Below are 110,859 nucleotides of genomic sequence, written 5' to 3' on the forward strand. Positions count from 1 at the left end.
TCGCCGGCGCGCGGGCGGCGGGGACGGTTATGCCGCGCAGAGTAGAGGCGCGGGCGGTGATGTCCGCCACTTCCTCGCCGCCGATCGTACGGCGGTTTTCGATGCGAAGGTCCGCGCTCATCTCGGTGAGCGTCTCGAACAGGCCGGCGCGCAGCGGATTGACCAGCACACCGTGCACGGTCACCTCGGAGCCCGGCACGATCAAAGCCGCGACCAGCGGGAAGGCGGCGGAGGAGGGGTCGCCGGGGACGTGGAGATCGGCCCCGCGCAGCGCCCGGTTCGCGCCGAGGCGGATGCGGCGGCCGTCGCCGTCGGCCTTCACTTCGATGTCGCAGCCGAAGGCGGCGAGCAGCTTCTCGCTATGGTCGCGGCTCGGGCGCGGCTCGACCACCGTCACCTCCGCATCGGTGCCGAGCCCGGCGAGCAGGATGGCGGATTTGACCTGGGCCGAGGCCGTCGCGTTCTCGAAGCGGATGCCGCCGAGCCCGCCGCCATGGACGGTGAGCGGCAGCCGGTCGCCGCCTTCGAACCACGCGCCCATCGCTTCGAGCGGCGCGGTCACGCGGCCCATCGGACGGCCGCGCAGGGACTCGTCGCCAGTGAAGGCCGCGCGAACCGCCCGGCCCGCGACCGCGCCGATCAGCAGCCGCGCCGCCGTTCCCGAATTGCCGCAATCGATCGGCGCGGACGGCGAACGCCAGGCGCCGCCGCGTACCCGCCAGAGTTCACCCATCTTCTCCACGTCGGCGCCGAGCGCGCGCACCGCCGCGGCGGTGGCCAGCACGTCGTCGCTTTCGAGCAGCCCTTCGATCCGCGTCTCGCCCGTTGCCATCGCGCCCAGGATCAGCGCGCGGTGCGAGATCGACTTGTCGCCGGGCACCACGATCCGGCCGCGCAGGGCACTCGCCGGGCCCGCGCGCAGCCCGTTCGCCGCCGCCATGATCGCGCTCATGCCGCGTTGGAGGCGCGGCGGGGCTCGTCCATCACCAGCCGCGCCACGTCGGCGGCGACGTCGATCGCCTGGGCCTGGTTGAGCCGGGGATCGCAATGGGTGAGGTAGCGCCGGGCGAGGTCTTCCTCGCCGAGCGGATTGCTGCCACCCAGACATTCGGTGACATGCGCGCCGGTCATCTCGAGATGGACGCCGCCCGGATGCACGCCCTCGGCGCGCGCCACGTCGAAGAAGGTCGCGATCTCGGCCAGGATGTCGGGCATCAGCCGGGTCTTGCGCCCCGCCTTGGTGACCGTGTTGCCGTGCATCGGATCGATCGACCAGACGATCTGGCGCCCGGCGTCGCGGGTCGCGCGCATCAGGGCGGGGAGCCGCCTGGCGGCCTCGCGCGCGCCGAAACGGCCGATCAGCACCAGCCGGCCGGGCCGATTGTCCGGATCGAGCCGTTCGATCAGCCGCAGCAATTCGTCCGCCTGGAGGCTCGGCCCGCATTTGAGGCCGATCGTGTTGGCGATGCCACGCGCATATTCGACATGGGCGCCGTCGAGCTGGCGGGTGCGATCGCCGATCCACAGCATATGCGCGGAGGTCGCCCACCAGGCCTCGCTCGCCGGGTCCCAGCGGGTCAGCGCCTGCTCGTAATGGAGCAGCAAAGCCTCGTGGCTGGTATGGACGAAAGCCGGGCGGGCCATGTCGCCGGGCGCGGCGCCATGATCGAAGCGCAGGCCGATCCGCTGACGCGCGCTGCGGTGCACTTCGGAGAGATCGGCATAGGCCGCCGCGCCATAGGCACGCAGCAGATCGACCGTCACCTTGGACTGGCGGTGCGCCTCCAGCATTCGCATCGGATCGGGCGCGCGGCTGGCGGGATCGAAATCCGGGCCGTTGACGATGTCGCCGCGATAGGCGGGGAGGGTGACGTCGCCGACCGTCTCGGTGTCGGACGAACGCGGCTTGGCGAACTGGCCGGCGATGCGGGCCACCGTCACCACCTCGCCCGCGCCGCCGGCGCGCAGCATCGCGGCCATTTCGAGCAGCAGGTTGAAGGTGACGCGCACCTTCTCGGCGCCGAATTCGGCGAAGGTCTCGGCGCAGTCGCCGCCCTGGAGCAGCATGGCGCGGCCCGCCGCCACCTCGGCGAGCGCGGCGGTCAGCGCGGCATTCTCGGCGATGGCGGTCAGCGGGGCGGCGGCGGCGAGGCAGGATTCGACGGTGGCGAGCGCGGCGGCATCGCCATAGGCCGGCAATTGCGCGGCCGGGCGGTCGCGCCACGATTGCGGGGTCCACTTCAACGTCATCGTCCCTGGCTTTGCCTCAACACGGGCTCTTCGGCCGCCATAGCCCCTTCGGACCGGCTGATGCAAAGACGCAGATGGCCGCACATGGCGAGCGGGCGGATATCCTCGCCCTCCGCCATGCGGCGCGCCAGCGTGGTCGCGCCGACGATCGGGAAGGTGACGCCCCGCGGCCGGCAATCGCCGGTCATCCGCCCGACCGCCAGCGCCGCCGCGCCGGTCGGGCCCTCGCCCAGCCAGTCGAAGATGACGAGCGCGCGGTCGTGGAACAGGTCCACCCACCAGCTGCTCAGCGGGTCGAGCTCGATCACCGCGATCGCCTCGCGGCTGCGGGCGCGGGCCAGCGCCTCCTCCGGTCCGCCGGCGACGACGATCGGCGCGGCGCAGCCGAAACGCTGTCGCACGACGTTGGTGACCGCCACCGGCTGGGCGCCGGCATGAAGCACGATCTCGGTCCGGCGCTGCGTCTGCAGGCTGACCGCCATCAGCTCGCGCCAGACGGCGGCGATGGCGGTGTCGGGCAGCGCATCGGTGCGTGCGGTCAGCCGTGCCACCACGTCGCGCTCGCGGTCGGGCCGGAGCAGCAGCGCGTTCAGGTGATCGTCCTGCTTGCGCGCGGCGATCGCCCGGGCGTGGGAGAGGCGGCGCTCGATCAGCGCCAGCAATTCGTCGTCGATCCGGTCGATCGCCGCGCGGAGGGACTGGAGGGTCGGCGTCGGTCGGGCACCGGCCGGAGCGGGCGCGAGGATATCGTGTCTGGGCATTATCGGTCTCTCGACGCGTCCTGGCCGGACCCGATGCGCGGGACCGCGGCCTGGCGGCGTTTCAGTTCGGATTTTCAGGTGAAAAAGCGATCCGCGTCCGGCACGCCCTCAGGCGTACCGGCCGATAAACGAGCCGACAAAAAAGAAGCGTGCGCCGACCTGCGAAGCGAGGGTGCTTATGTCCTGCCCTTTGCGCATGGCGATTGCTCCTGCCGACGGCACAATTCGCCGTCGCCTTAAGGGTGAGGCGTGCGGCCTGCCTTGTCAAGTCACGCGATTGAGAAGCGCGGAAATACGGCTGGGAGTGGAGGCCCGAGCCGGAATCGAACCGGCGTGCAAGGATTTGCAGTCCTCTGCGTAACCACTCCGCCATCGGGCCGCCGCCGGCGAGATGGTCGGCTTTGGCGGCGCTGTCAACCGGCCTTGCGGCGCGGCGCGGGGAGTCGCATTGTCCGGATGATGGAGGCCTTGCCGCTTCTGGCGCGCCGCGCGCTGCGGCCGGCGATCGATTTCGCGCTGCCGCCGCGCTGCCCGGGCTGCGGCGCGGTGACGGCCGAGCCGCACCGCTTCTGCATGACCTGCTGGTCCAGCCTGACCTTTCTCGGCGATCCGTGCTGCGCCCGCTGCGCGCTGCCCTTCGACTACGAACAGGGGCCGGACGCGCTGTGCGGCAACTGCCTCGCGCATCCGCCGCGCTTCGACCGGCTGCGCGCCGCCGTCGCTTATGGCGACATTCCGCGCCGGGTGGCGCTCAAGCTCAAATATGGCGGCCGGCCGGGCGTCGCCGAGACGGTGGCCGGGTTCATGGCGCGCCATGTCGAGGCGATGCCGGACGCGCTGCTCGTGCCGGTGCCGCTGCATCGCTGGCGGATCTGGCGGCGCGGCTACAATCAGGCGGCCTTGATCGCGCAGGCGCTGGCCCGGCGCACGGGAATCGCGGCGCGGCTGGACCTGATCGAGCGGGTGAAGCGCACGCCGCCGCTCAAGGGCATGAATGCCGCCCAGCGCCGCGACGCGCTGCGCGGCGCCTTTCGCGTGCCGCCGGAGCGCAAGGCGGAGGTGAAGGGCCGCGCCGTCATCCTGATCGACGATGTCTATACCAGCGGCGCGACCGCCAATGGCTGCGCGCGGACCCTGAAGCGCGCCGGGGCGGGCGAGGTGCGGGTGCTGGCCTGGGCGCGGGTGGTGCGCGGCGCCGAAGATTGACAAGCGGACCTCGCCGCCTCACTTCGAAGGGCATGGCCCGGATCGAAATCTACACCAAGTTTTTTTGCGGCTATTGCAAGAGCGCCAAGCGGCTGCTCGACGCCAAGGGCGCGGCTTACGAGGAATATGACATCACGATGGGCGGGCCGAAGCGCGCCGAGATGATCCAGCGCGCCAATGGCCGCGCCACCGTGCCGCAGATCTTCATCGACGACCGCCATATCGGCGGCAGCGACGATCTCCACGCGCTCGACGCGGCGGGCAAGCTCGATCCGCTGCTCGGCGACGCATGAGGATCGCGCTCTATCAGGCGCGGACCGGCATCGACCCGGCCGCCAATGGCCGCGCCCTGGTCGCGGCGGTGGAAGAGGCCGCGGCCGGCGACGCGGCGATGCTGTTCACGCCGGAAATGAGCGGCCTGCTCGACCGCGACCGCACGCGGGCGATGCGGCATCTCCATTTCGAGAGCGACGATCCGGTGCTGGCGCAGCTGCGCGCGGCGGCGGCGAAGGCGGGCATCTGGGTGCATGTCGGCTCGCTCGCCCTGCTCGACGCGGACGGCGACAGGCTGGTCAACCGCGGCTTCGTGATCGACGATGAGGGCGCGATCCGGGCGCGCTACGACAAGATCCACCTGTTCGACGTCGATCTGCCGACCGGGGAGAGCTGGCGGGAATCCGCCGCCTATCGCGGCGGCAGCCGCGCGGTCGTGGCCGATACGCCGGTCGGGGCGCTGGGCCTGTCGATCTGCTACGATCTGCGCTTTCCCGATCTCTACGCCGCGCTCACCAATCACGGCGCCACCATGCTCGCCATTCCCGCCGCCTTCACCGTGCCGACCGGCGAGGCGCACTGGCATGTGCTGATGCGCGCCCGGGCGATCGAGGCGGGCGTGTTCGTGATCGCCGCCGCCCAGGCCGGCCGGCACGCGGACGGGCGCGTCACCTACGGCCACAGCCTGGTCGTCGACCCCTGGGGCAAATTGCTGCTCGACATGGGCGGCGCGGCGACGGGCGTGGGGTTCGCGGACATCGATCCCGGCCAGGTCGAGGAAGTCCGCGCGCGCCTGCCCGCCTTGCTGCACCGCCGGCCGATTCCGCGCCCGGAGCGGTTCGCGTCATGATCGTGTTCGACCTTCGCTGCACAGCGCAGGGCCATGTCTTCGAAGGCTGGTTCGGCTCGTCGGAGGATTATGAGGCGCAGCGCGCGCGCGGCCTCGTCACCTGCCCGATCTGCAATACCGGCGAGGTGGAGAAGGCGCCGATGGCCCCCAATGTCGGCGCCAAGAGCAACAGCGCCCCCGATCCGGCGAGCGTGAAGAAGGCGCTGGCCGAGATGGCCGATCTCCAGAAACGGATGCTGGAGAAGAGCGACTTCGTCGGCGACCGCTTCCCCGACGAGGCCCGCGCCATCCATCTCGGCGAGGCCGCCGCGCGCGCCATCCACGGCCGTGCCACCCGCGAGGAAGCAAGAACCCTGGCCGACGAAGGCGTCCCGGTCGCGCCCTTGCCCTTTCCGGTGGTGGAGCCTGGCGAGGAGAATTGACCCGCCCGCCGCCTTGCGCCAAACCGCGCGCGACGCATCGGCCCCGTAGCTCAGCAGGATAGAGCGACTGATTCCTAATCAGTAGGCCAGAGGTTCGAATCCTCTCGGGGTCACCATTACGATCGAGGGCATGATGGCCGGCGACACCCACGAACCCGATCCGGCGAACGGCGATCTGGTCGACGAGCCCGGCAAGATCGCCGTGCCGGAAGATGTGCGGGAGGCGATCCGCGCGCTGATCCGCTGGGCGGGCGACGATCCCGACCGCGAAGGGCTGCTCGACACGCCCGCGCGCGTCGCCCGCGCCTGGCGCGAATATGCGAAGGGCTACGAGGAAGACCCGGCCCGCCATCTCAGCCGCACCTTCGAGGAAGTGGGCGGCTATGACGAGATCGTGCTGTTGAAGGACATCCCGTTCCAGTCGCATTGCGAGCATCATCTGGCGCCGATCATCGGCAAGGCGGCGATCGCCTATCTGCCCGGCGACAGGGTGGTCGGCATCTCCAAGCTCGCCCGGGTGCTGCACGGTTTCGCCCGGCGGCTCCAGGTGCAGGAGCGGCTGACCGCACAGGTCGCCGACTGCATCTGGGACAATCTCCACCCGCTCGGCGTCGCCGTGGTGATCGAGGCGAGCCATGCCTGCATGACCGCGCGCGGCGTGCGCACGCCCGGCGTGATGATGACGACCAGCCGGATGATGGGCGTCTTCCGCGACGACGAGCGCAGCCGGCGCGAAGTGCTCGCCCTGATGGGCTATTGAGCCGGGCCGGGGCGCGGGCATGAGCGGATCGGGCGAGACGGAGGGCATGCGGGCGCACACGCCGATCCGCCGCGTCGTGGCGGCGAGCATGATCGGCACGACGATCGAATGGTACGATTTCTTCCTCTACGGCGCCGCCGCCGCTTTGGTCTTCAACCGCCTCTTCTTCCCTGAATATGATCCGCTGACCGGCACCCTGCTCGCCTTCGGCACCTATGCGCTGGGCTTCATCGCGCGCCCCGTCGGCGGGATCGTCTTCGGTCATTATGGCGACCGGATCGGGCGCAAGAAGCTGCTGATGCTGAGCCTCGTCATGATGGGCGTGGCCACCGTGCTGATCGGCCTGCTGCCGACCTATGCCCAGATCGGCGTCTGGGCGCCGCTCGCGCTCATCTTCCTGCGGCTCGTGCAGGGCTTCGCGGTCGGCGGCGAATGGGGCGGGGCGGTGCTGATGGCGGCCGAGCATGGCGACGCCGCCCGGCGCGGCTTCTGGGCGAGCTGGCCGCAGGCGGGCGTGCCGGCGGGCAACCTGCTCGCCGCCGGCGTGCTGGCGCTGATGGCCGGCATCCAGGACGAGGCGGATTTCCTCGACTGGGGCTGGCGCATCCCGTTCCTGCTGTCGGCCTTCCTGGTCGTGGTCGGCTGGTATATCCGCAACCGCGTTACCGAGAGCCGGACCTTCGAGGACGCGCTGGCCGAGGCGGAGGCGCCGCCCAGGCTCCCCGCCATGGACGTGCTGCGCGAGCGGCCGCGCGCCGTCGTGCTCGGCGCGGGCCTGAGGATCGGCGAGAACATCTCCTATTATATCCTCACCGTCTTCTCGCTCACCTATCTGGTCGATGTCGCGGCGGAGACGCGCAGCCTGGCGCTGAACACGCTGCTGATAGGCGCGGCGGTGCAGTTCTTCGCCATCCCGCTCTTCGCCATCCTCTCCGACCGGATCGGGCGGCGCCCGGTCTATGCGTTCGGCGGGCTGGGACTCGCGGCCTGGAGCTTCGCCATGTTTCCCTTGCTGGGCAGCGGCAATGACGGGGCGATCGTGCTCGCTTTGGTCGTCGGCCTGGTCCTGCACGGCGCGATGTACGGGCCGCAGGCGGCCTTCATCACCGAATTGTTCCCGACGCGCATCCGCTACTCGGGCGTGTCGATGGCCTATCAGCTCACCGCCATCGTCGGCGGCTCGCTGGCGCCGATCGTCGCGCTGTGGCTCTACCGCGAATATGAAAGCTGGCTGCCGGTGGCCGTCTATGTCGGCGCGAGCTGCGCGATCAGCGGCGTCACGGCGCTGCTGGCACGCGAGACGAAGGGCGTCGAGCTGACCGCGATCCGCTAGGGTTTGATCCGGCAGCGTTGAAGCAGCACTCCGTTCGCCCTGAGCTTGTCGAAGGGCTGTTCTTCTTTTGAAGCCGAAGAGAAGGGCAGGGCTTCGACAAGCTCAGCCCGAACGGTGGAGGGATTCAAAGCAGGAGAATCCGACTCTAGGGTCCGGATCGCATCTCCATGTGCTCCCGCCTTCGCGGGAACACAATAAGAGAAAGGCCGCCGGTTCGATGGGAACCGGCGGCCTTCTCGTTCAGCGCGGAGGCGCGCGATCAGGCCTCTTCGGCCGTCTCGTTCTCCTCGCCGGCGGCCGGTGCCTCCTCGGCGGGGGTTTCCTCGGCCGGCTCCGGCGCGATCTCGCCCGGTTCGGCGTTCGGGTCGAACTCCTCGGTGAAGCCCGCGACGTCCTGTTCGAACATCTCGGCGATCACATCCTTGCCCTGCGCCTGGAGCTCGGCCTCTTCGGGCGAGCGGGCGACATTGACCTGGATGGTGACCGACACTTCCGGGTGGAGCGCGATCTTGACGTCGGTGAGGCCGATCGCCTTGATCGGCTTGTCGAGCACGATCTGGTTCTTGGCGACCTTGTGGCCGTCGGCTTCCAGCGCCTCGGCGAGATCGCGGGCGGAAACCGAACCGTAGAGCTGGCCGGTGTTGGAGGCCTGACGGATCAGCTGGATCTTGGTCCCGTCGATCTTCCTGGCGTCCTTTTCGGCGTCGGTGCGGCGCTCGGCGTTGCTGGCCTCGATCTTCTCGCGATTGGCTTCGAAGACCTTGCGGTTGGCCTCATTGGCGCGCAGCGCCTTGCCGCGGGGAAGGAGGAAGTTGCGGGCATAGCCGTTCTTCACCTTCACCACGTCGCCGATGGTGCCGAGCTTCTCGATGCGTTCGAGCAGGATAACGTCCATCGTCCTTGCTCCTTATTTCACGACATAGGGCAGCAGGCCGATATGGCGGGCGCGCTTGATCGCCCTGGCCAGCTCGCGCTGCTTCTTGGTGGAAACGGCCGTGATCCGGCTCGGGACGATCTTGCCGCGCTCGGACACGAAGCCCTGCAGCAGACGGACGTCCTTGTAATCGATGCGCGGCGCATCCTTGCCCGAAAAGGGGCAGGACTTGCGGCGGCGGAAGAATGGGCGTGCCATGTCTCTTGCTCCTGTCCCTTAGGCGTCGAATTCTTCGCGCGAACGGCGCGGGCGGTCCTCGCGGTCGCCACGCGGGCCGCGATCATCACGGTCTCCACGGGGGCCGCGATCGTCGCGGTCGCGCTTGTCGCGGTCGCCCCGGCGCATCATCACCGACGGACCCTGCTCATGCGCATCGACCTTGATGGTCATGTAGCGGATGACGTCCTCGTTGATCTGCGTCTGGCGCTCCAGCTCGGCGACGACCGGGGCCGGCGCCTCGAAATCGAGCGCGACATAATGGGCCTTGCGGTTCTTCGCGATGCGATAGGCGATGTTGCGAAGACCCCAGGTCTCGGTCTTCACGACCTTGCCGCCATTGTCCTCGATGATCTTGGTGGCGGTCTCCGCCAGCGCGTCCACCTGGGCCTGGGCCAGATCCTGACGCGCGAGAAACACATGCTCGTAGAGAGCCATGCCGTCGCATTCCTTCTTTTGGCCGATCGCTGACGCCGCCCGTTGCGGACGCCCCTCCGGCTGTCTTCTCAAACGTAAGCCGGGGCGGAAGGAAGTGCCTTCGCCCCGGATGCGAGCGCCTTTGACGGAAAGGGCCGGGAAAATCAAGCCCGCTTGCGCTCCGGGCGCGCGCTGGCCTACCAGCCCGCGCGAACAGGAGGACGTCCGATGCGCGCATTCATTTTTCCGGGGCAGGGGAGCCAGTCGGTCGGCATGGGCGCGGCGCTCGCCGAGGCCAGCGCCGCCGCGCGCGACGTGTTCGCGGAGGTGGACGAGGCGCTGGGGCAGCATCTCTTCCGGCTGATGGCGGAGGGGCCGGCGGAGGAACTGATGCTGACCGAAAATGCCCAGCCGGCGATCATGGCCAATGCCGTGGCGACGCTGCGCGCGTCGGGCATCGATCTTGGCGCCAAGGCGGATTTCGTCGCCGGCCACAGCCTGGGCGAATATTCGGCTTTGTGCGCGGCGGGGGCGTTCGATCTGGCGACGACGGCGCGGCTCTTGAAGCTGCGCGGGCGGGCGATGCAGGCGGCGGTGCCGGTGGGGGAGGGGGCGATGGCGGCGCTGCTCGGCGCCGATCTCGCCATCGCCCAGGCGATCGCCGAGGCGGCGGCGGAGGGCCCCGCGCCGGATGGCGCAAGCCGGCTGATCTGCACGGTCGCCAACGACAACGATCCGTCGCAGGTCGTGATCTCCGGCCACAAGGGGGCGATCGACCGGGCCATCGCCATCGCGAAGGACAAGGGCGCCAAGCGCGCCGTGCCGCTGCCCGTCTCCGCGCCGTTCCATTGCCCGCTGATGCGGCCCGCCGCCGATGCGATGGAAGCCGCTTTGGCCGACGCCACGCTCGCCGCGCCCGCGGTGCCGGTCTATGCCAATGTCACCGCCGCGCCGGCGCGCGATCCCGACGAAATCCGCAAGCTGCTGGTCGATCAGGTGACGGGCATGGTCCGCTGGCGCGAAAGCGTGCTGGCGATGTGGGAGGGGGGCGTGACCCATTTCGTCGAGTTCGGCGGCAAGGTGCTCGGCCCCATGGTCAAGCGCATCGCCCCCGACGCAATGGTGACGAGCGTCGTGACCCCGGACGACATCGACGCGCTGTTGAAGGAGATTTGATTTCCACGCGGAGACGCGGAGAAGGAAAAGAGACGCGGAGGAGGAATGCGGGATATCGATGAGATTAGCGGCGAGGTTCTCGATGTCGCCTTGCGATTGCATCGCGACCTTGGCCCCGGATTGCTTGAAAGTGTGTATGAAGCACTCTTGGCGAAGCGATTGGAGGATGCCGGCTTTGTCGTTGAGCGGCAGAAGTCGATTAGCGCAGAGTTCGAGACTGTTCGCTTCGAGGCCGCTTTTCGTGTTGACGTCCTTGTCGAAGGACGCCTGCTGGTCGAGGTCAAATCCGTTGAATGCTTGATGCCGGTCCACAGCAAGCAGCTGTTGACCTATTTGCGACTTTTGAAGCAGCCCGTCGGGCTGCTTCTGAATTTCGGAGGCGCAACACTGAAGGAAGGTGTTCGGCGCATCGTCAATGATTATAATCCCTCCGCGTCTCCCCTTCCTTCTCCGCGTCTCCGCGTGAACCAGATTCCTCCAGGAGCTTAATATGTTCGATCTTTCAGGAATGACCGCCCTCGTCACCGGCGCTTCGGGCGGGATCGGTTCAGCGGTGGCGAAGGGGCTGGCGGCACAGGGGGCGCGGCTGGCGGTGTCCGGGTCCAATGCGGAGAAGCTGGGGGCGTTTCGCGCCGAGCTGGGCGGCGATCATGTCGCTTTGGTCTGCGATCTCGGCGATGCCGCCGCGGTGGATGCGCTGGTGCCGCAGGCCGTCGAGGCGCTGGGTCAGATCGACATCCTCGTCAACAATGCCGGCGTCACGCGCGACAATCTCGCCATGCGGATGAAGGACGAGGAGTGGGACACGGTGATCCGCGTCAACCTCGAGGCCGCCTTCCGCCTCGCCCGCGCGGCGCTGAAGCCGATGATGCGCGCGCGCTTCGGGCGGATCATCTCCGTGACCTCGGTGGTCGGCGCGACGGGCAATCCGGGGCAGGCCAATTATGCCGCGTCGAAGGCGGGGCTGGTCGGCATGTCCAAGGCGCTGGCGCAGGAGGTCGCCTCGCGCGGCATCACCGTGAACTGCATCGCGCCGGGCTTCATCCGCTCGGCGATGACCGACGTGCTGCCGGACGCGCAGAAGGAGGCGCTGCTGGGCCGCATCCCGGTCGGCGATCTCGGCACCGGCGAGGATATCGCGGCAGCCGCCGTCTATCTGGCGAGCCGCGAGGCCGGCTATGTCACCGGGCAGACGCTGCATGTGAATGGCGGGATGGCGATGCTCTGAGCGCCCAGCCGGGGCGTTCGAGCAGGGCCAGAAGCGAGGCCGCCCACAGGCCGAGCGCGGCGAGGGCGATACCGGCGATCACGTCGACGAAATAGTGGCCGCCGTCGATCGGCGTGGCGAGCAAAGTGAGCGCCGCCAGCGCCATGCCGGGCCAGCGGATCGCGGCATGGGCGTGCGCGAAGCCCCAGGCGAAGATCGCGGCCAAAGCGGCGTGGTAGCTCGGAAATGTGATGATCCCCTCCATCGTCTCGAACGAGACGAAGCGCAATTCGCCCGAACGCAGCGCCAGCATATGTTCCTGATGGACGAAGGCGGCGGCGGGGTGGAGGTTCGGATAATCCTGCGGGCCAAGGCCGAGATGGACGAAATAGGCCATGGCCGGCATGAGGCCGGAGATCAGGATCGCCGCCGTGCCGGAGAGAATCGCGGCGATCACCACCATGCGCAGCTGCAGCAGCCTGCCCGCGAAGCCGAGCGCGAGGATCACCACGATCATCTGCGGCATCAGGCTGGCATAAGCGAGCCGCAGGGTCGTACCCAATGCGGCGCGCGCGTCGACGAAGTCGAGATAGGCGCGCCAGTCGAGCCCGAGCGCGAGATCCCAGCGATGAAAGCTCGCGTCCCAGAACGCGCCGCCGCGCGCCGCGACCATGTAGGAGAGGAGGATGCCGAGGCAGGTGAACAACACCATCTGTTGCAGCCCCACCACCATCGCGACGATGCGCGGTTCCGGCCGGCGATGGCGATAGACATAGGCCGCCGCCGCCAGGAGCGCGACGAACAGGCCCGGCGGCAGCAGGCTGCGCCAGTGCAGCGAAAAGGGGTCGTAAAGCTGGAGCGCGCCGATCGGCGCCAGCAAGGCGAGCGTCAGCAGCCAGCCGGCATCGTCGCTGCCATGGGTTTCGGGGCGGGTGTGCCGCGCGCGCATCGCGCCGCCATGGCACCGCCGCCGTAAAGACTTGGTGAAGCGTCGCGATCAAGCGGGCTTGTGCCCCGGCATCGGCGCTCTAATCTGGCCGCCGGACAGGGGGGACAGATGATCGTTGCGCATGTGATCGGGGCTCTCGCGCTGGCGATGCAGCCGGTGTCGCCGATGGCGGGGCTGGATTGCGCCCGGGAGGTCGTGAGCCCGGCGGAGCGCGAGGCGATGGCCGATGCGCTGTTGAACCGCGCCCCTTCGCCATTTCCGGAGGAAATGGGCCTGCGCCTGCGCGCCTGCGGCGAGCGCGCCGGACATGATGCCGGCACCGGCCGCGCCTTCATGATGGTGGCGTTCACAGCGCTTGCCGGCGAAGCGCTGCGCGGGCGTCTCGCCGCGCGCAATATCGACCCGGCGATCGTCGATGCCTGGTATGCCCGCCAGAACGGGACGACGCGGATCGAATATCCCGACGAGGCCGCGGCCGAGCGGATGTTGCTGGAGCTCCAAGCGGCCGGCGTGCCGATGGCGGCGCTGGACGAGCATGGCACGATGCTCGGCAACTATCTGGCAACGCTGATTATTCCGGAGCGGGTCGCGCGCGGTTTGCCGCCGCAATAGCCGCGCCACTTGCGCAAGCCCCATGCGAGGCGCTAGGGCGTGGGCAACGAATACGCCTCTAGGGAAAGGTTATATATGAGCGAGACCGCGGACCGCGTGAAGAAGATCGTCGTCGAGCATCTCGGCGTCGAGGCCGACAAGGTGACCGAAGAAGCGAGCTTCATCGACGATCTGGGCGCGGACAGCCTCGACATCGTCGAGCTGGTCATGGCGTTCGAGGAAGAGTTCGGGGTCGAGATTCCGGACGACGCCGCCGAGAAGATTTCGACGGTCAAGGACGCGATCGACTATATCGATTCGAACAAGGCCTGATCCGCGCTGGCCGTCCGCGCGAGCGCGGCGGCGGTGTGTGAGCCGCTTTGACTTGAAAACGGCTCCCCGCCGCTGGCTGGGGGGCCGTTTGTCTATCTTGGGAGTTTGAAATGCGCCGTGTCGTTGTCACCGGTCTCGGGCTTGTCACGCCGCTCGGCGGGGATGTCGAGACAAGCTGGAAGAATATCCTTGCCTCCAAGAGCGGCGCGGGGCCGATCACCAAGTTCGACGCCAGCGACCAGAAGTGCACGATCGCCTGCGAGGTGAAGCCGGCCGATCACGAATATGGCTTCGATCCGGGCAAGCGGGTCGATCACAAGATCCAGCGGCAGGTCGATCCCTTCATCGTCTACGGCCTCGACGCGGCCGGGCAGGCGCTGGAGGATGCGGGGCTGACCGAGATGGACGAGGCGACGCGGCTGCGCGCCGGCGTGTCGATCGGCTCGGGGATCGGCGGCCTGCCGGGGATCGAGAGCGAAAGCCTGCTGCTGGCCGAGAAGGGCCCGGGACGGGTCAGCCCGCATTTCGTCCACGGCCGGCTGATCAACCTGATCTCGGGCCAGGTGAGCATCAAATACGGCCTGATGGGGCCGAACCACGCCGTCGTCACCGCCTGCTCGACCGGCGCGCACTCGATCGGCGATGCGGCGCGGATGATCCGCGACGACGATGCCGACATCATGCTGGCCGGCGGCGCCGAGGCGACGATCTGCCCGATCGGCATTGCCGGCTTCGCGCAGGCGCGCGCGCTCAACATGACCTACAACGACCGGCCGGAACAGGCGAGCCGGCCCTATGACAAGGACCGCGACGGTTTCGTCATGGGCGAGGGCGCGGGCGTCGTCGTGCTCGAGGAATATGAGCATGCCAAGGCGCGCGGCGCGAAAATCTATGCCGAGGTGGTCGGCTACGGCCTGTCGGGCGACGCGCACCATGTGACGGCGCCGCATCCGGAAGGGTCCGGCGCCTACCGGTCGATGGAGATGGCGCTCAAGAAGGCGGGCATGGTTCCGGCCGACATCGACTATATCAACGCTCACGGCACCTCGACCATGGCCGACACGATCGAGCTGGGCGCGGTCCGCAGCCTGTTCGGCAACGCGATCGGCAAGGTCTCGATGAGCTCGACCAAGTCGGCGATCGGCCATTTGCTGGGCGGCGCCGGCGCGGTGGAAAGCATCTTCTGCATCCTCGCCATCCGCGACCAGGTCGTGCCGCCGACCCTCAACCTCGACAATCCGGACGAGGGCACCGAAGGCGTGGACCTGGTGCCGCATGTGGCGCGGCAGCGCGAGGTGAAGGCGGTGTTGAACAACAGCTTCGGCTTCGGCGGCACCAATGCCAGCCTTGTCATGAAGGCCGTCTAGCCCGATCTGGGCGTTATGAAGCGCGCGCTCATCCTGCTCGTCATCCTGCCGGCGCTGGCGATCATCGGCGCCGGCACGGCCTTCTGGATCCTGTGGGCCGGGCCGGGACCGTTCGAGGAACCCAGGACGATCATCGTCGCGCAGGGCGCCAGCGTCGCGCGGGTCGCGCAGCAACTCGAAAGCGAGGGGCTGATCCGGGGCAGCTCGACCATTTTCCGCGGTTTCGCGCGAATCTTCGGCTCGGCCGCGCCGATCCAGGCCGGCGAGTTCCAGCTGCGCGAGCGGATGAGCGCTTCGGCCATCCTCACCCACCTCCAATATGGCCGGCCGATCCAGCGGCTCGTGACCATTCCCGAAGGCATGCCTTCGGTGCTGGTCCACGAGCGGCTGATGCAGGTGCCCTATCTCACCGGTGAGATCGACGTGCCGCGCGAAGGTTCTGTGCTGCCCGACAGCTACAATTACCAGCGCGGCGAGACGCGCGCGGCGGTGCTGGCGCGGATGCAGCGGGCGATGCGCGACACGCTGGCGCGGCTCTGGGCGGAGCGCAGCGCCGACATCGCGGTGGCGAGCCCGGAAGCGGCGGTCATCCTCGCCTCGGTCGTGGAAAAGGAGACCGGCAAGCCCTCCGAACGGCGGCTGATCGCGGGCGTCTATACCAACCGTATCCGCCGGAACATGCCGCTTCAGGCCGACCCCACCGTGATCTATCCGATCACCCGGGGCCGACCGCTCGGCCGGCGCATCCTGCGCTCCGAACTCAACGCCAATAACGGCTACAACACCTATCGGCAGGCCGGCCTGCCGATCGGGCCAATCGCCAATCCGGGACGCGAATCGATCGCCGCCGTGCTCAATCCGGAGCGGACCAGCGCGCTCTTCTTCGTCGCCGACGGCACCGGCGGCCACGTCTTCGCCGACACCTACGAGCAGCACCGGGCGAATGTGGAGCGCTGGTACGCCATCCGCCGCGCGCGCGGCGAGATGTAGCTAGAGGTCCAGGCGCCGCCGCACGGTATCAGGCCCGTCGAACGAGGCGACGGGGGAGGCCGTGACCTTGCCCGCCTCGCGGCTGGCGTGGATCAGCATCAGATCGTCGATCATCAGCCCGGCCTTCTCGCCCGCGACGATGAGGTCGCCCCGGCGCAGCGACGCGCCGCCCGGGACCGGCTTGCCCAATGTGCGCTGAAGATCGACGAAGCGCGGCGCGGCGATGCCGGTGAGGCCGAGCGCGAGCTGGACGAGGCCGCCGGCGTCGATGCCTTCGGGCCCGCGCCCGCCGTCCAGCCAGGGGATGCCGATCAGCCGCTCGGCCACCGTCACCGGATCGGCCTCGGGATCGTCGATGCCGCGCAAATGGCTCATCGGCACGCAGCCATATTCGGTGGCGAGACAGGCGCCGTCCGGGTGGCCGTTCAGCCGCGCGCCCATCGGCAGGCCGGCCAGCACCGGCGCGGTGACGCGCGGATCGGGCGCGACCGGCGCCCATTTCTCGCACACGACATGGGTGGGCTGGACGGGATCGGCGAGCGCGATCGCCTCGACATAGCCGACCACCCGGTCGCCCGCGCACTGGCCCCAGGCCCAGCCGCCGGCATATTCGAGCACGGCGAAAGCCTCGCCGGGCAGCAATTCGCTCCGCGCCTCGGCGTCCGCGTCGGGGCTGGCGCGCACATAAGCGGGACGCGAGCCGCAGGCGCGGATCAGGGCGCGGGCATAATGGGGAGCGAGGATGCGGCCGGCGAGGATGATGTCGGCGATGTCGCCGCGATAGGCGTTGATCCTGGGATCGAGCCGAATGGAAGGGCCGGCGAGGGCGAAGCCGTCAGCCGCGCTGGAGAACGAGGCGTCGCTCGGGTCCGCTGTCGTTGTCGGCCGCGTTCCGTTCGAGGTTGCGCTGGAAGCTGTCAAGGAAGTCCTGTCCCGTGCTGGTCTTGGCGACGAAGACGTTGCGGCGGTCGTTTTCGTCGCGAACCCTGCGCAGATAGCCGAGCGAGCCGAGCGTGTTCAAGGCGCGCGTGATGACCGGCTTGGAAACACCCAGCGACTGCGCCAGGCCGCGCACCGTGTGCGGGCCGGACGTGAGATAGACCAGCATCATCAGCGCCATCTGGCGGTTGGTGAGATCGGGTTCGCCGGACCGCACATAATTTACCAGCGTGTTCATCCAGCTTCGCAGGGCTTGCTCGGCCACGACATCTGCTCCGGGAATTGTTGCGACGTTACGGAGACAAAACCAGCAAGCGGCGGTTTCGTTTCCCGATTCCGGCGATTTTCCCGCGATTCAGCCCGCCGATCAGGCCGGATAGCGCGTCCGCAGCATATCCCAGGCCGCGCGAAGCCCAAGGGCTTCGCCGCCCTTCGGCCGCCCCGGCTTGGCCGTCATGCGCCAGGCGAAAGTATCGAAATGCGCCCAGGCGACGGTTTCGGGCACGAACCTTCCCAGGAACAGGGCGGCCGTGATCGGCCCCGCCATCGGCGCCTCCGAGACATTGCCGAGATCGGCGATGTCGGATTTCAGCATCTCCTCATAGGGCTGCCATAGCGGCATCCGCCACAGCGGATCCGAAACGGTCGTGCCGGCCGCGAGCAGGTCGTCGGCCAGCGCGTCGTCATTGGCGAACATCGCCGGCAGGTCCGGCCCCAGCGCGACCCGCGCCGCGCCGGTCAGGGTCGCGAAATCGAGGATCAGCTCGGGCTCGCTCTCGACCGCGTCGGTCAGCGCGTCGGCGAGGATCAGGCGGCCTTCCGCGTCGGTATTGCCGACCTCGACGGTCAGGCCCTTGCGGCTCTTCAATATGTCGCCGGGGCGGAAGGCGGCGCCCGACACCGCATTCTCGACCGCCGGGATGAGCAGCTTCAGCCGGACCGGCAGCCGCGCGCGCATCACCAGTCGCGCCAGCGCCAGCGCGTGTGCCGCCCCGCCCATGTCCTTCTTCATCAGCCGCATAGCGGAGGCGGGCTTGAGATCGAGCCCGCCGGAATCGAAGCAGACGCCCTTGCCGACGATCGCGATCCTGGGGTGGCGCTGATCGCCCCAGTCCAGCGCGATCAGCCGCGGCGCGCGGGTCGGCGTCGCGGCAGCGCCCACCGCCGCGACCATCGGATAGCCTTCGTTCAGCGCATGATCGCGCACGATGCGGACCTGCGCGCCGCATTCGTCGGCCAGCGCCAGCGCCGCGATCTCCAGCTCCTCCGGGCCTAGATCGCCGGCGGGCGTGTTGACCAGATCGCGGACCAGGAAGACGGCCTCGGCGATCCGCGCCACCTCCTCGATCCGCGCCGGATCGTCGGTCAGCAGGACGCGCGGGCCCTTGGCGTCCTTCTTCTCCCTGTAGCGGTCGAAGCGATACTGGCCGAACAGCCAGCCGAGCATGGCCGGGCCGGGGCCGCCGGCGACGCGGTAGCGGCCCTCCGGCAGCGCCTCCGCCGCCCTGGCGAGGCACCAGGGGGTGAGCTCCGCGACATTGGCGACACCCAGTGCCGCGAACCATTCGTCCCGTTCGCCGGGCAGGACGGCGAGCTGATAACCCTCGCCCTTGAACCCCTGCGCCTCCGCCGCCCGCCGTGCCTTTTCCGGCAGCGTCTTAAGCCAGCTCTCGAAGCCCGCCTTGTCGACGAGCTGGAGCGATGTGGCGGGCTGGCCCTTGTCGGGCTGAAGGAGGGGGGAAAGGTCGGTCATCGCGCCGGATTAAGCATTTCCGGCGTGCGAAGCCAGAGAGAGCGGCACACAGGCCGCACTCGCGCCGGCCATCTGGGGGATTGTGCGCATGACGCGCGTGCCTATCTGCTAAGAGGCAAAAGGGGAGGGGCCATGATCGCCGGACTGCTGCTGGGCCTCATCCTGATGATGAAGCTGCTCCCCGACATTCCGGCGGCGAAGAGCCTGCATCACGCCTTCGTCGAGGCACCTCTGGCGAAGCTCGCCGAATGGGATCGGCGGCATGTCATCTATGGTGTCGTGGCGGTGTTTCTGGCGCTGTCCTGCGGTCAGTCACTGGTGATGCTCGGCGCCAGCGACATCCTGCTCGTCATGGCGTGGGACATCGCGCTCTACGTCGATGCCGCCATCGCCTCGTGGATGATCGCCGCGACGGCGCGGACCAAGGGATTCTGGCAATATCTGAAGCTGCGCGCAGTGCGCGTTTTCCGTGTGGCGCGCCCGCGCGCGCCCCGCCGCGCCAGGATCCACGCGCAGCGCCCCGCCAATGACAGTGATGGCGACGGGCGAAACCGGCGTTACGCGCTGGCCGCCTGACGATCAGGCGGGCACACCGAACAGATCGTGCTCGTCGGCGTCCTCGATCCGCACCGGCACGATCTCCCCCTGGGCCAGATGGCCGGCGTCGCGCAGGAAGACCTCGCCGTCGATGTCCGGCGCGTCGGCCTTGCTCCGGCCGGTCGCGCCGCCATTCTCGTCCACAGCGTCGATGATGACCTCCAGCGTGCGGCCGACCCTGGCGGCGAGCTTCGCGGCGGAGATGGCGGCGCTTTTCGCCATGAAGCGGGCGTAGCGCTCTTCCTTCACCTCTTCCGGCACGGCGCCGGGCAGGCCGTTCGCCGCCGCCCCCTTCACCGGCTCGAAGCGGAAGGCGCCGACGCGGTCGAGCTGGGCCTCGTCCAGCCACTCCAGCAGATAATCGAAATCCGCGTCCGTCTCGCCGGGGAAGCCGACGATGAAGGTGGAGCGGATCGCGATGTCCGGGCAGATGTCGCGCCAGCCCCGGATGCGCTCCAGCACCTTCGCCTCGTTGGCGGGGCGGCGCATCGCCTTGAGGACGCTGCGCGAGGCGTGCTGGAACGGGATGTCGAGATAGGGAAGGACCAACCCCTCAGCCATTAGCGGGATGACATTGTCGACATACGGATAGGGATAGACATAGTGGAGCCGCACCCAGGGCGCGATCCGGCCCAGCTCGCGGGCGAGATCGGTCATGTGCGGCACGATCTCGCGGCCCTGCCAGGCGCGCGGCTCCTTGCGGATGTCCACGCCGTAGGCCGAGGTGTCCTGGCTGATGACCAGCAATTCCTTCGTGCCGGCCGCGACCAGCTTTTCCGCTTCGCGCAGGATCGCGTCGGGCCGGCGGCTGACCAGATCGCCGCGCAGGCTCGGGATGATGCAGAAGGCGCAGCGATGATTGCAGCCCTCCGAAATCTTCAGATAGGAATAGTGGCGCGGGGTCAGCTTCAGGCCCGCGTCCGGCACCAGGTTCAGATAGGCGCTGGGCGGCATCGGCGCGGCGACATGGACGGCGCCGACCACCTCCTCATATTGATGCGCGCCGGTGACGGCGAGGACGTTGGGGAAGCGTTCGCGGATGACCTCCGCTTCCTTGCCCATGCAGCCAGTGACGATGACCCGGCCATTCTCCGCGATCGCTTCGCCGATCGCCTCCAGGCTCTCTTCCTTGGCGCTGTCGAGGAAGCCGCAGGTGTTGACCAGCACGACGTCCGCGTCCGCATAATCCGCGGACATGGCATAGCCGTCCGAGCGGAGCTTGGTCAGGATGCGCTCCGAATCGACGAGGTTCTTCGGGCAGCCGAGCGAAACCATGCCGATCTTGGGCGGGACGGGAAGTTCGAGTTCCATCGAAGGCGCGGCACATAGGCGCACTGGCGCGATTTTCCTAGTGCGCTTCGCCGGAAAAGCTCAGCCGTGCTGCGCCCGCCGGTCGATCACTTCATAATGGGCCGCGCGTTCGTCGAACCGCGAGAGCACGGCGCGGGCAGCGGCGGGGACATGGCTGATCTCATAATCCTCACCCATGAAGGTGATGATCGCGTCCAGATCGCGGAACCACATCAGGGTCTGGAATTCGACCTCGCCGTCCAGATCGCGGCGCATCAGATCGATATGGAGGAACCCGGGGATCCGCCGCGCCTCGATGCCGGGAATGACCTCGCCATGCACGATCGCCTGATAGGCATCGGCATTTTCCGGATTGGTCCAGCCGCGCCAGAGCCGGCAGATCATCGTGTTCGCCATCGCCGGGCACATAGTTTCGAACCGGGCGACATTCCAGTTCGACCGGCGGTGCTTTCCTTTACGCCGTGGCGAGTCCAAGATGGGCTGTGAAGGAGAAGGGGATGGCGCGGTTGAAGTTGCTGGTGGAACGGGGCGCTCTGCGCGACCAGTCGGAGGATTGGGGCGAGCTGGATTTCCTCGCTTTGCCGTCGCCGGCCGACCGGATCAGCGTCGAACGCGATGGCCAGATCAATTATCTGACCGTGTTGTGCGTCCATCATCAACCGGTTGCGCCGGGCGGCACGCCGGGCGCCATAGTCGTGGCGAAATGGACCGGAGCGGAATAGAGCCTTACGCGCCGTTCTTGGTCGCACGGGGCGGGCCGGACGGCAGCGGCAGGTCCGCCTCGGCCGCGGTCGCCGGCACGATTTCGACGATGCGGTCGCCGGTGCACAGCGATCTGGCGCCTTCCTCCCAGAAACCGATCGGCTTGCCGTCGCGATAGACGCGCACGCCGAGACCGGTGGCGAGCTCGGCCAGCGATTTCCCGCATTCATGCGCCTTCACTTCGCGCTCGGCGAGATGGACGCGGCCGTGGGCGGAGGCGAGATCGGCGATATAATCGGAAATGTTGGGGCCATGCGCCGAGCCGGCGAGCAGCAGCCCGGCGAAGCTGACCGGATTGATCACCGTCGTCGCGCCGGCGGCCCGGGCGGGCAGTTCGTTGTCCTCGGCCCGCACCGCGACGGTGATGCGCAGATCGGGCGCGAGATGGCGCGCGGTCAGGCATATCAGGATCGAGGTGTCGTCGCGTCCGGCGGAGATGATCAATGTGCGCGCCTGCCGGATGCGCACCGCGCTGAGCGTCTTGTCCCGGGTGGCATCGGCCTGCAGCACCGCGCAGCCCAGCGATTCGGCGCGCTGCAGCGCGTCGGAGCTCGCATCGATCACGACGATCTTGCCGGGATCGGTGCCGCGCACGATGAGCTCGTCCACCGCCTCCGATCCGCTGGTTCCAAATCCCGCGACCACGATATGATCGCCCAGTTTTCGCTGCAAACGCGCCATGATCCACCTGTCCCAGCTTCGCCGGATTACGAACGTATAGGCCGTGCCGATGAAGATCAGCACGAAGAAGATGCGGATCGGCGTCACCACCAGCGCATCGAACATGCGCGTGCGATCGGTGACCGGGACGATGTCGCCATAGCCGGTCGTGGTGATGCTGATCATCGTGAAATAGACCACGTCGAGAAACCTGACATGGCCGTCCAGTTGATCGACCAGCCCGTCGCGTTCGAACCAGTGGACCGCGATCGCGAAGAAGAGCAGGCCGAGCACGACGCCGATGCGGATCGCGATCGAGGCCCAGCCGCTGATCGCGGCCTTGCGCCGTAGCAGCGTCTCGTTGGGTCCGCCGACGGGAACCGTCATCGCCCGTAAAGCTCCGCCAGCCCCGCCAGCGAGGCGTCGTGCGTCAGGTCGAGGTGGAGCGGCGTCACCGTCACATAGCCGTCGGCGATCGCTTCCAGATCGGTGCTGTGGGCGGGGGTCTGAACGATGGGGCCGAGCCCGAACCAGTAATAATTGTAGCCGCGCGGATCGGTGCGTTGGACGATGCGGGTGCGGCCATAGTCGCGGATGCCCTGGCGCACGACCCGAACGCCCTTCACCGCGCTGGCCGGCAACGCGGGGAAGTTGACGTTGACCAGGGTGCGCGGCGCCAGCGTCGCGCCGATCAGCGGCTTCAGCACCTCGTCGGCCCAGGCCTCGGCGGCGGCGAAGGGGACGGTGTCGCCCATGCCTTCCCTTGCATAGCTTTGCGACAGCGCGATCGACGGGATGCCGGCCAGCGCTCCTTCCATCGCGGCGGAGACGGTACCCGAATAGGTGACGTCCTCGCCCAGATTGGCGCCGCGATTGACGCCGGAGAGGATCAGGTCCGGCGGCGTGTCCTTCAGGATATGGGCCAGGCCCATCATCACCGCGTCGGTCGGCGTGCCGGTGACGCTGAAGCGCCGTTCGCCATGCTTGCGCAGCCGCACCGGCTGGGTCAGCGTCAGCGAATGGCCGGCGCCGGATTGCTCCTCGGCCGGCGCCACGATCCAGATGTCCTCGGAAAATTCCCGGGCGATCCGCTCCAGGACCGCCAGGCCCGGCGCGTTCACGCCGTCATCGTTGGTGAGCAGGATACGCATCGCGCATCGCTATGCCGGGACGCCGCGGCGCGGGCAACCGCCCGCGCGCTTTCGCCTTCGGAAAACAAAAGACCCCGCCCAAGGGGACAAGGGCGGGGTCATATTCGCGCGGCGGCAGCCAGCTCAGACCGCGCGTTTTGCAAGCCTCCGGCGCGCCACCAGGGCGGCCGCGGCCGCGCCGAACAGCAGCACCATCGGCGGCGCCGGCACCGGCGTGCCGCCGCTCGAGCTCGACGAGGAGCCGCCGCTGGACGACGATGACGACGAGGAACTGGTCGAAGACGAGCTCGACGAGGAGCCGGAGCTGTTTCCCGAGCTGCTCGACGTGCTGCCCGAGGAACCGAAGCTGCTGGAGCCGCCGGTCGCGCCCGAGCTCGACCCGCTGCTGCTCGACGACGAGGACGACGAGGAGCTGGACGAGGAGGAGCCGCTGCTGCCCGATGCGCTGCTGCCGGAGCTGCCCGAAGAACCGGATGAGCCCGACGAGCCGCTGCTGCCGTGACTGGAGCTGCCGTGACCGGGCTTGCCGCCGGTCGAGCCGCCGGAGCTGGATGAGGACGAGCTCGACGAGGAGGAACTGGAGCTGCTCGAGCTGGACGACGAGGACGAGCTGCCGCCGGTCGAGGTCGAAGTCGAACCGCCCGACGTGGAGGTCGAGCCGCCCGAGGTCGAGGTCGAGCCGCCCGAGGTCGAGGTCGAGCCGCCCGACGTGGAGGTCGAGCTGCCGCCCGACGAGGTCGAGACGGTGATCGTGGTCGTGCCGCCGGACGACGTGCTGCCGCCAAAGAAGCCGCCCGAGAAGAAGCCGCCGAAACCGCCGCCGAAGCCGCCCGAACCGCCGATCACGATCGGCACGCCGCCGCCGCTGCTCGTCACCACCGGCGGGGGCGGAGGCGGGGGCGGTGCGAAGACCGGCGCGACGGTGTTGTTGATGACGGGCGGTGCCGCCGGCGCGACGCAGGTGACGCGCCGCACGGTGCGGCGCACCTGGCGCTGCCTGGGCGGGGTTGCCCGGGCGCGGGCGGGCTTGGCCTTGGCCTGCTTGACGATCGCCGGGCGGGCCGGCGGGTTCTCGGCGACATGGACGGCGCCGCCGCCGACCACCGCGCCGCCGACGGTGCAGGCGCACAGTTTCGCGAGGGCCATACGTACCGACATAACCAGCATCCCGTTCCTGGCCGGCGGGCGGCGGGTCGCATGATCCCTGTTGCCCGTTCGCGCGCCGGCGTGGCGATGGGCGAGCAGATGCAGAGCCTTGGGAGCGGCGCAAGCGCGTTGGCCGTTTGCGGGCCCGATTCTGGTCCGCGGCGCCGCTTCCGTCCCATTCATGCACAGCTTCGCGCTCCGGATGAATGTCGGGCGGGGCCGGCGCGCGCCGACAGGGCGGTCGATTCGGGTCCATGGCGCCGATTCGCGGCCTCCCACCGGGCATCGTGGCGGCATGCCCGCGTAACGATGTCGGATTCTCGCCCCGTTTGAGTGACTTGTGCGGCCCTTGCGGCGAAGCTATAGGCGCGCTGGGGCGGGCTGTTAACGATTGTGTCAGGTGCGCATGTGCATGCCCCATATCGAACCCTCGGCCCCGGCCGGGCGGCGAAGAGTGGAGGGGTAATGGCTACGCTTCACAGTGACGCTTTCGATTTCGAATCCAGTGGCGGCTATCGTCCGACCGCCAACGAAGACTTCATGAATCCCGATCAGCTCGCTTATTTCCGCGCCAAGCTGCTTGGCTGGAAGGATGCCATCGTGCGGGAATCGCGCGAGACGATGGCCGAGCTCGCCAATGGCCCGATCCAGGAAGCCGATCTCACCGATCGCGCCTCGAGCGAAACCGACTGGGGCATCCACCTGCGCACCCGCGATCGCCAGCGCAAGCTGATCTCCAAGATCGACGCGGCGCTGAAGCGGATCGAGCTGGGCGAATATGGCTTTTGCGAAGTCACCGGCGAGCCGATCAGCCTCGCCCGGCTGGAAGCCCGCCCGATCGCGACGATGACGGTGGAGGCGCAGGAGCGCCACGAGAAGAACGAGCGGATTTCGCGAGACGACTAGATTCCGCTTCGGCGAAACCGAACAACAAGTCATGCAACGAAAAACGCCCCGGGATTCCGGGGCGTTTTTCGAATGGATCGGGGCTGGATGGTCCCCGAACGCGGGGCGCCCGGTCAATGAAGTCCGGCGATCTCTTCCTTGATCCTGAGCTTTTCCTTCTTGAGTCGGTTGAGCGTCGCCGCGTCGGGCATGGGCCGTTGGGTTTCTTCGCTGATCTGGGCTTCGAGCCCCGCGTGCCTGGCCTGGAGTGCCGAAACGTGCGCCTGGTGCATACCCGTCTCCTCTACCTGATAAGGGCGACTTATCTAAGCACGTTGCGGCGCGCTTGTCTCCCCGATTCCGGCCCGTCCATCGGATATGTACGGCGCCTCGCCGAAGGTCTATCCTTGCCGGGTTAAGGATGGATGTGGAGCGAGGGCAGCCGATGGAAGGAAACGGTTCGGACACGCAACATCCCGGCGCTGAGGATCCGGCATCGCGACTCGCGGCCCTGCGCCTCGAGCACCGGGATCTCGACAATGCGATCGATGCGTTGCGCGGCATGGCGTCGCCCGATCAGCTGCAGATCGCGCGACTCAAGAAACGCAAGCTCCGGCTCAAGGACGAGATCGCGTTGCTGGAGGATCTGAGGGTTCCGGACATCATCGCCTGATCGCCGTTCGTGGGGCGCAACGGGTCGTCCGTCGAAAAACCGCGCGGGAACGCGCGCACGAGGTGTAGGGTTCGCGTCGTTCCATTGGATTGATGGAGGTCGCCATGCTGAAAAGATCACTTTTCCTGGCCGGAGGGGCGATGCTCGCCGCCGGCGCGGCTCATGCCCAGAGCATTACGGTGCTCGGCACCAATGCCGATGCGATGGCCTGCTATCGCGCCGCCGATTCGGAATTGCGGCGGCCGGACGCGGTGCGGATTTGCGGCGCCGCGCTCGCCAGCCGCGATCTTAACGACCGCGATCGGATGGCGACGTTCGTGAACCGGGGCATCGTCCAGTTCCGGCTGGACAACCAGAATGCCGCGATCGCCGATTTCGACGCCGCGCTGACGATCGAGCCGGGGCAGCCGGACGCGCTGATCAACCGGGGCATCGCGATGATCGCCGGCGGCGCAGATCTCGGCGCGGCGACGGCGACGATCGAACAAGGCTTGGCGGGCCGTCCGCAGCGGCCCTGGGTCGGCTATTACGGATTGGCCGTCGCGCATGAGCTGGCCGGCCGCGACGCGCAGGCCTATCGCGATTATCGGCGTGCGCGGGACATGAGGCCGGGCTGGAGCCCCGCCGAGCTGGCTCTGTCGCGATTCACCGTGCGCGGCTTCTGATCCGCGCCCGGTAATTTCCGTCCGATCCCCGGCCAGTTTCGGGACAGGGCCGGGGACGGCCGCGCGAACCGGTTTTTCGCAATTCCCGCCGCCGCCGGGCTGTGGCAGGTATCGGCCATGGCGGAACTCACTCCCAAGCTGATCGACGGCCTCTATGTCGAGGCGATGGTGCTGGCCGACGAGGCCCGCGCCTATTTCGATCGCACGGCCCGCGACGACCGGCTGACGCTCGATCCCGGCGATCGGGTCGGCTTTTCCTGCGAATCGCTGAAGGTGACGACGCGGCTGATGCACGTCATCGCCTGGCTGCTCACCCAGCGCGCCGTCGCCGCCGGCGAGCTGTCGCGGATCGAGGCCGGGCAATCCGAACGGCGACTCGGCGAGGCGTCGGACAGCGATGCCGATCTGGTCCGCCGCCTGCCCGAACACGCGGTCGATCTCATCCGCGCCAGCGAAGAACTCTACGATCGCGTGCGCCGCCTCGACAACAGCGCCTTCGCCGCCCCGGCGGGCAGCCCGGTGCGCAGCCTCTTGAGCCGGCTGGAGCGTTCGCTCTAGAGCGAACGCATGTCCGAGACTCCGAAGACCTCCATTTTCATCGCCGGCGACGGCGTCGAGCTGGCCTGGCACGAGCTGGGCACGGGCCGGCCGCTGGTGCTGATCCACGGCTATGTCTCGAACGCCCAGGTCAACTGGCTGCGCTACGGCCATGCCCGCCTGCTCGCCGATGCGGGCTTTCGGGTGATCATGCCGGACCTGCGCGGCCACGGGCGGAGCGGCAAGCCGCACGATCCGGCGCATTATCCGCCCGATCGGCTCGCCGATGACGGCTTCGATCTCGTCGCCCATCTCGGCCTCGCCGACTATGATCTCGCCGGTTATTCGCTCGGCGGGCGCACGGCGGTGCGAATGCTGGCGCGCGGCGCGTCGCCGGGCCGGGCGGTGCTGTGCGGCATGGGCCTGGACGGCATTCTGAACACGCACGGCCGCGGCGGCTATTTCCGCAACGTGCTGACCCATCTCGGCAGCTTTCAGCGCGGCACGTCGGAATGGATGACCGAGGCGTTCCTGAAGACCACCGGCGGCGATCCAGACGCCCTGCTCCTTGTCCTCGACACCTTCGTCGACACCAGCCGGGCGGAGCTGGCCGCGATCGACCTGCCGGTGCTGGTCGTCACCGGCGCCGAGGACGACGACAACGGCTCGGGCGCAGCGCTGGCCGAGGCGATCCCGGGCGCGCGCTTCGAGGAGATTCCCGGCAATCATATGAGCGCCGTGATGAAGCCCGAACTGGGCCGCGCGATCGCCGATTTTCTGGAGCGTTGACCGGGAACCGGAGCAGGTTCAGAAGCGTCGTCATTCAACGTCTTGGTTGAGGATGCCCCCATGAAAAGCTCCGCTTCCGCGCTCGCCATCGCGCTGTGCGCCGGTCTCGCCGTGGTCGGCTGCGCCGCCGCCACCGCCGCCAGCCAGTCCGGCGCCAACACGCCCGCCACCTACCGCAAGGCCGCGCCGCCCACCGCCGCCGACGCCCGCGCCTTCGTCGAGCGGGCCGAGCGCGAGTTGGGCGAGTTCGGCGTGATCAATGCCCGCGCCCAGTGGGTGAATTCGACCTACATCACCCAGGACACCGACGCGCTCGCCGCCTATTTCGGCACGATCGACACCGAGATGCGCGTGCGTCTCGCCAACGATGCGGCGCGCTATGCGAACGCCTCCGGGCTCGATGCCGAAACGCGGCGCAAGCTCGACATGCTGCGTGCCAGCCTGACCCTGCCGGCGCCGACCACGCAGGGCGCGGCGGCGGAGCTCAACCGCATCTCCACCGATCTTTCCTCCCAATATGGCCGGGGCCGCGGCACGATGGCCGGCGAGACGCTGACCGGCAACGAGATCGAGGCGCGGATGGGCACGGTCCGCGATCCCGCCCAGCTGCGCGAGATGTGGACGAGCTGGAACGACAATGTCGGCTCGCCCATGCGACCCCAATATGCCCGGATGACCGAGATCGCCAACGAAGGCGCGCGCGCGCTCGGCTTCGCCGACACGGGCGCGATGTGGCGCTCCAAATATGACATGAGCCCGGACGAATTCGCGGCGCTGACCGAGCGTCTGTGGACCGAAGTGCGGCCGCTCTACGAGCAGATCCACTGCTTCGCCCGTGCCGGCCTCAACCGCGCCTATGGCAATGACGTGCAGCCCGCCACCGGCCCGATCCGCGCCGATCTGCTCGGCAATCTGTGGGCGCAGGAATGGGGCAATATCTACGACGTGGTCGCGCCCCGGGGCGCGAGCGGGCAGGCGCCCTACGATCTCACCCGCCTGCTCGAACAGGCGAACTATACGCCGGAGCGGATCGTCCGGCAGGGCGAGAGCTTCTTCTCCTCGCTGGGCTTCGCGCCGCTGCCCGAGACCTTCTGGGAGCGCTCGATGATCACCCAGCCGCGCGACCGCGAGGTGATCTGCCATGCCTCCGCCTGGGATGTCGATAATGTCGAGGATCTGCGCATCAAGATGTGCACGCGCGTGAACGCCGACGATTTCGTCACCGTCCATCACGAGCTGGGCCACAATTACTACCAGCGCGCCTACAACCGGCAGCCCTATCTCTACCTCGACAGCGCCAATGACGGCTTCCACGAGGCGATCGGCGACATGATCGCGCTGTCGGTGACGCCGGAATATCTCGTCGAGATCGGCCTCTTGCAGCGCAACCAGATGCCGAACGAGTCGCAGGACCGCGCGCTGCTGCTGCGCCAGGCGCTCGACAAGATCGCCTTCCTGCCTTTCGGCCTGCTCGTCGATCGCTATCGCTGGGGCATCTTCTCCGGCCAGATTCCGGCGGGCGAGTATCAGGCGGCGTGGGATCGGATGCGGCTGCAATATCAGGGCATCGTCCCGCCCAGCCCGCGCAGCGAGGAGAATTTCGACGCCGGCGCCAAATATCATGTGCCGGCGAGCGTGCCCTACACCCGTTATTTCCTCGCCCGCATCCTCCAGTTCCAGTTCTACAAGGCGGCCTGCGACATCGCCGGCTGGCGGGGGCCGCTCCACCGCTGCTCCTTCTACGGCAATCGCGAGGTCGGCCGGCGGCTGAACGAGATGCTGGAAATGGGCGCCTCGCGGCCCTGGCCGGAGGCGCTGGAAGCCTTCACCGGCAGCCGTGAGATGTCGGCCGAGCCGATGGTCGAATATTTCCGCCCGCTGCTCGGCTGGCTGGAGGAGCAGAACCGGGGCCGGCAATGCGGCTGGTAGGCGCCGCCCTTGTCGCGGCGGCCGCCTTTGGCGCGGCTACGGGATCGTTGCGTGCGCAGCCGGTCAGCGCCGCGCCGCTCGCGCCCGGCGAAGTCCTGCTCGAAATGAGCGTCACGGGGACGAGCCGGGTCCGCGCCGAGAGCGCACGCATCCTGGTGACGGTAAACGCCCGCGGCGCATCGCCGGTGGAGGCACGCACAGCCGTGGAGGCCATGGTTCAGCAGGTTGTCGGCATCGCCGAATCGGCTGGCGTCGCGGCGGCGGACATCCGTCCGGCGCGTCGTTCGGGTCCGGTTGGTTTTGTCGGCAACGAGGCCTTTCCCGATGATGAGACGCAATTGGCCATGATCGCGGCGCAGGCGCAGCAGGGGAGAAACTTCGCCTCGCGGGTGCTGGAGGTCGTGATCCGTGCGCCCGAGCGCGCCGATAGGGTCCGCGCGGCGCTGGAGGAGGCGGGCGTGGGCATGGTGTCGGCACCGATATATCGGGCCGATGACGAGGGCGCGGCCCGCCGTGCGGCCCGTGCCGATGCCCTGGCGAAGGCGCGCGCCGACGCCGAGGCTTATGCGGCTTCTATCGGGATGCGGGTCGCGCGCATCGTCCGGATCAGTGAGCGGATGGGCGCCGAAGGCGTCGGCTGGACTGTGTTCGCGACCATGATGCGGCAGGCCGCCGGAAATGAAGCCGTCGAGGGCAGCGAGGTGGAAACGCAGGTCCATCTGGCGGTCGATTTCGCGCTGGCCGCGCGATAGCCGCAGCTCGCCGGATCGAAGCGAGCGCTGAATTGACGGCACGAGGGGCGGCCGCCATGGACACATCGCCTCGTCATTGGAGATCGTTCATGCGGGCCGCTTTCGCCGCGCTTATCCTGCTTTCCGCCGTACCGGCCGTCGCCCAGGTCGCGGCCGGGCGGTTCAATCCGGCCGCGCCGGAGAATCGGCAGGTCGTGGCGGCCTTCACCTATGCCAGCGTCGAAAGCGTGCTGACCCAGATCGGCGCGCGCTTCGAGCGGCGCGGCACGGCGGAGCGCCCGGCGCTCGCCGTCACCTTCCCGAACAACCGCCAGGCGGCGATCCTGTTCGGCAGCTGCGAGGCGCAGGGTTGCAAGGCGATCAGCATCCAGTCGGTCTGGACCCGGCCGGAGGCGCTGCCGCCCGAACGGCTGGCCGCCGGCATCCAGACCTTCAATCAGCGCTACGCCTTCTCGCGCGGCTTCGTCACGCAGGACGGCCGCCCGGCGCTGCAACGTTACCTCACCGCCGATTACGGCTTCATCCGCGGCAATCTCGCGGTGAACCTGCTCGTCTTCGCCAATCAGGCCGAGCGGTTCGCGGTCGAGGTGCTGCGGCCGGCGCCGGCAAGCGCGCCGACCCGGCCACAGCCCTGAGCGCGCTTACAGGTGCTCGATCAGATAGTCGGCGCTTGATACGCTGAACGCACCCGGCTCCTCGACGTTCAGCTCCTTGACGGTGCCGTCCTCGACGATCGCCGACCAGCGCTGGCCGCGTTCGCCCATGCCGAACTTGCTGGCGTCCATGGTGAGGCCGATCGCGCGGGCGAAATCGCCATTGCCGTCGGCCAGCATCGTCACCTTGCCGTCGGCGCCGGCCTGCTTGCCCCAGGCGCCCATCACGAAGGCGTCGTTGACCGCGACGCAGGCGATCTCGTCCACGCCCTTGCCCTTGATCTCGCCGGCTTTCTCGACGAAGCCGGGCAAATGACGCGCCGAGCAGGTCGGGGTGAAGGCGCCGGGCACGGAGAAGAGCGCGACCTTGCGGCCGGCGAAATAGGAATCGGTATCGACCGGCTCCGGGCCGTCCGTCGTCGCCTTGATGAGCGTGCTGCTGGGAATGCGGTCGCCGACCTGGATCGTCATCTCTTGTCTCCTTGTGCCTCGGGCTATGGGCCGGTGCCTTAGCAAGCCGGTTGGCCTTGAGATAGGGGCGCGGGGCTGGGCCGCAACCGGTCGGCGGACTATATCGGTCGGATGGACGCACCCCGTTTCATGACCGGCCAGTTGCTGCTCGCCATGCCGGGCATCGGCGATCCGCGTTTCGAAAAGGCGGTGATCGCGATGTGCGTCCATGACGAGGAGGGCGCGCTCGGCATCGGGCTGGGGCGGGTCATCCCCCGGCTGGGCCTGCACGCGCTGTTGAAGCAGCTCGACATTGAACCCGGCGAAGCGCCCGACGTCGCCATCCACCATGGCGGCCCGGTCGAGCCGCAACGCGGCTTCGTCCTGCACAGCGCCGATTGGGGCGGGGAGGATTCGGTCCAGGTCGCGGACCGCTGGGTGCTCTCCGCCACGCTCGATATCCTGAAGGCGATTGCGGCGGGGAAGGGGCCGTCGCGCTGGGTCGTGGCGCTGGGCTATGCCGGCTGGGGCCCCGGCCAGCTCGACGACGAGCTGGCCCGTCACGGCTGGTTCGTCACGCCGGGCGACGATCGCCTGCTCTACGATTGCCATGTGGAGTCGCGTTGGGCGGAGGCGTTTCGCGGCGCTGGCATCGATCCGCGCCTGCTCGCCGCGGAATCGGGCACGGCCTGAACTTTTTTCGGCCGGGATGTCACATCGCCCGGCCCTGTTTCGTCTTGAGTGCATGCGCAATCCCAAGATGAAAGGATTTGAGATGAACCCGAGACTGAACCCCTTCGAAGCCGCCCGCAAGGCGATGGGGAGCTGGCTGACCTACAGCCAGAACGCCGCGGCCGACGGGCTGGAGACGCGCCTCGTCCATCTGGTCAAGATTCGCGCCTCGCAGCTCAACGGCTGCGCCAACTGCCTCAACATGCACACCCAGGAAGCCCGCAAGGACGGCGAAAGCGAGCAGCGCCTCCATGTGCTCGCCGCTTGGCACGACGCGCCCTTCTTCTCCGATCGCGAGCGGGCCGCCTTGGCCTGGACGGACGCGCTGACCCTGCTGCCGCTCAAGGGCGCGCCGGACGATGCGACTTACGCCCGGCTCGCCGCCCAGTTCAGCGAGGAGGAGCAGGTGAAGCTCACCTTGGTGATCAACGCGATCAACGGCTGGAACCGCCTCGCGACCGGCTTCCGGTTGTTCCAGCCGGATATCGCGGCCGCCAGGGCGGGCGCAGCGGTGGCATGACCGCCGGCACGGACGCCTCCGGGGATGCCGCGGCGAGCTTCGCGCCGCTGCGGCCCGTCCTCTCGCGCATCGCCTATCGGATGCTCGGCTCGCTCGCCGACGCCGAGGACGCGGTCCAGGAGGCGTTCGTGCGCTGGCTCAGGACCGATCGCGACGCCGTCCGCAATCCCGAGGCGTTCCTGCGCCGCATGGTGACGCGCCTCTGCCTCGATCAGCTCAAGTCCGCCGCCCGCCGCCGCGAGCTCTATGTCGGATCCTGGCTGCCCGAGCCGGTGGTCGAGGCGGAGGAGGCGCCCGGCACCGACGAGGAGGTGACGTTGCCCTTGTTGATGGCGCTCGATCGCCTGTCGCCCCTGGAGCGCGCCGCCTTCCTGCTCCACGACGTCTTCGACGTGCCGTTCGAGGAGATCGCCGCGACATTGGAGCGCACGCCCGAAGCGTGCCGCCAGCTCGCCGCCCGGGCGCGCGGCCATGTCCGCGCCAGCCGCCCGCGCTTTCCGGTGCCGAAGGAACGCGGACTGGAGATCGCCGCCGCCTTCTTCCGCGCCTCGCGGGAAGGGGACATGGCGGCGCTGAAAGACATGCTGGCCGAGGACGTGGCGGTCTATTCCGACGGCGGCGGCAAGCGGGTGGCCGCCTGGCGCCCCTTCTTCGGCATCGAGGAGGTGACGAAGGTGTTCGCCGCCATCGCCCGGCTGCTCAGGCGCGGCCGTTACACCCTGATCGGCTATCGCACGATCAACGGCCTGCCGGGTTTCGTCACGCGCGAAGCGGACGGCATCCTCCAGACCACCGCCTTGCTGATCGAGGACGGCCGCATCGCCGGCATCTATGTCGTGCGCAATCCGGACAAGCTGCGGCATCTGGAACCCGAGGCGGGTTGAAATCCGAGCATATAAAGATATCTTTATATTTGCATCCGCGTCGCGCTCCGGCTAGGGGCGGCGCGAGGTCGCCCGTGCGCGGCCCTTTGGCTTTTCAGGAGATTGTGACGTGGCGACCCAGGCCCAGACTTCGTTCGACGATTATGTGATCCGCGACATTTCCCTCGCCGATTTCGGCCGCAAGGAGATCGAGATCGCCGAAACCGAGATGCCCGGCCTGATGGCGCTGCGCGAGGAATTCGGTTCCTCGAAGCCGCTGACCGGCGCCCGCATCACCGGCTCGCTGCACATGACGATCCAGACCGCCGTGCTGATCGAGACGCTGGTCGAGCTGGGCGCGGAAATCCGCTGGGCGTCCTGCAACATCTTTTCGACCCAGGATCATGCCGCCGCCGCCATCGCCGCGCGGGGCATCCCGGTCTTCGCCGTGAAGGGCGAGACGCTCGAGGAATATTGGGATTACGTCACCCGCATCTTCGATTGGGGGCAGGACGAGACCTGCAACATGATCCTCGACGACGGCGGCGACGCCACCATGTTCGCGCTCTGGGGCGCGCGGGCCGAAGCCGGTGAGGCTTTGTTCACGCCGGCCAACGAGGAAGAGGAGGTCTTCGTCGCGACGCTGAACCGCTTCCTGAAGGAGCGTCCGGGCTATCTCACGAAGACCGTCGCGGCGATCAAGGGCGTCTCCGAGGAGACCACCACCGGCGTCCACCGCCTCTACGATCTCGCCAGGCAGGGCAAGCTCCCGTTCCCGGCGATCAACGTCAACGACAGCGTCACCAAGTCGAAGTTCGACAATCTCTACGGCTGCAAGGAATCGCTGGTCGACGCGATCCGTCGCGCCACCGACGTCATGCTGGCCGGCAAGGTCGCCTGCGTCGCCGGCTTCGGCGATGTCGGCAAGGGCAGCGCCGCCTCGCTCCGCAACGGCGGCGCCCGCGTCCTCGTGACCGAAGTCGATCCGATCTGCGCGCTGCAGGCGGCGATGGAAGGCTATGAGGTCGTGACGATGGAGGAGGCCGCCCCGCGCGCCGACATCTTCGTCACCGCGACCGGCAATATGGACGTCATCACGCTCGATCACATGCGCGCGATGAAGAACATGGCGATCGTCTCCAACATCGGCCATTTCGACAGCGAGATCCAGATCGCCGGCCTCGCCAACATGAAGTGGACCGAGATCAAGCCGCAGGTGGACGAGGTCGAATTCCCGGACGGCAAGAGGATCATCGTGCTGGCCAAGGGCCGCCTCGTGAACCTGGGCTGCGCCACCGGCCATCCCAGCTTCGTGATGAGCTCGTCCTTCACCAACCAGGTGCTGGCGCAGATCGAGCTGTGGACGAAGGCCGAGACCTACAAGAACGAGGTCTATGTCCTGCCCAAGCATCTCGACGAGAAGGTCGCTGCGCTGCATCTCGACAAGCTCGGCGTGAAGCTCAGCAAGCTCAGCCAGCGCCAGGCCGACTATATCGGCGTGCCGGCCGAAGGTCCGTTCAAGCCGGATCATTATCGCTACTGATTTCCTTCCGGCGCGGCTCCGGCCGCGCCGACGCGGGAGATGGCCTTTGACCTCGCCATGGCCTTGCGCCAGAACGCGGGCCAATTGCTTGCGAGGGACGGATGCAACTCAGTCTCCAGGATGCGGAGCGGCTGGCGCGCAACGGCGCGGCGGCGTTGCAGGCGGGCAGGGCGATCGAGGCGCGGCGGGATTTCGAGCAGGTCTCCGCCGCGGGCCTCGCCAATGCCCAGATCTGGCTGCTGATGGCGCATGCCTGCCGCCTCCTGGACGATGCCGCCGGAATGGAAACGGCGGCGGACGAAGCGCTGCGCCTCGATCCGCGCAATGTGCGGGCGCTGATCCTGAAGGGGGATTGCCGGTACAGGGCGGACGACATGCGCGCGGCGTCGAGCTTCTATATCGCCGCTGCCAAAGCCGCCGGCGAGAGCGCCTCCCTGCCGCCGGACCTCGGAACCGAGCTGGCGCGCGCCGATCGGATCTCGCGCGAGATCGCCCGGGGCTATCGCCGGCAGCTTGAGGCGCATCTGGACGGGGCTGGCTTCGGCGAAGGCACGCGCAGCCCCCGCTTCGAGGAATCGCTCGCCATCCTGTGCGAGGAGAAACAGGTCTATCTCCAGAAGCCGTCCGCTTATTATTTCCCGCGCCTGCCGCAGATCCAGTTCTACGAGCGGGAAGCCTTTCCCTGGGTTGCGGCGATCGAAGCCGCGGCGCAGGACATGCGGTCCGAGCTCGCGGCCGCGCTTGCCGAGGACGGGTTGTTCACGCCGTACCTGAAGGCGCGAGAGAACCGGCCGAGCAACGATTTTCACGGCCTGCTCGACAATCCGGACTGGAGCACGCTCTATCTGTGGGAGAATGGCGGCCCGGTCGAACGCAATGTCGCGCGTTTCCCGAAGACCTATGCGGCGGTCCGGCAGGCGCCGCTGCCCTTCATCACGACCCGCGCGCCGTCCATCTTGTTCTCGATGCTGAAGGCCGGTGCGCGCATCCAGCCGCATCACGGCATGATCAACACCCGGCTGATCTGCCACCTGCCGCTGATCGTTCCCGAAGGCTGCGGCTTCCGGGTCGGCAACGAGGCGCGGCAGTGGGAGGTGGGCAAGCTGCTCATCTTCGACGACACGATCGAGCATGAAGCGTGGAACGACAGTGACGAGGATCGCGTGATCCTGATCTTCGATGTCTGGCGCCCGGAGCTGACCGAAGACGAATGTCGCGCCGTCACCGCGATCTTTGAGGCGATCGACGGCGTCTGAAACGCTTTCGGCAATGCTGGCCGGGTCGCCGCGGCGAAGGTCGCGGTTTCGTTCGTGCCGCTTTCGTCGTCGTTCGCGCACGGGAAATGCGGAGGGCCGCGGCCCGCCTGAATGTGGCATTAATGTAACAGATCGGAAGTTAGTGCGTCCACAGGCGCACTTCGGATTGCTTTTCACATCAGGGCTGCGATGCTCCGAAGGCTAAAGTATTTGCTTGGGGGATACATATATGCGCCGCACCCACGCCCGAATTCTGGGTACCGCCTCTCTTTTCGCACTGGCTCTGACGAGCTTTCCGGCCGCCGCCTACGCGCAGGACACGGACGAGGATCCGCCCGCTGCCGAGGAAACCCAAAGCCAGTCTGAACAGACCGGCTCCGGCGGCACCATCGTCATCACCGGTTCGCGCATCGTGCGCCCGAACCTGGATTCGACCGTTCCGATCACTTCGGTGAGCGCCGAGGACGTGATGAGCACCGGCGACGTCTCGCTGGGCGATCAGCTCAACGAGCTGCCCTCGCTGCGTAACACGTTCAGCACCGGCAACTCGACGCGCTTCATCGGCACGGCCGGCCTCAGCCTGCTCGATCTGCGCGGCCTCGGCACGGAGCGCACGCTGGTCCTGGTGAACAACCGGCGGCATGTGACCGCGTCGCCCGGCGGCTATTCGGTCGACGTCAACACGATCCCGATCGATCTGCTCGAGCGGATCGACATCATCACGGGCGGCAACTCGGCCATTTACGGTTCGGACGCCGTGGCCGGCGTCGTGAACTTCATCACGCGCCGCGATTTCGACGGCATCCGCGTGCGTGCGCAGTCCGGCATTTCCGAGGAAGGCGATCGCGCGACGCATTTCGTGTCGGCCACCGGCGGCCACAATTTCGATTCCGGTCGCGGCAACATCGCCGTCTCGCTGGAATATGCCAAGACGGACCCGCTCTACTTCGTCCAGCGCGACAACATCACCGGCGCCTATTCGGGCCGTTGTCAGTTCAACCTGGTCCAGAACACGGCGGGCGAGCCGGCGTCGGGCGCCAACGGGCCCGATCAGGAGTTTCTCTGCGGCGTCCGCAACAACGCCATTTCCGACGGCGGCACGATCGGCACCTTCGCCAACGGCAACGCGCTGCGCTTCGGGAGTGACGGCAATCTCTTCATCGACGTGCCGGATCGTTTCATCGGTTCCTTCACCGGCAACGTCATCGGCGGCGACGGCTCGACGCTGCGCAACACCGGCCAGCTGGCCGCGGGTGTCACGCGCTACACGGCGAACCTGCTGGCCAATTACGAGGTCACGCCGGCCTTCCGCATGTTCCTGGAGGCCAAGTTCGTCCGCGTCGAGACCATCCAGGAAGGGCAGCCGAGCTTCTGGCAGGGCAGCGTCCCCGCCTTTTTCGGCGGCGGCTCGAACATCCGCTGCAACAACCCGTTCCTGACCGCCTCGTCGCTGGCGACCTTGCAGTCGTTCGGCATCTGCACCAACGTTGCGGCGGGCACGTTCAACATGTCGCGCTTCAACGTCGATTTCGGCGGTCGCGGCGAGCTGGGGCAGCGCGACACCTATCGGTTCGTCGGCGGCTTCGACGGCGAGTTCCTCGACAACTGGCGCTACGAGATTTCGGTGAATTACGGCCGGCTCGAAACCGAACTGGATTCGCTGAACAACCTCGTCCTGTTCGATCTCGCCGGCAATCCGGACGGCTTCCTGCTCGCGCTCGATGCCGTGCGCAATTCCGCGGGGCAGATCGTCTGCCGCGTCAACGAGATCACGGTCACGCGGCCGGACTGCGTGCCGATCAACGTGTTCGGCTGGGGCGCCCCCAGCCAGGCCGCGTTGGACTTCGTCAACACGACGGCGTTCCGCGAGCAGCGCGCGACACAGTTGCAGCTGCTGGGCTTCGTGTCGGGCAATTCCGGACGCTGGTTCGAGCTGCCCGGCGGACCGATCGGCTTCGCGCTCGGCGTCGAATATCGGCGGGAAACCGCGTTCGCGCGCTGGGACGACCTGACGGCGAGCGGCGGCACCTTCCTCAACGCCATCCAGCCCTTCACGCCGCCGGCGGAAGAGGTGCTGGAAGCGTTCGGCGAGCTTCGGCTGCCGATCCTGCGCGATCTTCCCTTCGCGCATGAGCTGACCATCGAGGGCGCGGGCCGCGTGTCCAATTACGAGCTGGGCAGCACGGGGACGGTGTGGGCCTACAATATCGGCGGCATCTGGTCGCCCGTGAGCGATATCCGCTTCCGCGCGAACTATTCGACTTCGGTGCGCGCCCCGACGCTGGGCGATCTGTACTCGCCGCAGTCGCAGAATTTCGCGTTCATCGCGGATCCGTGCGATTCCCAGAACATCGGCAACGGTCCCAATCGCGCGGCGAACTGCGCGGCGGCCGGCGTTCCGGCGACGACCAACGCGGCCCTGGCGGCGATCTGCGCGAGCAGCCCGTTCCCGGTGGCCGTGGGCGATCCGTTCGTGAACTGCACGGCGCGGGCGTTCTCCACGTCCTTCCTCCAGGGCGGCAACGACACGCTGACGGAAGAGCGCTCGAAGAGCCTCACCATCGGCGGCGTCCTGCAGCCGCGCTGGATCCCGGGTCTGGCGATCACGGTCGATTATTATGACATTTCGATCGACAACCTGATTTCCACCCTGACCGCGCAGACGATCATCAACCAGTGCTATGACGCGCCGGGCGGCATCAACAATCCCTTCTGCGCGATCGTCTTCCGCGATCCGGCGACGGGCCTGTTCGATTCGACCGTCGCGACCATCGCGGGACCGGTGAACTTCGCGGCGTTCGATGCGCGCGGCATCGATTTCGATGTCAGCTACCGGCGGACCTTCTCCAACGGTCATCGGCTGAGCATCCGCGCGATCGCGACCCGCATCCTCGAGCTGACGGCGTATCTGAGCCCGAGCGATCCGACGTTCGGCAACCGGTTCCGCAGCGAGGTGGGCGATGCGAGCTGGCAGGCGTCGCTCCGCGTCGGCTACGAAATGGGGCCGATCGAGATGAACTATCAGCTCCGTTATATCGGCCGCCAGACGATCGGCACCTACGAGCAATATTTCGAGTTCCAGGGCCGTCCGCCGACGAACGCCGATGCCACCGCGGAAATCTGGTATCCGGACGTGTTCTATCACAACATCCGCCTGGGCTACCGGATCAACGAGCGGTTCACTTTCTATGGCGGCGTCGACAATATCGGCAATCGCCAGCCCCCGCTCGGCCTGCTCGGCACTGCCGGCGGCGATCCGTTCGATACGATCGGCCGGTTCTTCTACGCCGGCGTGAACATCAACTTCCGCTAAGCCGCGGACGTTTCGCAACCATTCGGGGCGGGCCTTCGGGTCCGCCCCTTTTTTTGATTTTCCGGGCCGCGCACGATCGGCTTCCGAAAGCCGGAAGCGGCGGGTAGACAGGGCATATGCCGCCCACACCGCCTGCCGCGCCGCGCTGCCCGTGATCGCGCTTTCGACGCTCACCGCGATCGCGATCGCGATCGGTACTGGCGCCTGGCTGGCCCTGGCGCTGTGGGCGACGCTGCGTGCCCGGACGCGCGCGGCGCGGGCGGAGGCGGTGCTCGCGGACAATCGCCGGCTCGCCGCCCTGCTCGGCGCCGGGGCCGCGCTGCCCTTGCTGATCGACGCCGACGGGCGGCTCGACGGCTCCGATCGCCTCGCCGGCGCGCTTGGCCTCGATGTCTTGCCGGAGACGTGGCGCGATCTCGCCGCGCCCGGCGGCCCCTGGTCGGCCGAGGACGCCGCCTTGCTCGAAGCCGGGATCGCCGCGGCGGCGGTCGGCGACCGGTTCGGCGCGACGCTGCGACCGCAGGGCGGGCAGCGGACCTTCCGGATCGAGGCCGGCCCGGCCCCCGCCGGCTGCCCGGTCGGCGCGGCCCTGCTCTGGTTTCACGACGTCACCGAAGCCGAAGGGCAGGGCGCCGTGCTGCGCGCCCGGCTGGAGCGGCGCACGGCCGCGCTGGAGGCGCTCTCCCGCCTGATCGAGGTCGCCCCCTTTCCGGTCTGGCATCGCGGGCCGGACCTGACGCTCGCCATGGTCAATTCCGCCTATGTGTCCGCGGTCGAGGCGCAGGACGCCGCCGCCGTGGTGCGCCAGGGCGTCGAGCTGATCGACGAGGCGGACGGGCAGAGCCCGCGCCTCGACGCCGCCGAGGTGCGCGACCGGCAGCAATCGGCCCACCGCACCGTCCCCGTCACCATCGCCGGCCAGCGCCGGATGATGCGCGTCGTCGAGGTGCCGCTGGGCGATGCCGGGGTCGCCGGCTATGCGATCGACGTCGAGGATCAGGAGGAGGCGCGCGCCGAGCTGGTCCGCTTCGTGCGCGCCCAGCGCGACATGCTGGACCGGCTGTCCGCCGGCGTCGCCCAGTTCGGCCGCGACCGCGGCCTGATCTTCTTCAACCAGCCCTTCGCCCGCCTCTTCTCGCTGCCCGCCGATTTTCTCGCCGACCGGCCGGAATTCGATCGGGTGATCGACGCGATGCGCGAGGCCGGCAAGCTGCCCGAGGTGCGCGATTTCCCCGAATGGAAGGCGGAGCGGCGCGAGTGGTTCATCAGCGGCCCGGGCGCCGACGAGGAGGACTGGCTGCTGCCCGGCGGCAAGCATCTGCGCGTCGTCGCCCAGCCGCTCCCCGACGGCGGCCTGCTCACCATCTTCGAGGATCGCACCGAGCAGATCCAGCTCGCCTCGGCGCGCGACACCTTGCTGCGCGTCCGCTCCGCCACCTTCGACAATCTGTTCGAGGCGATCGCCGTCTTCTCCTCGGACGGGCGCCTCAGCCTGTGGAACAATCGCTTCCGCGAGCTGTGGGGCTTCGAGGAGGCGGTGCTCGCCGCCCATCCGCGCATCGATGCGATCACCCCGCATCTCGCCGCGCGGCTCAAGCGCGCCAACCATGCCGGGCTTGTGCGCGAGCTGGTGCGCAGCGCCACCCAGGAGCGTAAGCAGCGTTCCGGCCGGGTCGGGCTGATCGACGGGCGCGAGTTCGAGTTCGCCTCGGTGCCGCTGCCGGACGGCAACGCGCTCTTCATCATGCTCGACATCACCGACAGCCGGAAGGTCGAGGCCGCCCTGCGCGAGCGCACCGACGCGCTGGAGGAGGCGGACCGGCTGAAGACCGCCTTCGTCTCCAACATGAGCTACGAGCTGCGCACGCCACTGACCTCGATCGGCGGCTTTGCCGAGATGCTGGCGGCGGGCTATGCCGGCGCGCTGCCGGACCAGGCGACGGACTATGTCGCGGCGATCCTCGACAGCGTCGCGCGCCTGGGCGTGCTGATCGACAATGTGCTCGATCTCACCCAGAGCGACATGGGCAGCCTGCTGCTCGCCGAGGACGAGGTCGATCTCGCCGCCTTGTGCGAGGAGACGGCGGCGGCGGCGCGCGATCAGGCGAAGAGGAAGAAGATCGGCCTCGTCGCCGATATCGATCCGGGCGTCGGCATCGTCACCGGCGACATCCGCCGGCTCGGCCAGGCGCTCGGCAATCTGGTCGACAATGCGCTGCGTTACACGGACGAGGGCGGCCAGGTGGAGCTGCGCGCGGAGGGGGATGCGCGGGAGGCGCGTCTCATCGTCGCCGACAATGGCCGGGGCATCGCGCCCGCCGATCAGGCGCGCGTCTTCGATCGCTTCCACCGCACCGCGGACGGCCGCACCGAGGATGCCGCCGCGGTCGGGCTCGGCCTGCCGCTCGCCCGTCAGTTCGTCGAGGCGCATGGCGGCGAGATCGCGCTGACATCGACGCCGGGGAAGGGCACCGTCATCACCATCCGCCTGCCGCGCACCACCAGCCAGCAGGCCGATTATTCCGCAGGGGACGAAGCGGAGTGAAAAACCCCGGCCATTTCCGTCATTCCGGCGAAGGCCGGAATCCATCTTCTCCCTTTCCTCTGCGTCTCTGCGTCTCTGCGCGCATTAAGAATTGGTTCGCGCAGAGACGCAGAGATCGCAGAGAAGAAAGGTGGATTCCGGCCTTCGCCGGAATGACGGTTGTCGGCTTCGCTCCGGCCCGCGACCTGCGATGATCCCGCTCCCGATCCCCGAAGCCACCGAAGCCTTCGGCGCCTCGCTCGCACCCCTGCTGCGCCCCGGCGACGTGATCGCGCTTTTCGGGCCGCTCGGTGCGGGCAAGACGACGCTGGCGCGGGGGCTGCTGCGCGGGCTGGGCCATGAGGGCGACGTGCCGAGCCCGACCTTCGCCATCGTCCAGCCCTACGATCCGCCGACCGTGCGCCTGCCCGTCGCGCATGTCGATCTCTACCGGATCGAGCGGCCGGAGGAGGTGGAGGAGCTGGGCTTGGATGATCACCTCGCCGTCGGCGCGCTGCTGATCGAATGGCCGGAGCGGTTGCCCCGGCTCTGGCCGCAAACGCTTCGGCTGACATTGACGGCTGCTGGCGCCGCGCGCGCCTTGACAGCCGGGGTGCCGCCCGCTTGGGGAACGCGGTGGCCGCCGAGATGATTCCCCCGGAATATGCGCCTGCCTTTCTCGCCGCCTGCGGCTGGGGAGGCGCCGAGATTCGCCCGCTCACCGGCGATGCCAGCTTCCGCCGCTATTTCCGCGTTCACAAAGGCGGAGAGACCGCCGTCCTGATGGACGCGCCGCCGCCGCACGAGGATCCGCGCCCGTTCGTCGCGGTCGCCGAATGGCTGTGCGGGGCGGGCCTGTCCGCGCCGGCCATCCTCGGGCGAGATCTCGATCGGGGCATGCTGCTGCTCGACGATTTCGGCGATGCGCGGTTGCGCGAAACGGCGGATGCCGCGCCGGAGCGGGAGGCGGAGCTCTACACGCTCGCCGTCGATCTGCTCGCCCATCTCCATGCCCGCCCGCCTATGCCGGGGCTCAAGCCGCACGGGCTCGATCTGTGGCTGGCGGAGATCAGCCTGTTCCTCGATTGGTATTGCCCGGCACTGGGTCTTGAAGTGGACCGCGACGGCTGGGACGCCGCCTGGCGCGATGTGCTTGTGCCGGTCGCGCAGGACGGGCTCGGCCCGGTGATGGTGCTGCGCGATTTTCATGCGGAAAATGTCATGCTGGTCGCCGGGCGCGGCGGGCTGCGCCATTTCGGCCTGCTCGATTTCCAGGACGCGGTGACCGGCCATCCGGCCTACGATCTCGTCTCCGTGCTGGAGGATGCGCGGCGCGATGTTTCCCCCCACATCGAACGGGACATGATCGATCTCTATATGAAGAAAATGGGGCAGGGCGCTGATTTTGAACGCGCTTATTGGGCGCTGGCGGCGCAGCGCAACACCCGCATCATCGGCGTCTTCACCCGCTTGTGGAAGCGCGACGGCAAGCCGCATTATGGCGGGTTCCAGCCGCGCATGTGGGGCCTGCTGGAGCGCGATCTGACGCATCCCGCGCTTGCGCCCGTGCGGGCCTGGTTCGATACGAACGTGCCCGCTGCGGCGCGTGCCGCCGCTTGGGCGAAGGGGCTGCCGGCATGAGCCGCTACAGGAAGCCGCTGGCGCTGCGGCCCGATCCGGGCATCGCCGTGCCCGCGACCGCCATGGTGCTCGCCGCCGGGCTGGGCAAGCGCATGCGCCCCTTGACCGCGACCCGGCCCAAGCCGCTGGTCGAGGTCGCCGGCAGGGCGCTGATCGATCATGCGCTGGACCGGCTGCGCGCGGCGGGCGTGGCGAAGGCGGTGGTCAATGTCCATTACCTGCCCGGCGCGATCGAAGCCCATCTGAAAAATCGCGTGAAAGACATTGAAATCGCGATATCGGATGAGCGCAAGAAATTGCTCGAAACGGGCGGCGGTCTGGTCAAGGCGCTGCCGCTGATCGATGCCGATCCCTTCCTGGTCGTCAATTCGGACAATCTGTGGGTGGACGGGCCGGTGGATGCGCTGAAGCTGCTCGCTTCCGCCTGGGACGATGCGAAGATGGACGCGCTGCTGCTGCTCGTCCCGCTCGCCCGCGCCAATTGCCATGCCGGGCGCGGCGATTTCCACATGAGCGCGACGGGCAAGCTGCGCCGCCGCAAGCCGCACGGCGTCGCCCCCTTCGTCTATACCGGCATCCAGATCGTCTCGAAGCGGCTGTTCGAAGGCGAAGTGCCGGAAGGGCCGTTCAGCACCAACCTCCTCTGGGACCGCGCGATCGCGGCCGGCCGCTGCTACGGCGCCGTCCATCAGGGTCTGTGGTTCGATGTCGGCCGCCCCGAAAGCATCCGCCGGACCGAGGACATGCTGCGCGAAGGCTGAGTCGCCGCCGATTGACCGCCGCCCGTTTCGGGCGCAGCTTCGCCCTGTCGGGGGATGGGGGCGGCATGCTGAACAGGCTTCGTTTGAATCCGCGCAGGATCATGCTGGGCGGAGCGGGACTGGCGGGCGCGGTGGCGCTGCTGGTCCTTTATCTCGGTTATCGCCACGATCTGTACATCGACCGGATCGTCGCGGAGGGCCGGCTGGCGCAGGGCGAATATCTGGGCCGCAGATATGGCAGCTGCTCGAGCGGAGAGGGCTGCGAATCCGACGAGATCCAGGTGTCCTACCAGGTGGACGGTGTCGCCTACCGAACCTCGATGTTCGTCACGCCGGGGCACCGCTCCGAAGCGATCTTCCAGCCGGAGGTCATCCGCATGCCCCGGCTGGGCGAGGAGCGCCTCTTTCAGGTCGTCTACCTGCCCTCCGACCCGTCCGTCGCCCGGCTGCGCGCGGACATCTCCAAATCCGACATCGCGGTCTACGGAACGGCGGGCATGTTCCTCCTCGTCTCGCTGGTCTTCGCGGCCGTCGCCCTGTTCGCCTTGCCCCGGGAGGAGGGCGGACACTAATTCCCCTCCCTGCAAGGGAGGGGTTAGGGGTGGGTGCGAGCGCAGCGAGCCATTGACGAAGCCGCGGGAGCGCCTTCGGCGCCACCCACCCCCGGCCCCTCCCTTGCAGGGAGGGGAGGAACGTCCGCAACGGGTCGATTCCCGACTGGCCGTTTTAAGGCCGCAAAGCCCGCGCAATAGCCGCGTTTTCCTTAGGGGCGGCTCCTTGCCTGCTTGTCGATCAGCACGGCCTGTTGCCATTGGCTGGGCGCCTTGTCGGTGCGGTGAATGCAGCCCGCCCAGCAGCAAGGCCGCTTCTTGCCCTCCAGCAGCTCCTCGCAGGTCCGCGCGATGCGGCGTTGCCGCGTCTGTGCCTGTTTCGCGTCCTCAACCCAGCAGATGAACTCGTTCCGGCCGAGCGGCGTGAGCTTTTCCCAAAGCGTCAGCAGGTCCGGATCGGCCCGAATCGCGGCTTGCAGGTCCTCGCCCGCCTCGTGGACCGTGCCATGCGAAAAGGCGCTCGTCACCAAACCTCCTGCCATGCTCATATGGGCCGAATGCCGCGATGCCCCGAAAATGGCACCTTGGAAGCTGGCACTTGGGAGAAGGAATGTCCATCACGGGTCGAAAGCGAACCCCGCGGCCCGCTGGCAATGTAGGAAATCCTCTGTCACGCTCGCCCCCTGACTCGGGGCCTCGGCTCCGGCTCGCCGGCTCTTTGAACCATTCGGTCCCTGACTTTCGCGTTTCGAACCGCCACCGCGAAACCGCGTTCTTGGACTTACTTTTGACTAACTTTTGGACGCGAGCGCCTTGGCTTCGACGCTCGACTTCCGCGCGCGTGCGTTTAGTCTCGCCGCCGTGACACCGGCCGTCTTCACCATTCCGCTGCATCGCGCCTTCGCCGATGCGCTCGCGGCCGGGCTGATCGCGCGCTACGGCAGGGAGAAGACCGGCCTCGCGCGCGGGCTGCTGCTGTTGCCGAACAGCCGGGCGGTGCGCGCGGTGCAGGACGCCTTCGTGCGGCGGGCGGGCGGCGGGCTGCTGCTGCCGAGACTGGTGCCGGTCGGCGATCCGGAGCTGGACGAGCGGATCGGCGGTGCGTTGGAGCCGCTCGACGGCGCCGAACCGATCCCGCCCGCCATCGACCCCACCCAGCGGCTGATGCTGCTCGCCCGGCTGGTTCAGCGCCACCATGCGCCCGACGCCGCCGAGGCGCTGCGCCTCGCCGGCGATCTCGCCCGCACGCTCGATCAGCTTATCGTCGAGGAGGTCGATCCGCAGCGTCTGCGCCGCTTCGGCGAGGAGAGCGCCGAGCTGTCCGAACATTGGCAGGTCTCGCTCGACCGGCTTGGCGCGATCCTCGACGATTGGCCGCGCCTCCTCGCGGCGCGCGGCCGGATCGATCTGGCCGAGCGGCGCAACCGGCTGATCGACGCGCTCGCCCGGCGCTGGCGCGATGCGCCGCCCGCCGGCTTCGTCTGCGCCGCCGGGATCACCGCCGGAGCGCGGCCGGTCGGGCGCCTGCTGCGCACCGTGTCGCGGCTGCCCGAGGGGATGGTGGTGCTCCCCGGCCTCGATCTCGCCATGCCGGACGCGGAATGGGACGCGCTCGGCCCGCACGATCCGGACCCGGAGACCGGTCATCGTCCGCGGTCGATCGAGACCCATCCGCAATTCCACTTGAAGCTGCTGCTCGACCGGATGGATATCGGGCGCGCCGAGGTGGCGTCCTGGCGCTGGGGCGGCGGGCGCGATGCGCCGGCGGCGCGCAGCCGCGCCGTCGCCAATGCGATGGCGCCGCCCGCCTTCACCGAGAAATGGCAGGAGCTGCGCCCCGCCGATCGCCGCCTGACCGGCGTGCGCGGTCTGGAGCTGGCCGATCCGGCCGAGGAGGCGCAGGCGATCGCGCTGGCGCTGCGCGAGGCGCTGGAGGCGCCCGGCCGCACCGCCGCTCTGGTGACGCCGGACCGGGCGCTCGCCGCGCGCGTCGCCGCCCATCTGAAACGCTGGGGCATCGAAGCGGACGACAGCGCCGGCCGCCCGCTTTCGCAGACGCCGCCCGGCACGCTGCTGCTCGCGCTCGCCAATGCCGCCGCCGAGCGCTTCGCGCCGGTGCCGCTGCTGGCGCTGCTCAAGCATCCCCTGATCAAGGCGGGGGAGGAACGGCTGGCCTGGCTCGATGGCGCCCGCAAGGTCGATCTCGCTTTGCGCGGCCCGCGCCCCGCCGCCGGGTTGGGCGGGCTGGACTTGCATCTGAAAGGCGAGGCGATCCGCTGGTGGGGCGAACAGGCGGTGCCATTGCTGCGCCCGCTCGAAGCCGCCTTTGCGGGGGAGACGAGCCTGACCGCCTTGCTCGCCGCGATCCGCGAGACGGCGCAGGCGTTAGGCGGCGACGGGGTCTGGTCCGGTCCGGCGGGACGTGCGGCCGCCGATCTGCTGGCGGCGCTGGAGGATGCGGCGGGCGAGGGACCGGAGGCGGTCACGTCCGCCGCCTTGCCGGCGATGCTGGAGGGGCTGCTCGCCGCGCAGGCGGTGCGTCCGCCCTACGGCGCCCATCCGCGCCTGTTCATCTGGGGCCTGATCGAGGCGCGCCTCCAGCAGGCCGACCTGACGATCCTGGCCGGGCTCAACGAGGGCGTCTGGCCGGCCTTGCCCGCGCCCGATCCCTGGCTTGCGCCCCGGCTGCGCGCCGAGCTCGGCCTACCGTCGCTGGAGCATCGCATCGGCCTTGCCGCCCACGATTTCGCCGCCGGGCTGGGCGCGCCGCGCGTGCTCGTCACCCGCGCCCGGCGCGATGCCCGCGCGCCCGCCATCGCCTCGCGCTTCTGGCTGCGGCTGGAAGCGATGACCGGCGGCATCACCCGCGCGCCGGAGCTGGCCCGCTGGGCGCGGGCGCTCGACAAGCCTGCCGAGTACAAGCCGGCCCGGCGGCCGGCGCCTGCACCGGACGATCGGCCCCTCGAAATCTCCGTCACCGAAGTCGATCGCCTGAAGGCCGATCCCTTCGCTTTCTACGCCCGCCGCATCCTCGGCTTGTGCGCGCTCGACGAGGTCGATGCCGACCCCACTGCCGCCTGGCGCGGCACCGCGGTCCACAAGATCCTCGAGGAGTGGATGCGCGACGACGATTGCGATCCGGCGGCATTGCGGGGGCGGGCCGAAGCCTTCCTCGCCGGCGCAGAGGCGCATCCGCTGATGCGGGCACTGTGGCAGCCCCGGCTGATGGAGGCGATCGACTTCATCGCCGCCGAGGTCGCCGCCAATCGCGCCGTCGGACGCACCCCGCTCGGCGCCGAGGTCCGGGGTGCCGTCGACATTGCCGGCGTGCGCCTGCGCGGCACGGCCGACCGGATCGACCGGCTGACCGATGGCCGCCTCGCCATCGTCGATTACAAGACCGGCCAGCCGCCGTCGAACAAGGCGGTGGCGGAGGGCTATTCGCTCCAGCTCGGCTTGATCGGCCTGATCGCCGAGCGCGGCGGCTTCGACGGGATCGAGGGCGCGGCGGCGGTGTTCGAATATTGGAGCCTGGCGCGCAAGGCCGGCCGGATCGGTTTCGTCGCCAGCCCGACGGGCGCGCGCGCGGGCCTCGACGCGGACGGCTTCACCGCGCTCGCCGCGGACAATTTCACCAAGGCCGCCGGCATGTGGCTGACCGGTAGCGAGCCCTTCACCGCCAAGCTCCACCCCGAGCATGCGCCTTATGAGGAATATGATCAGTTGATGCGGTTGGACGAATGGTATGGCCGCGAGGAAGAAGGGTGAGGACGCTCAGCGCAGGGCCGTCCAGATGCCGTAGCCGCTGGTGATGACGAGCACGATCGCGACCATGAAAAGCAGCGGCCGCGCCGGCACTTTCTTGGCGACATAGCCGCCGAGCGGGGCGGCGAGCATGCCGCCGATCAGCAGACCGACCATCGCCATGGTGAAGGCTTCCCAGCCCAATGCGACGAAGAAGGTCGCCGAGATGGTGGCGGAGATGAAGAATTCGGCGGTGTTGACGGTGCCGATCACCTTACGGGGATGCGCGCCCTGGGCGAGCAGGTTGGAGGTCACGACCGGCCCCCAGCCGCCGCCGCCCGCCGCGTCGAGGAAGCCGCCCGCAAGCCCGAGCGGCTCGACGATGCGCGGCTTCTTCTCGCGGTGGGCGTGGCGCAAAGCGCGCCACAGCAGATAGAACCCGACCCCGGCGAGATAGGCCAGCACGAACGGCCGCGCCTGTTCGGCCGGCACGCTGGCGAGCACATAGGCGCCCAATATGCCGCCGATCACGCCGGGAATGACGATCCGGCGGAACAGACGCCAGTTCACATTCTTGTGCAGCGTGTGGCTGATGCCGGAAGCGCCGGTGGTGAAGACCTCGACGGCATGGACGCTCGCCGAGGCTGCCGCTGGCGGCACGCCGAGGCTGATCAGCAAAGTCGAGGAGATCACGCCGAAGGCCATGCCGAGCGCGCCATCGACGAGCTGCGCAGCGAATCCGACCAGGACGAAAGGCAGGACGCCGGCCAGGGTGGCGGCGGAAAGATCTAACACATAGGGCTCCCGGTCGAACGACGGCTTGGCGCGACTCCGACATAATGCGTCGGGCAGAAGGTGCAAAATCCCCGCCCGATTGCACGCTTTCACCGCAGCCAGCACGAAATCTTAGGAAAACGTAAACCTTTCCCACCGGAAAATAACGCGCCCGCGCGGATTGTTCCGACTCATCGCGGGCTTGTCGGGAGTGCGCGCCCTGTTGGATACGGTCTATTCGTTGTCCGGAGACGTGCCGCTCGTGGAAGTGTCCACGGACGGAGTGGATGAATCCGTCCTCCAGCCGGGCGCGGTCGTCATCGGCAGCATTCGCCAGGTCTGCCTGATCCGCAAGATCAGCGCGGGCGGCGCGGTGCTGCATGTCGATACGCCGGTCGAGGAAGGCCGCCGGATGGAGCTGGAGCTGGACACCGGCGAGCATCTTGACGGCACGGTGCTGTGGTGCCGCGGTCTCGAGCTTGGCCTGCGTTTCGACGCGCCGATCGATATCCTGCCGATCCTCGCCCGCGCTTTGGTCAGCCAGCCCGGGGAGCGGCGGCGGATGCCGCGCGTCGAGATCGCCTGTCCGGCTCTGCTGGAAGGCGACGAACGCACCGAGCTGGTCACCACCCGCGACATCGCGCAGGGCGGCGCCAAGATCGACACTCCCCATCCGCTGGCCATCGACGAGAAGGTAACGTTGACGCCGGAAGGGCTGCGCCCGCTCGCTGGAACAGTGCGGTGGGTCAATGGTTGCACGGCTGGCATCGTCTTCCATCCGGAGCTGGCCTGGCAGGAAATGATTCCGTGGCTGCGCGCGCGCCGCCATGTGCCGCCCGCGGATTTTCATGCGCCGCCGCCAGAGCCTTCGGCCGAACCCAATGCTGCGCTGCCCCGGTCCGAAGAAAGCCTGCAGATCAACCTGCCGGCGCGCGTGCGTGAGGGCACGCGGCGCTGGGCGATCGACGTGACCACGCTGACCTCACGGACGGTCGAATTCGATTCGTTCGTGCCGCTGCGGCACGGCACCTTGCTGTGGATCGTGCTGCCCGGCCTGGAAGGCTGGCCCGCCCGCATCGTCGGGATCGACGGCTATCGCTTCACCTGCGAGTTCACCCAGCCGCTTCATCCGGCGGTCCTCGAGCGCATCCTGGCGGTCGCGTCCATGGAAACGCGCGCGCGCGCCTGACATGGCGCCTCGCGCTGGCCTTGTTTTCCTCATTCTCGCCAGCCTGATCGCGTCGGCCTGCCAGACACCGGTTCCGGCACCGCCCGACGCGGTCGCCGCGCCGCCGGAGGCTGACAATTGGCGGCGGGAGATTCGACCTGCGGATGCGGAACTGCTGGACCGGCTCTCAGATGCCTGGCGCGACGGGCTTGGCGAAGCGCGTGAACGGGGCTTCGGCCGTCAGATCGACGCGGAAGGCGCATTGCTCGTGGCCGGTGGCGGTTTGCCGCGCGCGGCGCTGCCGCCGGGCAGCTATCGCTGCCGATTGATTCGCCTTGGCGCGGGGGTGCGCCGCGCGGCCTTTACCGCCTATCCCGCCTATTTCTGCCATGTCGGGGCCGAGGATGCGCTGCTCGCCTTCACCAAGCAGACGGGATCGGAACGTCCCGCCGGCTATATCTGGGCGGACGGCGACATGCGCGGCGTCTTTCTGGGCGCGCTGGTTCAGGGCACCGAGACCGAGGTGCGCGCCTATGGCCAGGACACGGCGCGGGATCTTGTCGGCGTCGTCGAACGGGTGGGACCGTTCCGCTACCGCCTCATCATGCCCTGGCCGCGCAACGGTGCAAAGGCCGACGTGCTCGAGCTGGTGCCGGTCGTGGCGGACACGCCCTAATTCTTGCCGCCCCTGTCACCCTTGCGGGCGCGATTGGCGTAGAGCAAAGCCGCGACCAGCGCCGCCGAGCCGACACCGATCGCCGCTCCGGTGACGATCTGGCGTGTGCGCTTCGTGCCCGCCGCCTTATCGGCCCGAGCCTTGGCGGCGGCCGCCTCCTCCAGGATGCTCGGAGTTTCGTCTTCTGGCTCGGTGGAATCGCTCGACATCGTTCCTCGCTTCACTGGATCATCGAACCCGAACTCTAGCCCGGTCGATGCGCAAAAGGGAAGCGGGTGCCGGCGAAACATCGCCCAGCAAGGCCGAGCCGTGCTGGCAGAGACGGTCTAGCGGTTCGCGCGTCCGCGTCCGCAGCGCGCCGGGTCCGCCCAGCTGCCACCGTCGCTGTCGGTGATGCCGCCGCAATTGCTGCCCCTGCGTCCCCGGCCGTTGCCGGCGGGATCGGCATTGCCGCCACTGTCGCCGTCGGTGAGCCCGGTCCGGTGCCGGCCGCCGCCTCGACCATTGCCGACAGGGTCGGCATAGCGCCCGGTGTCGTTGTCGGTGACGCCGGAGCCGCGGCGTCCGCGCCCATTGCCGACGGGGTCGGCATAACGGCCGGTGTCGTTGTCGGTGACACCGGAGCCGCGCCGCCCGCGCCCACGTCCGACCGGGTCGGCATAGCGTCCGGTGTCGTTGTCGGTGACGCCGGAGCCGCGCCGCCCGCGCCCACGCCCGATCGGGTCGGCATAGGCGCCCACGTCATTGTCGGTCACCTGGAGCGCATGGGCGGGTTCGCCCAATATGGTCATCGCGGCGCTTCCGGCGATCGCGCCGCCGGCGACCTGACCGAGAAACGAACGCCGGCTGAGCTTGCGCGTCGGTTTCATGGTGACTCCCCCTTCACCTGTCCGGCGCGCTGCTTCGAAACGGGCAGCCATGCGAGCTCGAAGACGGCCGGAGGAAGCGAGACTAGATCAAGCACAAGGGCTGTCAAGCAGCGCAATGCGCGCATGAATGGGCTAAGGCTGTCTCATCATGGCCGACACCGGATTCGCCTTGTTCGATACGCCGCTGGGCGCGTGCGGCATTGCATGGGCCCCGGACGGGTTGATCGGCACATTGCTGTCCGAGCGGGACCCGGCCGCGACCCGCGCGCGGCTGTCGCGATGCTTCGAGGGACTGGCCGAAGCGGAGCCCACCGACGCGGTCAGGGCCGCCATGCGCGACATCGCCGCGCATCTCGGCGGCGCGCGCGTCGATTATGTCGACGTCACGCTCGATTTCGGTCGGGTCGGCGCGTGGGAAGCGGCAGTCTATCGCGCGGCGCGCGCCATTCCGTTCGGCGAAACGCGCACCTATGGCGCGCTTGCCGCGGTGCTCGACGAGCCAGGTGCGGCGCAGGCGGTAGGGCAGGCGCTGGGGCGCAATCCGTGGCCGATCATCGTGCCATGTCATCGCATCATCGCTGCCGACGGGCGCACCGGCGGCTTTTCCGCGCCGGGTGGGGCAGCGACCAAGCTCAGGCTGTTGGAGATAGAAGGCGCACTGGCGGCTGACCGGTTGCCGCTCTTTGCGCCGCGCGACTAATCGGGCTGGCTGCCCCGTGGAAGGGTGAAGCGGAAGATGGCCCCGCCTTCGTCGCGCGTCGCCCCGGCCAGCGTGCCGCCATGCGCTTCCACGATCGTCCGGCTGATCGACAGGCCGACGCCCATCCCGTCTTCCTTGCCGCTGCAGAACGGTGTGAACAGCCTGTCTTCCATCTTAATGCTCAGGCCCGGCCCGGTGTCCTCCACCGCGACCTCAACATTGCCGCCGGATGGTGCGGTCGAGATCACGATGCGTCGCTCATCGACATGCCCCATGGCTTCGATCGCATTCTTGATGAGGTTGATCAGCACCTGCTGGATCTGCACCGCGTCGGCCTTGACCCATTTCGCGTAGCGATCGAGGCGAAACTGGATTTCGACGCCCTCGCGTTGGGCGTGGGGCAGAACCAGCACGGAAACGTCGGCGATGATCGACTGGATATCGTGCGAGGCGGTTTCGGCGCGCCCTTTGGCGACGAAATCGCGCGCCGCGTCAGCACGTCGGTCGCGCGCTGGTTGGAGCGTGCCGCGGCGTCGATCGCCTGGCGCGCCTCTCGCGTCTCTGCCGCAGGAAGCGCGGTGATCAAGCGGCGGGCGCTGGCGAGATAATTGGACACGACGGCGAGCGGCTGGCTGAGTTCGTGCGCGAGTGTCGCCGCCATCGCACCCATCGCGCTAAGCCGGGAGGCATGGATGAGCTCGCTTTCGGTGCGCCGCAATTCCTCCTCGGTCGCCTTACGGCCGCTGACGTCGCGATAGAAGATGGCGAGCCTGTCGCGGCTCGGAAAGGCGCGCATCTCGAGCCATGCCGTCCGGCCGTCCGGCCAGGCGTAGCGATGCTCGAACGACACCGGTTTCTGGTCGAGCATAGCCTGGCGCCAAAGCTCGCCGAGCGTACTGTTGGCGAGATCGGGCCAGGATTCCCAGATCGTCGTTCCGATGATCTGGGATGCGGGACGCCCCTCGATCCGTTCGCCCTCGGCATTCATTGCGAGAACACGGAAATCGCCGTCGACCAACACGAAACCTTCGCTGATCAGCTGAAGCATTTCGTGCGCTTGATCGTTCGGCATCCGGCTCACCCTCGCGGCAAAACTGATCTAGATTACAGTCTCTGCGTCCATGCAAATCTTTCTCTGGTTCACAAAAAAGATTAATTAAAAATTTAATTTATTAATTTCAGTGTCTTGTGTGTTGACATTAATGCGTGGTTCGGAGTTCCTCGTCATCAGGGCCGTGCGCATCGCGCTTCATGCGACAATAAGCTCGCGCCGGGCAAAAGTCATGTACGGCGATTGTGCTTCGGAACGAAGTGATGCGACAAGGCGGGATGGCCCGACGCCTCGCTCCGTTCGTGCCGCTGGGCGGCGATCAGCTGCGCGCTTCACATCCGCGCGACCATGCCGCGCTGTCCGCTTCGGCGGGCACCGGCAAGACGCATGTGCTGACCGCGCGGGTGCTGCGGTTGCTGCTCGCCGGAGCCGATCCCGACTCGATTCTGTGCCTCACCTTCACCAAGGCAGGCGCCGCCGAGATGGCCGAGCGCATCCATGCCCGGCTGGCATATTGGGTGCGCCTCGACGACGCGAGGCTGCGTAAGGAACTGTATGCGCTCAGCGAGCCGAACGATCCGGAAATGCTGGCCCGCGCCCGCACCCTGTTCGCCCGTGTGCTCGATGCGACTGGCGGGGGTCTGCGCATCCAGACCATCCATGCCTTCGCGCAGAGTCTGCTGGGTGCCTTTCCCGCCGAGGCGGGCCTCACGCCCGGCTTCCGCCCGCTGGAGGGCCGGGAGGAGCAATTGCTCGCCCGCTCGACGCTTGCCGATCTGCTGGTCCGCGCCGAAAAGGGGAGCGATCTTGGTTTGATCGCCGACCTGCAGGCCCTGAGTCTCCGGATGGGAGAGGGCGGGGCGGAGGGATTCGTAAAGGCATGTGCCCGCGCGCCCGAGGCGATGGAAACGCTCGGCCCGCGAGAAGGAATCGAGGCGCGGCTGCGCCATGTCTTCGATCTGCCGTTGGGCGACATCGAGGAAGCGATCGCCGCCGGCTGTGCCGACGACGCGTTCGACATGGCGCTGGTCGGCGCGATCGGCGCGGCCAATCGCGGCTGGGCAACGGCGACCGGCCTGGCCGCTTGCGACGCCATTGCCGCCTGGCGCGCGCGCGATGCCTCGGGCCGAGCCGAGACGCTGGACGAACTGGCGCTGGTGGTGCTGACCAAGGCGGGAGAGCCCCGCAAGGCAAGTTCGGGGCTCCTCAAGGCCGAGCCGGACTATGAGGCGCTCGCCGCACGGCTCGCCGATAACTGCGCGCTGCTGCTGTCGCTGCGCATGCGCGGCGCGATGGTGGCCGTGCTGGCGGCGGGGCTGCGCGCCGGGCAGGCCTTCGCCGTCGCTTACGCCGACGCCAAGCGCGCGGCGGGCGCCGTGGATTTCGACGATCTGATCCGCATCGCCCAGGCCTTGCTGGATATGCCCGGCATGGGCGAATGGGTGCGCTACAAGCTCGACCAGCGCACCGATCATATCCTGGTCGACGAGGCGCAGGACACCAATGCGCGGCAATGGGCGATCGTCGAGGCTTTGGTCGCCGAATTCTTCGCCGGGGAGGGCGCGCGCGGGCGGCTGCGCACGCTCTTCACGGTCGGCGATTTCAAGCAGGCGATCTTCGGCTTCCAGGGCACCAATCCGCGCGAGTTCGAGCGCGCGCGGGCCTATTTCCAGGCCAAGGCGCGGCTGATCCGCGACGCGGCGGAGGAGGCCGGGCTGCCCGAACGGGAGCTGCCGCCGGATTTCCTCGACTTGTCGATGGACATGAGCTTCCGCTCCTCGCCCGAAATCCTGCGCGTGACCGATCGGGTGATCGCCGATCTCGGCCATGAGGCGTTCGGCCTCGTCAAGCGGCCCAATCCCCATGAAAGCCGCCATCGCGACCGGCCCGGATCGGTGACCTTGTGGGCGCCCTATACCGTCGAGGGCGATGAGGAGCTGGGCGAGGAGGGCTGGGTGGCGGAGGCGACCCGCGCTTATGCCGGCAAGCTCGCCCGGCAGGTGAAGGCCTGGCTCGACGCGCCCTTCCACCTCGAGAGCCGGAAGCGGCCGCTCCGTGCGGAGGACATATTGATCCTGGTGCGCCGGCGCGGCGATCTCGCCGCTTTGCTGGTCGCGCGGCTCCATGCGGAGGGCGTGCCGGTGGCGGGCGTCGACCGGCTGCTGCTCTCGGCCCCGCTGGCGGTGCGCGATCTGCTTGCCGCCGCGCGCTTCGCCGTCCAGCCGCTCGACGATCTCAATCTCGCCGCTCTGCTCGTCTCGCCGCTGATCGGCTGGAGCCAAGACGAGCTGCACGCCGTCGCCGCCGGGCGGGAGGGGGAGGCCTTGTGGCCGCGCCTGCGCCGGCATGAAGCGGCGTCGCCGGATACGCTCGCGGCGCTGCACGCCATGCTGGCGATGGTCGATTTCGCCAGCCCGCACGGCTTCTTCGAGGCCCTGCTGTCCGGCCCGCTCGGCGGGCGGCGCAAATTGCTCGAACGGCTCGGCGCGGAAGCGCGCGACCCGATCGAGGAATTGCTGTCGGCGGCGCTGGAATTCGAAGGGAAGGGGGCCTCGCTCCAGGCCTTTCTCGACTGGTTCGCGCGCGGCGATGTCGAGATCGTGCGCGATCCTTCGGGGCCGCAGGGCGCGGTCCGGGTGATGACCGTGCATGGCTCGAAGGGGCTGCAATCGCCGGTGCTGATCCTCGCCGACGCTTGCGCCGATCCGGATCGCAAGGGCGCGGGCGCCGGTCTCGCCGCGCTGGCGCTGGAAGAGGGCGGGCCCGCCATCCCGGTCTTTCGCCCGCGCAAGGAGGAGCTGGCCGAGCCGCTCGCTTCGCAGGTCGCCGCGCAGGGCGCGCGCGAGCGGGAGGAGCATTGGCGGCTGCTCTATGTCGCGCTGACCCGCGCCGAAGAGCGGCTCTATGTCGGCGGGGCCTTGACGCTGCGCGACCGCGACGGCGCGCCGCGGGAAAGTTGGCACCGGGTGGTGGAAAACGCGCTGACGGGGCTTGGCGAGGATTGGACGGAATCGGCGCGCTGGGGCCGGGAAATGACGCTCGGTTCCGTGCCCGCGCCGCGTGGCGCCACCTTGCCACCACGCGCCGCCGATGCGGCGTTGCCGGATTGGGCACGCCGTCCGGCGCGGGTCGAAGCGCGCCCGCCGCGCCCGCTCGCGCCCTCGGCGATCGGGGCGGACGATGCCGCCGATCCGCCGCCAGGACCGGAACTGCGCGCCACCGCCGAGCGCGGACGGCTGCTCCACCGCCTGTTCGAGCGGTTGCCCGGGGTCGCGCCCGAAGATCGTCGCGCGCGTGCCGATGCCTGGCTGGCCGGCGCGACGGGAATCGCCGATCCCGCTGTCCGCGCCGCCCTGATCGACGATGCCTGCCGGGTGATCGAAGACCCCGCTTTCGCCGATCTCTTCTCACCCGAGGCGTTGGCCGAGGCGCCGGTCGCGGCGGTCATCGCGGACGGTATCGTCGTCGCCGGCACCGCCGACCGGCTGCGCATCACCGACGAGGAAGTGCTGGTCGCCGATTTCAAGACCGGGCGCCGTGCACCGATCCGCATCGCGGACATTCCTCCGGCGCATCTCCGGCAAATGGCCGCCTATCGTGCTGCGCTGCGCGTTGTCTTTCCCGATCGTCCGGTCCGCACGGCCCTGCTCTACACGAGCGGTCCGAAGCTCCACGGGTTGGACGACGCGTTGCTCGACGCTCATGCGCCCCAGGGCGGTTGAGCCGGCGCGTGCGGCACCCTACATCCGGTACGAACTCTGTCAGGAGACACGCATCATGGCCACCAAGACCGTCACCGATTCCTCCTTCCAGAACGATGTGCTGGGTGCCGACGGGCCCGTTCTGGTCGATTTCTGGGCGGAATGGTGCGGCCCGTGCCGGATGATCGCCCCCGCGCTTGAGGAATTGAGCGAGGAGCTGGGCGAGAAGGTCACGATCGCCAAGCTCAACATCGACGAGAATCCGGATGCGCCAGCCAAATATGGCGTGCGCGGTATTCCCACGATGATCCTGTTCAAGAATGGGGAGCCGGCCGCGACCAAGGTCGGCGCGGAGCCCAAGAGCCGCATCCAGGGCTGGCTGGAAGCCGCGCTCTAGCCGAACGGGCCGGGGGAGCGTTGTCGTGATCCGCTTGCTCATCACGCTGGCCGCGATCACGCCCGCGTCGGCGTCCACGGCGACGGAGGTGCCGGTGCAAATGGTGGAAAGCCGCCCCGAAGTGAGGGCACCGCGGCTGCTTTCGATTCCGTCACCCGACAGATTCTATCCGCACTCGGCAATTGCGGCCAGGCTGGAGGGGCTGACGATATTGCGGTGCCGTCTACCGGTCGATGGTATATTGGCCGACTGCGTCGTGCATCGAAGCTCCGGCGTTGAATCGCTCGACGCGGCGGCCTTGTGGCTGACGAATTACGCACGTTATTCGCCGATGATCGAGAGCGGCGTCGAGCGCGAAACCGTGGTGAACTTGCCGATCCGCTGGAAGCTGGCGGAATAACCGGAAGGGCTTCACGACCTTTTGAGCCGCTTTGGCATGGACGTTCGCGCGTCGCGACACTATGTCGCACGCCGATGGAGCTTCTGCTTGCCCTTCTGTCGCTGCTGACCGTGGCCACCGGCGCCCGCGCGCCGGAGGCGAGCGCGCATGCGGCCGCGGCGCAGGTCGATACGCTCCGCGCGCTCGCGCCGCGCCCGGCCGGCGTCGCGCTGCCCGCGCCGCGCCCGGCGACGCCGGCCGAAGCGCCGCGCGCGCCGGATCAGCCCGCGCCGGCCTTGGTGCTGAAGCCCGCCGTTCCGATTTATGCGGACCGCCTGATCGAATGAGGCCCGGCCGCCTTGGCGCGGCCATTTTTCCCTTAGCCTCGTTCAATCCGGCCCGATGGCCGGCATCACCCTATCAAGTCAGGATCACTGCTATGTTCGGCGGATTTGCCAAGTCCATCTTCGGATCGTCCAACGATCGCTACGTGAAGTCGCTGCGCAAGGTCGTTCAGAAGGTCAACGATTTAGAGCCCGCTATCCAGGCGATGAGCGACGACGAGATCAAGGCGCAGACCGCCCGCTTCCGCGAGCGGCTCGCCGCCGGCGCCTCGCTCGACGACATCCTGCCCGAAGCCTTCGCGACCGTCCGCGAGGCGGCGTGGCGGGTGCTCGGCCAGCGCCATTACGATGTGCAGATCATCGGCGGCATGGTGCTGCACCGGGGCGAGATCGCCGAGATGCGCACCGGCGAGGGCAAGACCCTGGTCGGCACGCTCGCCGTCTACCTGAACGCGCTGGAGGGGAAGGGCGTCCATGTCGTCACCGTGAACGACTATCTCGCCCGCCGCGACGCGGACTGGATGGGGCAGATCTATCGCTGGCTCGGCCTCACGGTCGGCGTGATCGTCCCCAATCTCACCGATCCGCAGCGCCACGACGCCTATCATGCCGACATCACCTATGGCACCAACAACGAGTTCGGCTTCGATTATCTGCGCGACAACATGAAATACGACCGCGCCCAGATGGTGCAGCGGCCGTTCAACTTCGCGATCGTCGACGAGGTGGACTCGATCCTGATCGACGAGGCGCGCACGCCGCTCATCATCTCCGGCCCGACCGAGGACAAGTCCGAACTCTACATGGCGCTCGACCAGATCGTGAAGGCGACGCCGGCCGACGATTATGAATATGACGAAAAGGACAAGCGCGTCCTGCTGACCGAGGAGGGCACCGAACGGATGGAGCGGCTGCTCGAGGCGGAAGGGCTGCTGGTCGGATCGAATCTCTACGATTTCGAGAACACCCAGGTCGTCCACCATCTCAACCAGGCACTGCGCGCCAACGTCGCCTACAAGCGCGACATCGATTATATCGTGAAGGAAGGAAAGGTCGTCATCATCGATCCGTTCACCGGACGCATGATGGATGGGCGGCGCTGGTCGGAAGGTCTGCACCAGGCGGTCGAGGCCAAGGAAGGCGCCGACATCGAGCCGGAGAACCAGACCCTCGCCTCGATCACTTTCCAGAACTATTTCCGTATGTATCCGAAGCTTTCCGGCATGACCGGCACGGCGGCGACCGAGGCCGCCGAATTCTTCGACATCTACAAGATGAACGTCGTCACCATCCCGACCCACAAGCCGGTGCTGCGCAAGGACGACGACGACGAATTCTACAAGAATCAGGAAGACAAGTTCGCCGCCATCGTCGAGGCGATCAAGGAAAAGCAGAAGATCGGCCAGCCGATCCTGGTCGGCACCGTTTCGATCGAGAAGTCCGAGCTGCTGTCGGACTATCTCAAGAAGGCCAAGGTGAAGCACGAGGTGTTGAACGCCCGCTATCACGAGCAGGAAGCGCATATCGTCGCGCAGGCCGGCCGCTACGGCGCCGTCACCATCGCGACCAACATGGCCGGCCGCGGCACCGACATCCAGCTGGGCGGCAATATCGAATTCCGCATCGCCGACGAGCTTGGCGGCATGGAGGAGGGTCCGGCCCGCGAGAAGGCGGAGGAAAAGATCCGCCGCGAGATCGTGGAGGAGCGCGAACGCGTGATCGCCGCCGGCGGCCTGTTCGTGCTCGGCACCGAGCGGCACGAAAGCCGGCGCATCGACAACCAGTTGCGCGGCCGTTCAGGCCGCCAGGGCGATCCGGGCCTCAGCCGCTTCTACCTGTCGCTCGACGACGATCTGCTGCGCATCTTCGGTCCGCAAACCATGTTCGCCCGGCTGATGAACAAGAATCTCGCCGACGGCGAAGCGATCATCTCGCCCTGGATTTCCAAGGCGATCGAAACCGCGCAGAAGAAGGTCGAGGCGCGCAACTACGACATCCGCAAGCAGGTCGTGGAATATGACGACGTGATGAACGACCAGCGCAAGGTCATCTACGAGCAACGCGCCGACATCATGGATTCAGCGACGGTCGGCGATGTCGTGATCGACATGCGCTCCGAAACGGTGAACGGCCTGATCGGCGAGGCGATTCCGCCCAATTCCTATCCCGAGCAATGGGATCTGGAGATGCTGAAGGAGCGGGTCGAGGCCGTGTTCCAGCTTACGCCGCCTTTCGACGACTGGGTGAAGGAAGACGAGGTCGATCCGGAGATTTTCGTCGAGCGGGTCCAGGGGCTGGCCGACGCGCAGATTGCCGAGAAGCTGGCGCAGATTCCCGAGGAGGACTGGATCCGCTTCGAGAAGGATGTGCTGTTGCGCGCGCTCGATCATCACTGGAAGGAGCATCTCGCGATGCTCGACGCGCTGCGCCAGGTCGTCCATCTGCGCGCCTATGCCCAGCGCAAGCCGATCGACGAATACAAACACGAGGCGTTCCGGATGTTCGAGCGGATGCTGGCCGCGATCCGCGAGGACGTGACCTCGACCTTGGCGCGCGCGCGGGTGGCGCCACCGGTCGATCTGCCGGAAATGCCCGACATCTTCACATCTCATATCGATCCGTTTTCGGGCGACGACGACACGGCCGACATCGATGCCGGGACCGGCGCGATCCTGTCGCGTCTGCCGCCGTTGCAGATGCCGCAGCAGGCGCTGGCCGCGGTCGGAGCGGGTCCCGGCGAGATCGCGCCGCCGGCGAGCCGCAACGCGCCCTGCCCGTGCGGTTCGGGGCGCAAGTACAAGCACTGCCACGGCGCGACCGCCTGAACAGGACTCCCCGCCGCTCTTCCGACGGCGGAGATCGTCCTATCGCTGATCAGCGCCGCGGATCGTCGGCGGGATCGACATAGGCGATACCGCCCGGGCCGATCGTGTTGAGCTGGATCACGGTTTCCTCGTCCGTATAGCCGTAATGCGCCATGCCCGGCGGCACGGCGAAGAAGCCGCCGGCGGCGAGCGGCGTCGTTCGCGCCCTGTCTCCGTCCTCGCCCAGGCCGAGATGGAAGGTGCCGGAAATGACCGTGACGATCTCGTGGCGCTCGTGGCGATGCGGCGGCAACCGGTAGCCGGCGGGCAGCTTCATCCGCAGCACGAACATCTCCGGCGCGCCGGGATTGCCGTACAGCACCGAGACGCGTGGGCCAGGCGGTAGCGAGGGCGGGCTGGATCGGAACGGGACGTCGTGGCCGTGCAGCACCACCGGGTCTTCGGCGATGGCGGCCGCAGGCCAGGCCGTCGCGGCGCACAGGGCAATCAAGGCAATTCGCAAGATCCTTCTCCCGCAATTGTCGATGAGCCCGTCGCTCGCCTAGGCGCTGGGGGCAGGCAGGGCAAGTTCGGCGGCTGCCATCCGGCGCGCCCGTGCTTCATTCGAATTGCGGGATAGTGGCTCCCCGGGACGGATTCGAACCATCGGCCGTCCGATTAACAGTCGGATGCTCTACCGCTGAGCTACCGGGGAACATAGTCGAGGCGGGGCCTATAGCAGCGGCATTTCGGAACATGCAAGGCGCTTCGCGGCCTTTTTCACACCGCGAACTGCTCCATCGCGATCCGCTCGTCGAGCGCGTGCTCGGGATCGAAGAGCAGGTTGAGCGCATGATCGCGATCGATGCACACCTCGATCGTCGAAACGTCGCGCACTTCGATCTGGTCGGCGACGGCGAGGACGGGGCGCTTCACCGGATCGAGCACGCGAAAGACGATCCTGAGATCGTCGGCGATCAGAGCGCCACGCCAGCGGCGGGGGCGGAAGGGGCTGATCGGCGTGAGTGCGACCAGTTTCGAATGGAGCGGGAGGATCGGGCCCTGCGCGGAGAGATTGTAGGCGGTGGAGCCGGCCGGCGTCGCGACCAGCACGCCGTCGCAGATCAGCTCCGGCAGCACGACGCGGCCATTCACGGAGACCTCGATCCAAGCCGTCTGGCGGGTTTCGCGGAGCAGCGAGACCTCGTTGATCGCGTTGTGGCGGACGACCTGGCCGTCCACGCCGGTCGCGGTCATTTCCAGCGGCGCGACCGAGAAGGACCTGGCCCGCGCCAGCCGCTCGTCCAGCGCTTCGATCCGCCATTCGTTCATCAGGAAGCCGACCGTGCCGCGATTCATCCCGAAAACCGGACAGACCTTGCCGCGCGCCAGCATCTCGTGGAGCGTCTGGAGCATGAAGCCGTCGCCGCCCAAGGCGACAATCAGCTCCGCTTCTTCCGGCGGCACGAAGGCATAGCGTTCGCGCAGCATCGCATCGGCGGCCTGCGCCGCCTCGGCATGGGAGGCGACCAACGCCATCGGCTTGTGGGCGGGCCCGGACATGCCTCTGACTAGGGCGTGGCCGCGCGATCCGTCAATGTGCCAAGCCGGGAACGCCGCCGGCGCGGGGTGATTGGCGCGGCCCGAACGACGGGTTAGGCTTGCCGCATGGGGGCGCCGCTCTTCATTCTCTCGTTCCGCCATCGCGACGAGCTGACCCGGCTCGTCGAGAAAGGCGGCTGGCAGCCGATCGCGGCGCGGCGGACGGACAATGCCGAGGCGCGGTTCGTTGCTTCCGGCGCGAGCGTGGCGCTGGTCGATGCGCGCGGCGCGCTGGCCGAGGGGCTGGAGGCGGTGCGCGCCATCGCCGACGCCGCCGAGGCCAATGCCGCCGCCCTGCTCGTCCTGGTCTCGCGCACCGACGGGGCGGCGCTGGACGAGCTGCACCGGCTCGGCGCGACCCATTTCCTGATCAGCCCCTTCACCGACGCGACGTTGTTGCAGGCCATCCAGTTCGCGCGGCGCCATGCCGAGCGGACGGGCGGCGCGCGGCCGATGACGCGGACCGGCGAGAGCGAGGCGGCCTCGTGGCGCTGGCGGCCGGGATCGCGCAGCGTCGAGCTTTCCCCCGCGCTGGCCCGTAAGGTCGGGCTGGGCGAGACGGACGGGCGGCGGATCAGCCTGATGGAGCTGTTCCGCAAGCTGGACGGCGAGGGCCGCCGCGCCGCGCGCGAGGCGATCGACCGGGTACTGGCCACCGGCGAGGCGACCGCCTTCGCGCATCAGGACGCCGAAGCGGAGGGCGGACGGCTCGCCCACCATGTCCGGGTGCTGCCGGAGGGCGAGATCGCCGGGCGGGCGGAGACGATCGGGCAAGGCGGCGGCGCGCGGCGCGATCCGCTGACCGGGCTGGCCGACGGCCGCGCGGCGCGGGCCTGGATCGCCGAGCGGACCGGCGCGCCGGTCGTGGCGCTGCTCCTCTCGGTCAACCGCTACGACGCGATCAACGCCGCTTTCGGGCGCGAGACCGGCGATGCGGTGCTGCAGGCGGTGGCGCGGCGGATCGAGCGGCATCTGAAGGACGACGGGCGGCCCCGGCTGGTGGCGCGGATGGCGGGCGCGGAGTTCGCCGTGCTGCTCGCCCCGCCCGCGACCCTGGGCGATGGCCGCTTCCTCGCCGGCGCGCTGGTCGAGGCGATCGGCCGGCCCTTCGCGAGCGGCGACCATGTCGTCGCACTGGGCGGACGGGCCGGCGTCGCGGTGTCGCAGGCGGGCGACGACGCGGCGGCCCTGCTGCGCCGGGCCAGCGCCGCCTTGGCCGAGGCGAAGGGCGCGGACAGCGCGCCGGTGCGGGTGCTGGAGGAGGGCGAGGAAAGCGCCGCGGCGCGCGACGACCGGCTCGAGGTCGATCTGCGCCGCGCGCTCGCCCGCGACGAGATCGAGATCCGCTTCCAGCCGCAGGTGGCGGTGGCGAGCGGCGAGATCGTCGGGGCCGAGGCGCTCGCCCGCTGGATTCACCCCGATCATGGCGAGCTGGGCGCCAACATCCTGTTCGGCGTCGCCGAACGCTCCGACTATCTGGTCCAGCTCTCCGACCATGTGCAGAGGAAGGCGGTGCGGGAAGCGGCGGCCTGGCCGGCGGCGCTGGCGGGCCTGCGCCTGGCGGTCAACATCACCTCGGCCGACATATTGCGCCCCGGCTTCGCGGACCAGTTCGTGGCCCTGGTCCACGAGGCGGGCTTCGATCCCGCCCGGCTGACCGTCGAGGTGACGGAGACGGGCCTCATTGAGGATCTGGGCGGCGCGGCCGGCCTCCTCGCCGGGCTGCGCCAGGGCGGCCTTCGGGTCGCGATCGACGATTTCGGCACCGGCTATTCGAACCTTGCCTATCTGAAGGCCCTGCCGCTCGACTATCTCAAGATCGACAAGCGCCTCGTCCAGGACATCGCCGGATCGACCCGCGACCGGATCGTGGTCAGGAGCGTGATCGACATGGCCCGCTCGCTGGGCCTCGACGTGGTCGCGGAGGGCGTTGAGACCGAGGAGCAACTGGGCTTGCTCGCGCAGGAAGGCTGCACCCTCTACCAGGGCTTCCTGTGCGCCCCGCCGGTGAGCGCGGAGACGCTGGCGGAGCTGGTTGGCGGCCAAAAGTTAGTCAAAAGTTAGTCCAAGAACGGGGTGGGGCGGGCGCGAAACTTCGGCATCTTCACCGATATGCGCGATGGTGGGCCGCAGGATTTTTTGCGTGGAACGGACGGTTTCAAAGAGCCGGTGAGCCGGGGGCAAGACCCCGAGTCGGGGGTGAGCGTGACAGAGGATTTCCTACATTGGAAGCGGCGGGCGGCGCCTTCTCTCAGCCCGTTGCGGATACTCGCTGATTTCTTTAAAGTCGTCTGATGAAATGGATCGCCGCTTTGCTCGGACTGGTATGCATTGGTGGCTTGCTTTACTTATTTTTAGTTCGCGATCGAAGTTTTCAGAGCTACGACGGCGCTCAAGTCGGGATGCCCATTGGCCCTGCCCTGCGTGAACTGGAACATGCAGGCTGGACACGGCTGGCGATTGGCTCAAATGAGATTAAGCAGAGCGATTGCACGGGGACCGAAAAATACTCGTTGGTTCAGCTTAGAAGCCCTGATTATCTTGTCACGATTTCATCAGACAGCGAATGCAATGTCTCGGAAATCAGCCGATCACTGCGGAATATGGAACTGTGACCGGACTCGTCGCTAGTCATATCGAATGACTGCGTTCCACCCACTAGGGACAGGTAGAGAAGGAACTTCTCCCTCTCCAATCGTCGCCCCGGACTTGATCCGGGGTCCAGCTTTTCTTGTTATCGGCTTCAAAGAAGCTGGATGCCGGATCAAGTCCGGCATGACGGGCTTGGGCTTGCGAAGTTGTCCCTCCACCAGCCTTCGCCTTCGGCTACGGCTGGTCCCCCTCCCCGAGAAATCTCGGGGAGGATAATCGCGTATCGGGAAAGGCGGTCACCCCAAAATCTTCGCCAGGCCCTTCGACAATTGCATGGCGCCGTTGAGGCGGGCTTCGGCGCTCGGCCAGTCGCGGGTGATGACGAGCTTGCTGTCGGGGCGGAGGCGGGCGGTGCCTTTCAGGCGTTCGACATAAGCGAGCAGGCCCGGCAGGTCCGGGAAGCCGTCTTCGTGGAAGTGGACGAGGGCGCCCTTGGGGCCGACGTCCAGCTTCGCGACCATCGCCTTGCGGCAGTTCATCTTGATCTCGATGATCTTGAGCAGGTTCGCCGTCTCCTCGGGCAGCTTGCCGAAGCGGTCGATCAGCTCGGCGGCGAAGGGGTCGATGTCGGCGGGGGTCTCCAGCTCGTTCATGCGGCGGTAGAGGCCCATGCGAAGGTCGAGATCGGGGACATAAGCGTCCGGGATGAGGATCGGCGCGTCGACGGTGATCTGCGGCGAGAAGGGCTCGGCGCGCTTCTCCAGCCCGCCCGCCCTGGCCGCGAGGATCGCGTCCTCCAGCATCGACTGGTAGAGTTCGAAGCCGACCTCCTTGATATGGCCGGACTGCTCGTCGCCGAGCAAATTGCCCGCGCCGCGTATGTCGAGATCGTGGGTGGCGAGCTGGAAGCCCGCGCCGAGCCCCTCGAGGCTGGCGAGCACCTTCAGGCGCTTGTCGGCGGTTTCGGTGGTGATGCGATCGGCGGGCGTCGTGAAATAGGCGTAGGCGCGGGTCTTGGCCCGGCCGACGCGGCCCCGGAGCTGATAGAGCTGGGCGAGGCCGAAGCGGTCGGCGCGGTGGACGATCAGCGTGTTGGCGCTGGGAATGTCGAGCCCGCTCTCGACGATGGTGGTGGAGAGCAGCACCTCATATTTCCGGTCGTAGAAGGCGCTCATCCGCTCCTCGATCTCGGTCGCGGACATCTGGCCGTGGGCGGTGACGGCGCGGACCTCCGGCACCTCCTCGCGCAGGAAGCGCTCGATGTCCGGCAGGTCCGCGATGCGGGGCACGACGAAGAAGGACTGGCCGCCGCGATAATGTTCGCGCAGCAGCGCCTCGCGGATCACCACGCCGTCCCACGGCATGACATAGGTGCGCACCGCGAGGCGATCGACCGGCGGGGTCTGGATCACGCTCAATTCGCGCAGGCCCGACATCGCCATTTGCAGCGTGCGCGGGATGGGAGTCGCGGTCAGCGTGAGGACGTGAACATCGGTGCGCAGCGATTTCAGCTTTTCCTTGTGGACGACGCCGAAACGCTGCTCCTCATCGACGATGACGAGGCCGAGATTCCTGAACTCCACGCCCTTGGCCAGCACCGCATGGGTGCCGATCACGATGTCGATCCTGCCCGCCTTCAGCCCCTCGCGGGTCGCGGCGGCCTCTTTTGCCGGAACGAGACGGGAGAGGCGGCCGATCTCGATCGGGAAGCCCTGGAAGCGTTCGCGGAAATTCTGGACATGCTGGCGGGCGAGGAGGGTGGTGGGCGCGACCAACGCGACCTGCATCCCCGCCATCGCCGCGACGAAGGCGGCGCGCAGCGCGACCTCGGTCTTGCCGAAGCCGACATCGCCGCAGACGAGCCGGTCCATCGGCTTGCCCGCGCCGAGGTCCGCGATCACATCGTCGATCGCGCGGTCCTGATCCTCCGTCTCCTCATAAGGGAAGCGATCGGCGAAGGCGGCATAGCCGGTATCGGGCGCCGCCACCGCCCCGGTGCGCAGCGCGCGTTCCGCGGCGGTCTTGATGAGCTCGTTCGCGATTTCGCGGATGCGCTCCTTCATCCGCGCCTTGCGCCGCTGCCACGCCTCGCCGCCCAAGCGGTCGAGGGTCACGCCCTCGCTCTCGTTGCCGTAGCGCGAGAGGATGTCGATATTCTCGACCGGCACGTAGAGCTTGTCGCCGCCGGCATAAGTGAGCGCGACGCAATCGTGCGGCGCCTTCTGCACCGGGATCTGGGTCAGCCCCTCATAGCGGCCGATGCCGTGATCGGCATGGACGACGAGATCGCCGGGGGTGAGGGTGACGAGCTCGTCGAGAAAGGCCTGGCTGCTCTTCTTGCGGCGGCGGCGGACGAGGCGGTCGCCGAGCATGTCCTGCTCGGTGAGCAGGGCGACGTCGGATGTGGTGAAGCCGTGATCGAGCTGGATGACGGCGAGGGCGACGGGGGCAGTTCCTCCCCGGAACGGGGAGGGGGACCGCGAAGCGGTGGAGGGGCCGGAGGCGTCGACCCCTCCACCATCCTTCGGATGGTCCCCCTCCCCGTTCCGGGGAGGATTTGAAGAGGCGCCCAGCGCCTGCTGCCAGGTCTCCACCTCGACCGCATTTGCCAACCCATGATCGGCGAGCAGGCCCTTCAGGCGCTCGCGCGAGCCCTGGGTGTAGGAGGCCAGGACGATCTTCTTGCCCGCGCGCCGCAGCTCGGCGACATGATCGGCGACGGCTTCGTAGACGTTCGCGTTCCGGGCGCGCTCGGGGGCGAAATCGCGGGCGGGATCGACCTCGAAATCGAGGACGCGGGCGCTTGTCGGTTCGTGGAAGGGCGTGACGAGATGGGCCGGGCGGTCGGCGACCAGCGTTTCCCATTCGTCGCGGCCGAGATAGAGCGCGTCGGGGGCGAGCGGGCGATAGCTGCCGGGATCGGACGACAAGGCGCGTTCGCGATTGGCATGATAGTCGGCGATCGCTTCGAACCGCGCCTCGGCCGCGCCGCTGTCGCCGGGGTCGCGGACGATCAGGTCGTCCGGCCCAAGATGATCGAACAGGGTGGCGAGGCGCTCCTCGAACAAGGGCAGCCAGTGATCGAGGCCGGCGATGCGGCGGCCTTCGGAGATGGCCTGATAGAGCGGATCGCCGGTCGCGGTGGCGCCGAACAATTCGCGATAGCCCGAGCGGAAGCGCTTGATGCTGTCCGCGTCGAGCAGGGTTTCGGAGGCGGGGAGCAGGGTGAAGCCGTCGATCCGCGCGATGCTGCGCTGGCTGGCGGGATCGAAGCTGCGCACGCTTTCGATCTCGTCGCCGAAGAAATCGAGGCGGAGCGCGGTCTCCTCGCCCGCCGGGAAGAGATCGACCAGGCCGCCGCGCACCGCGAACTCGCCGGGATCGCGGACCGTCTCGGTGCGGCTGTAGCCGTTGGCGGCGAGCAGGGCGGCGAGGCGGTCGCGGTCGATCCGCTCGCCGGGCGCGAGACGGGCGACGAGCTGGCGGATGCGGAACGGGCTCAAGGTGCGCTGGAGCGCGGCGTTGACGGTGGTGACGAGGAGCTGGGGCTTGGTGGACGGACGCTGAAGCGCGTGGAGGGTGGCGAGGCGTTCCGAGGTGGCGCGCAGCGAGGGCGAGGCGCGATCGTAGGGCAGGCAATCCCAGGCCGGGAAGACGAGCGTCTCCAGCTCCGGCGCGAAATGTTGCGCGGCATCGGCGAGCGCGCGCATCGCCGCCTCGTCCGGCGCGATGAACACGGCGCGCGCGCCTTTTGATTTTCCGGGCGCGGCGCGCGCGAGATCGGCGGCGAGCCAGGGCAGGAAGCCGGCGGGGATGCCGGCCAGCGTCATCGGCTGCGCGGCGGCGAGGATTTTGTGGAGGTCGGTCATGTTCTTGCCGTCATTGCGAGGAGCGTAAGCGACGAAGCAATCCAGTGGGCTTCGGAGGTTCCACTGGATTGCTTCGCTCCGCTCGCAATGACGAGGAGTGGAATGCGAGCATCACGGCAGCCGGATGTAATCGAGGGCCTGGAGGCGCTTCATCATCTCGCCTTGCCGGCGCTCCGGCACGGGCGCGGTGCGCATCGCCCAGGCGAGGATGTCGACATCCTGCTCCTCCAGCAGCGCCTCGAACTCGTCCAGCTCGGCGTCGGACCAGCCGGCATGGTGGGCGTCGAAGAAGCCGCCGACCAGCATGTCGGCCTCGCGCACGCCGCGATGCCAGGCGCGGAATTTCAGGCGTTTGAGGCGAGTGTCGCGATCCATATTTTCCATAGCCGATTGGCCGGCGGGCTTTGCGGAGCCAGCCGGCGTTGATAGTCAGGTCAGATAGCCATGCGCCCGGACATCCTCAACCCGCTGTTCGCCGAAGTGGAGGTGCTGAAAGGCATCGGGCCGGCGCTCGCCAAGCCGCTACACCGGCTGAAACTGGACCGGGTGGTGGACGTGCTGTTCCACCTGCCGGCGGGCTGGATCAACCGCAAGAAGGTGGCGCGGCTCGACGAGGCGGACGTGGGCCGGGTCATCACGATCGCGCTGACGGCGGTCGATTACCGGCAGAGCGGGGGGCGGGGGCCGTTTCGCGTCCATGCGACCGATGCGGGCGGGGACTACGTCACGCTCACCTATTTCCACAATCCCGGCTGGGCGAGGAAGCAATTGCCGCTGGGCGAGGCGCGGATCGTGTCCGGCAAGCTCGACCGCTACGGGCAGGATTTGCAGATGGTCCATCCGGACCATGTGCTGCCGGTGGGCGAGGGGGCGGCGATCCCGGAGCGCGAGCCGGTCTATCCGCTGTCCGAGGGACTGACCAATCACCGGCTGGGCGATCTCGCCGGGCAGGCGCTGGCACGGGTGCCGGAGCTGGCGGAGTGGATCGAGCCGAGTTTGAAGGCGCAGCGCGGCTGGCCCGATTGGGCCGAGGCGCTGGCGACGGCGCATCGCGATCCCGCGGCCGCTGCGGCGCGTGCGCGCCTCGCCTATGACGAGGTGTTCGCGAACCAGCTCGCGCTGACCCTGGTGCGGGCCTCCTCGCGTAGGCGGCGCGGGGTGCCGCTCCATGGCGACGGGCGGCTGCGCGAGATGCTGGACCTGCCTTATGCGCCGACCGGGGCGCAGCGGCGGGCGGTGGCGGAGATCGAAGGGGACCTGCAGCAGGAGACGCCGATGGTGCGGCTGCTGCAGGGCGATGTCGGGTCCGGCAAGACCCTGGTGGCGCTGATGGCGATGCTGGCGGCGGTCGAGGCGGGGGCGCAGGCGGCGTTGCTGGCGCCGACCGAGATCCTGGCGCGGCAACATCACGAGAACCTCTCGCGGCTGCTGGCGGGGTTGCCGGTGAACGTCGCGATCCTGACCGGGCGGGACAAGGGGCGCGCACGCGAATCCTGCCTGATGGGGCTGGCCGATGGGTCGATCCATATCCTGATCGGCACGCATGCGATCTTCCAGGAAAAGGTCGCCTATAAGCGGCTCGGACTGGCGGTGGTGGACGAGCAGCACCGCTTCGGCGTGGCGCAGCGGATGATGCTGGCGGGCAAGGCGGAGCGTCCGCCGCATCTGCTGGTGATGACCGCGACGCCGATCCCGCGCACGCTGACCCTCACCCATTATGGCGAGATGGACGTGAGCCGGCTCGACGAGATGCCGCCGGGGCGCATGGCCGTAGAGACCCGGGTGATGAACGAGGAGCGGCTAAGCGAGGTGGTGGACGGCCTCGGCCGCCATATCGCGGCGGGGCGGCAGGCTTATTGGGTGTGCCCTTTGGTCGAGGAAAGCGAGGCTCAGACTCCTTTTGGGGACCTCGCCGCCGCCGAGGAGCGGGCGCGGGTGCTGTCCATGCGCTTTCCCGGGCAGGTGGGCGTCGTCCACGGCCGGATGAAGGGGCCGGAGAAGGACGCGGTGATGGAGGCCTTCGCGGGCGGCCGCCTCGCCGTTTTGGTCGCGACCACGGTGATCGAGGTCGGCGTCGATGTGCCGAACGCGACCCTGATGATCGTCGAACATGCCGACCGCTTCGGGCTGGCGCAGCTCCACCAGCTCCGGGGACGGGTCGGGCGCGGCGACCAGCGCAGCGTCTGCCTGCTGCTGCGCGGCGGCGCGCTCAGCGAGACGGCGCGGGCGCGCCTCGCCCTGATGCGCGAGACCAATGACGGCTTTCGCATCGCCGAGGAGGATCTGCGGCTGCGCGGGGCGGGCGAGATATTGGGCACGCGCCAGTCGGGCGAGGAGCAGTTCCGCGTGGCCAGCCCCGAACAGGTCGCCGAACTGGCCCCCGCCGCGACGGACGATGCGCGATTGCTGGTCGATCGCGACGGCGGGCTGGAGGGCGAGCGGGGCCGGGCGGCGCGGGTGCTGCTCTACCTGATGGAGCGCGACGCGGCGGTGGGCTTGCTGCGCGGCGGGTAAGTCCTCCCCGTTCCGGGGAGGATCAGGCTTTCAGCAGGCCGTGCTTCTTCTTGCCGGCGGAGATGCGGACGTCGCCGGTCACTTCGATCGTGACGTCCTCGCCCGCCGTTTCGCCGTCGATGCGGGCGCCGCCCTGCTCGATCAGGCGGCGGGCCTCCTTCTTGGAGGCGACGAGGCCGAGGCCGACGAGGGCATCGACCAGGCTGATCCCGCCCAGCACGCGCAGGGTGGGGAGGTCGGCGCCGGCCGTGCCCTCCTCGAAGGTCAGCCTCGCGGTTTCGGCGGCGGCCTTCGCGGCATCCAAGCCGTGCAGCATGGCGGTGGCGGCGTCGGCGAGGGCCTTCTTGGCCTCGTTGATCTCGGCGCCGTCCAGCACCGCCAGCCGGGCGATCTCGTCGAGCGGCAGATCGGTGAACAGCTTCAGGAAGCGGCCGACATCGGCATCCTGCGTGTTCCGCCAGAACTGCCAGTAATCATAGGGGGCGAGCTGGTCCGCGTTGAGCCAGATCGCGCCTTTCTCGGTCTTGCCCATCTTGCCGCCGTCGGCGGTGGTGATGAGCGGGGTGGTGATGCCGAACACCTCGACGCCGTCCATCCGCCGGGTCAGCTCGATGCCGTTGACGATATTGCCCCATTGATCGGAGCCGCCCATCTGCAGCCGGCAGGCGGCGCGGCGGGAGAGCTCGCGGAAATCGTAGCCCTGCAGGATCATGTAGTTGAATTCGAGGAAGCTCAGCGACTGCTCGCGGTCGAGCCGGAGCTTCACGCTGTCGAAGCTGAGCATCCGGTTGACCGAGAAATGCTGCCCGACCTCGCGCAGGAAGGGGATATATTCGAGCTTGTCGAGCCAGTCGGCATTGTCGAGCATGACGGCGTCGGTGGGCCCGTCGCCGAAGGTCAGGAAGCTTTCGAAGACCCGCTTGATCGAGGCGATGTTGGCGTTGATCGCCTCGGGCGTGAGCATCCGCCGCGCCTCGTCCTTGAAGCTCGGATCGCCGATCTTCGACGTGCCGCCGCCCATCAGCACGATCGGCTTGTGCCCGGCCTGCTGGAGCCGACGCAGCATCATGATCTGCACCAGGGAGCCGACATGGAGCGACGGCGCGGTCGCGTCGAAGCCGATATAGCCGGGCACGATCTCCTTCGCCGCGAGCGCGTCGAGCGCCGCCGCGTCGGTCATCTGATGGACATAACCTCGCGCGGAGAGCAGGTTCAGCAGATCGGATTTGTATTCGGTCATGGCGGGAGCGTGCTTAGCGACACGCACCCTTCACGTCATCCCCGCGCACGCGGGGATCCCGCTTCTTTCTTGCGGCGGCCGATAAGGGAAGGTTAGCTGGATTCCCGCGTTCGCGGGAATGACGGGAGGATATGGTCGTCATCCTGCATCTGGAAGCCGAGACGCCATGAACATGATGCTGAAGCTTGTTCCGCATCCGGGTTTCCCGCCGAAGCGGATAACCGGCGTGGGAGTCCAGTTGGCTTGGGACCAGCAAGGTACGCTCTGGCTGGAATATTGCGTGCATGGTGCCGAGGCGTTGGCGTTGCCGCCCGAGGCCGATCCACGCCGCGCTGACGGGTTGTGGAAGACGACATGCTTTGAACTCTTCTGCACGAAGCCTGATATGGCGGGCTATTATGAGTTCAACTTTTCGCCGTCGTTCGAGTGGGCTGCCTATGCTTTCGAAGGCTATCGAACAGGGATGCAGGAACTCTCCGCGGAAGATCCGGAAATCCAAATGTCTTCAACGGGCAAACATTTCTTCCTCGCCGCCGAACCCTGGCCGCCCGAACTGCTGCGGGGTGCAACCAGGCTCGCGCCCACCGCCGTGATCGAGGAAACCGACGGCACCAAATCCTATTGGGCGCTCGCCCATCCCGATCCGGAGAGGCCGGATTTCCATCATCCCGGCGGATTTATACACGAACTGCCGCCCTCGGATTGAATTCGTCATTGCGAGGAGCGGAGCGACGCGGCAATCCAGACCTTCGTTCCGCCCACCACTGGATTGCTTCGCTGCGCTCGCAATGACGACATCTCTCACATTCGGCATCGACCGGCTGCTCGCCGATCCCGGACTGCGCAAGCCGCTCGAAGGCAAGCGCGTCGCGCTGCTCGCGCACCCCGCTTCGGTGACGGCGGACCTGACGCATAGCCTGGACGCCCTGGTCGCGGTGGGGCTGAATGTCTCCGCCCTGTTCGGGCCGCAGCATGGCGTGCGCGGCGATCTTCAGGACAATATGATGGAATCGCCGGATTATACCGATCCGACCTACGGCATGCCGGTGTTCAGCCTCTATGGCGAGGTGCGCCGGCCGCGCGGGCAGTGGATGGGCACGTTCGACGTGCTGCTGGTCGACCTGCAGGACGTGGGCTGCCGCATCTACACCTTCGTGACGACCCTGCTCTACGTGCTGGAGGCGGCGGCCGAGCATGGCAAGACGGTGTGGGTGCTGGATCGGCCCAATCCGGCGGGGCGGCCGATCGAAGGGCTGACTTTGCGGCCGGGCTGGGAGAGCTTCGTCGGGGCGGGGCCGATGCCGATGCGGCACGGGATGACGCTCGGCGAACTGGGGCATTGGTTCATCGATCATTTCAAGCTGGACGTGGAGTATCACGTCGTCGCGATGGAGGGTTGGCGGTCCAATGAAGCGCCGGGCTTCGGCTGGCCGCCGGAGCGGGTGTGGATCAATCCCAGCCCCAATGCCGCGAACGTCAACATGGCGCGCGCCTATGCCGGCACGGTGATGCTGGAGGGCACGAATTTGAGCGAGGGCCGGGGGACGACCCGGCCGCTCGAATTGTTCGGCGCGCCGGACATCGACGCGCGGGCGGTGATCGCGAAGATGCGGGAGCTGGCGCCGCACTGGCTGGCGGGCGGTGCGTTGCGCGACATGTGGTTCCAGCCGACCTTCCACAAGCATGTCGGCGAATTGTGCGCCGGCATCTTCATCCATGCCGAGGGGCCGGGCTACGATCATGCGGCGTTCCGGCCCTGGCGGCTCCAGGCGCTCGGCTTCAAGGCGATCCGCGCGCTCCGGCCGGATTACGAATTGTGGCGCGATTTCCCTTACGAATATGAGTTCGGCAAGCTCGCCATCGACGTCATCAACGGTTCGCCGCTCTTGCGCGAATGGGTGGACGACGACGGCGCCACGCCCGCCGACCTCGACGCGCTGACCGTGCCGGACGAACAGGCATGGGACGAGGTCCGGCGGCCCTTCCTGCTCTACTGACGGCTGGAATTCGGCCGATGCGGATGGAACACCCCCCGTTCGCCCTGAGCCTGTCGAAGGGCTGTCCTTTCTTTTTGTGTCTGAAAAGAAAGGACAGGGCTTCGACAAGCTCAGGGCGAACGGTGTTTTGATTCAGGTCAACCGAATCTAGACCGGCAGCGCCATCAACGGCGCCAGCCATGCGGCGCCGCGCGCCAGCGCCTCGCGGCTCAGCCCGAACTGCTCCAGCGTGTAAAGATGCCCGTGATGCGCCCGCGCGCCGGCGACATAGGCCGCCATGCGCGCGCGAACCTGGGGAGTCAGTTCCATGCCCAGGAAGGCATAGACGCGCGCCATCTCGCTTTCCCAGCATGCGTCCATCGCCTCGCAGGCGATGTCGAGCTGCGGCACGTCCGGCCGCGCGGCGCGGGCGGCGGCGGTGCGTTCCCGCCGCAGTCGCGTCTTGCGCAGCCATTCGCGGCCGATCCATCCGCGGTCGGCGCTGTCCGACTGGATGCGCATCTGGTGCCAGACGAGCGAGGCGGAGGAGGCGACCACCCGCTCGGTATCGCGATCGAGGCAGAGCAGCCGCGCGTCGGGGAAGGCCGCGAGCAGGGACGGCAGGTCCTGCATGAATTGCGGGGCCTTCAGCACCCAGGGGCGGTCCGCCGGTTCCCTGCGCGCCCAGCCGATCGTCTGGAGCAAAGCGCGGAATTCGCGGTAGAGCCAGTCCGTGTCGGCCTCTTCCCACCAGCGGGTGAAGGCGGGCACGCGCCATTGCGCCTCGAACTGGGCGGAGCCGAAGGAGAAGCCGAACAGGCCGAATTCCTCGTCCGGGTCCTTCGCCTTCATCGGGTGGATGGCGGCGACATCCGGGTTGAAGAGTTTCAGCGCCGCGATGCTGGCGCTGGTCCTGATCGCGCGGCCCGGCGCGGGGACCGGGTGCAGCGATTCATAAAGCCGCGTATGGGCGAGTCGCGGATCGCAGGCGAGCAGGCGCTGCAGCCGGGTCGTGCCGGAACGCATCGGCCCGAGGATCACGATCGGCGCGGGGATCGGCCGGGCGAGGATTTCGGGGCGCTTTTCCCACAGCCGGACGGCGCGGATGCGCGCGCGCAGGGCATCGACGATCTGCCCGTGCGCCATGGCGAGACCGAGCGGATTGAGATCGGCCTCCTCGCGCAGCGACCGGACGAGCAATTCGAACGGCGCGCGCCATTCCCGTGCGCGACCTAGCGCCGCGCGTGGCTTGCCCCTCAGCGCCGTCGCCTCGAACAGAGCCGGCTCCAGCCGCGGGCGCGGCAGCACCTTCGCCTCCCACGCCCGGGCCAGGCCGCGATTGGCGAGATTGGCGGCGCGCGACGGCGCGTCGGAAGAGCGCGTTCTCGATTCAGCCGGTGCCGCCGTCATCGCATCCCCTGTTCGCGCATAATCTTGCATGAAAGGGGGAGGGAATCGCAAGATCGTTGCGCGGAGAAAGGGATGAAGGGTCAGTTCTTCCGGCTCAAAGTCCGCATCGCGTCGTCGAGGCCGGCCAGCGTGAGCGGGTACATGCGGTCCTGCATGAGCTGGCGGACCACGCCGATCGAGCTGGTATAGCCCCAATATTTCTCCGCGACCGGATTGAGCCAGACGGCGGCGGGGTAGGTGTTGGTCATCCGCTGGAGCCAGACGGCGCCCGCCTCCTCGTTGAAATGCTCGACCGAGCCGCCCGGATGGGTGATCTCGTAGGGGCTCATCGAGGCGTCGCCGACGAAGACCAGTTTGTAGTCGTGGCCGAATTTATGAAGCACGTCCCACAGCGGCGTGCGCTCGGTGAAGCGGCGGCGATTGTCCTTCCACACCGCCTCGTAAGGGCAATTGTGGAAATAGAAGAATTCGAGATTCTTGAACTCGGCCGTCGCCGCGCTGAACAGTTCCTCGACCAGCCTGATATGCGGGTCCATCGAGCCGCCCACGTCGAGGAAAAGCAGCAGCTTCACCGCGTTGTGCCGCTCCGGGCGCATCCGGATGTCGAGCCAGCCGCGCCGGGCGGTGCCGTCGATCGTCGCGTCCAGGTCCAGCTCGTCGGCCGCGCCGTCGCGGGCGAAGCGGCGCAGGCGGCGGAGCGCCACCTTGATGTTGCGGGTGCCGAGCTCGACCTCGTTGTCGAGGTTGCGGAACTCGCGCTTGTCCCAGACCTTGATCGCCCGCTTGTTGCGGCTCTCCCCGCCGATCCGCACGCCTTCGGGATTGAAGCCCGAATTGCCGTAGGGACTGGTGCCGCCGGTGCCGATCCATTTGGAGCCGCCCTGGTGGCGCCCCTGCTGCTCCTCGAGCCGCTTCTTCAGCGTCTCCATGATCTCCTCCCAGGAGCCGAGCGACTCGATCTCTTCCATCTGCTCCGGGGTCAGATAGAGCTCGGCGACCGCCTTCAGCCACTCCTCCGGGATCGGCGCCTCTTCGGTGCCGTAACTCGCCTCCAGCCCCTTGAAGACCTTGCCGAACACCTGGTCGAAGCGATCGAGCAGGCCCTCGTCCTTCACGAAGGTGGCGCGCGCCAGATAATAGAAATCCTCCGGCCGCGCGGCGATCACTTCGGCGTCCAGCGCCTCCAGCAAAGTCAGATGCTCTTTCAGGGAGGCGGGAATCCCCGCGGCGCGCAGCTCGTCGACGAAGGAGAAGAACATGGGCAACGCTTCTAACGCAGACCCGCGCGCGGGTCACCAGACCGCTAACGCCACGACAGCCCGCCGAATATGAGGATCAGCAGGATCAGCCCAGAGCCTATCGCCGGCAAGACGACCGGCATCAGGATCACCGCAGCAAGGACGGTATTTCCGAGCCTGTGCACGGCGACTGAAACCGCGATAATGCCCCAGGCCAGCGGAACGAAGAAGAAGGGAAGGCTGGCATCGTAATACCCCATAGCCCACGCAAGAATGCCGCCGCCCGCCTCCCCCCACAATGTGAAGAAGGTCAGCACGGCAGCGGCGATGACGGCGATACCCAGAACGATGCGATAGGTCATGGCCACAGCCCTGATCGAGATCGTTCCGCCGCGATAACAAAACAAATCGCTCGCGCCCAGCAGCGTATCGGCAAAGCCGTGGTTAACGTCCTTTCAACCAATTCGCCTTAGCCAGTCCGCACGCGAGATTAGAGGGGATTACGGGGTGGCGAGCAGCGCGGTTGAACGGACGGACGGCGAGGCGATCAGCGCGGTCGCGCGCAATTGCGGCAGCCTGGCGATCGAATGCAGCGACGTGGCCGGCTATGTCGCCGGCGTCAACGAGCGCATCTCCGCCAATCTGAAGATGCTGGACGCGCTCGAGGAGGTCACGACCCGTTTGCTCGCCGACCAGGCCACCGTCGCCGATTCCACCGACGAGGCGCGGGTGCTGGCCGAGCAGGCGCGCGGCAAGCTCGATCAGGGGCGCGGTGCGATCGAGGACACGATCCGCGTCTTTTCCGGCCTCACCGACCTGGTCGTCCAGCTGGGCGACCGCATGGCCGGCTTCGCCGAGGCGATGACAAAGGTCCGCACCGTCTCCGCCGCGATCGAGACGATCGCCAACAAGACCAACATGCTGGCCCTCAACGCCACGATCGAGGCGGCCCGCGCCGGCGAGGCGGGGCGCTCCTTCGCGGTCGTCGCCGCCGAGGTGAAGAAGCTCGCCCACGACACGCGTGCGGCGACCAGCGAGATCGCCGGCACCGTCGCGTCATTGACCCGCGAGGCCGAGGCGGTGTCCGCCGAGGTCAAGGCCGGGGTCGACAAGAGCCGGGTGGCGCAGAGCGCTTTCTCCCGGATCAACGACACGGTGCGCGACGTCGCCGAGATCGTCGCTTTGGTCGATCGTCAGACCGACGGCATCGCCCAGTCGACCAGCCACATCCAGGCCAGCGTCGACAGCGTGAAGAGCGGCCTGTCGCTGTTCGCCGCCGACGCGCGCGAAAATGGCGGGCAGCTGCGCCAGACCCAGGACCGGCTGAGCAAGCTCGAGCTCATGTCCAACGACATGTTGGACCGGCTCGCCAGCTCCGGCGTCCATATCGACGACACGCCGTTCATCGAGTACGCGCAAAAGGCGATGCGCGAGATCCGCGAGATCGTCGAGCGCGGCATCCGCAAGAATGAGATCGACATCGAGTCGGTCTTCGATTTCGATTACAAGCCGATGGCCGGCACCAATCCGGTGCAGTACGAAACCGGCTTTTGCGAATTCGCCGATGCCTGGGTCCGCCCGGTGCTCGACCGGCTGATGGGCGAGGAGCCGCGGCTGATCGCCACCGCGATCACCGACATCAACGGCTATCTGCCCACCCACATCTCCGACCGTTCGCAGCCGCAGCGGCCCGACGATCCGGAATGGAATGCCGAGCATTGCCGGAACCGGCGCAACTTCATCGACGACGTCACCCGCCGTGCCATCGCCAGCGAGAAGGAGGCGATGCTCGCCACCTACGGCATGGACCTCGGCCAGGGCCGCTATCTGCCGGTCAAGAACGTCTTCGTGCCGCTCCATTTCGGCGGCCGCCGCTGGGGCAATTTCGAGCTCGCCTACCGCGACGACGCCGCTAGCTGACCCGTCAGGCGGCGAACACCAGCATCGCGCCGCACACCACCAGCATCATCGCCACCACCGGTCCGATGAAGCGCAGCCATGCACCGTAGCCGATGCCCAGCATGGCGAGGGACGGCAGGATCAGCCCGGAAGGCGTGATCAGGTTCATTAGGCTGTGGCCGAACAGATAGGCGCTGACCAGCGCCGAGCCGGACACGCCCACCCCGATCGCGACCGGCGCGAGCAGCGGCATGGTCAGCACCGCCATGCCGGACTGGGAGGAAATGGCGAGGCAGAAGACGAAGAAGAACCCCATCGCGCCGATCAGGAACAGGCCGGGCGAGGTTCCGGCGAGCAGGTTGCTCGCCCAGTCGATGATCGTCGCATCGACATGGCTGTTCTCCAGCACCACCGTCACCGCACGCGCCAGCCCCACGACCATGCCGACGCCGAGCAGGTCGCGGGCGCCCTTCAGGAAGGTCTCGATCCGGTCGCCGGCGGGTTGCAGCGCGCCGATCACGATCGCGGCGCCCAGAAACAAGGCGGTCATCTCTGCGAACCACCAGCCGAGCTGCGATACGCCGTAGATCATCGTCGCGAAGGTCGCGGCGAACAGGATGAGGAGCAGCCGGGTGCGCCCGGCCAGCGGCGGCGGCGGCCCGTCATGGAGCTCGGCCATGGCCGGCGCGGCGGCGTCCGGCGGCGCCAGGGATCGCGCCGGATCGCGCCGCACGATCCGGGTGTAGCGCAGCGTCCAGGCCAGCAGCAAAGCGACCGCGACGAACCAGGCGAAGCTGCGCAGCACCAGCCCGTCCGTCCAGTTCACGCCCGCGATGGCGCTGGCGATGATGGTCGAGAAGGGGTTGGTCATGCTGCCGACGATGCCGATCTGCGATCCGCCGTAGATGACGGCGAGCGGCACCATCCGGTCATAGCCGGCGGCGAGGAAGACGGGAGCGAGCAGGGGGTAGAAAGCGAATGTCTCCTCGGCCATGCCGAAGCTCGCGCCGCCCATCGCCATCAGCACCGTCACGATCACGATCAGCCAGTGCTCGCGGCCGCGGAAGCGGTGAGCCAGGGCGGCCAGCCCGGCGTCGAACGCGCCGGTGCGGTTGAACAGGGCGATGAAGCCGCCGATGACCAGCACGAAGAAGATGACGTCGGCCGCGCCGACCATGCCCGCGACGGGTGCCGTCAGGATCGCCAGCGGCCCGGCCGGGCTCGGATCGATCCGCCGGTAGCTGCCGGGAACGGGCACGGGCCGCGAGGCGCTGCCGTCGGTGAAATTCTGCAGGGGCGTGCGGACGCCCAGCGCGTCGAGCGTGGCCTGCGTCGCGGGGAGCCGTCGCTCGGCATCGCCGGCTTTGAGGACGAAGGCGGAGCCGGCCTTGTCGTAGCTCAGCTTGCTGTGATCGCCGGCCGGGATCAGCCATGTCGCCGCCGCGGTGATCGCGATGATCGCGAACAGCAAGGCATAGACGGACGGCGCACGACGAAAGATCGACACGGCAAGCCCCCGCAGGCGGCCCGTCACCGGGGACGCAGGTGCGCCCGCCGCTTTGATTGCCGCTGATTCCCCCGCCGGCTCATGAAGGCGAGCCGCGCGCGCAGCATGACATCCTGTTCGTTCCCGGGCAACGCCCCATCGAGTGGCGGATCGTTCTGGAGTGTCTCGCAGCGAGCGGCAGCGCCTAGATGGTGTCGTCCTTTGACGAGGGAACGGCCTCGTGCACATTGATGTTCGCATCGCCGCCGACGACCCGGTCGATCACGGCGCGTATGCGCTGGCTTCCCTGATCGCCGCCGGCAAGGATGTCGCCGATCTGCGCGTCCGTGGGCACGCCGTCGAACGCGCCGAGCAGCAGCGTGCGGCCGATGCGGTGATCGAACAGGACGAAGCGGCCCGCCTGGTTGGTCTGCACCACCTCCAGCAACCGCCCCGAATCCGAAATGGGAACAATCAGGACGCTGCGCTTGCGGGCTCCGTCCGCTGGCATCAGCGATCGCAGGACCGGAAAGCGCATGTCGCCGGCACGGACCAGGCTGGACAGGCACCAGGCGGGCCCGAAGCGGGGGGTGAGCAAAGCGGGACCGTCGGATTCGCGGGCATCGTCGTCATTCTCGGCGACCCCGATTATCGCCTCTTCCGTAGCGATGAGGGCGTCGCTCGCCAGCAGGGAGGCGCGGGGGGCGGGCGACGCCTCGCCGCAGGCTTGCGGCACCAGCGGCTCCGGCGGACGCGCCTGGCCCGCGAAGCGCAGGCCGTCGAGCAGCGCGTTCATCGCCCGATCGACCTCGGCCCGGCGTGCCTCCGGACCGGACACCCGCAATTTGACGATCCACTGGCCGACCTTGAGAAAGGCGGCGCTGCTCGCCAGGCTGCCGCGAAAATTGGCATAATCGATGCGGATCGCGCTGTCCGCCTGGCCGCCGGCGGACACGACAGTCTGGCCGATTACGCGGGGTGCGCTCTCGGCGATGTAATGAATGAAATAATCGGTGGTGAAGGCGGTCAGCCCGGCATGAGCCAGGTTCGGCGTGTAGACGTAAAGCGTCGCGAAGACCTGCCGGTCCGCGCTCTGGTAGCGCACGGCGCTGTCCAGCCCGGACGCATAATCCTGCCCCTCGGTCGCCCGGTCGAAGCGCAATCCGCCGATCCGGTCCGGCGCGCTGATCGACGCGGCGGTGAAATGGACCCGTCCCTGGGCGCGTGTGACCGTTCCGGACGCCGCATCGCGCACCTGCGCGCCGGCGGGGACGGAGATGAGGAAAGCGGCCAGAGCCAGCGACAGCGATCTGAACACCTTGGTCCCCCCGAAATTGCCGCGCCAGCCTAGGGTCCGTACTCAATAGGCGCAACGGTCGTGACGGAGTGGATTTCGGGTCAGGGCAAGGAGCGAGGAGGGAGCGATGCTATCGCATCGTGACCGACGAGCGACGCGGCTCTGGCGCGAAAGCCGCCCGCGGCCTGCTCCGGACGATCACGGCCATTGCGCCTATTGAGTACGGACCCTAAGTGAACGCGGATCGGGGAGCAAGCAGCGGCAAGTCTATCCCTGGCGCCGGCTCATGAAGGCCAGCCGCTCGAACAGCATCACGTCCTGCTCGTTCTTGAGCAATGCACCGTGGAGCGGGGGGATCGCCTTGCTCGGGTCCTGCGATTGCAGGACGTCGAGCGGCAGATCCTCGTGCAGCAGCAGCTTCAGCCAGTCGATCAGCTCGCTGGTCGACGGCTTCTTCTTGAGCCCCGGCACCTCGCGGACGGAATAGAAGATGTCCATCGCCTTCTGGACCAGGATGGTCTGGATGCCGGGGAAGTGGACGTCGATGATCGCCTGCATCGTCTCCCGGTCCGGGAACTTGATATAGTGGAAGAAGCAGCGGCGCAGGAAGGCGTCCGGCAGCTCCTTCTCGTTGTTCGAGGTGATGACGACGACCGGGCGCTCCTTCGCCACGATCGTCTCGTGCGTCTCGTAGACGTCGAACGACATGCGATCCAGCTCCTGGAGCAGATCGTTCGGAAACTCGATATCGGCCTTGTCGATCTCGTCGATCAGCAGGACGGGCAGCTGGGGCGAGGTGAACGCCTCCCAGAGCTTGCCCTGCTTGATATAATTGCGGATGTCGTGGACCCGTTCGTCGCCGAGCTGCCCGTCGCGGAGGCGCGCGACAGCGTCATATTCGTACAGGCCCTGATGGGCCTTGGTGGTGGATTTGACGTGCCATTCGATCAGCGGCGCATCGAGCGCGGCGGCGATCTCGTGCGCCAGCACCGTCTTGCCCGTCCCCGGCTCGCCCTTCACCAGCAAGGGCCGGCGCAGCGTCACCGCCGCATTGACCGCGACCTTGAGATCCTCGGTGGCGACATAGGAGGAAGTGCCTTCGAAACGCATGCGGGGCCCTTTACGCGAACGTCAATGTCGCGGAGGCTTAAGCATGGCGGGGAGGAGGGCGCAAGGGCGCGCCGGAGATCAGCTCCCCCGCCGCGCCTGTTCCCTGGCTTCGAGCAAATCCCATAGCCCGTGATGCTGCAGCGCGAGCTGCTGGGCGCCGAACATGATGGCGCGCTCGATCGCTGGGGTGGCGCCGCAACTGTCGGCGATGCCGGACAGCGTTTCGGCGTCGCCCAGGCCGTAGGGGGGCGCATCGACGCCGAAGCGGCGGGCGGCGGCGTCGAGCAGGCGGCGCACCGCGATCCAGTCCGCCGCGAAGGCCAAGCCGGCGCCGAGCGCGCAGCCGCGCCGGTCGGACTGGGCAAGGGTGGAAAGAGCAGAGCGCACGCCGATCACCGCCGTCTCGCTCTCAGTGCCGCCGGGCGTACCGGGGGCGGCGCCGGCGGCGACGGCGAGGCGGGTCAGCCAGGCGCGCTCCACCGCGACCGCGTCGCAGGCGGCATCGAGCCACTCTTTCGCCGCCGGCTCGATCGAGCGCAGCGCGGCGAGCTCGACGATCCCGGGATGGCGGCCATGCAGCGCGCACAGGAAATGGATGGCGTCGGCGAGGTTGCGCGCCGAGTCCTGCCCCGTCAGCAGCGCGTCGCTTCCGACATAGGCATGGGCGGCGCTGCCATGCTCGGCGACGCGCGCGAACAGCAACGAACCGGTGCGTGCCGAACCTGTTTTCGCGACCGAAACCGATGCCATTCTTGTCCTCCGCGACGCCCTTTCCGGCGGCCCTTGCGCGAGGGTCTAGCGCAAGGGCCGTAAAGAGGAGGTAAAGCCGGCGCCCGGAAGGTTGCGGCGGACAGCATCAGGCCGCGATCGGCAGCGGCTCGGCGGCGATTTCTGCCGGGGTCTGCGTTTCATCCGGCTGTGCGGCTTCGGACACGGCCGCGCGGCGCGGATTCGGCATGACCAGCCGCGTGAACAGCACGATCACGCCCAGGCCGAGATAGATGCCGATCATCGCGAGCGGGTTCCAGATCAGACCGGCGCCCAGCGCGGCGCGCAGCCAGTTCGGATTGAAGCCGAGATCCTCGCCCAGGCCTTCGCAGACGCCCAGCAGGGTGTCGTCGCGGGTGAAGAGATTGCCGTCCTCGGTCTGCATTGCATTTTCCTTCGACATTGCGGGCCAGCGCCCGACGGGGGATGCCGAAGCTTCAGCACGGGGCGTGCCAAAAGAGAAAAATCGTTGATTTCCAGCTAGATGATGATTTCGCCATCACGCGGTGCGGCTAATTGCGGGGCAAGAACCGCCAAATGTTGGGATTGCCCGCCGGTTCGGGCGGCGCGGGCTGTCCGCTTCCGGACGGCCCTATCCGCTTCCGGACGGGCGGCGCCTCCCTCCCATGCAAAAGCCCCGGCGCCGGTGAAGGCGTCGGGGCTCCTGAATGCGTCCTCGGGAAACCCGTGGAAGCTTCATGACAGTCGATTTTTACATCGTCTGGTCGAGCATCAACGGGCAAAGCGCGGAAAGGTTCCCGTTCGCGGCCTGCTCGCGCCGGGGCGGGCGGTCGAGTTGTAAATCGGCGCTTCTTTCCCTATATCAAGCTTGCTGACGTCGCCTGCGAGCGAGACCGACGCCTTCGGGCTTCCATTTCCTTTCGAGCTTCACCGGCCCCGCCGCGCCGTTCGCGCGCGGGCAATTTTGCATGCGAAAGGGCCCGACATGGCCATTGGAACCGTCAAATTCTTCAACGAAGGTCGTGGCTACGGCTTCATCACCAACGAGGATGGCGGCAAGGACGCCTTCGTCCACATCTCCGCCGTGGAGCGCGCCGGCATGGCTTCGATCCGCGAAGGGCAGAGGCTCAGCTACGAACTTGAGGCTGGGCGCGACGGCAAGGTCGCCGCGGTCAATCTCGCGGCGGCCGAATAGGGCGTGGCGAAGGAAGAGCTGATGGTCATGGAGGGGTTGATCGACGAGATCTACCCCGACGGCCGCTTCGGCGTGATGCTCGACAACGAGCATCGCATCATCGCCTACACCGCCGGCAAGATGCGGCGTTTCCGCATCAAATCGGTGGTCGGCGACCGCGTCCATGTCGAGATGACGCCCTACGACCTGTCGAAAGGCAGGATCGTCTACCGCGAAAAGACGCCCGGCCAGAGCACAAGCGGGCCGAGACGGCGGACATTCCGCCGCTGACCGCTTTATGATTTTCCACAATGAAACGAATGAAATGATCGAAACGATTACCAAGAAATCCAAGCGACCCAAACTCTATTTGCCATTGGCGCTGTGTGCGCCGAAGCCCGCGGCTTTGCCGTTCCGGCTGCCGGCCGGCGAATTGCGACGTCTGGTCGCGGCGATGGTCGACTAGGATTGCCGAATACCGGCGCCCTCCGCCGCAAGTTTGCCAGGAGCGCGCGACAGATGGATTGAGGCGGATACGCGCCTGAAGCAGCCTTACTGGTCGAGGAACGACCGCATCTTCCGCGACCGCGACGGATGCTTCAGCTTCCTGAGTGCCTTCGCCTCGATCTGACGGATGCGTTCGCGGGTGACGCTGAACTGCTGGCCGACTTCCTCCAGCGTGTGATCGGTGTTCATGCCGATGCCGAAACGCATGCGCAGCACGCGCTCCTCGCGCGGAGTGAGTGACGCCAGCACGCGGGTCACGGTCTCCTTGAGGTTCGCTTGGATCGCCGCGTCCACGGGGATGACGGCGTTCTTGTCCTCGATGAAATCGCCGAGATGGCTGTCCTCCTCGTCGCCGATCGGCGTTTCGAGGGAGATCGGCTCCTTGGCGATCTTCATCACCTTGCGGACCTTCTCCAGCGGCATGGAGAGGCGCTCGGCCAGTTCCTCCGGGGTCGGCTCGCGACCGATCTCGTGCAGGATCTGCCGGCTGGTGCGGACCAGCTTGTTGATCGTCTCGATCATGTGGACCGGGATGCGGATCGTCCTTGCCTGGTCTGCGATGCTGCGGGTGATCGCCTGGCGGATCCACCAGGTCGCATAGGTCGAGAACTTGTAGCCGCGTCGATATTCGAATTTGTCGACCGCTTTCATCAGGCCGATATTGCCCTCCTGGATCAGGTCCAGGAACTGCAGCCCGCGGTTCGTGTATTTCTTGGCGATCGAGATGACGAGGCGCAGGTTCGCCTCGACCATCTCCTTCTTGGCGATGCGCGCCTCGCGCTCGCCCTTCTGGACCTGGTTCACGATGCGGCGGAATTCGCCCAGGCTCATGCCGGTCGCCTGGCTGATCTCGCTGATCTCCGTGCGGATGCGCTCGATCGCGGCGCTCTCATTCTCGCAGAAGGCTGCCCATTTCTTGTCGAGGGAGCAGACGCGCTCCGCCCAGTTCTCGTCCAGCTCGTGCCCCATATAGGCGTCGAGGAACGCCTTGCGCGGCACCTTGTGGCGCTCGGCGAGGCGCAGCATCTGGCCGCCAAGCGTCGTCAGCCGGCGATTGTAGCTGTAGAGCTGGTCGACCAGATATTCGATCTTGGCGCCGTGAAACTGGACGCTCTCCACCTCGGCGGTGAGCTGTTCGGAGAGCTTCTGGTATTTCTTCTCGTCGGAGGCCGGGAAATCCTGACCGGCGTTCATCGCCTCCATCCGGGTGATCTGGAGCCTGGCGAATTTCTTGTAGAGGCCGGTGATCGCCGCGAACTTGTCGAGCGCGGCGGGCTTCAGCGTCTCTTCCATCTGGGCCAGCGAGAGGGTGTTGTCCTCGTCCTCCTCCTCGGTCGGGCGCGGCGTGCGGCGCTCGACGAGGCTCTCCTCTTCGTCCTCGTTTTCGGCCGGGGCCTCCTCCGGCTCCTCTTCCTCCTTGAAGGAGGGGCCGGCGGTCTTCTCGGAAATGTCGCCGCCTTCATCCTCGGCCGCCTCGACCTGCTCGGGCGTCGGGCCCTTGGAGAGCATCGCCTCCAGGTCCAGGATCTCGCGCAGCTGCATCTGGCCTTCGTCGAGCGCGTTCGACCAGGCGATGATCGCGTTGAAGGTGATCGGGCTTTCGCACAGGCCCCAGATCATCGTGTCGCGGCCGGCCTCGATCCGCTTGGCAATGGCGATCTCGCCCTCGCGGCTGAGCAACTCGACGGCGCCCATCTCGCGCAGATACATGCGCACCGGATCGTCGGTGCGATCGACGGTTTCCTTCTTCTTCTCCAGCACGAAGGTCTCGCCCGCGCCGTCGACCTCCTCGACGCCGCTGTCGGCCTCCTGCTGCTGATCCTCCTCGTCCCCCTCGTCGCTCTCGACGATGTTGACGCCCATCTCTGAGAGCGCCGAGGTGATGTCCTCGATCTGATCGGTGGACATGCCGCCGACCACCTCGTTGAGCTCGTCATAGGTGATGACGCCGCGCTTCTTGGCACGGGCGATCAGCTTCTTGATGTCGGCTTCGTTGAGATCGATCAGGGGCGCGTCGCCGCCTTCGGTCTTCTCTTCGGTTTCCGCGGTGTTGGTCTTCGCCATTCGAACGCCTTTTATACCTGTTGGGGGCCTTAGTCCCCATCCCCCTCGATCAGTGTCGCCAGCCGCCTGTCCGCCTCATCCCGCGCCGCGCGCAGCCTTTGCTGCTCCAACAACGCGGCTTCGTCGGTTCTTTCTCCCAACCTTGCCGTCGCCGCCGCCAGCGCCGCCTCGATCTCCGGGCGCTCCGCGAGCGTCTTGATCAACAGCGCCAAGTCCCTGCAAGCGCGATCAGCGGGAGCATCCCGTCGGGTGAAAGAGAAGCGAAGTCTGCGTCCGAGGCGCAACGCCTCGAGCCGAGCCGACACACCCCTGGCCGCCAATATGGTATCAAGGGCCTCCCGATCAAGCGCGGCGTGCGTCATCGCCGCTTCGAGCAGGATCTCGCGCACCGCCGCCGCGTCATCCTCGACCATCGGCAGCTTGAGCAAAGCGTCCGCATGTTCGCCGATCAGCGCCGGGTAAAGGATCAGGCCCTGCAGCACCGCGCGCACCAGTTTCGGGTCCACGCCCGTCCGCGAAACCTGCTTCGCGCCCGCCGAAACCGGGCGGATGGGAACGAAGGGGCCGCGCCGGTCGAAACGCTGCCCGGCGCCGCGTTCCGCCCGGCGCGGGGTCAGCATGTCGAAGCGGGAGAGGAATTCCGCGCGATACTGATCGCGCACGTCCGGATCGCCGATCGCCGAGACATGGTCCATTAGCCGCCGCCGCAGCCCCGCGCGGCGTTCCGGCGTGGTCAGCGGCTCGGCCTCGACCTCGTGCCGCCAGAGGCGATCGACCAGGGGTTCGGGCGCTTGCAGAAGAGTTTCCAGCGCCGCACGACCGCCGGCGCGGATCAGATCGTCCGGGTCCTGGCCCGCGGGCAAGGTAACGAAGGCGAGCGAGCGTTCCGGCCCGAGCTGCGGCAAGGCACGGACCGCCGCCTTGGCCGCCGCGCGCTGCCCCGCTGCATCGCCGTCGAAGCAGAGGATGGGGGCGGGGGAGAGCCGCCAGAGCAGGCCGAGCTGCGCCTCGGTCATCGCCGTGCCGAGCGGGGCGACGGTCTCGCTTATCCCGGCCTGGTCGAGCGCGATCACGTCCATCTGGCCTTCGACGACGATCACCCGCTTCGCCTCCCGGCTGGCCGGCGCGGCCTTGTCGTAGTTGAACAGGGTGCGGCCCTTGTCGAACAGGGGCGTGTCCGGCGAGTTCAGATATTTGGGTTCGCCGGGGCCGAGGATGCGGGCGGAAAAGGCGATCACCCGGCCGCGCGGATCGCGGATCGGGAAGGTGATGCGGCCGCGGAAACGGTCATAGGGCCCGCGGTTGCCGTCGTCGGGCGCGATGAGCAGGCCGGCCTCGACCAGCTTGTCGTTGCCGATCTGCTTGAGCGCGGATTTGAGCCGCCCGCGATTGTCCGGCGCGAAACCGAAGCCGAAGCGGGCCAGCGTCTTGGCGTCGATGCCGCGCTTGCCGAGATAGTCGCGCGCCGCCGCGCCCTCGATCCCGCCCAGTTGTTCGGCGAACCAGGCCTGGGCCGCGTCCATCACGCCATAGAGCCCCGCCGCCCGCTCCGCCTTGGCCTGGGCGCGCGGATCGGGGGCGGGGACGTCCATGCCCGCCGTGGCGGCCAGGTCCTTCACGGCGTCGATGAAGGTGAGGCCGCGCTGGTCGGTCATCCAGGAGATGGCGTCGCCATGCGCCTGACAGCCGAAGCAATGGTAGAAGCCCTTCTCGTCATTGACGTAGAAGCTCGGTGTCTTCTCGTTGTGGAACGGGCAGCAGGCCTTGAACTCGCGGCCCGCCTTGGTGAGCTTGAGCGTGCGGGAGATGAGCGCGGAAAGCTGGGTGCGGGCGCGCAGTTCGTCGAGGAATTGAGGAGAAAGGCTCATGGGGTGAGCCTTTCGAACGAAATGGGGGAGAGGGTCATCTTTCTTCGTCCCACTCCGTGCCAGCGCCCCTCGACTTCGCTCGGGACGAGCGAAGTGGTTGTACTTGCCCCACCCCCAACCCCTCCCGCAAGCGGGAGGGGAGTTCTCTATGACAGCCGCGCCTTCACCGCCGCGCTCGCCTTACTCATGTCGAGCTGGCCGGCGTGGCGTTCCCTCAGCAGGGCCATGACGCGGCCCATGTCCTTGACGCTCGCGGCGCCCGTCTCGGCGACGATCGCGTCGAGGGCGGCGGCCAGTTCGGCCTCGTCCATCTGGCGGGGCAGGAAGCGCTCGATCACCGCGACTTCGGCCGATTCGGCGGCGGCGAGCTCGGCGCGGCCGCCTTTTTCGTACATCTCGATCGATTCGCGGCGCTGCTTGATCATCTTCTGGAGGACTTCCGTGACCAGCACGTCGTCCGCCAGCGGGTTGGCGGAGCCGCGCAATTCGATGTCGCGATTCTTGATCGCGGCCTGGATCAGGCGGATCGTGCCGGTCGATGCCTTGTCGCCGCCCTTCATGGCATCGATTTGGGCCTGCTTGATGTCGTCGCGAATCATTGAATGTCTCGATTGGCGTTTTCGGGAAACCGTTCGTCTAACCGCCTGGCCCGGCTTTTAACAGGATTGACGCGTCGCCCGCGCGGCCTTAGCGGCTGGGTCTTAGCGACATCGCCAACCCACGCTTACGGAGTGCCCGCCGCATGGCCGACGCCATCCCCTCGCCCGCGCCTGAAGGAGCGACGGGCGTATTGGTTCTGGCCGACGGTACGACGATCTGGGGGAGGGGATTCGGCGCCGAGGGCGAGGCGGTGGGGGAGCTGTGCTTCAACACCGCGATGACCGGCTATCAGGAGATCATGACCGATCCCAGCTACGCCGCGCAGATCGTCACCTTCACCTTCCCGCATATCGGCAATGTCGGCGCGAATTACGAGGACGTGGAGGCGGACAATCCCCACGCGCTCGGCTGCGTGGTGCGGCAGGACGTGACCGCGCCGAGCAATTTCCGCAGCCTCCAGACCTTCGTCGAATGGATGCGCGCGAACGGGCGGATCGGGCTGAGCGGCGTGGACACGCGGGCGCTGACCCGGCTGATCCGCACGCAGGGCGCGCCCAATGCGGTGATCGCCCATCGCGCGGACGGGAAGTTCGATCTGGAGGCGCTGAAGGCGAAGGCGCGGGACTGGCCGGGGCTGGAAGGCATGGACCTCGCCAAGGAGGTGACGACCCGGCAGACGCATCGGTGGTCAGGCGGGCTGTGGCGGCTGGGCGAGGGTTATGCCGAGGCGCGGGACGATGAGGGGCGGCCCCATGTCATCGCGATCGATTATGGCGCCAAGCGCAACATCTTCCGCAATCTGGCGGCGGCCGGGGCGCGCGTGACCGTGCTGCCCGCCACGGCCAGCTTCGACGAGGTGATGGCGCACGAACCCGACGGCTTCTTCCTGTCCAACGGACCGGGCGATCCGGCGGCGACGGGGGACTATGCCGTGCCGGTGATCCGCAAGATGCTGGAAACGGGCAAGCCGCTGTTCGGCATCTGCCTGGGGCATCAGCTCCTCGGCCTCGCCGTCGGTGCGCGCACCGCGAAGATGCACCAGGGCCATCGCGGCGCGAACCATCCGGTGAAGCGGATCGAGGACGGCCGGGTCGAGATCACCAGCATGAACCACGGCTTCGCGGTCGAGGCGGAGAGCCTGCCCGACAATGTGCGCCAGACGCATGTGAGCCTGTTCGACGGGAGCAATTGCGGGATCGAGCTTACGGATCGCCCGGCGTTCAGCGTGCAATATCACCCGGAGGCGAGCCCGGGGCCGCAGGACAGCACGTATCTGTTCGGGAAGTTTGTGGGGATGATGAAGCTAGGAGATCATGAGTGATCTGGTTTTTTCTCGCGCTCACCGTCTTCACTCTCGGCTCGATGATAGAGTTTAGGACGAGAGGATACCCACCTCTTCGCCCAATGCCGGGCACGGACGCTGTCTGGAAGGTCATTGGTTCGATATCGGGTGTGTGGCTGATTGTCTTATTTGTGTGGGCGCTGTTTGTGTTTACGTGGTGGACAGTGCCGCTCTTGTTCATCGGTGCGGCGACACTTCAAGGGTTCTTCTATCCTCGTGCAAGCCGAGCTGCTGCTGCGCCGCTTCTTTCTATGATTTTCATGATCGTGGCTGGCGCACTTGCCGCGCTGATCCTCTACAATTTGCAGGCAGTTGCTCACTAATGCCCAAACGCACCGACATCTCCTCCATCCTCGTCATCGGCGCCGGTCCCATTGTGATCGGGCAGGCGGCGGAGTTCGATTATTCGGGCAGCCAGGCGCTGAAGGCGCTTAGGCAAGAGGGCTATCGCGTCATCGTCGTCAATTCGAACCCGGCGACGATCATGACCGACCCCGAGCTGGCCGACGCCACCTATGTCGAGCCGATCACGCCCGAATATGTGGCCAGGATCATCGAGAAGGAGCGGCCCGACGCGGTGCTGCCGACGATGGGCGGGCAGACGGGTCTGAACACGGCCTTGGCGCTGTTCAAGGACGGCACGCTGGCGAAATATGGCGTCAAGATGATCGGGGCCGATGCCGAGGCGATCGAGAAGGCCGAGGACCGGCTGAAATTCCGCGAGGCGATGGACAGGATCGGGCTGGACTCCGCCCGCTCCGCCATCGCGCATACGGTCGAGGAGGCGCTGGCGGGGCTGGAAAAGACCGGGCTTCCCGCCATTATCCGGCCGAGCTTCACTTTGGGCGGGACGGGCGGCGGCGTCGCTTACAATCGCGAGGAGTTCATCGCCATCGTCACCGGCGGGCTGGAGGCTTCGCCGACCAACGAGGTGCTGATCGAGGAATCGCTGCTCGGCTGGAAGGAATATGAGATGGAGGTGGTCCGCGACCGCGCGGACAATGCCATCATCATCTGCTCGATCGAGAATGTGGATCCGATGGGCATCCATACGGGCGATTCCATCACCGTCGCGCCGGCGCTGACGCTGACCGACAAGGAATATCAGATCATGCGCAATGCGAGCATCGCTTGCCTGCGCGAAATCGGTGTCGAAACAGGCGGTTCCAACGTCCAGTTCGCGGTGAATCCGAAGGATGGGCGCCTCGTCGTCATCGAGATGAACCCGCGCGTGTCGCGCTCCTCGGCGCTGGCGTCGAAAGCGACGGGCTTCCCGATCGCCAAGGTCGCGGCGAAGCTGGCGGTGGGCTACACGCTGGACGAGATCGACAACGACATCACCGGCGTCACCCCGGCCTCGTTCGAGCCGACCATCGATTATGTCGTGACCAAGATCCCGCGCTTCACCTTCGAAAAGTTCAAGGAGAGCGAGGCGTTGCTGTCCACGGCGATGAAGTCCGTCGGCGAGGTGATGGCGATCGGCCGCAACATCCACGAGAGCTTGCAGAAGGCGCTGCGCGGGCTGGAGACGGGGCTGATCGGCTTCGACGGCGTGCGCCAGCTGTACGGCGCGCCCAAGGCGGAGATCGAGGCGGCGCTGGCCGTGCCCTCGCCGGACCGGCTGCTGGTCGCCGCCCAGGCGCTGCGCGAGGGGCTGAGCGTGACGGAAGTCCATGCCATCGCCAAATACGATCCCTGGTTCCTGGAGCGTATTCAGGAGATCGTCGAGGCCGAGGAAGGCGTGTGTCGCGACGGGCTGCCGGGCACGGCCGAGGGCCTCAGGCGCCTCAAGCAGATGGGCTTTTCCGACCGGCGGCTGGCCGAGCTCAATCTCAAATCGGCCAATGTCGCGGGCGGGGCGGTGAAGACGCGCACCCGCGGTCACGGCCTGATCCACGATGCGGTGAAGGGCATGATCGGCGCGACCACCGAGGAGGAGGTGCGCCGGCTGCGCCACAAGCTGGGCGTGCGGCCGGTCTTCAAGCGGATCGACACCTGCGCCGCCGAGTTCGAAGCGAAGACGCCTTACATGTATTCGACCTACGAAAGCCCGACCTTCGGCGAGCCGGAATGCGAGGCGATGCCGTCGGACCGGCGCAAGGTCGTGATCCTGGGCGGCGGGCCGAACCGGATCGGGCAGGGGATCGAGTTCGATTATTGCTGCGTCCACGCCGCTTATGCGCTGAAGGAGGCCGGGCTCGAAACCGTGATGATCAATTGCAATCCGGAGACGGTGAGCACCGATTACGACACGTCCGACCGTCTCTATTTCGAGCCGCTGACCGAAGAGGACGTGCTGGAAATCCTGCATGTCGAGCAGTTGCGCGGCGAACTGGCGGGCGTCATCGTTCAGTTCGGCGGGCAGACGCCGCTGAAACTGGCGGCGGCGTTGGAAAAGGCCGGGATTCCGATCCTCGGCACCTCGCCCGACGCGATCGATCTGGCCGAAGACCGGGAGCGCTTCGCGGCCCTGGTCGACCGGCTGGGCCTGAAGCAGCCGCGCAACGGCATCGCGCGCAGCCGCGACGAGGCGCTGAAGGTGGCGGAGCGGATCGGCTATCCGGTGCTGACCCGGCCCTCCTACGTGCTCGGCGGGCGGGCGATGGAGATCGTCGATTCGGCGGAGCAGCTCGACAATTATATCCACACCGCCGTGCAGGTGTCCGGCGACAGCCCGGTGCTGATCGACCAGTATCTGCGCGACGCGATCGAGGTGGATGTGGATGCCCTGTGCGACGGCACGGATGTGACGATCGCCGGCGTGATGCAGCATATCGAGGAGGCCGGGGTCCATTCGGGCGACAGCGCCTGCTCGCTGCCGCCTTACAGCCTGTCCCCGGAGATCGTCGCCGAGATCGAGCGGCAGGCGGCGGAACTGGCCCGGGCGCTGGGCGTGGTCGGGCTGATGAACGGCCAGTTCGCGGTGAAGGATGGGGAAGTGTATCTCATCGAGGTCAATCCGCGCGCCAGCCGCACAGTGCCCTTCGTCGCCAAGGCGGTGGGCGCGCCGGTCGCCAAGATCGCGGCGCGGGTGATGGCGGGCGAGAAGCTGGCCGATCTGCCGCCGATCCGCCGCGACGTGCGCCATATCGCGGTCAAGGAAGCTGTCTTCCCGTTCGCGCGCTTCCCGGGCGTCGATCCGGTGCTCTCGCCGGAAATGAAGTCTACCGGAGAAGTCATGGGAATCGATGGCGATTTCGCTACCGCTTTCCTCAAATCGCAGCAGGGCGGGGGCGTCGAACTGCCGGACGGCGGCACGCTGTTCGTGTCGGTCAAGGACAGCGACAAGCCGGCCATACTGGCGGCGGTGCGCGACCTGATCGGGCTTGGCTTCGACGCGATCGCGACCGGCGGCACCGCCGACTATCTCGATCAGCAGGGCGTCGCGGTCGAGCGGGTCAACAAGGTCGCCCAGGGGCGCCCGCACATCGTCGACCGGATCAAGGACGGCGGGGTCGCGATGATCTTCAACACCACCGAAGGCTGGCAGAGCCACAAGGATTCCGCGTCGATCCGCGCCTCGGCCGTGCAGCAGAAAATTCCCTATTTCACCACCGCGGCGTCGAGCGCGGCGGTGGTGCGCTCCATCGCGGCGCGGCGGGCGCGCGGCCTTGAAGTGCGCGCCTTGCAGGACTATTATTCAGCCTCCGAAGCATGATCCTGAACAAATTGGTTGGGCTTCAGGCGATCCTCCTGCCGAGGGACGCCCAAACGGGGTTTTGACGAAAGGCATTGCGAATGGCGACGGTCGAAAAGCTGCCCATGCTGGCCGAAGGCTATGAGAAGCTGCAGAACGACGTGCGCCACCTGAAAATGGTGGAGCGCCCCGCGATCATCGATGCGATCGAGGAAGCGCGCGCCCATGGCGACCTTTCCGAGAATGCCGAATATCACGCCGCCAAGGAGCGCCAAGGCCAGATCGAGGCGCAGATCGCCGACATCGACGATCGGTTGAGCCGCGCGATGGTGATCGATCCGACCACCCTGTCGGGCGACAAGGTGGTGTTCGGCGCGACCGTTCATCTGCTCGACGAGAACGACAACAAGATCAAATATCAGATCGTCGGCGAGACCGAGGCGGACGCCAAGGTCGGACGGATCAGCTATGCCTCGCCGCTCGGCCGGGCGCTGATCGGCCGCTCCAAGGGCGAGGAGGTGGAATTCTCCGCGCCGTCCGGCGACAAATATTTCGAGATCGCCAAGATCGAATTCAAATAGGGACGGGACGCGGACCCGTCATGCGACCGCCGGAAAGCTGGGCCAAGGCGCCGTTCACCCTGTGGATGTCGCTGGCGGTCTTGGCGGCCTGGTTCGTGGCGTGGATGCTCGCGCTCGACGGCTGGGCGGCCGTATGGGGCGGCTTCATCCCCGCGCGGTTCAGCGGCGCGGTGGCAGAGCCCGGGCTGGCGCTGGCTCCGGCCTGGCTGACGCCGTTCACCGCGACCTTCGTCCACGCCAATATCGTCCATCTCGGCTTCAATCTGCTGGTGCTGGTCTTCTGCGGGCGGCCGACGGAGAGCGTGGTCGGGACAAAGGGGTTCATCCTCCTCTATCTGCTCGGCGCCTATGCGGCCGCCGCGGCGCACTGGCTGATCCAGCCGGACGACATGGTGCCGATGATCGGCGCGAGCGGGGCGATCTCGGCGGTGCTGGGTGCCTATGCGATGCTGTTCGGGCGCAATCGGGTGAAGGTCGCCAGTCCGCGTCTGGCGTTGTGGCTCAACGCCTTGTGGCTGATGGCTGCGTGGGTGGTCTTGCAGATCGTCATCGGCATCAGCTTCGCGAGCGGCGGCATCCACGTCGCCATCGCCGCCCATATCGGCGGATTCCTGGTCGGCCTGCTGCTCGCCTATCCGCTGCTTCTGCTCAAATACCGGAAGGCCTGATCGCGATCAGGCGCTGTCGGGCTCCAGCAACCGGTGCAGGTGGACGACGACATATTTCATCTCGGCATCGTCCACGGTGCGCTGCGCCTTGCCGCGCCAGGCTTCCACGGCGCTGGCATGGTCCGGATAGAGGCCGACCATGTCGATGGTCGATAGATCGAAATCGAGGCCGCGCGGATCCTTGACCCGGCCGCCGAACACGAAATGCAGCTTGCTCATGGCGCGCTCGCCTAGGCGGGAACGGGCCGGGGCGCAAGTCGCGGCGCCGCCGCGCTCAGTCCTTGGTCCCGATCGTTTCGCCGACGGCGCGGACGACCTTGCCGATGCCTTCGTCGGCGCGGGCGCGGCCGGCGTCGATGCCCTTGCGGGCCGCCTCGCGCGCGCCGTCGACCAGCTTGCGGCCCGCATCGCCGAGCAGCTCCCGCTCGCGGCGCGTGCCGGGGACCAATGCGCCGAGCACGGCGCCGATCGCCAGTCCGCCCAGCACTGCGGCGACCGGATAGACGGCGAGCTGGGCGCTGACGTCGCTGGTGCGGTCGCGCGCGGCCTCATAGGCCGAAACGGTGCGCTCCCGCGCGCTGTCCAGCGCTCGGCCGGCGCGGCCGCGCGCCGCGTCCTCCGTCCGCTCGTCCTGCTTTTTCCTCGCCGCCATCGACACGCTCCTTGCTTCCAGCGCTCAACGTTGCGCTTCAGGATTCGTTGCTCTCATCCCGCCTGTCGGAGATAAGGCGCTTCGCCGCTCTTGTAAGAGGGCCGCGCGCCAGGAAGAGCGCCAGCGCGCCGATCCCGGCGGAAACGGCGACCGGCCGTGCCTTCACCGCCTCCACCGCTTCATCGGCGAGATCGGCGCCCTTGGCCTTGACCCCGTCCCACGCCTCGCCGGCAAGGCTGTTCGGATGAAGGCGCGCGCGCGTCGCGGCCAGGGTCGCATCCAGCCGGGCGCGCGCCCTCACCGCATCGCGCCGCGCCTGCTCGATGCCTTCCAAAGTCATGGCGGCGTCTCGCCGCGTTCGATCGCGTCCCGCTCGCCTTCGTCGCGGCCGAGGCCCTTGATCCCGTCCCAGCCATAATGGGCGAGCAGATAGCCGCCGATCGCCAGCGGCAGGCCAACGATGAATGCGGCGAAGAGCGGACCGATCTGCTGGGCGAGGGCGACCATCGCGCCGATCACCACCGCCGTCATCGCCGCGAACAGCAGGAACCAGCCGATCGCCAGCGCCACCAGCGCCCGCCGGGCGCGTGTCGCGCGATAGGCGACGATCGCCTTGGCGACGGCGATCTCCGCCTCCGCATAGGTCCGGCCGTCCTCGACCAACCGGGCGATCAGCTCGCCGATCGTCTCCCCGTCCGGGCCCGGTTGCTCTCCCCCGTCCGTCAACGATCAGGCCCCGTCATTGTCCGCTTCGGGGCGGCCCACCTCGCCGGCCTCCTCGATCCCGGTGCGCAGCACCCGCATCAGCGCGAAGCCGACCACGGCCGCCGCGGCGATCGCGATGACCGGACTCTTGCGGACGATGTCGCGCGTCTCCGCGACGATATCGTCAACGCTCTTGTCGCGGACCTTGCCGGCGAAGGAGGAGACGGCGCCGGCCGCGCGGTGGGCGTAATCGCCATATTCGCCGCCGAGCCGCTCGTCGATCGAGCGGGCGGCATCGTCGATCACCCCGCCCAGCTCCTCGAGCAGGTTGGCGCCCTTGCCCTTGCCGTCATCGGCATAGGCGCGCAGCCGTTCGCCGGCCTGGCCCCGCAGCGTGGAGACCTGATCCTTCACCTGGCGAACCAGCTTGTCGGTCGACTCGCGCGCGTTTTCGCCAGCGGCGCGGTCTGAGCCTTCGGACAGCTCGAGGTCGTGACGGGGCATGATATTTCCTCCACTCGCTTGCACAAAAGCCTGTCCTTCGAGAACACCCGCTTGGGCCTTGCGTTCCGGCGGCGGACAGGAAAGTTGCATGTGTCCCAAGCCAGAGATAATCGGCCGGCACGCTTTTTCCATATCCCATGCGAGGCCGTAACGAAATGACCGCCATCATTCACCTGCACGCCCGCCAGATCCTCGACAGCCGCGGCAACCCGACGGTGGAGGTCGATGCGCTGCTGGAGGACGGCAGCCTGGGCCGCGCGGCGGTGCCGTCGGGCGCCTCGACCGGCGCGCACGAGGCGGTCGAGAAGCGCGACGGCGACAAGAGCCGCTGGCTCGGCAAGGGCGTGAGCGCGGCGGTGGACGCGGTGAACGGCGAGATTGCCGCCGCCCTGACCGGCCTGGAGGCCGAGGACCAGGGCGAGATCGACGCGGCCCTGATCGAGCTGGACGGGACCGAGAACAAGTCGCGGCTCGGCGCCAACGCGATCCTCGGCGTCAGCCTCGCGGCGGCGCGAGCGGCGGCGGACGCGCGCGGCCTGCCGCTCTACCGCTATGTCGGCGGGGTTTCGGCGAACGTGCTGCCGGTGCCGATGATGAACATCCTGAACGGCGGCGCCCATGCCGACAATCCGATCGATTTCCAGGAATTCATGGTGATGCCGGTCGGCGCGGAGAACTTTTCCGAGGCTTTGCGCTGCGGCGCGGAGATCTTCCACACGCTGAAGAAGAAGCTGCACGATGCCGGCCTCTCGACGGCGGTCGGCGACGAGGGCGGCTTCGCGCCCAACCTCGCCTCGGCCCGCGACGCGCTCGACTTCATCATGCGTTCGGTCGAGGAGGCCGGCTACCGGCCCGGCGACGACGTGGTGCTGGCGCTCGATTGCGCCGCGACGGAATTTTTCAGGGACGGCGCCTATCGGATGGACGGCGAGGGGATGACGCTTTCGCCCGTCGAGATGGCCGAATATCTGTCGGCGCTCACCCGCGACTATCCGATCCGGTCGATCGAGGACGGGATGGGCGAGGACGATCTGGCGGGCTGGAAGGCGATCACCGATCTGGTCGGCGACAAGATCCAGCTCGTCGGCGACGATCTGTTCGTCACCAATCCGAAGCGGCTGGCCATGGGCATCGAACAGGGCCTCGCCAATTCGATCCTGATCAAGGTCAACCAGATCGGCACGCTGACCGAGACGCTCGACGCGGTGAACATGGCGCATCGCGCGCGCTACACCGCCGTCATGTCGCACCGTTCGGGCGAGACCGAGGACACGACCATCGCGGACCTCGCCGTCGCAACCAATTGCGGGCAGATCAAGACCGGCAGTCTGGCGCGCTCCGACCGGCTGGCGAAATACAACCAGCTCCTGCGCATCGAGGAGGAACTGGGCGAGGTCGCGCATTATGCGGGACGAGGGGTTTTAGCGGCCGGTTGAGAGCCCGGAATCGGACTGGCGGATTTTTTCGGCTTCGGCCTCAAATCGCTTGATTCGGCGCGATTTTACTGATTCTGTGCCCATACGATGACGTCAAGACGTACCCCCTTGCAACTGATGAAGCGCGCAGCCCTGCCGGCCGTGGGATTGCTCGTCATCGCCAATTTCGTCGGCTATGCATTGGTGGGTGACAACGGTGTGTTGTCGTGGGGCGATTATCGCCGGGCCAAGGCGGAAAAGGCGATCCATCTCGCCGAGCTGCAGGCGGAGCGTGCGCGGCTTCAGCACCGCGCCGAATTGCTCGATCCGCGCAACGCCGATCCCGATCTGGCCGACGAGCTGGTCCGGCGCGAGCTCGGCCTCGTCCGTCCCGACGAGGTGATCATCGACCTGCGCGAGGCGCCGGACGCGCCGCCTCAGGCGCGGCCCGCTTCCCGGCGCTGACACGGCATGATACCCCTCGGAAGGGGGTGTCATGATCCCGATATTGAGCTTGCTGATCGCCGCCGCAGCGCCAGATCCCGCCGTCATCAGGCTGTCGCCGGTGGACGAATGTGCCGCCGATCTCTCTTTCGCCGCGTTCCGCGAGAAGCTGCGCGACGCGATCTCCCGCCGCGATGCCGGCTATCTGCTGGGGGTGACGGCCGACGACGCCACGATCAGCTTCGGCGGCCTTGAGGGCCCCGCCGGACTGGCCGAGCATTGGCGGCTCGACGGGGCCGGCGACAGCGAGCTTTGGGACGTGCTGGAGGCCACATTGGCGCTCGGCTGTGCGGTCGATTCCCGAGGCGTGCGCGTTTCGCCCTCATTCTTTCTCCAGGCCGGGGAAGACGACTGGTTCGAGACGTTCCTCGCGATCACTCCAGATGCGCCGCTGCTTTCCGCGCCGCGGCCCGATGCCGAGGTGATCGCGCGGCTCGACTGGGACGTGTTGACCTGGCTCGGTGAGGATGAAGGCATGTTCCACATGCGGCTGGCGGATGGCCGGACGGGTTATGTCGAGCCCGCTTATGTGCGCAACCTGATCGCTCATCGCGCGGGCTTCGCGCGGCGCGACGGGCACTGGCGGATGGTCTTCTTCGTCGCCGGCGACTGACCGGCCCCGTTGCGCCCCGCCGCGTTTGCGGCCATAGCAGCGCCATCGTCTGAACGAGAGGAAAGGGCCGGACGCCAGTGGCCAGGGCAGCATCGACGGGACGCGCTACAAGCAAGAGCGCGCAAGCCAGCAAGACTCCCGGAGCCGCGCCGCCCACGCCGAACCGCGAGCGCCCGCCCGAGCCCGTCCGCTACAAGGCGGACAAGGACGAGCTGCTCGATTTCTACAAGCAGATGCTGCTCATCCGCCGCTTCGAGGAGCGGGCGGGGCAGCTTTACGGGCTGGGGCTGATCGGCGGCTTCTGCCACCTCTATATCGGCCAGGAAGCGGTCGCCGTCGGCCTGCAATCGGCGCTCGAGGTCGGCAAGGACAGCGTGATCACCGGCTATCGCGATCATGGCCACATGCTCGCCTACGGCATCGACCCGAACGTGATCATGGCCGAGCTGACCGGCCGCGAGGCGGGGATCAGCCGGGGCAAGGGCGGATCGATGCACATGTTCAGCGTCGAGCACCGTTTCTACGGCGGCCACGGCATCGTCGGCGCGCAGGTGAGCCTCGGCACCGGTCTCGCCTTCAAGCACAAATATTCGGGCGACGGCGGCATCGCCATGGCCTATTTCGGCGACGGCGCGGCCAATCAGGGTCAGGTCTATGAAAGCTTCAACATGGCGGAGCTGTGGAAGCTCCCGATCATCTTCGTGATCGAGAACAACCAATACGCCATGGGCACCAGCGTCAACCGCTCGTCGGCCGAGGACCAGCTCTACCGGCGCGGCGAGAGCTTCCGCATTCCCGGCATCCAGGTCGACGGCATGGACGTGCTGGCGGTGCGCGGCGCGGCCGAGACGGCGGTCGCATGGGTGCGCTCAGGCAAGGGGCCGGTGCTGCTGGAGCTCAAGACCTACCGCTATCGCGGCCACTCCATGTCCGATCCCGCCAAGTACCGCTCGCGCGAGGAGGTGCAGGCGGTGCGCGACAAGTCCGACCCGATCGAGGCGGTGAAGCGCGAGCTGGAGAAGGCGGGCGCCAAGGAGGACGAGCTCAAGGCGATCGACACCGAGATCAAGAAGATCGTCGTCGAAGCGGCCGACTTCGCCGAACAGGCGGCGCTGCCCGATCCGTCCGAACTCTATACCGACGTGCTGGTAGGCAGCTACTGATGGCCATCGAACTCAAAATGCCCGCGCTTTCCCCGACCATGGAGGAAGGCACTCTCGCCAAATGGCTGGTGAAGGAGGGCGACACCGTTTCCTCCGGCGATATCCTGGCGGAGATCGAGACCGACAAGGCGACGATGGAGTTCGAGGCGGTCGATGAGGGGACGATCGCGAAGATCGTGATCGCCGAGGGCACGGACGGCGTGAAGGTGGGCGAGGTGATCGCGCTGATCGCCGGGGAAGGCGAGGATGCTTCCGCCGCCGAAACGTCCGCGCCGAAGGAGGAGGCGAAGGTCGAAGCGCCCGCGCCGGAATCCGACAAGCCGCAGGCCGCCGAGAGCGGCACCGCGCAGCTCGTGAAGCCGGCGCGGATCGAGGTGGCCGATCCGGACCTTCCCGAAGGCACCGAGATGGTGAAGACCACGGTCCGCGAGGCTTTGCGCGATGCGATGGCCGAAGAGATGCGGGCCGACGATCGCGTCTTCGTGATGGGCGAGGAGGTCGCCGAATATCAGGGCGCCTACAAGGTGACGCAGGGATTGCTGGAGGAGTTCGGCGACCGGCGCGTCATCGACACGCCGATCACCGAATATGGCTTCGCCGGGGTCGGCTCCGGCGCGGCGATGGCGGGGCTGAAGCCGATCATCGAGTTCATGACCTTCAACTTCGCCATGCAGGCGATCGACCATGTCATCAATTCGGCGGCCAAGACCAATTACATGTCGGGCGGCCAGATGCGCTGCCCGATCGTGTTCCGCGGCCCCAATGGCGCGGCGAGCCGGGTGGCGGCGCAGCACAGCCAGAATTACGGGCCGTGGTATGCCGCCGTGCCGGGCCTGATCGTAATCGCCCCCTACAGCGCGGCGGACGCCAAGGGGCTGCTGAAGGCCGCGATCCGGTCCGAGGATCCGGTCGTGTTCCTGGAGAACGAGCTGCTCTACGGCCACAGCTTCGACGTGCCCAAGCTCGACGATTATGTCCTGCCGATCGGCAAGGCGCGGGTGGCGCGCGAGGGGAAGGACGTAACGCTCGTCTCCTATTCGATCGGCGTCGGTGTCGCGCTGGAAGCGGCCGAGACGCTGGCCGGCGAGGGGATCGACGCCGAGGTGATCGACCTGCGCACGCTGCGCCCGCTCGATACCGAGACGATGCTGAAGAGCCTCGCCAAGACCAACCGGATGGTGGTGGTCGAGGAAGGCTGGCCGGTCTGCTCGATCGCGTCGGAGATCATGGCGGTGGCGATGGAGGACGGGTTCGACGATCTCGACGCTCCGGTGCTGCGTGTCACCAACGAGGATGTGCCGCTGCCTTATGCCGCGAACCTGGAGAAGCTGGCCCTGATCAAGGCGGCGGATGTGGTCGCGGCGGCGAAGAAGGTCAGTTACAGGTAGTTCTCGTCTCCGCGCGAACCCAAAGAAAAGGTGGACCCCGGCCTGCGCCGGGGTGACGATGAGAGCATGGCGGAGCCCGATCCCGAACGCGTGCTGGCGCTGACTTATGTGCCGGCGGCGCGGCGGCCCGCGCTTGAGGCGTTGTGGCGGCTCGATGCGGCGTTCGCATCGGTGCTGGCGACGGGGCGCGAGCCGATGGTGACGCGCATCCGTCTCGCCTGGTGGCGCGAGGCGCTGGAGCGGCTCGATGGCGCGCCGCCGCCGGCCGAGCCTTTGCTGGAGGCGCTGGCCGCCCATGTCCTGTCGGCCGGAGTGACGGGTGCCGAGCTTTCGGCGATGGCGGACGGCTGGGATGCGATCGTCGGCGCGGAGGCGCCGGACCGCGAAGCGCTCGACCTGTATGCCACCGCGCGCGGGGCCACGCTTTTTGGGTTGTCGGCCCGCCTGCTCGGTGTCGAAGCGGAGGTCGGCCCGGCCGGCCAGGTCTGGGCGCTGATCGATCTGGCACGGCACAGCGCGCGTTTCGAAGAGGCGATGGCGGCGATGACGGCGGCGCGGGCAAGATATGCCCAGGTGCGCTGGCCTGCCGCCCTGCGCCCGCTCGGGATGCTGGCGGTTCTCGCGGCGCGTGACTTGCGCGATGATGTGCCCGGCAAACAGGGTGGGCCATCACGACTATTGAGAATGATATGGCATCGGTTGTCGGGAAGATGATTTCTTCCGCTTTTTCTTGATCGTGACTTTGACTCCTGTGCGAATTGACTTATCTGTTTCGTATAGGGGAGAATCATGCTGCGATTCTTATGCGGAGCCAGCGCGGCTTTGTTGCTGGTGTTGGCTGGCTTCTTTGCCTGGAAGGGCATGGCGCGGAGAGAGGTCAGCCCGCTCCCGCCGCCGCCGGCTGCCGTGGAGACACCGGGCGACGAGACCGCGCCGCCGCCCCCGCCCGCCGCCGATGCGCGCACCAAGGAACAGCGCCGCTTCGATCGCGCCGACCGCGACAAGGACGGGCGGATCACGCTGAACGAATTGTACGAGCCGCGCCGCAAGGCTTTCGCCCGGCTCGACACGAACGGCGACGGGCGGCTGTCGTTCGAGGAATGGGCGGTGCGCACCCGCGAGAAATTCCAGGGCGCGGACGCCAATCGCGACGGCGCCCTGAACCGCACCGAATATGCGACCACCGCGCCGCGCGCCCGCCCCCCGGCGAGGCAGAAGGGCTGTGCCTGCTAGGCTGAAGCGAGCCAGTCGGTCAGATCCGCGCGTGCTCGGTCCGTATAGCGTTTCTTGCGTTCGGCCTTCTTCGATCGGCCTTCGACCGGAGGGAACAGGCCGAAATTGACGTTCATCGGCTGGTAGTTTTCCGCCTCGGCGCCGCCGGTGATGTGGCCGAGCAGGGCGCCCAATGCCGTGGTCGGCGGGGGCGGGACGAGTGCCTTGCCGGCCAGCTCGGCCGCAGCGAAGCGGCCGGCGAGGAGGCCGATCGCGGCGCTTTCGACATAGCCTTCGCAGCCCGTGATCTGGCCGGCGAAGCGGATATGGGGCGCGGATTTGAGCCGCAGCGTCCCGTCCAGCAGCTTCGGCGACTGGATGAAGGTGTTGCGGTGGAGGCCGCCGAGCCGGGCGAACTCGGCCTGTTCGAGACCGGGGATGGTACGGAACAGGCGGACCTGCTCGGCATGCTTCAACTTGGTCTGGAAGCCGACCATGTTCCACAAAGTGCCCAGCGCATTGTCCTGACGGAGCTGGACGACCGCATTGGGCCAGCGTCCGGTGCGCGGATCGTCGAGACCGACCGGTTTCATGGGGCCGTAGCGCAAGGTGTCCACCCCACGCTCGGCCATCACCTCGATCGGCATGCAGCCCTCGAAATAGGGCGTGTCCTTTTCCCAATCCTTGAATTCGGTCTTCTCGCCGTCGATCAGGCCCTGGTGGAAAGCGAGATATTGCTCCCTGGTCATCGGGCAGTTGATGTAGTCGGCCTCGCCCTTGTCCCAGCGGCTGGCCTTCCAGCAGATGTCCATGTCGATCGTGTCGTGGTGGACGATGGGGGCGATGGCGTCGAAGAAGGCGAGGGCGTCGGCGCCGGTCGCGCCGCCGATCGATTCGGCGAGCTTCGCGGCGGTGAGCGGGCCGGTGGCGACGATGGCGAGGCCGGCGGCGGGAAGGGCGTCCACCCGCTCGCGGACGATCTCGACATTGGGATGGGCGGCGAGCTTCGCCGTCACCGCTTCGGAGAAGCCGTCCCGGTCCACCGCCAGCGCCGAGCCCGCCGGCACCTTGTGCTCGTCCGCTGTCGCCATGATGATCGAGCCCAAGGCGCGCATCTCGGCATGGAGCAGGCCGACCGCATTGCTCTCGGCATCGTCGGAGCGGAAGCTGTTGGAGCAGACCAGCTCGGCGAGGCCGTCGGTGTGGTGGGCCGGCGTCGTGTCGCCGCTGCCGCGCATTTCGGAAAGGCGGACCTTCACGCCGGCCTCGGCGAGCTGCCATGCGGCTTCGGACCCGGCGAGTCCGCCGCCGATGATATGAACCTGGTGAGACATGAGTGCCTTCCAACCACAATCGTCATTCCCGCGAAAGCGGGAATCCAGCTAAGCTTCTTCGCGAACGGCGCTGAGAAGGCGGAGAACAAAAGCTGGTTTCCCGCGTTCGCGGGAATGACGGAAGAGGTATGGAGTCATGCTCGATCATGTCGGTTTCGCGGTCGCGGACGCGGAGCGGTCGCGCGCCTTCTACGAAAAGGCCCTGGCGCCGCTCGGCGTCGCGCTGGTCATGACCGTCCCGGCGGAGGAGAATGGCAGCGGCGGCACCGCGCATGGCTTCGGCACGCCGGGCGACCCCTTCTTCTGGATCGGCGACAATGAGAAAGTGGGCGAGGGAACGCATGTCGCCTTCCGGGCGGAGACGCGCGAGGCGGTGGACGCCTTTCACGAGGCGGCCCTGGCGGCGGGCGGGCGCGACCATGGCGCGCCGGGGCTTCGCCCGCATTACGGTCCGGATTATTATGCCGCCTTCGTGCTCGACCCGGACGGGTTGAATATCGAGGCGGTCTGCCACAGGAGCATCGAGGATGACCGCGCGGCGCATCTACACCATCGGCTATGAGGGCAGTACGCAGGACGAGGTGATCGCGGCGCTGAGGGCAGCTGGCGTGGAGCGGGTGATCGACGTGCGGGCGGTGCCGCTGTCGCGCAAGCCGGGCTTCTCGAAGAATGTGCTGGCGGCGGGGCTGAAGGAGGCCGGGATCGACTATGTGCTACTGAAGGCGCTCGGCACGCCGCCGGAGGGCCGGGAGGCGGCGCGCAAGCACCGGTTCGAGGAGATGGCGCGGGTCTATGCCGCGCAGCTCGAAACGCCCGAGGCCGGGGAAGCGGCGGCACGGATGGCCGCGCTTGCCGAGGAAAAGCCCTCGGCCCTGATCTGCTTCGAGCGCGATCCGGCGCACTGCCACCGGACCCTGCTGCGCGAGGCGGTGATGCCGGGGGCGGAGGCGGTGGATATTTATCCCTGACCGTCCCATCGGAATTGCGATCGGCAGATCAGCGCACAGATCGCCGAGGTTAGAATCAAGGCGACGGCGAACGGCGCGCCTTCGTCGAAACCTGCTGTCAGTGCGGCGATGCCGGCACCGCTCAGGCCCCCAACGATCGCCCAAGCCATCGTATCGCGGGCGGTCTCGCTGAATTCGCCGGCTGCGCTCATCAAGTGGGCGCCGATCAGAATGGGAAAGAATGCCAGCACGACGCCGCCGAGCAAGGACAGGAACAGCACAGGAATGGCGACCAAGGCGAATCCCAGTGAGAAGGGTACGATCGCCGGAACGGAGGCGACATAATTCGAAAGAATCGCGATTCCAACGAACAGGGGGCCGGCGGGCACCGAGGCGATGATCGCGGCGGCCAAAGGCGATCCGACAGTTTTCATCTCATTCTCCCCGCGCAATCGTGGGGCACGGGCGCCGCGAGGGCGCCCGTGTCCGAAGGTTCACATGGCGGCCGCGCCGACGCTGTCGCGGTCGATCAGCCAGTCGTTCACCTTGCGGCCGAAGCGGGCGATGGCGGACATGTTGAAGAAGTGCATGCCGCCCAGCACGAGCACCGCGAGGCCGACCTTCGAGCTGAGGAAACGGATCGCTTCAGGCCAGGTGGTCGGCTCGTTGCCGATGCTGAGCGTCAGGGTGATGAAACCGATATTGACGAGGTAGAAACCGACCACGAGCAGGTGGTTGGTCGATTTCGCCAGCACCTCGTTGTGGCCGAAGCATTGGACCAGAAACACCTCGCCATTGCGCGACAGGGTGCGGGCGACCCAGATCGTGATGCCGATCGCAATGATCAGATAAAGCGCGTAGGAAATCTCGACCATCATTCATTCCTTTCTGTCCGTAATTTCTGAAAAAACAGAAACTTTCAGGCGTGAGTCAGGGCGGTCGGCGTGTCATCGGTTCAGTCCTTGGATCGGGCGACTTTGCCGGGGGAAACGAAGCGGGCGACTTTGCCGCCGAGCTTCATCAGCAGGACCAGGGTCGGCTTGGGAAGACCGCGCACCTGCTCGTACCAATTGCCGAGGGTGGAGATGAATTCGTGCATCCGGACGATCCGCTCGCGCACATGCGGCGGCGCGCTTTCATCCTGTTTCAGCCGCTCGGCGAGTTCGGCGAGGAGGGCGATCGTGGGATCGACTTCGCGCCGTTTGCGCTCCGCGACGATCCGCATCAGCATGTCCCACAGATCGCTCTCCGCGACGAAATGGTCGCGCCGGTCGCCCTCGACATGGACCCGCCGGACGATGCCGTAGCCCTGCAATTCCTTCAGGCCGGTGGAGACGTTCGAACGCGCGAGCTTTAGCTGGTCGACGATCTCGTCGGCGGGCAGCGGAGTATTGGAGAGATAGAGGAAGGCGTGGATCTGCGACACCGACCGGTTGACGCCCCATTGCGTGCCCATTTCTCCCCAATGGAGAATGAAGGCCTTGGCATCGGGGTGGTCGAGCAGCGACATATCCGTCCTTTCTGTATTTTCAGAAATAACGGATAATCATGAGTAGAGTCAAGCGGCGTCCGCCAAGCGCCGCTTGAATGGAGAAGCTAGCCTTCCGACCCTGCTTCCGGCGCGTCCCGAATTTCCTCCGAAATATCGCCGCTATCTTCCCCGTCGCTCTCGTCGATGCGCGCGGCGCTGACGACATGCTCGCCGTCGGCGACGTCGAACAGGCGGACGCCGGCGCTGTTGCGGCCGATGACGCGGGTGTCGCCGACATTCATGCGGATCAGCTTGGCCTGATCGGTGACCAGCATGAGCTGCTCGCCGTCATGCGCGGGGAAGCTGGCGACGACCGGGCCGTTGCGGCCGAGATTGTCGATATTGGTGATGCCCTGGCCGCCGCGATTGGTGCGGCGATATTCGAAGGCGGAGCTGCGCTTGCCATAGCCATTGGCGCAGACGGTGAGGATGAACTCCTCGGCCGCGGCGAATTCGGCGACCCGCTCGGGCGTCAATGTCGCCTCGCGCTCGCCTTCCTTCCACGGCGCGGCCTTGAGATAGGCCTCCCGCTCCTCGGTATTGGCATCGAAGGCGCGCAGGATCGACAGCGAGATCACCTCGTCGTCGCCCTTCAGCGTGATGCCGCGCACGCCGGTCGACTGGCGGCTCTGGAATTCGCGCACGTCGGTCGCGGCGAAGCGGATCGCCTTGCCCTGGCGGGTGGCGAGAAGGACATCCTCCCCCTCGGTCAGCAAAGCGACGCCGATAAGCTTGTCGCCTTCGCCATGCTGGGCGACGCTGTCGTCGAAGCGGATCGCGAACTTGCCATTCGACGGCACGTTGGTGAAGGAATCCATCGAATTGCGCCGCACGCCGCCGAGCGCGGTGGCGAAGACGACGTGGAGCTTGCCCCATTCCGCCTCGTCCTCCGGCAGCGGCAGCACGGTGGAGATGGTCTCGCCCTCGGCCAGCGGGAGCAGGTTCACCATCGGCCGGCCGCGCGCCTGGGGCGCGCCTTCGGGCAGGCGCCAGACCTTCAGACGATAGACCTTGCCGTGGGTCGAGAAGAACAGGACCGGATTGTGGGTGGAGGTCACGAACAAATTGGTGATCGCGTCCTCGTCCTTCGTCGCCATACCGGCCCGGCCCTTGCCGCCGCGGCGCTGGGCGCGGAAGGTTTCGAGCGGGGTGCGCTTGATGTAGCCGCCGAGCGTGACGGTCACGACCATGTCCTCGCGCTCGATCAGATCCTCGTCGTCGATGCCGTCGGCGGCGGGGGCGATCTCGGTGACGCGTGGGGTGGCATAGGCCGCCGCGATCTCGTCGAACTCCTCGCGCATCACCGCGTAGAGCTTCACCCGGTCGCCGAGGATTTCGAGCAGGCCGGTGATCGAAGTGGCGAGCTCGCGCAGTTCGCCGGCGATCTCGTCGCGGCCCAATGCGGTCAGGCGATGCAGGCGCAGCTCCAGGATCGCGCGGACCTGGAGGTCGGAGAGGCGATAGGAACTGCCTGCCACCTCGGTCTCGAT

Annotated in this window: 116 protein-coding genes and 3 tRNA genes (2 of these 119 running past the window's edge); 69 read left to right on the forward strand and 50 right to left on the reverse strand. The window is 67.6% G+C overall.

All coding sequences use genetic code 11. From position 1 onward, the window contains the following. The 4 genes from aroA to KF780_08210 form a co-directional block, all read right to left on the reverse strand. Positions 1-952 carry the 5' portion of a 3-phosphoshikimate 1-carboxyvinyltransferase gene (gene aroA, locus KF780_08195; protein ID MBX3561781.1) on the reverse strand. It extends 365 nt beyond the left edge of the window, so the window shows 952 of its 1,317 coding nt (coding positions 1-952); the start codon lies at positions 950-952; the stop codon falls past the left edge of the window. Further along, on the reverse strand, positions 949-2,250 hold the full coding sequence (locus KF780_08200) for a 3-deoxy-7-phosphoheptulonate synthase (GenBank protein MBX3561782.1): 1,302 nt from the start codon (positions 2,248-2,250) through the stop codon (positions 949-951). The genes aroA and KF780_08200 overlap by 4 nt, the downstream gene beginning before the upstream one ends. Continuing rightward, positions 2,247-3,011, reverse strand: a complete 765-nt coding sequence (locus tag KF780_08205) for a chorismate mutase (protein MBX3561783.1) — start codon at positions 3,009-3,011, stop codon at positions 2,247-2,249. The genes KF780_08200 and KF780_08205 overlap by 4 nt, the downstream gene beginning before the upstream one ends. Positions 3,012-3,316: 305 nt before the next feature. After that, positions 3,317-3,390, reverse strand: a tRNA-Cys gene (locus KF780_08210). 77 nt (positions 3,391-3,467) lie between these two features. Here KF780_08210 and KF780_08215 point away from each other — a divergent pair. From KF780_08215 to KF780_08245, 7 genes are all read left to right on the forward strand, one after another. Beyond that, positions 3,468-4,217, forward strand: a complete 750-nt coding sequence (locus KF780_08215; GenBank protein ID MBX3561784.1) for a ComF family protein — start codon at positions 3,468-3,470, stop codon at positions 4,215-4,217. 32 nt (positions 4,218-4,249) lie between these two features. Beyond that, positions 4,250-4,510 (forward strand): glutaredoxin 3, encoded by a 261-nt coding sequence (grxC, locus tag KF780_08220; GenBank protein ID MBX3561785.1) that lies wholly within the window; start codon positions 4,250-4,252, stop codon positions 4,508-4,510. Continuing rightward, positions 4,507-5,340, forward strand: coding sequence for a carbon-nitrogen hydrolase family protein (locus KF780_08225; protein MBX3561786.1), 834 nt, complete (start codon positions 4,507-4,509; stop codon positions 5,338-5,340). The genes grxC and KF780_08225 overlap by 4 nt, the downstream gene beginning before the upstream one ends. Then, complete coding sequence (locus KF780_08230; GenBank protein MBX3561787.1) at positions 5,337-5,762, forward strand: DUF1178 family protein; 426 nt, start codon at positions 5,337-5,339, stop codon at positions 5,760-5,762. The genes KF780_08225 and KF780_08230 overlap by 4 nt, the downstream gene beginning before the upstream one ends. A 39-nt stretch (positions 5,763-5,801) precedes the next feature. Beyond that, positions 5,802-5,878, forward strand: a tRNA-Arg gene (locus KF780_08235). Between the two features lie 17 nt (positions 5,879-5,895). Continuing rightward, positions 5,896-6,522 carry a GTP cyclohydrolase I FolE gene (folE, locus tag KF780_08240; GenBank protein MBX3561788.1) on the forward strand — a complete coding sequence of 209 codons (627 nt, stop codon included), beginning with the start codon at positions 5,896-5,898 and terminating at the stop codon, positions 6,520-6,522. Between the two features lie 46 nt (positions 6,523-6,568). Then, positions 6,569-7,855 (forward strand): MHS family MFS transporter, encoded by a 1,287-nt coding sequence (locus KF780_08245; GenBank protein ID MBX3561789.1) that lies wholly within the window; start codon positions 6,569-6,571, stop codon positions 7,853-7,855. A gap of 259 nt (positions 7,856-8,114) precedes the next feature. Here KF780_08245 and rplI read toward each other — a convergent pair whose 3' ends face one another. From rplI to rpsF, 3 genes are read right to left on the reverse strand one after another with little or no spacing between them, the layout of a single operon-like run. Continuing rightward, positions 8,115-8,750 (reverse strand): 50S ribosomal protein L9, encoded by a 636-nt coding sequence (rplI, locus tag KF780_08250; GenBank protein MBX3561790.1) that lies wholly within the window; start codon positions 8,748-8,750, stop codon positions 8,115-8,117. Positions 8,751-8,762: 12 nt separating this feature from the next. Beyond that, positions 8,763-8,987 (reverse strand): 30S ribosomal protein S18, encoded by a 225-nt coding sequence (gene rpsR, locus KF780_08255; protein ID MBX3561791.1) that lies wholly within the window; start codon positions 8,985-8,987, stop codon positions 8,763-8,765. An 18-nt stretch (positions 8,988-9,005) separates the two neighbouring features. Then, a complete protein-coding gene (gene rpsF / locus KF780_08260) occupies positions 9,006-9,443 on the reverse strand; it encodes a 30S ribosomal protein S6 (protein MBX3561792.1) in 438 nt (145 codons plus the stop codon). 207 nt (positions 9,444-9,650) lie between these two features. On the opposite strand from rpsF, the gene fabD reads away from it, so the two are divergent. From fabD to fabG, 3 genes are read left to right on the forward strand one after another with little or no spacing between them, the layout of a single operon-like run. Then, positions 9,651-10,598, forward strand: a complete 948-nt coding sequence (gene fabD, locus KF780_08265; protein MBX3561793.1) for an ACP S-malonyltransferase — start codon at positions 9,651-9,653, stop codon at positions 10,596-10,598. A 45-nt stretch (positions 10,599-10,643) separates the two neighbouring features. Continuing rightward, complete coding sequence (locus KF780_08270; GenBank protein ID MBX3561794.1) at positions 10,644-11,087, forward strand: GxxExxY protein; 444 nt, start codon at positions 10,644-10,646, stop codon at positions 11,085-11,087. 1 nt (position 11,088) lies between these two features. Then, positions 11,089-11,826, forward strand: coding sequence for a 3-oxoacyl-[acyl-carrier-protein] reductase (fabG, locus tag KF780_08275; GenBank protein ID MBX3561795.1), 738 nt, complete (start codon positions 11,089-11,091; stop codon positions 11,824-11,826). Here fabG and KF780_08280 read toward each other — a convergent pair. After that, positions 11,780-12,754, reverse strand: coding sequence for a phosphatase PAP2 family protein (locus KF780_08280; protein ID MBX3561796.1), 975 nt, complete (start codon positions 12,752-12,754; stop codon positions 11,780-11,782). The genes fabG and KF780_08280 overlap by 47 nt on opposite strands. A 108-nt stretch (positions 12,755-12,862) precedes the next feature. Here KF780_08280 and KF780_08285 point away from each other — a divergent pair, with 108 nt between their 5' ends. The 4 genes from KF780_08285 to mltG all read left to right on the forward strand — a co-directional run bounded on the left by KF780_08285 (position 12,863) and on the right by mltG (position 16,035). Continuing rightward, positions 12,863-13,366 (forward strand): hypothetical protein, encoded by a 504-nt coding sequence (locus KF780_08285; GenBank protein ID MBX3561797.1) that lies wholly within the window; start codon positions 12,863-12,865, stop codon positions 13,364-13,366. 75 nt (positions 13,367-13,441) lie between these two features. Beyond that, positions 13,442-13,678 carry an acyl carrier protein gene (locus KF780_08290; GenBank protein MBX3561798.1) on the forward strand — a complete coding sequence of 79 codons (237 nt, stop codon included), beginning with the start codon at positions 13,442-13,444 and terminating at the stop codon, positions 13,676-13,678. A 110-nt stretch (positions 13,679-13,788) separates the two neighbouring features. Continuing rightward, positions 13,789-15,045: a beta-ketoacyl-ACP synthase II gene (fabF, locus tag KF780_08295; GenBank protein ID MBX3561799.1), complete on the forward strand. Its 1,257-nt coding sequence runs from the start codon at positions 13,789-13,791 to the stop codon at positions 15,043-15,045. Positions 15,046-15,060: 15 nt separating this feature from the next. Continuing rightward, positions 15,061-16,035 (forward strand): endolytic transglycosylase MltG, encoded by a 975-nt coding sequence (mltG, locus tag KF780_08300; protein MBX3561800.1) that lies wholly within the window; start codon positions 15,061-15,063, stop codon positions 16,033-16,035. Here the strand turns inward: mltG and KF780_08305 are convergent, their stop codons facing one another. From KF780_08305 to KF780_08315, 3 genes are all read right to left on the reverse strand, one after another. Then, entirely contained in the window at positions 16,036-16,956 is a 921-nt protein-coding gene (locus tag KF780_08305) for a C40 family peptidase (GenBank protein ID MBX3561801.1), read from the reverse strand. Further along, a complete protein-coding gene (locus tag KF780_08310; GenBank protein MBX3561802.1) occupies positions 16,871-17,212 on the reverse strand; it encodes a MarR family transcriptional regulator in 342 nt (113 codons plus the stop codon). Before KF780_08310 ends, KF780_08305 begins: the two co-directional genes overlap by 86 nt. A gap of 129 nt (positions 17,213-17,341) precedes the next feature. After that, the gene (locus KF780_08315; GenBank protein ID MBX3561803.1) at positions 17,342-18,727 is read right to left on the reverse strand and encodes a leucyl aminopeptidase family protein; all 1,386 of its coding nucleotides are present in this window, start codon (positions 18,725-18,727) and stop codon (positions 17,342-17,344) included. A 132-nt stretch (positions 18,728-18,859) separates the two neighbouring features. Between KF780_08315 and KF780_08320 the strand changes: the two genes are divergently transcribed. After that, complete coding sequence (locus tag KF780_08320; GenBank protein MBX3561804.1) at positions 18,860-19,303, forward strand: hypothetical protein; 444 nt, start codon at positions 18,860-18,862, stop codon at positions 19,301-19,303. A 3-nt stretch (positions 19,304-19,306) separates the two neighbouring features. Here KF780_08320 and rimO read toward each other — a convergent pair whose 3' ends face one another. Both rimO and KF780_08330 read right to left on the reverse strand, forming a co-directional pair. Next, positions 19,307-20,635, reverse strand: a complete 1,329-nt coding sequence (gene rimO / locus KF780_08325) for a 30S ribosomal protein S12 methylthiotransferase RimO (GenBank protein MBX3561805.1) — start codon at positions 20,633-20,635, stop codon at positions 19,307-19,309. A 60-nt stretch (positions 20,636-20,695) separates the two neighbouring features. Beyond that, a complete protein-coding gene (locus KF780_08330) occupies positions 20,696-21,031 on the reverse strand; it encodes a hypothetical protein (GenBank protein MBX3561806.1) in 336 nt (111 codons plus the stop codon). A gap of 101 nt (positions 21,032-21,132) precedes the next feature. On the opposite strand from KF780_08330, the gene KF780_08335 reads away from it, so the two are divergent. Then, complete coding sequence (locus tag KF780_08335; protein ID MBX3561807.1) at positions 21,133-21,357, forward strand: hypothetical protein; 225 nt, start codon at positions 21,133-21,135, stop codon at positions 21,355-21,357. A 4-nt stretch (positions 21,358-21,361) separates the two neighbouring features. On the opposite strand, the gene KF780_08340 is transcribed toward KF780_08335, so the two are convergent. Further along, positions 21,362-22,444 (reverse strand): potassium channel family protein, encoded by a 1,083-nt coding sequence (locus KF780_08340; GenBank protein ID MBX3561808.1) that lies wholly within the window; start codon positions 22,442-22,444, stop codon positions 21,362-21,364. Next, positions 22,441-23,208 carry a 5'/3'-nucleotidase SurE gene (gene surE, locus KF780_08345; protein ID MBX3561809.1) on the reverse strand — a complete coding sequence of 256 codons (768 nt, stop codon included), beginning with the start codon at positions 23,206-23,208 and terminating at the stop codon, positions 22,441-22,443. Before surE ends, KF780_08340 begins: the two co-directional genes overlap by 4 nt. A 214-nt stretch (positions 23,209-23,422) precedes the next feature. Between surE and KF780_08350 the strand changes: the two genes are divergently transcribed. From KF780_08350 to dksA, 3 genes are all read left to right on the forward strand, one after another. Beyond that, positions 23,423-23,710: a hypothetical protein gene (locus KF780_08350; GenBank protein MBX3561810.1), complete on the forward strand. Its 288-nt coding sequence runs from the start codon at positions 23,423-23,425 to the stop codon at positions 23,708-23,710. Positions 23,711-23,731: 21 nt separating this feature from the next. Further along, positions 23,732-24,409 carry a hypothetical protein gene (locus KF780_08355; GenBank protein ID MBX3561811.1) on the forward strand — a complete coding sequence of 226 codons (678 nt, stop codon included), beginning with the start codon at positions 23,732-23,734 and terminating at the stop codon, positions 24,407-24,409. 410 nt (positions 24,410-24,819) lie between these two features. Beyond that, positions 24,820-25,260, forward strand: coding sequence for an RNA polymerase-binding protein DksA (gene dksA / locus KF780_08360; protein ID MBX3561812.1), 441 nt, complete (start codon positions 24,820-24,822; stop codon positions 25,258-25,260). Between the two features lie 113 nt (positions 25,261-25,373). Here dksA and KF780_08365 read toward each other — a convergent pair whose 3' ends face one another. Beyond that, positions 25,374-25,532 (reverse strand): YdcH family protein, encoded by a 159-nt coding sequence (locus KF780_08365; GenBank protein ID MBX3561813.1) that lies wholly within the window; start codon positions 25,530-25,532, stop codon positions 25,374-25,376. Positions 25,533-25,684: 152 nt separating this feature from the next. On the opposite strand from KF780_08365, the gene KF780_08370 reads away from it, so the two are divergent. The 7 genes from KF780_08370 to KF780_08400 all read left to right on the forward strand — a co-directional run bounded on the left by KF780_08370 (position 25,685) and on the right by KF780_08400 (position 31,219). Then, positions 25,685-25,912 (forward strand): DUF465 domain-containing protein, encoded by a 228-nt coding sequence (locus KF780_08370; GenBank protein ID MBX3561814.1) that lies wholly within the window; start codon positions 25,685-25,687, stop codon positions 25,910-25,912. 104 nt (positions 25,913-26,016) lie between these two features. Then, positions 26,017-26,577, forward strand: a complete 561-nt coding sequence (locus KF780_08375) for a hypothetical protein (GenBank protein MBX3561815.1) — start codon at positions 26,017-26,019, stop codon at positions 26,575-26,577. 117 nt (positions 26,578-26,694) lie between these two features. After that, the gene (locus KF780_08380) at positions 26,695-27,135 is read left to right on the forward strand and encodes a DUF1465 family protein (GenBank protein MBX3561816.1); all 441 of its coding nucleotides are present in this window, start codon (positions 26,695-26,697) and stop codon (positions 27,133-27,135) included. 9 nt (positions 27,136-27,144) lie between these two features. Then, positions 27,145-27,903 carry an alpha/beta fold hydrolase gene (locus KF780_08385; GenBank protein MBX3561817.1) on the forward strand — a complete coding sequence of 253 codons (759 nt, stop codon included), beginning with the start codon at positions 27,145-27,147 and terminating at the stop codon, positions 27,901-27,903. Between the two features lie 60 nt (positions 27,904-27,963). Then, on the forward strand, positions 27,964-29,832 hold the full coding sequence (locus KF780_08390; protein ID MBX3561818.1) for a M2 family metallopeptidase: 1,869 nt from the start codon (positions 27,964-27,966) through the stop codon (positions 29,830-29,832). Beyond that, positions 29,820-30,584 (forward strand): SIMPL domain-containing protein, encoded by a 765-nt coding sequence (locus KF780_08395; protein ID MBX3561819.1) that lies wholly within the window; start codon positions 29,820-29,822, stop codon positions 30,582-30,584. The genes KF780_08390 and KF780_08395 overlap by 13 nt, the downstream gene beginning before the upstream one ends. Positions 30,585-30,673: 89 nt before the next feature. After that, on the forward strand, positions 30,674-31,219 hold the full coding sequence (locus tag KF780_08400; GenBank protein MBX3561820.1) for a YbjN domain-containing protein: 546 nt from the start codon (positions 30,674-30,676) through the stop codon (positions 31,217-31,219). Positions 31,220-31,225: 6 nt separating this feature from the next. On the opposite strand, the gene KF780_08405 is transcribed toward KF780_08400, so the two are convergent. Further along, on the reverse strand, positions 31,226-31,708 hold the full coding sequence (locus tag KF780_08405; protein ID MBX3561821.1) for a peroxiredoxin: 483 nt from the start codon (positions 31,706-31,708) through the stop codon (positions 31,226-31,228). A gap of 111 nt (positions 31,709-31,819) precedes the next feature. On the opposite strand from KF780_08405, the gene KF780_08410 reads away from it, so the two are divergent. The 11 genes from KF780_08410 (at position 31,820) to KF780_08460 (ending at position 45,412) form a co-directional block, all read left to right on the forward strand. Beyond that, a complete protein-coding gene (locus tag KF780_08410) occupies positions 31,820-32,380 on the forward strand; it encodes a YqgE/AlgH family protein (GenBank protein MBX3561822.1) in 561 nt (186 codons plus the stop codon). Between the two features lie 82 nt (positions 32,381-32,462). Continuing rightward, a complete protein-coding gene (locus KF780_08415; protein ID MBX3561823.1) occupies positions 32,463-32,939 on the forward strand; it encodes a carboxymuconolactone decarboxylase family protein in 477 nt (158 codons plus the stop codon). Then, positions 32,936-33,823, forward strand: coding sequence for a sigma-70 family RNA polymerase sigma factor (locus KF780_08420; protein ID MBX3561824.1), 888 nt, complete (start codon positions 32,936-32,938; stop codon positions 33,821-33,823). Before KF780_08415 ends, KF780_08420 begins: the two co-directional genes overlap by 4 nt. Positions 33,824-33,932: 109 nt before the next feature. Next, positions 33,933-35,345 (forward strand): adenosylhomocysteinase, encoded by a 1,413-nt coding sequence (gene ahcY / locus KF780_08425; protein ID MBX3561825.1) that lies wholly within the window; start codon positions 33,933-33,935, stop codon positions 35,343-35,345. A 101-nt stretch (positions 35,346-35,446) separates the two neighbouring features. Beyond that, positions 35,447-36,601: an aspartyl/asparaginyl beta-hydroxylase domain-containing protein gene (locus KF780_08430; GenBank protein MBX3561826.1), complete on the forward strand. Its 1,155-nt coding sequence runs from the start codon at positions 35,447-35,449 to the stop codon at positions 36,599-36,601. 229 nt (positions 36,602-36,830) lie between these two features. After that, positions 36,831-39,914: a TonB-dependent receptor gene (locus KF780_08435; GenBank protein ID MBX3561827.1), complete on the forward strand. Its 3,084-nt coding sequence runs from the start codon at positions 36,831-36,833 to the stop codon at positions 39,912-39,914. A gap of 151 nt (positions 39,915-40,065) precedes the next feature. Continuing rightward, positions 40,066-42,459, forward strand: a complete 2,394-nt coding sequence (locus KF780_08440) for a PAS-domain containing protein (protein MBX3561828.1) — start codon at positions 40,066-40,068, stop codon at positions 42,457-42,459. Between the two features lie 190 nt (positions 42,460-42,649). Further along, a complete protein-coding gene (gene tsaE / locus KF780_08445; protein MBX3561829.1) occupies positions 42,650-43,090 on the forward strand; it encodes a tRNA (adenosine(37)-N6)-threonylcarbamoyltransferase complex ATPase subunit type 1 TsaE in 441 nt (146 codons plus the stop codon). After that, positions 43,087-44,079, forward strand: a complete 993-nt coding sequence (locus KF780_08450) for a phosphotransferase (GenBank protein ID MBX3561830.1) — start codon at positions 43,087-43,089, stop codon at positions 44,077-44,079. Before tsaE ends, KF780_08450 begins: the two co-directional genes overlap by 4 nt. After that, positions 44,076-44,840 (forward strand): nucleotidyltransferase family protein, encoded by a 765-nt coding sequence (locus tag KF780_08455; protein ID MBX3561831.1) that lies wholly within the window; start codon positions 44,076-44,078, stop codon positions 44,838-44,840. Before KF780_08450 ends, KF780_08455 begins: the two co-directional genes overlap by 4 nt. 65 nt (positions 44,841-44,905) lie before the next feature. Next, positions 44,906-45,412: a hypothetical protein gene (locus KF780_08460; protein MBX3561832.1), complete on the forward strand. Its 507-nt coding sequence runs from the start codon at positions 44,906-44,908 to the stop codon at positions 45,410-45,412. A gap of 191 nt (positions 45,413-45,603) precedes the next feature. Here the strand turns inward: KF780_08460 and KF780_08465 are convergent, their stop codons facing one another. Next, the gene (locus KF780_08465) at positions 45,604-45,933 is read right to left on the reverse strand and encodes a YdeI/OmpD-associated family protein (GenBank protein MBX3561833.1); all 330 of its coding nucleotides are present in this window, start codon (positions 45,931-45,933) and stop codon (positions 45,604-45,606) included. Positions 45,934-46,252: 319 nt separating this feature from the next. Here KF780_08465 and addB point away from each other — a divergent pair, with 319 nt between their 5' ends. Next, entirely contained in the window at positions 46,253-49,159 is a 2,907-nt protein-coding gene (addB, locus tag KF780_08470; GenBank protein MBX3561834.1) for a double-strand break repair protein AddB, read from the forward strand. Between the two features lie 6 nt (positions 49,160-49,165). Here the strand turns inward: addB and KF780_08475 are convergent, their stop codons facing one another. After that, positions 49,166-49,930: a sulfite exporter TauE/SafE family protein gene (locus KF780_08475; protein ID MBX3561835.1), complete on the reverse strand. Its 765-nt coding sequence runs from the start codon at positions 49,928-49,930 to the stop codon at positions 49,166-49,168. A gap of 190 nt (positions 49,931-50,120) precedes the next feature. Here KF780_08475 and KF780_08480 point away from each other — a divergent pair, with 190 nt between their 5' ends. Together KF780_08480 and KF780_08485 are read left to right on the forward strand one after the other, a co-directional pair. Continuing rightward, positions 50,121-51,098, forward strand: coding sequence for a PilZ domain-containing protein (locus tag KF780_08480; protein MBX3561836.1), 978 nt, complete (start codon positions 50,121-50,123; stop codon positions 51,096-51,098). Position 51,099: 1 nt separating this feature from the next. Beyond that, the gene (locus KF780_08485) at positions 51,100-51,753 is read left to right on the forward strand and encodes a DUF4893 domain-containing protein (protein ID MBX3561837.1); all 654 of its coding nucleotides are present in this window, start codon (positions 51,100-51,102) and stop codon (positions 51,751-51,753) included. Here KF780_08485 and KF780_08490 read toward each other — a convergent pair. Both KF780_08490 and KF780_08495 read right to left on the reverse strand, forming a co-directional pair. Further along, positions 51,750-51,962, reverse strand: coding sequence for a hypothetical protein (locus KF780_08490; protein MBX3561838.1), 213 nt, complete (start codon positions 51,960-51,962; stop codon positions 51,750-51,752). The two genes, KF780_08485 and KF780_08490, sit on opposite strands and share 4 nt — an antisense overlap. Positions 51,963-52,079: 117 nt before the next feature. Further along, complete coding sequence (locus KF780_08495; GenBank protein ID MBX3561839.1) at positions 52,080-52,622, reverse strand: twin-arginine translocation signal domain-containing protein; 543 nt, start codon at positions 52,620-52,622, stop codon at positions 52,080-52,082. Positions 52,623-52,770: 148 nt separating this feature from the next. Between KF780_08495 and KF780_08500 the strand changes: the two genes are divergently transcribed. Further along, positions 52,771-53,322, forward strand: a complete 552-nt coding sequence (locus KF780_08500; GenBank protein ID MBX3561840.1) for a methylated-DNA--[protein]-cysteine S-methyltransferase — start codon at positions 52,771-52,773, stop codon at positions 53,320-53,322. On the opposite strand, the gene KF780_08505 is transcribed toward KF780_08500, so the two are convergent. Both KF780_08505 and KF780_08510 read right to left on the reverse strand, forming a co-directional pair. Further along, entirely contained in the window at positions 53,319-53,648 is a 330-nt protein-coding gene (locus KF780_08505; GenBank protein ID MBX3561841.1) for a GHKL domain-containing protein, read from the reverse strand. The two genes, KF780_08500 and KF780_08505, sit on opposite strands and share 4 nt — an antisense overlap. Further along, positions 53,627-54,370: a PAS domain-containing protein gene (locus KF780_08510; protein MBX3561842.1), complete on the reverse strand. Its 744-nt coding sequence runs from the start codon at positions 54,368-54,370 to the stop codon at positions 53,627-53,629. Before KF780_08510 ends, KF780_08505 begins: the two co-directional genes overlap by 22 nt. A 281-nt stretch (positions 54,371-54,651) precedes the next feature. Here KF780_08510 and addA point away from each other — a divergent pair, with 281 nt between their 5' ends. From addA to secA, 5 genes are all read left to right on the forward strand, one after another. Further along, complete coding sequence (addA, locus tag KF780_08515) at positions 54,652-58,095, forward strand: double-strand break repair helicase AddA (GenBank protein MBX3561843.1); 3,444 nt, start codon at positions 54,652-54,654, stop codon at positions 58,093-58,095. Positions 58,096-58,150: 55 nt separating this feature from the next. Beyond that, positions 58,151-58,471 (forward strand): thioredoxin TrxA, encoded by a 321-nt coding sequence (gene trxA / locus KF780_08520; protein MBX3561844.1) that lies wholly within the window; start codon positions 58,151-58,153, stop codon positions 58,469-58,471. A gap of 25 nt (positions 58,472-58,496) precedes the next feature. Continuing rightward, positions 58,497-58,871: an energy transducer TonB gene (locus KF780_08525; GenBank protein MBX3561845.1), complete on the forward strand. Its 375-nt coding sequence runs from the start codon at positions 58,497-58,499 to the stop codon at positions 58,869-58,871. Between the two features lie 74 nt (positions 58,872-58,945). After that, positions 58,946-59,197, forward strand: coding sequence for a hypothetical protein (locus tag KF780_08530; GenBank protein ID MBX3561846.1), 252 nt, complete (start codon positions 58,946-58,948; stop codon positions 59,195-59,197). Between the two features lie 92 nt (positions 59,198-59,289). After that, complete coding sequence (gene secA / locus KF780_08535; protein ID MBX3561847.1) at positions 59,290-62,019, forward strand: preprotein translocase subunit SecA; 2,730 nt, start codon at positions 59,290-59,292, stop codon at positions 62,017-62,019. Between the two features lie 49 nt (positions 62,020-62,068). On the opposite strand, the gene KF780_08540 is transcribed toward secA, so the two are convergent. The 3 genes from KF780_08540 to KF780_08550 all read right to left on the reverse strand — a co-directional run bounded on the left by KF780_08540 (position 62,069) and on the right by KF780_08550 (position 63,561). Further along, a complete protein-coding gene (locus KF780_08540) occupies positions 62,069-62,509 on the reverse strand; it encodes a cupin domain-containing protein (GenBank protein ID MBX3561848.1) in 441 nt (146 codons plus the stop codon). 129 nt (positions 62,510-62,638) lie between these two features. Next, positions 62,639-62,713 (reverse strand) — tRNA-Asn (locus tag KF780_08545). 65 nt (positions 62,714-62,778) lie between these two features. Then, positions 62,779-63,561: an NAD kinase gene (locus KF780_08550; protein ID MBX3561849.1), complete on the reverse strand. Its 783-nt coding sequence runs from the start codon at positions 63,559-63,561 to the stop codon at positions 62,779-62,781. Positions 63,562-63,666: 105 nt separating this feature from the next. Between KF780_08550 and KF780_08555 the strand changes: the two genes are divergently transcribed. Then, positions 63,667-65,664 (forward strand): bifunctional diguanylate cyclase/phosphodiesterase, encoded by a 1,998-nt coding sequence (locus KF780_08555; GenBank protein MBX3561850.1) that lies wholly within the window; start codon positions 63,667-63,669, stop codon positions 65,662-65,664. Positions 65,665-65,894: 230 nt separating this feature from the next. After that, positions 65,895-66,215 carry a hypothetical protein gene (locus tag KF780_08560; GenBank protein ID MBX3561851.1) on the forward strand — a complete coding sequence of 107 codons (321 nt, stop codon included), beginning with the start codon at positions 65,895-65,897 and terminating at the stop codon, positions 66,213-66,215. 273 nt (positions 66,216-66,488) lie between these two features. Here the strand turns inward: KF780_08560 and mfd are convergent, their stop codons facing one another. Together mfd and KF780_08570 are read right to left on the reverse strand one after the other, a co-directional pair. Continuing rightward, positions 66,489-70,061 carry a transcription-repair coupling factor gene (mfd, locus tag KF780_08565; GenBank protein MBX3561852.1) on the reverse strand — a complete coding sequence of 1,191 codons (3,573 nt, stop codon included), beginning with the start codon at positions 70,059-70,061 and terminating at the stop codon, positions 66,489-66,491. Positions 70,062-70,172: 111 nt separating this feature from the next. After that, positions 70,173-70,436 carry a succinate dehydrogenase assembly factor 2 gene (locus KF780_08570; protein ID MBX3561853.1) on the reverse strand — a complete coding sequence of 88 codons (264 nt, stop codon included), beginning with the start codon at positions 70,434-70,436 and terminating at the stop codon, positions 70,173-70,175. Positions 70,437-70,505: 69 nt separating this feature from the next. Here KF780_08570 and recG point away from each other — a divergent pair, with 69 nt between their 5' ends. Further along, positions 70,506-72,575 carry an ATP-dependent DNA helicase RecG gene (gene recG / locus KF780_08575; protein MBX3561854.1) on the forward strand — a complete coding sequence of 690 codons (2,070 nt, stop codon included), beginning with the start codon at positions 70,506-70,508 and terminating at the stop codon, positions 72,573-72,575. A gap of 22 nt (positions 72,576-72,597) precedes the next feature. Here the strand turns inward: recG and KF780_08580 are convergent, their stop codons facing one another. Then, positions 72,598-73,815 (reverse strand): tyrosine--tRNA ligase, encoded by a 1,218-nt coding sequence (locus KF780_08580; protein MBX3561855.1) that lies wholly within the window; start codon positions 73,813-73,815, stop codon positions 72,598-72,600. 226 nt (positions 73,816-74,041) lie between these two features. Here KF780_08580 and KF780_08585 point away from each other — a divergent pair, with 226 nt between their 5' ends. Both KF780_08585 and KF780_08590 read left to right on the forward strand, forming a co-directional pair. After that, the gene (locus tag KF780_08585) at positions 74,042-74,521 is read left to right on the forward strand and encodes a DOMON-like domain-containing protein (protein MBX3561856.1); all 480 of its coding nucleotides are present in this window, start codon (positions 74,042-74,044) and stop codon (positions 74,519-74,521) included. Positions 74,522-74,603: 82 nt separating this feature from the next. After that, positions 74,604-75,812 (forward strand): DUF1343 domain-containing protein, encoded by a 1,209-nt coding sequence (locus KF780_08590; GenBank protein MBX3561857.1) that lies wholly within the window; start codon positions 74,604-74,606, stop codon positions 75,810-75,812. A 147-nt stretch (positions 75,813-75,959) separates the two neighbouring features. Here KF780_08590 and KF780_08595 read toward each other — a convergent pair whose 3' ends face one another. The 3 genes from KF780_08595 to KF780_08605 all read right to left on the reverse strand — a co-directional run bounded on the left by KF780_08595 (position 75,960) and on the right by KF780_08605 (position 78,801). Continuing rightward, positions 75,960-77,201, reverse strand: a complete 1,242-nt coding sequence (locus tag KF780_08595; GenBank protein MBX3561858.1) for a sulfotransferase — start codon at positions 77,199-77,201, stop codon at positions 75,960-75,962. Between the two features lie 80 nt (positions 77,202-77,281). Next, the gene (locus KF780_08600) at positions 77,282-78,460 is read right to left on the reverse strand and encodes a VWA domain-containing protein (GenBank protein ID MBX3561859.1); all 1,179 of its coding nucleotides are present in this window, start codon (positions 78,458-78,460) and stop codon (positions 77,282-77,284) included. Positions 78,461-78,504: 44 nt separating this feature from the next. Further along, entirely contained in the window at positions 78,505-78,801 is a 297-nt protein-coding gene (locus KF780_08605) for a hypothetical protein (protein MBX3561860.1), read from the reverse strand. Positions 78,802-78,946: 145 nt separating this feature from the next. On the opposite strand from KF780_08605, the gene KF780_08610 reads away from it, so the two are divergent. Further along, positions 78,947-80,359 carry a chemotaxis protein gene (locus tag KF780_08610; GenBank protein MBX3561861.1) on the forward strand — a complete coding sequence of 471 codons (1,413 nt, stop codon included), beginning with the start codon at positions 78,947-78,949 and terminating at the stop codon, positions 80,357-80,359. A gap of 4 nt (positions 80,360-80,363) precedes the next feature. Here KF780_08610 and KF780_08615 read toward each other — a convergent pair whose 3' ends face one another. The 5 genes from KF780_08615 to KF780_08635 form a co-directional block, all read right to left on the reverse strand. Further along, positions 80,364-81,845 (reverse strand): YfcC family protein, encoded by a 1,482-nt coding sequence (locus tag KF780_08615; GenBank protein ID MBX3561862.1) that lies wholly within the window; start codon positions 81,843-81,845, stop codon positions 80,364-80,366. A gap of 184 nt (positions 81,846-82,029) precedes the next feature. Beyond that, positions 82,030-83,142 carry a hypothetical protein gene (locus KF780_08620; protein ID MBX3561863.1) on the reverse strand — a complete coding sequence of 371 codons (1,113 nt, stop codon included), beginning with the start codon at positions 83,140-83,142 and terminating at the stop codon, positions 82,030-82,032. A gap of 246 nt (positions 83,143-83,388) precedes the next feature. Next, positions 83,389-84,231, reverse strand: a complete 843-nt coding sequence (locus tag KF780_08625; GenBank protein ID MBX3561864.1) for a MoxR family ATPase — start codon at positions 84,229-84,231, stop codon at positions 83,389-83,391. 78 nt (positions 84,232-84,309) lie between these two features. Then, positions 84,310-84,981: a hypothetical protein gene (locus tag KF780_08630; GenBank protein ID MBX3561865.1), complete on the reverse strand. Its 672-nt coding sequence runs from the start codon at positions 84,979-84,981 to the stop codon at positions 84,310-84,312. Positions 84,982-85,087: 106 nt separating this feature from the next. Then, positions 85,088-85,384: a PspC domain-containing protein gene (locus KF780_08635; GenBank protein MBX3561866.1), complete on the reverse strand. Its 297-nt coding sequence runs from the start codon at positions 85,382-85,384 to the stop codon at positions 85,088-85,090. 561 nt (positions 85,385-85,945) lie between these two features. Here KF780_08635 and KF780_08640 point away from each other — a divergent pair. The 3 genes from KF780_08640 to KF780_08650 are packed head-to-tail and all read left to right on the forward strand — an operon-like array spanning position 85,946 to position 86,600. Continuing rightward, positions 85,946-86,155 carry a cold-shock protein gene (locus KF780_08640; GenBank protein MBX3561867.1) on the forward strand — a complete coding sequence of 70 codons (210 nt, stop codon included), beginning with the start codon at positions 85,946-85,948 and terminating at the stop codon, positions 86,153-86,155. Positions 86,156-86,158: 3 nt separating this feature from the next. Continuing rightward, positions 86,159-86,425, forward strand: a complete 267-nt coding sequence (infA, locus tag KF780_08645; GenBank protein MBX3561868.1) for a translation initiation factor IF-1 — start codon at positions 86,159-86,161, stop codon at positions 86,423-86,425. Between the two features lie 34 nt (positions 86,426-86,459). Then, positions 86,460-86,600 (forward strand): hypothetical protein, encoded by a 141-nt coding sequence (locus tag KF780_08650; GenBank protein MBX3561869.1) that lies wholly within the window; start codon positions 86,460-86,462, stop codon positions 86,598-86,600. 86 nt (positions 86,601-86,686) lie between these two features. Here the strand turns inward: KF780_08650 and rpoD are convergent, their stop codons facing one another. The 3 genes from rpoD to KF780_08665 all read right to left on the reverse strand — a co-directional run bounded on the left by rpoD (position 86,687) and on the right by KF780_08665 (position 91,172). After that, on the reverse strand, positions 86,687-88,705 hold the full coding sequence (rpoD, locus tag KF780_08655) for an RNA polymerase sigma factor RpoD (GenBank protein MBX3561870.1): 2,019 nt from the start codon (positions 88,703-88,705) through the stop codon (positions 86,687-86,689). Between the two features lie 29 nt (positions 88,706-88,734). Continuing rightward, complete coding sequence (gene dnaG, locus KF780_08660) at positions 88,735-90,573, reverse strand: DNA primase (GenBank protein ID MBX3561871.1); 1,839 nt, start codon at positions 90,571-90,573, stop codon at positions 88,735-88,737. 146 nt (positions 90,574-90,719) lie between these two features. After that, positions 90,720-91,172: a GatB/YqeY domain-containing protein gene (locus KF780_08665; protein MBX3561872.1), complete on the reverse strand. Its 453-nt coding sequence runs from the start codon at positions 91,170-91,172 to the stop codon at positions 90,720-90,722. A gap of 143 nt (positions 91,173-91,315) precedes the next feature. On the opposite strand from KF780_08665, the gene carA reads away from it, so the two are divergent. The 5 genes from carA (at position 91,316) to KF780_08690 (ending at position 97,401) form a co-directional block, all read left to right on the forward strand. Further along, positions 91,316-92,494: a glutamine-hydrolyzing carbamoyl-phosphate synthase small subunit gene (carA, locus tag KF780_08670; protein ID MBX3561873.1), complete on the forward strand. Its 1,179-nt coding sequence runs from the start codon at positions 91,316-91,318 to the stop codon at positions 92,492-92,494. After that, on the forward strand, positions 92,491-92,838 hold the full coding sequence (locus KF780_08675) for a hypothetical protein (GenBank protein MBX3561874.1): 348 nt from the start codon (positions 92,491-92,493) through the stop codon (positions 92,836-92,838). Before carA ends, KF780_08675 begins: the two co-directional genes overlap by 4 nt. Beyond that, entirely contained in the window at positions 92,838-96,173 is a 3,336-nt protein-coding gene (carB, locus tag KF780_08680; protein MBX3561875.1) for a carbamoyl-phosphate synthase large subunit, read from the forward strand. The genes KF780_08675 and carB overlap by 1 nt, the downstream gene beginning before the upstream one ends. Positions 96,174-96,253: 80 nt before the next feature. After that, positions 96,254-96,733 (forward strand): transcription elongation factor GreA, encoded by a 480-nt coding sequence (greA, locus tag KF780_08685; GenBank protein MBX3561876.1) that lies wholly within the window; start codon positions 96,254-96,256, stop codon positions 96,731-96,733. A 65-nt stretch (positions 96,734-96,798) separates the two neighbouring features. Continuing rightward, positions 96,799-97,401 (forward strand): rhomboid family intramembrane serine protease, encoded by a 603-nt coding sequence (locus KF780_08690; GenBank protein MBX3561877.1) that lies wholly within the window; start codon positions 96,799-96,801, stop codon positions 97,399-97,401. Positions 97,402-97,407: 6 nt separating this feature from the next. Here KF780_08690 and KF780_08695 read toward each other — a convergent pair whose 3' ends face one another. From KF780_08695 to KF780_08715, 5 genes are read right to left on the reverse strand one after another with little or no spacing between them, the layout of a single operon-like run. Beyond that, a complete protein-coding gene (locus KF780_08695; protein ID MBX3561878.1) occupies positions 97,408-97,620 on the reverse strand; it encodes a DUF4170 domain-containing protein in 213 nt (70 codons plus the stop codon). Positions 97,621-97,675: 55 nt separating this feature from the next. Then, on the reverse strand, positions 97,676-98,053 hold the full coding sequence (locus KF780_08700) for a hypothetical protein (protein ID MBX3561879.1): 378 nt from the start codon (positions 98,051-98,053) through the stop codon (positions 97,676-97,678). A 37-nt stretch (positions 98,054-98,090) separates the two neighbouring features. Beyond that, positions 98,091-98,393 carry a DUF3618 domain-containing protein gene (locus tag KF780_08705; protein MBX3561880.1) on the reverse strand — a complete coding sequence of 101 codons (303 nt, stop codon included), beginning with the start codon at positions 98,391-98,393 and terminating at the stop codon, positions 98,091-98,093. Further along, a complete protein-coding gene (locus KF780_08710) occupies positions 98,390-98,779 on the reverse strand; it encodes a phage holin family protein (protein ID MBX3561881.1) in 390 nt (129 codons plus the stop codon). The genes KF780_08705 and KF780_08710 overlap by 4 nt, the downstream gene beginning before the upstream one ends. 3 nt (positions 98,780-98,782) lie before the next feature. After that, complete coding sequence (locus tag KF780_08715) at positions 98,783-99,262, reverse strand: hypothetical protein (GenBank protein ID MBX3561882.1); 480 nt, start codon at positions 99,260-99,262, stop codon at positions 98,783-98,785. 155 nt (positions 99,263-99,417) lie between these two features. Here KF780_08715 and eno point away from each other — a divergent pair, with 155 nt between their 5' ends. The 7 genes from eno (at position 99,418) to KF780_08750 (ending at position 105,578) form a co-directional block, all read left to right on the forward strand. Then, entirely contained in the window at positions 99,418-100,698 is a 1,281-nt protein-coding gene (gene eno, locus KF780_08720) for a phosphopyruvate hydratase (protein MBX3561883.1), read from the forward strand. Between the two features lie 87 nt (positions 100,699-100,785). Further along, positions 100,786-101,142, forward strand: a complete 357-nt coding sequence (locus tag KF780_08725) for a septum formation initiator family protein (GenBank protein MBX3561884.1) — start codon at positions 100,786-100,788, stop codon at positions 101,140-101,142. A gap of 31 nt (positions 101,143-101,173) precedes the next feature. Beyond that, positions 101,174-101,794 carry an SH3 domain-containing protein gene (locus KF780_08730; GenBank protein ID MBX3561885.1) on the forward strand — a complete coding sequence of 207 codons (621 nt, stop codon included), beginning with the start codon at positions 101,174-101,176 and terminating at the stop codon, positions 101,792-101,794. A gap of 77 nt (positions 101,795-101,871) precedes the next feature. After that, positions 101,872-102,957, forward strand: coding sequence for a pyruvate dehydrogenase (acetyl-transferring) E1 component subunit alpha (pdhA, locus tag KF780_08735; GenBank protein ID MBX3561886.1), 1,086 nt, complete (start codon positions 101,872-101,874; stop codon positions 102,955-102,957). Continuing rightward, positions 102,957-104,345, forward strand: a complete 1,389-nt coding sequence (locus KF780_08740; GenBank protein ID MBX3561887.1) for a pyruvate dehydrogenase complex E1 component subunit beta — start codon at positions 102,957-102,959, stop codon at positions 104,343-104,345. The genes pdhA and KF780_08740 overlap by 1 nt, the downstream gene beginning before the upstream one ends. 66 nt (positions 104,346-104,411) lie before the next feature. Then, positions 104,412-105,059, forward strand: coding sequence for a squalene/phytoene synthase family protein (locus KF780_08745; protein MBX3561888.1), 648 nt, complete (start codon positions 104,412-104,414; stop codon positions 105,057-105,059). Between the two features lie 75 nt (positions 105,060-105,134). Continuing rightward, a complete protein-coding gene (locus KF780_08750) occupies positions 105,135-105,578 on the forward strand; it encodes a histidine kinase (protein MBX3561889.1) in 444 nt (147 codons plus the stop codon). On the opposite strand, the gene trmFO is transcribed toward KF780_08750, so the two are convergent. Next, positions 105,575-106,891, reverse strand: a complete 1,317-nt coding sequence (gene trmFO / locus KF780_08755) for a methylenetetrahydrofolate--tRNA-(uracil(54)-C(5))-methyltransferase (FADH(2)-oxidizing) TrmFO (protein MBX3561890.1) — start codon at positions 106,889-106,891, stop codon at positions 105,575-105,577. The genes KF780_08750 and trmFO overlap by 4 nt on opposite strands. Positions 106,892-107,027: 136 nt before the next feature. On the opposite strand from trmFO, the gene KF780_08760 reads away from it, so the two are divergent. Then, positions 107,028-107,453, forward strand: a complete 426-nt coding sequence (locus tag KF780_08760; GenBank protein MBX3561891.1) for a VOC family protein — start codon at positions 107,028-107,030, stop codon at positions 107,451-107,453. Further along, on the forward strand, positions 107,419-107,859 hold the full coding sequence (locus tag KF780_08765; GenBank protein MBX3561892.1) for a DUF488 domain-containing protein: 441 nt from the start codon (positions 107,419-107,421) through the stop codon (positions 107,857-107,859). Before KF780_08760 ends, KF780_08765 begins: the two co-directional genes overlap by 35 nt. Here KF780_08765 and KF780_08770 read toward each other — a convergent pair. The 4 genes from KF780_08770 to gyrA all read right to left on the reverse strand — a co-directional run. Next, positions 107,850-108,251: a hypothetical protein gene (locus tag KF780_08770; protein ID MBX3561893.1), complete on the reverse strand. Its 402-nt coding sequence runs from the start codon at positions 108,249-108,251 to the stop codon at positions 107,850-107,852. The genes KF780_08765 and KF780_08770 overlap by 10 nt on opposite strands. Positions 108,252-108,332: 81 nt before the next feature. Next, on the reverse strand, positions 108,333-108,713 hold the full coding sequence (locus KF780_08775) for a hypothetical protein (protein MBX3561894.1): 381 nt from the start codon (positions 108,711-108,713) through the stop codon (positions 108,333-108,335). An 80-nt stretch (positions 108,714-108,793) separates the two neighbouring features. Then, positions 108,794-109,348, reverse strand: a complete 555-nt coding sequence (locus tag KF780_08780; GenBank protein MBX3561895.1) for an ArsR family transcriptional regulator — start codon at positions 109,346-109,348, stop codon at positions 108,794-108,796. 86 nt (positions 109,349-109,434) lie between these two features. Continuing rightward, positions 109,435-110,859, reverse strand: the 3' portion of a protein-coding gene (gene gyrA, locus KF780_08785) for a DNA gyrase subunit A (GenBank protein ID MBX3561896.1). Its footprint extends 1,299 nt past the window's final position; 1,425 of the gene's 2,724 nt are visible here — the last part of the coding sequence; the start codon falls outside the window, past its right edge — the gene reads right to left on this strand; its stop codon occupies positions 109,435-109,437.

The sequence above is a fragment of the Sphingomonas sp. genome (genome assembly GCA_019635535.1).
In the GTDB taxonomy this organism is placed as follows: Bacteria; Pseudomonadota; Alphaproteobacteria; order Sphingomonadales; family Sphingomonadaceae; genus Allosphingosinicella.

Excerpts from the sequence above, each read along its gene's own strand:
- KF780_08200 (MBX3561782.1), bottom strand. The coding sequence starts at position 2,250 with ATGACGTTGAAGTGGACCCCGCAATCGTGGCGCGACCGCCCGGCCGCG.
- KF780_08205 (MBX3561783.1), bottom strand. The coding sequence starts at position 3,011 with ATGCCCAGACACGATATCCTCGCGCCCGCTCCGGCCGGTGCCCGACCG.
- KF780_08215 (MBX3561784.1), top strand. The coding sequence starts at position 3,468 with ATGATGGAGGCCTTGCCGCTTCTGGCGCGCCGCGCGCTGCGGCCGGCG.
- grxC (MBX3561785.1), top strand. The coding sequence starts at position 4,250 with ATGGCCCGGATCGAAATCTACACCAAGTTTTTTTGCGGCTATTGCAAG.
- KF780_08225 (MBX3561786.1), top strand. The coding sequence starts at position 4,507 with ATGAGGATCGCGCTCTATCAGGCGCGGACCGGCATCGACCCGGCCGCC.
- KF780_08230 (MBX3561787.1), top strand. The coding sequence starts at position 5,337 with ATGATCGTGTTCGACCTTCGCTGCACAGCGCAGGGCCATGTCTTCGAA.
- folE (MBX3561788.1), top strand. The coding sequence starts at position 5,896 with ATGGCCGGCGACACCCACGAACCCGATCCGGCGAACGGCGATCTGGTC.
- KF780_08245 (MBX3561789.1), top strand. The coding sequence starts at position 6,569 with ATGCGGGCGCACACGCCGATCCGCCGCGTCGTGGCGGCGAGCATGATC.
- rplI (MBX3561790.1), bottom strand. The coding sequence starts at position 8,750 with ATGGACGTTATCCTGCTCGAACGCATCGAGAAGCTCGGCACCATCGGC.
- rpsR (MBX3561791.1), bottom strand. The coding sequence starts at position 8,987 with ATGGCACGCCCATTCTTCCGCCGCCGCAAGTCCTGCCCCTTTTCGGGC.
- rpsF (MBX3561792.1), bottom strand. The coding sequence starts at position 9,443 with ATGGCTCTCTACGAGCATGTGTTTCTCGCGCGTCAGGATCTGGCCCAG.
- fabD (MBX3561793.1), top strand. The coding sequence starts at position 9,651 with ATGCGCGCATTCATTTTTCCGGGGCAGGGGAGCCAGTCGGTCGGCATG.
- KF780_08270 (MBX3561794.1), top strand. The coding sequence starts at position 10,644 with ATGCGGGATATCGATGAGATTAGCGGCGAGGTTCTCGATGTCGCCTTG.
- fabG (MBX3561795.1), top strand. The coding sequence starts at position 11,089 with ATGTTCGATCTTTCAGGAATGACCGCCCTCGTCACCGGCGCTTCGGGC.
- KF780_08280 (MBX3561796.1), bottom strand. The coding sequence starts at position 12,754 with ATGCGCGCGCGGCACACCCGCCCCGAAACCCATGGCAGCGACGATGCC.
- KF780_08285 (MBX3561797.1), top strand. The coding sequence starts at position 12,863 with ATGATCGTTGCGCATGTGATCGGGGCTCTCGCGCTGGCGATGCAGCCG.
- KF780_08290 (MBX3561798.1), top strand. The coding sequence starts at position 13,442 with ATGAGCGAGACCGCGGACCGCGTGAAGAAGATCGTCGTCGAGCATCTC.
- fabF (MBX3561799.1), top strand. The coding sequence starts at position 13,789 with ATGCGCCGTGTCGTTGTCACCGGTCTCGGGCTTGTCACGCCGCTCGGC.
- mltG (MBX3561800.1), top strand. The coding sequence starts at position 15,061 with ATGAAGCGCGCGCTCATCCTGCTCGTCATCCTGCCGGCGCTGGCGATC.
- KF780_08310 (MBX3561802.1), bottom strand. The coding sequence starts at position 17,212 with ATGAACACGCTGGTAAATTATGTGCGGTCCGGCGAACCCGATCTCACC.
- KF780_08315 (MBX3561803.1), bottom strand. The coding sequence starts at position 18,727 with ATGACCGACCTTTCCCCCCTCCTTCAGCCCGACAAGGGCCAGCCCGCC.
- KF780_08320 (MBX3561804.1), top strand. The coding sequence starts at position 18,860 with ATGATCGCCGGACTGCTGCTGGGCCTCATCCTGATGATGAAGCTGCTC.
- rimO (MBX3561805.1), bottom strand. The coding sequence starts at position 20,635 with ATGGAACTCGAACTTCCCGTCCCGCCCAAGATCGGCATGGTTTCGCTC.
- KF780_08330 (MBX3561806.1), bottom strand. The coding sequence starts at position 21,031 with ATGGCGAACACGATGATCTGCCGGCTCTGGCGCGGCTGGACCAATCCG.
- KF780_08335 (MBX3561807.1), top strand. The coding sequence starts at position 21,133 with ATGGCGCGGTTGAAGTTGCTGGTGGAACGGGGCGCTCTGCGCGACCAG.
- KF780_08340 (MBX3561808.1), bottom strand. The coding sequence starts at position 22,444 with ATGACGGTTCCCGTCGGCGGACCCAACGAGACGCTGCTACGGCGCAAG.
- surE (MBX3561809.1), bottom strand. The coding sequence starts at position 23,208 with ATGCGTATCCTGCTCACCAACGATGACGGCGTGAACGCGCCGGGCCTG.
- dksA (MBX3561812.1), top strand. The coding sequence starts at position 24,820 with ATGGCTACGCTTCACAGTGACGCTTTCGATTTCGAATCCAGTGGCGGC.
- KF780_08365 (MBX3561813.1), bottom strand. The coding sequence starts at position 25,532 with ATGCACCAGGCGCACGTTTCGGCACTCCAGGCCAGGCACGCGGGGCTC.
- KF780_08370 (MBX3561814.1), top strand. The coding sequence starts at position 25,685 with ATGGAAGGAAACGGTTCGGACACGCAACATCCCGGCGCTGAGGATCCG.
- KF780_08375 (MBX3561815.1), top strand. The coding sequence starts at position 26,017 with ATGCTGAAAAGATCACTTTTCCTGGCCGGAGGGGCGATGCTCGCCGCC.
- KF780_08380 (MBX3561816.1), top strand. The coding sequence starts at position 26,695 with ATGGCGGAACTCACTCCCAAGCTGATCGACGGCCTCTATGTCGAGGCG.
- KF780_08385 (MBX3561817.1), top strand. The coding sequence starts at position 27,145 with ATGTCCGAGACTCCGAAGACCTCCATTTTCATCGCCGGCGACGGCGTC.
- KF780_08390 (MBX3561818.1), top strand. The coding sequence starts at position 27,964 with ATGAAAAGCTCCGCTTCCGCGCTCGCCATCGCGCTGTGCGCCGGTCTC.
- KF780_08395 (MBX3561819.1), top strand. The coding sequence starts at position 29,820 with ATGCGGCTGGTAGGCGCCGCCCTTGTCGCGGCGGCCGCCTTTGGCGCG.
- KF780_08400 (MBX3561820.1), top strand. The coding sequence starts at position 30,674 with ATGCGGGCCGCTTTCGCCGCGCTTATCCTGCTTTCCGCCGTACCGGCC.
- KF780_08405 (MBX3561821.1), bottom strand. The coding sequence starts at position 31,708 with ATGACGATCCAGGTCGGCGACCGCATTCCCAGCAGCACGCTCATCAAG.
- KF780_08410 (MBX3561822.1), top strand. The coding sequence starts at position 31,820 with ATGGACGCACCCCGTTTCATGACCGGCCAGTTGCTGCTCGCCATGCCG.
- KF780_08415 (MBX3561823.1), top strand. The coding sequence starts at position 32,463 with ATGAACCCGAGACTGAACCCCTTCGAAGCCGCCCGCAAGGCGATGGGG.
- KF780_08420 (MBX3561824.1), top strand. The coding sequence starts at position 32,936 with ATGACCGCCGGCACGGACGCCTCCGGGGATGCCGCGGCGAGCTTCGCG.
- KF780_08430 (MBX3561826.1), top strand. The coding sequence starts at position 35,447 with ATGCAACTCAGTCTCCAGGATGCGGAGCGGCTGGCGCGCAACGGCGCG.
- KF780_08435 (MBX3561827.1), top strand. The coding sequence starts at position 36,831 with ATGCGCCGCACCCACGCCCGAATTCTGGGTACCGCCTCTCTTTTCGCA.
- tsaE (MBX3561829.1), top strand. The coding sequence starts at position 42,650 with ATGATCCCGCTCCCGATCCCCGAAGCCACCGAAGCCTTCGGCGCCTCG.
- KF780_08450 (MBX3561830.1), top strand. The coding sequence starts at position 43,087 with ATGATTCCCCCGGAATATGCGCCTGCCTTTCTCGCCGCCTGCGGCTGG.
- KF780_08455 (MBX3561831.1), top strand. The coding sequence starts at position 44,076 with ATGAGCCGCTACAGGAAGCCGCTGGCGCTGCGGCCCGATCCGGGCATC.
- KF780_08460 (MBX3561832.1), top strand. The coding sequence starts at position 44,906 with ATGCTGAACAGGCTTCGTTTGAATCCGCGCAGGATCATGCTGGGCGGA.
- KF780_08465 (MBX3561833.1), bottom strand. The coding sequence starts at position 45,933 with ATGGCAGGAGGTTTGGTGACGAGCGCCTTTTCGCATGGCACGGTCCAC.
- KF780_08485 (MBX3561837.1), top strand. The coding sequence starts at position 51,100 with ATGGCGCCTCGCGCTGGCCTTGTTTTCCTCATTCTCGCCAGCCTGATC.
- KF780_08490 (MBX3561838.1), bottom strand. The coding sequence starts at position 51,962 with ATGTCGAGCGATTCCACCGAGCCAGAAGACGAAACTCCGAGCATCCTG.
- KF780_08495 (MBX3561839.1), bottom strand. The coding sequence starts at position 52,622 with ATGAAACCGACGCGCAAGCTCAGCCGGCGTTCGTTTCTCGGTCAGGTC.
- KF780_08500 (MBX3561840.1), top strand. The coding sequence starts at position 52,771 with ATGGCCGACACCGGATTCGCCTTGTTCGATACGCCGCTGGGCGCGTGC.
- KF780_08510 (MBX3561842.1), bottom strand. The coding sequence starts at position 54,370 with ATGCTTCAGCTGATCAGCGAAGGTTTCGTGTTGGTCGACGGCGATTTC.
- addA (MBX3561843.1), top strand. The coding sequence starts at position 54,652 with ATGGCCCGACGCCTCGCTCCGTTCGTGCCGCTGGGCGGCGATCAGCTG.
- trxA (MBX3561844.1), top strand. The coding sequence starts at position 58,151 with ATGGCCACCAAGACCGTCACCGATTCCTCCTTCCAGAACGATGTGCTG.
- KF780_08530 (MBX3561846.1), top strand. The coding sequence starts at position 58,946 with ATGGAGCTTCTGCTTGCCCTTCTGTCGCTGCTGACCGTGGCCACCGGC.
- secA (MBX3561847.1), top strand. The coding sequence starts at position 59,290 with ATGTTCGGCGGATTTGCCAAGTCCATCTTCGGATCGTCCAACGATCGC.
- KF780_08550 (MBX3561849.1), bottom strand. The coding sequence starts at position 63,561 with ATGTCCGGGCCCGCCCACAAGCCGATGGCGTTGGTCGCCTCCCATGCC.
- KF780_08555 (MBX3561850.1), top strand. The coding sequence starts at position 63,667 with ATGGGGGCGCCGCTCTTCATTCTCTCGTTCCGCCATCGCGACGAGCTG.
- KF780_08560 (MBX3561851.1), top strand. The coding sequence starts at position 65,895 with ATGAAATGGATCGCCGCTTTGCTCGGACTGGTATGCATTGGTGGCTTG.
- mfd (MBX3561852.1), bottom strand. The coding sequence starts at position 70,061 with ATGACCGACCTCCACAAAATCCTCGCCGCCGCGCAGCCGATGACGCTG.
- KF780_08570 (MBX3561853.1), bottom strand. The coding sequence starts at position 70,436 with ATGGATCGCGACACTCGCCTCAAACGCCTGAAATTCCGCGCCTGGCAT.
- recG (MBX3561854.1), top strand. The coding sequence starts at position 70,506 with ATGCGCCCGGACATCCTCAACCCGCTGTTCGCCGAAGTGGAGGTGCTG.
- KF780_08580 (MBX3561855.1), bottom strand. The coding sequence starts at position 73,815 with ATGACCGAATACAAATCCGATCTGCTGAACCTGCTCTCCGCGCGAGGT.
- KF780_08590 (MBX3561857.1), top strand. The coding sequence starts at position 74,604 with ATGACGACATCTCTCACATTCGGCATCGACCGGCTGCTCGCCGATCCC.
- KF780_08595 (MBX3561858.1), bottom strand. The coding sequence starts at position 77,201 with ATGACGGCGGCACCGGCTGAATCGAGAACGCGCTCTTCCGACGCGCCG.
- KF780_08600 (MBX3561859.1), bottom strand. The coding sequence starts at position 78,460 with ATGTTCTTCTCCTTCGTCGACGAGCTGCGCGCCGCGGGGATTCCCGCC.
- KF780_08605 (MBX3561860.1), bottom strand. The coding sequence starts at position 78,801 with ATGACCTATCGCATCGTTCTGGGTATCGCCGTCATCGCCGCTGCCGTG.
- KF780_08625 (MBX3561864.1), bottom strand. The coding sequence starts at position 84,231 with ATGCGTTTCGAAGGCACTTCCTCCTATGTCGCCACCGAGGATCTCAAG.
- KF780_08630 (MBX3561865.1), bottom strand. The coding sequence starts at position 84,981 with ATGGCATCGGTTTCGGTCGCGAAAACAGGTTCGGCACGCACCGGTTCG.
- KF780_08635 (MBX3561866.1), bottom strand. The coding sequence starts at position 85,384 with ATGCAGACCGAGGACGGCAATCTCTTCACCCGCGACGACACCCTGCTG.
- KF780_08640 (MBX3561867.1), top strand. The coding sequence starts at position 85,946 with ATGGCCATTGGAACCGTCAAATTCTTCAACGAAGGTCGTGGCTACGGC.
- KF780_08650 (MBX3561869.1), top strand. The coding sequence starts at position 86,460 with ATGATCGAAACGATTACCAAGAAATCCAAGCGACCCAAACTCTATTTG.
- rpoD (MBX3561870.1), bottom strand. The coding sequence starts at position 88,705 with ATGGCGAAGACCAACACCGCGGAAACCGAAGAGAAGACCGAAGGCGGC.
- dnaG (MBX3561871.1), bottom strand. The coding sequence starts at position 90,573 with ATGAGCCTTTCTCCTCAATTCCTCGACGAACTGCGCGCCCGCACCCAG.
- KF780_08665 (MBX3561872.1), bottom strand. The coding sequence starts at position 91,172 with ATGATTCGCGACGACATCAAGCAGGCCCAAATCGATGCCATGAAGGGC.
- carA (MBX3561873.1), top strand. The coding sequence starts at position 91,316 with ATGGCCGACGCCATCCCCTCGCCCGCGCCTGAAGGAGCGACGGGCGTA.
- carB (MBX3561875.1), top strand. The coding sequence starts at position 92,838 with ATGCCCAAACGCACCGACATCTCCTCCATCCTCGTCATCGGCGCCGGT.
- greA (MBX3561876.1), top strand. The coding sequence starts at position 96,254 with ATGGCGACGGTCGAAAAGCTGCCCATGCTGGCCGAAGGCTATGAGAAG.
- KF780_08690 (MBX3561877.1), top strand. The coding sequence starts at position 96,799 with ATGTCGCTGGCGGTCTTGGCGGCCTGGTTCGTGGCGTGGATGCTCGCG.
- KF780_08695 (MBX3561878.1), bottom strand. The coding sequence starts at position 97,620 with ATGAGCAAGCTGCATTTCGTGTTCGGCGGCCGGGTCAAGGATCCGCGC.
- KF780_08700 (MBX3561879.1), bottom strand. The coding sequence starts at position 98,053 with ATGGCGGCGAGGAAAAAGCAGGACGAGCGGACGGAGGACGCGGCGCGC.
- KF780_08705 (MBX3561880.1), bottom strand. The coding sequence starts at position 98,393 with ATGACTTTGGAAGGCATCGAGCAGGCGCGGCGCGATGCGGTGAGGGCG.
- KF780_08715 (MBX3561882.1), bottom strand. The coding sequence starts at position 99,262 with ATGCCCCGTCACGACCTCGAGCTGTCCGAAGGCTCAGACCGCGCCGCT.
- eno (MBX3561883.1), top strand. The coding sequence starts at position 99,418 with ATGACCGCCATCATTCACCTGCACGCCCGCCAGATCCTCGACAGCCGC.
- KF780_08725 (MBX3561884.1), top strand. The coding sequence starts at position 100,786 with ATGACGTCAAGACGTACCCCCTTGCAACTGATGAAGCGCGCAGCCCTG.
- KF780_08730 (MBX3561885.1), top strand. The coding sequence starts at position 101,174 with ATGATCCCGATATTGAGCTTGCTGATCGCCGCCGCAGCGCCAGATCCC.
- KF780_08740 (MBX3561887.1), top strand. The coding sequence starts at position 102,957 with ATGGCCATCGAACTCAAAATGCCCGCGCTTTCCCCGACCATGGAGGAA.
- KF780_08745 (MBX3561888.1), top strand. The coding sequence starts at position 104,412 with ATGGCGGAGCCCGATCCCGAACGCGTGCTGGCGCTGACTTATGTGCCG.
- KF780_08750 (MBX3561889.1), top strand. The coding sequence starts at position 105,135 with ATGCTGCGATTCTTATGCGGAGCCAGCGCGGCTTTGTTGCTGGTGTTG.
- trmFO (MBX3561890.1), bottom strand. The coding sequence starts at position 106,891 with ATGTCTCACCAGGTTCATATCATCGGCGGCGGACTCGCCGGGTCCGAA.
- KF780_08760 (MBX3561891.1), top strand. The coding sequence starts at position 107,028 with ATGCTCGATCATGTCGGTTTCGCGGTCGCGGACGCGGAGCGGTCGCGC.
- KF780_08765 (MBX3561892.1), top strand. The coding sequence starts at position 107,419 with ATGACCGCGCGGCGCATCTACACCATCGGCTATGAGGGCAGTACGCAG.
- KF780_08775 (MBX3561894.1), bottom strand. The coding sequence starts at position 108,713 with ATGGTCGAGATTTCCTACGCGCTTTATCTGATCATTGCGATCGGCATC.
- KF780_08780 (MBX3561895.1), bottom strand. The coding sequence starts at position 109,348 with ATGTCGCTGCTCGACCACCCCGATGCCAAGGCCTTCATTCTCCATTGG.